105 protein-coding genes, 1 tRNA gene and 1 pseudogene (2 of these 107 only partly in view) are annotated in these 109,613 nt (G+C 72.4%); 58 read left to right on the top strand and 49 right to left on the bottom strand.

Annotated features, from left to right (window positions below; translation table 11 throughout):
• Window positions 1–734 carry the 5' portion of a VOC family protein gene (locus ACZ7IF_RS10810; RefSeq protein WP_470966809.1) on the bottom strand. It extends 64 nt beyond the left edge of the window, so only the first 734 of its 798 coding nucleotides appear in the window; the start codon lies at window positions 732–734; the stop codon falls past the left edge of the window.
• A 98-nt stretch (window positions 735–832) separates the two neighbouring features.
• Window positions 833–1,273: a DUF3995 domain-containing protein gene (locus ACZ7IF_RS10805; RefSeq protein WP_470966596.1), complete on the bottom strand. Its 441-nt coding sequence runs from the start codon at window positions 1,271–1,273 to the stop codon at window positions 833–835.
• Between the two features lie 127 nt (window positions 1,274–1,400).
• Here ACZ7IF_RS10805 and ACZ7IF_RS10800 point away from each other — a divergent pair, with 127 nt between their 5' ends.
• Both ACZ7IF_RS10800 and ACZ7IF_RS10795 read left to right on the top strand, forming a co-directional pair.
• A complete protein-coding gene (locus ACZ7IF_RS10800) occupies window positions 1,401–1,631 on the top strand; it encodes a FitA-like ribbon-helix-helix domain-containing protein (protein WP_470966592.1) in 231 nt (76 codons plus the stop codon).
• Entirely contained in the window at window positions 1,628–2,026 is a 399-nt protein-coding gene (locus ACZ7IF_RS10795) for a type II toxin-antitoxin system VapC family toxin (protein ID WP_470966588.1), read from the top strand. The genes ACZ7IF_RS10800 and ACZ7IF_RS10795 overlap by 4 nt, the downstream gene beginning before the upstream one ends.
• Before the next feature lie 50 nt (window positions 2,027–2,076).
• Here the strand turns inward: ACZ7IF_RS10795 and argS are convergent, their stop codons facing one another.
• The gene (gene argS / locus ACZ7IF_RS10790) at window positions 2,077–3,840 is read right to left on the bottom strand and encodes an arginine--tRNA ligase (RefSeq protein ID WP_470966584.1); all 1,764 of its coding nucleotides are present in this window, start codon (window positions 3,838–3,840) and stop codon (window positions 2,077–2,079) included.
• A gap of 191 nt (window positions 3,841–4,031) precedes the next feature.
• On the opposite strand from argS, the gene lysS reads away from it, so the two are divergent.
• Complete coding sequence (lysS, locus tag ACZ7IF_RS10785; protein ID WP_470966581.1) at window positions 4,032–5,774, top strand: lysine--tRNA ligase; 1,743 nt, start codon at window positions 4,032–4,034, stop codon at window positions 5,772–5,774.
• 71 nt (window positions 5,775–5,845) lie between these two features.
• On the opposite strand, the gene ACZ7IF_RS10780 is transcribed toward lysS, so the two are convergent.
• The 3 genes from ACZ7IF_RS10780 to ACZ7IF_RS10770 all read right to left on the bottom strand — a co-directional run bounded on the left by ACZ7IF_RS10780 (window position 5,846) and on the right by ACZ7IF_RS10770 (window position 9,149).
• On the bottom strand, window positions 5,846–7,216 hold the full coding sequence (locus ACZ7IF_RS10780) for a DUF2637 domain-containing protein (protein ID WP_470966578.1): 1,371 nt from the start codon (window positions 7,214–7,216) through the stop codon (window positions 5,846–5,848).
• A gap of 98 nt (window positions 7,217–7,314) precedes the next feature.
• On the bottom strand, window positions 7,315–8,103 hold the full coding sequence (locus ACZ7IF_RS10775; RefSeq protein WP_470966574.1) for a DUF3558 family protein: 789 nt from the start codon (window positions 8,101–8,103) through the stop codon (window positions 7,315–7,317).
• Window positions 8,104–8,237: 134 nt separating this feature from the next.
• The gene (locus ACZ7IF_RS10770) at window positions 8,238–9,149 is read right to left on the bottom strand and encodes a DUF3558 domain-containing protein (RefSeq protein WP_470966806.1); all 912 of its coding nucleotides are present in this window, start codon (window positions 9,147–9,149) and stop codon (window positions 8,238–8,240) included.
• Between the two features lie 202 nt (window positions 9,150–9,351).
• Between ACZ7IF_RS10770 and ACZ7IF_RS10765 the strand changes: the two genes are divergently transcribed.
• The gene (locus ACZ7IF_RS10765; RefSeq protein ID WP_470966570.1) at window positions 9,352–10,545 is read left to right on the top strand and encodes an RtcB family protein; all 1,194 of its coding nucleotides are present in this window, start codon (window positions 9,352–9,354) and stop codon (window positions 10,543–10,545) included.
• A gap of 99 nt (window positions 10,546–10,644) precedes the next feature.
• Here the strand turns inward: ACZ7IF_RS10765 and ACZ7IF_RS10760 are convergent, their stop codons facing one another.
• The gene (locus ACZ7IF_RS10760; protein ID WP_470966566.1) at window positions 10,645–11,466 is read right to left on the bottom strand and encodes a hypothetical protein; all 822 of its coding nucleotides are present in this window, start codon (window positions 11,464–11,466) and stop codon (window positions 10,645–10,647) included.
• Between the two features lie 321 nt (window positions 11,467–11,787).
• On the opposite strand from ACZ7IF_RS10760, the gene ACZ7IF_RS10755 reads away from it, so the two are divergent.
• Window positions 11,788–12,462 (top strand): polysaccharide deacetylase family protein, encoded by a 675-nt coding sequence (locus ACZ7IF_RS10755; protein WP_470966564.1) that lies wholly within the window; start codon window positions 11,788–11,790, stop codon window positions 12,460–12,462.
• A gap of 3 nt (window positions 12,463–12,465) precedes the next feature.
• On the opposite strand, the gene ACZ7IF_RS10750 is transcribed toward ACZ7IF_RS10755, so the two are convergent.
• Both ACZ7IF_RS10750 and ACZ7IF_RS10745 read right to left on the bottom strand, forming a co-directional pair.
• Window positions 12,466–13,233, bottom strand: a complete 768-nt coding sequence (locus ACZ7IF_RS10750; protein WP_470966560.1) for an SDR family NAD(P)-dependent oxidoreductase — start codon at window positions 13,231–13,233, stop codon at window positions 12,466–12,468.
• A gap of 100 nt (window positions 13,234–13,333) precedes the next feature.
• Window positions 13,334–13,666: a YnfA family protein gene (locus ACZ7IF_RS10745; protein ID WP_470966557.1), complete on the bottom strand. Its 333-nt coding sequence runs from the start codon at window positions 13,664–13,666 to the stop codon at window positions 13,334–13,336.
• 130 nt (window positions 13,667–13,796) lie between these two features.
• Between ACZ7IF_RS10745 and ACZ7IF_RS10740 the strand changes: the two genes are divergently transcribed.
• The gene (locus ACZ7IF_RS10740; protein WP_470966553.1) at window positions 13,797–14,270 is read left to right on the top strand and encodes a hypothetical protein; all 474 of its coding nucleotides are present in this window, start codon (window positions 13,797–13,799) and stop codon (window positions 14,268–14,270) included.
• A gap of 6 nt (window positions 14,271–14,276) precedes the next feature.
• Here ACZ7IF_RS10740 and ACZ7IF_RS10735 read toward each other — a convergent pair whose 3' ends face one another.
• Together ACZ7IF_RS10735 and ACZ7IF_RS10730 are read right to left on the bottom strand one after the other, a co-directional pair.
• Window positions 14,277–15,014 carry a Mut7-C RNAse domain-containing protein gene (locus tag ACZ7IF_RS10735; protein ID WP_470966546.1) on the bottom strand — a complete coding sequence of 246 codons (738 nt, stop codon included), beginning with the start codon at window positions 15,012–15,014 and terminating at the stop codon, window positions 14,277–14,279.
• A 53-nt stretch (window positions 15,015–15,067) separates the two neighbouring features.
• Entirely contained in the window at window positions 15,068–15,484 is a 417-nt protein-coding gene (locus ACZ7IF_RS10730) for a winged helix-turn-helix transcriptional regulator (RefSeq protein WP_470966539.1), read from the bottom strand.
• Window positions 15,485–15,637: 153 nt separating this feature from the next.
• Here ACZ7IF_RS10730 and ACZ7IF_RS10725 point away from each other — a divergent pair, with 153 nt between their 5' ends.
• Window positions 15,638–16,537 carry an NADP-dependent oxidoreductase gene (locus tag ACZ7IF_RS10725; protein WP_470966803.1) on the top strand — a complete coding sequence of 300 codons (900 nt, stop codon included), beginning with the start codon at window positions 15,638–15,640 and terminating at the stop codon, window positions 16,535–16,537.
• Here ACZ7IF_RS10725 and ACZ7IF_RS10720 read toward each other — a convergent pair.
• The gene (locus ACZ7IF_RS10720) at window positions 16,534–17,109 is read right to left on the bottom strand and encodes a TetR/AcrR family transcriptional regulator (RefSeq protein ID WP_470966535.1); all 576 of its coding nucleotides are present in this window, start codon (window positions 17,107–17,109) and stop codon (window positions 16,534–16,536) included. The genes ACZ7IF_RS10725 and ACZ7IF_RS10720 overlap by 4 nt on opposite strands.
• A 95-nt stretch (window positions 17,110–17,204) precedes the next feature.
• Here ACZ7IF_RS10720 and ACZ7IF_RS10715 point away from each other — a divergent pair, with 95 nt between their 5' ends.
• A complete protein-coding gene (locus ACZ7IF_RS10715) occupies window positions 17,205–17,807 on the top strand; it encodes a DUF2867 domain-containing protein (protein ID WP_470966529.1) in 603 nt (200 codons plus the stop codon).
• A gap of 446 nt (window positions 17,808–18,253) precedes the next feature.
• Window positions 18,254–19,156: a helix-turn-helix domain-containing protein gene (locus tag ACZ7IF_RS10710; protein ID WP_470966524.1), complete on the top strand. Its 903-nt coding sequence runs from the start codon at window positions 18,254–18,256 to the stop codon at window positions 19,154–19,156.
• Between the two features lie 81 nt (window positions 19,157–19,237).
• Here the strand turns inward: ACZ7IF_RS10710 and ACZ7IF_RS10705 are convergent, their stop codons facing one another.
• On the bottom strand, window positions 19,238–20,962 hold the full coding sequence (locus ACZ7IF_RS10705; protein ID WP_470966520.1) for an ice-binding family protein: 1,725 nt from the start codon (window positions 20,960–20,962) through the stop codon (window positions 19,238–19,240).
• 337 nt (window positions 20,963–21,299) lie between these two features.
• On the opposite strand from ACZ7IF_RS10705, the pseudogene ACZ7IF_RS10700 reads away from it, so the two are divergent.
• A pseudogene (locus ACZ7IF_RS10700) lies at window positions 21,300–21,818 on the top strand (site-specific integrase); the annotation flags it as partial.
• A gap of 88 nt (window positions 21,819–21,906) precedes the next feature.
• On the opposite strand, the gene ACZ7IF_RS10695 reads toward ACZ7IF_RS10700, so the two are convergent.
• The gene (locus tag ACZ7IF_RS10695) at window positions 21,907–22,344 is read right to left on the bottom strand and encodes a hypothetical protein (RefSeq protein ID WP_007264729.1); all 438 of its coding nucleotides are present in this window, start codon (window positions 22,342–22,344) and stop codon (window positions 21,907–21,909) included.
• Between the two features lie 337 nt (window positions 22,345–22,681).
• Here ACZ7IF_RS10695 and hemL point away from each other — a divergent pair, with 337 nt between their 5' ends.
• The 7 genes from hemL to ACZ7IF_RS10660 all read left to right on the top strand — a co-directional run bounded on the left by hemL (window position 22,682) and on the right by ACZ7IF_RS10660 (window position 29,698).
• Entirely contained in the window at window positions 22,682–24,004 is a 1,323-nt protein-coding gene (gene hemL, locus ACZ7IF_RS10690) for a glutamate-1-semialdehyde 2,1-aminomutase (protein WP_470966513.1), read from the top strand.
• Window positions 24,001–24,675, top strand: coding sequence for a histidine phosphatase family protein (locus ACZ7IF_RS10685; protein WP_470966510.1), 675 nt, complete (start codon window positions 24,001–24,003; stop codon window positions 24,673–24,675). Before hemL ends, ACZ7IF_RS10685 begins: the two co-directional genes overlap by 4 nt.
• Window positions 24,676–24,935: 260 nt before the next feature.
• Window positions 24,936–25,580, top strand: coding sequence for a TlpA family protein disulfide reductase (locus ACZ7IF_RS10680; RefSeq protein WP_470966505.1), 645 nt, complete (start codon window positions 24,936–24,938; stop codon window positions 25,578–25,580).
• Window positions 25,581–25,584: 4 nt separating this feature from the next.
• Window positions 25,585–26,361, top strand: coding sequence for a cytochrome c biogenesis CcdA family protein (locus ACZ7IF_RS10675; protein ID WP_470966499.1), 777 nt, complete (start codon window positions 25,585–25,587; stop codon window positions 26,359–26,361).
• A 13-nt stretch (window positions 26,362–26,374) separates the two neighbouring features.
• The gene (gene resB / locus ACZ7IF_RS10670; protein ID WP_470966496.1) at window positions 26,375–28,081 is read left to right on the top strand and encodes a cytochrome c biogenesis protein ResB; all 1,707 of its coding nucleotides are present in this window, start codon (window positions 26,375–26,377) and stop codon (window positions 28,079–28,081) included.
• Window positions 28,078–29,169, top strand: a complete 1,092-nt coding sequence (ccsB, locus tag ACZ7IF_RS10665; RefSeq protein ID WP_470966491.1) for a c-type cytochrome biogenesis protein CcsB — start codon at window positions 28,078–28,080, stop codon at window positions 29,167–29,169. Before resB ends, ccsB begins: the two co-directional genes overlap by 4 nt.
• A gap of 25 nt (window positions 29,170–29,194) precedes the next feature.
• Entirely contained in the window at window positions 29,195–29,698 is a 504-nt protein-coding gene (locus ACZ7IF_RS10660; RefSeq protein ID WP_470966486.1) for an SRPBCC domain-containing protein, read from the top strand.
• Here ACZ7IF_RS10660 and ACZ7IF_RS10655 read toward each other — a convergent pair.
• The gene (locus tag ACZ7IF_RS10655) at window positions 29,674–30,219 is read right to left on the bottom strand and encodes a hypothetical protein (RefSeq protein ID WP_470966481.1); all 546 of its coding nucleotides are present in this window, start codon (window positions 30,217–30,219) and stop codon (window positions 29,674–29,676) included. The two genes, ACZ7IF_RS10660 and ACZ7IF_RS10655, sit on opposite strands and share 25 nt — an antisense overlap.
• 70 nt (window positions 30,220–30,289) lie before the next feature.
• Complete coding sequence (locus ACZ7IF_RS10650; protein ID WP_470966478.1) at window positions 30,290–30,766, bottom strand: MarR family winged helix-turn-helix transcriptional regulator; 477 nt, start codon at window positions 30,764–30,766, stop codon at window positions 30,290–30,292.
• Window positions 30,767–30,870: 104 nt separating this feature from the next.
• Between ACZ7IF_RS10650 and ACZ7IF_RS10645 the strand changes: the two genes are divergently transcribed.
• Window positions 30,871–31,236, top strand: a complete 366-nt coding sequence (locus ACZ7IF_RS10645) for a cupin domain-containing protein (protein ID WP_470966473.1) — start codon at window positions 30,871–30,873, stop codon at window positions 31,234–31,236.
• Between the two features lie 22 nt (window positions 31,237–31,258).
• Here the strand turns inward: ACZ7IF_RS10645 and ACZ7IF_RS10640 are convergent, their stop codons facing one another.
• Window positions 31,259–31,603 (bottom strand): PLD nuclease N-terminal domain-containing protein, encoded by a 345-nt coding sequence (locus tag ACZ7IF_RS10640; RefSeq protein ID WP_470966469.1) that lies wholly within the window; start codon window positions 31,601–31,603, stop codon window positions 31,259–31,261.
• 90 nt (window positions 31,604–31,693) lie between these two features.
• Between ACZ7IF_RS10640 and ACZ7IF_RS10635 the strand changes: the two genes are divergently transcribed.
• Genes ACZ7IF_RS10635 through ACZ7IF_RS10620 form a run of 4 tightly spaced genes read left to right on the top strand, consistent with a single transcriptional unit; the run spans window position 31,694 to window position 35,155 of the window.
• Window positions 31,694–33,151, top strand: a complete 1,458-nt coding sequence (locus ACZ7IF_RS10635) for a menaquinone biosynthesis decarboxylase (RefSeq protein WP_470966464.1) — start codon at window positions 31,694–31,696, stop codon at window positions 33,149–33,151.
• Entirely contained in the window at window positions 33,148–33,621 is a 474-nt protein-coding gene (locus ACZ7IF_RS10630) for a hypothetical protein (RefSeq protein WP_470966460.1), read from the top strand. The genes ACZ7IF_RS10635 and ACZ7IF_RS10630 overlap by 4 nt, the downstream gene beginning before the upstream one ends.
• Window positions 33,618–34,541, top strand: coding sequence for a menaquinone biosynthesis prenyltransferase MqnP (mqnP, locus tag ACZ7IF_RS10625; RefSeq protein ID WP_470966455.1), 924 nt, complete (start codon window positions 33,618–33,620; stop codon window positions 34,539–34,541). Before ACZ7IF_RS10630 ends, mqnP begins: the two co-directional genes overlap by 4 nt.
• Window positions 34,542–34,567: 26 nt before the next feature.
• Window positions 34,568–35,155: a Uma2 family endonuclease gene (locus tag ACZ7IF_RS10620; protein WP_470966448.1), complete on the top strand. Its 588-nt coding sequence runs from the start codon at window positions 34,568–34,570 to the stop codon at window positions 35,153–35,155.
• Here ACZ7IF_RS10620 and ACZ7IF_RS10615 read toward each other — a convergent pair.
• Window positions 35,148–35,759 carry a rhomboid family intramembrane serine protease gene (locus tag ACZ7IF_RS10615; protein ID WP_470966443.1) on the bottom strand — a complete coding sequence of 204 codons (612 nt, stop codon included), beginning with the start codon at window positions 35,757–35,759 and terminating at the stop codon, window positions 35,148–35,150. The genes ACZ7IF_RS10620 and ACZ7IF_RS10615 overlap by 8 nt on opposite strands.
• 89 nt (window positions 35,760–35,848) lie before the next feature.
• Between ACZ7IF_RS10615 and ACZ7IF_RS10610 the strand changes: the two genes are divergently transcribed.
• Entirely contained in the window at window positions 35,849–36,520 is a 672-nt protein-coding gene (locus ACZ7IF_RS10610) for a UbiX family flavin prenyltransferase (RefSeq protein WP_470966437.1), read from the top strand.
• Window positions 36,521–36,525: 5 nt separating this feature from the next.
• On the opposite strand, the gene ACZ7IF_RS10605 is transcribed toward ACZ7IF_RS10610, so the two are convergent.
• Window positions 36,526–36,660, bottom strand: coding sequence for a hypothetical protein (locus ACZ7IF_RS10605; protein WP_470966431.1), 135 nt, complete (start codon window positions 36,658–36,660; stop codon window positions 36,526–36,528).
• Between the two features lie 121 nt (window positions 36,661–36,781).
• Here ACZ7IF_RS10605 and ACZ7IF_RS10600 point away from each other — a divergent pair, with 121 nt between their 5' ends.
• The 5 genes from ACZ7IF_RS10600 (at window position 36,782) to ACZ7IF_RS10580 (ending at window position 41,227) form a co-directional block, all read left to right on the top strand.
• Complete coding sequence (locus ACZ7IF_RS10600; protein ID WP_362063736.1) at window positions 36,782–37,237, top strand: Lrp/AsnC family transcriptional regulator; 456 nt, start codon at window positions 36,782–36,784, stop codon at window positions 37,235–37,237.
• A 62-nt stretch (window positions 37,238–37,299) separates the two neighbouring features.
• Window positions 37,300–38,463, top strand: coding sequence for an aminofutalosine synthase MqnE (gene mqnE / locus ACZ7IF_RS10595; RefSeq protein ID WP_470966422.1), 1,164 nt, complete (start codon window positions 37,300–37,302; stop codon window positions 38,461–38,463).
• Window positions 38,464–38,593: 130 nt separating this feature from the next.
• The gene (locus ACZ7IF_RS10590) at window positions 38,594–39,118 is read left to right on the top strand and encodes a GNAT family N-acetyltransferase (RefSeq protein ID WP_470966415.1); all 525 of its coding nucleotides are present in this window, start codon (window positions 38,594–38,596) and stop codon (window positions 39,116–39,118) included.
• A 118-nt stretch (window positions 39,119–39,236) separates the two neighbouring features.
• Window positions 39,237–39,503, top strand: coding sequence for a DUF4229 domain-containing protein (locus ACZ7IF_RS10585; RefSeq protein WP_470966800.1), 267 nt, complete (start codon window positions 39,237–39,239; stop codon window positions 39,501–39,503).
• Between the two features lie 410 nt (window positions 39,504–39,913).
• Window positions 39,914–41,227, top strand: coding sequence for a dicarboxylate/amino acid:cation symporter (locus ACZ7IF_RS10580; protein WP_470966410.1), 1,314 nt, complete (start codon window positions 39,914–39,916; stop codon window positions 41,225–41,227).
• 68 nt (window positions 41,228–41,295) lie between these two features.
• Here the strand turns inward: ACZ7IF_RS10580 and ACZ7IF_RS10575 are convergent, their stop codons facing one another.
• A complete protein-coding gene (locus ACZ7IF_RS10575; protein WP_470966407.1) occupies window positions 41,296–41,730 on the bottom strand; it encodes a VOC family protein in 435 nt (144 codons plus the stop codon).
• Between the two features lie 186 nt (window positions 41,731–41,916).
• Between ACZ7IF_RS10575 and ACZ7IF_RS10570 the strand changes: the two genes are divergently transcribed.
• A complete protein-coding gene (locus tag ACZ7IF_RS10570) occupies window positions 41,917–43,140 on the top strand; it encodes a glycosyltransferase (RefSeq protein ID WP_470966400.1) in 1,224 nt (407 codons plus the stop codon).
• A gap of 539 nt (window positions 43,141–43,679) precedes the next feature.
• Here ACZ7IF_RS10570 and ACZ7IF_RS10565 read toward each other — a convergent pair.
• The 4 genes from ACZ7IF_RS10565 to ACZ7IF_RS10550 all read right to left on the bottom strand — a co-directional run bounded on the left by ACZ7IF_RS10565 (window position 43,680) and on the right by ACZ7IF_RS10550 (window position 46,660).
• The gene (locus ACZ7IF_RS10565; protein WP_470966395.1) at window positions 43,680–43,982 is read right to left on the bottom strand and encodes a hypothetical protein; all 303 of its coding nucleotides are present in this window, start codon (window positions 43,980–43,982) and stop codon (window positions 43,680–43,682) included.
• 19 nt (window positions 43,983–44,001) lie between these two features.
• The gene (locus ACZ7IF_RS10560; RefSeq protein ID WP_470966389.1) at window positions 44,002–45,957 is read right to left on the bottom strand and encodes a WD40 repeat domain-containing serine/threonine protein kinase; all 1,956 of its coding nucleotides are present in this window, start codon (window positions 45,955–45,957) and stop codon (window positions 44,002–44,004) included.
• Window positions 45,958–45,999: 42 nt separating this feature from the next.
• Window positions 46,000–46,107 carry a DUF397 domain-containing protein gene (locus ACZ7IF_RS10555; protein WP_470966383.1) on the bottom strand — a complete coding sequence of 36 codons (108 nt, stop codon included), beginning with the start codon at window positions 46,105–46,107 and terminating at the stop codon, window positions 46,000–46,002.
• Window positions 46,108–46,348: 241 nt separating this feature from the next.
• Window positions 46,349–46,660, bottom strand: coding sequence for a hypothetical protein (locus tag ACZ7IF_RS10550; RefSeq protein ID WP_470966377.1), 312 nt, complete (start codon window positions 46,658–46,660; stop codon window positions 46,349–46,351).
• Between the two features lie 317 nt (window positions 46,661–46,977).
• On the opposite strand from ACZ7IF_RS10550, the gene ACZ7IF_RS10545 reads away from it, so the two are divergent.
• The 3 genes from ACZ7IF_RS10545 (at window position 46,978) to ACZ7IF_RS10535 (ending at window position 50,343) form a co-directional block, all read left to right on the top strand.
• Complete coding sequence (locus ACZ7IF_RS10545) at window positions 46,978–47,850, top strand: helix-turn-helix domain-containing protein (RefSeq protein ID WP_470966372.1); 873 nt, start codon at window positions 46,978–46,980, stop codon at window positions 47,848–47,850.
• A gap of 34 nt (window positions 47,851–47,884) precedes the next feature.
• Window positions 47,885–48,727, top strand: a complete 843-nt coding sequence (locus tag ACZ7IF_RS10540) for a patatin-like phospholipase family protein (protein WP_470966366.1) — start codon at window positions 47,885–47,887, stop codon at window positions 48,725–48,727.
• Between the two features lie 152 nt (window positions 48,728–48,879).
• The gene (locus tag ACZ7IF_RS10535; RefSeq protein WP_470966360.1) at window positions 48,880–50,343 is read left to right on the top strand and encodes an FAD-dependent monooxygenase; all 1,464 of its coding nucleotides are present in this window, start codon (window positions 48,880–48,882) and stop codon (window positions 50,341–50,343) included.
• Between the two features lie 114 nt (window positions 50,344–50,457).
• Here ACZ7IF_RS10535 and ACZ7IF_RS10530 read toward each other — a convergent pair whose 3' ends face one another.
• Window positions 50,458–51,039, bottom strand: coding sequence for a hypothetical protein (locus tag ACZ7IF_RS10530; protein ID WP_470966353.1), 582 nt, complete (start codon window positions 51,037–51,039; stop codon window positions 50,458–50,460).
• A gap of 439 nt (window positions 51,040–51,478) precedes the next feature.
• On the opposite strand from ACZ7IF_RS10530, the gene ACZ7IF_RS10525 reads away from it, so the two are divergent.
• From ACZ7IF_RS10525 to ACZ7IF_RS10515, 3 genes are all read left to right on the top strand, one after another.
• Complete coding sequence (locus ACZ7IF_RS10525; protein ID WP_470966346.1) at window positions 51,479–52,120, top strand: hypothetical protein; 642 nt, start codon at window positions 51,479–51,481, stop codon at window positions 52,118–52,120.
• 32 nt (window positions 52,121–52,152) lie between these two features.
• Window positions 52,153–52,929, top strand: a complete 777-nt coding sequence (locus ACZ7IF_RS10520) for a fibronectin type III domain-containing protein (RefSeq protein WP_470966341.1) — start codon at window positions 52,153–52,155, stop codon at window positions 52,927–52,929.
• Between the two features lie 265 nt (window positions 52,930–53,194).
• A complete protein-coding gene (locus tag ACZ7IF_RS10515) occupies window positions 53,195–54,739 on the top strand; it encodes a DUF4153 domain-containing protein (protein ID WP_470966337.1) in 1,545 nt (514 codons plus the stop codon).
• A 21-nt stretch (window positions 54,740–54,760) separates the two neighbouring features.
• Here ACZ7IF_RS10515 and ACZ7IF_RS10510 read toward each other — a convergent pair whose 3' ends face one another.
• Window positions 54,761–55,519: an LppU/SCO3897 family protein gene (locus ACZ7IF_RS10510; protein WP_470966333.1), complete on the bottom strand. Its 759-nt coding sequence runs from the start codon at window positions 55,517–55,519 to the stop codon at window positions 54,761–54,763.
• Window positions 55,520–55,728: 209 nt separating this feature from the next.
• Here ACZ7IF_RS10510 and ACZ7IF_RS10505 point away from each other — a divergent pair, with 209 nt between their 5' ends.
• Both ACZ7IF_RS10505 and ACZ7IF_RS10500 read left to right on the top strand, forming a co-directional pair.
• Window positions 55,729–57,603, top strand: coding sequence for an AMP-dependent synthetase/ligase (locus ACZ7IF_RS10505; RefSeq protein ID WP_470966328.1), 1,875 nt, complete (start codon window positions 55,729–55,731; stop codon window positions 57,601–57,603).
• 90 nt (window positions 57,604–57,693) lie between these two features.
• Window positions 57,694–59,241: an alpha/beta hydrolase gene (locus tag ACZ7IF_RS10500; protein ID WP_470966325.1), complete on the top strand. Its 1,548-nt coding sequence runs from the start codon at window positions 57,694–57,696 to the stop codon at window positions 59,239–59,241.
• A 28-nt stretch (window positions 59,242–59,269) separates the two neighbouring features.
• On the opposite strand, the gene ACZ7IF_RS10495 is transcribed toward ACZ7IF_RS10500, so the two are convergent.
• Both ACZ7IF_RS10495 and ACZ7IF_RS10490 read right to left on the bottom strand, forming a co-directional pair.
• Entirely contained in the window at window positions 59,270–60,427 is a 1,158-nt protein-coding gene (locus ACZ7IF_RS10495; protein ID WP_470966321.1) for a lipase family protein, read from the bottom strand.
• A gap of 210 nt (window positions 60,428–60,637) precedes the next feature.
• Window positions 60,638–61,648, bottom strand: coding sequence for an AraC family transcriptional regulator (locus tag ACZ7IF_RS10490; RefSeq protein ID WP_470966317.1), 1,011 nt, complete (start codon window positions 61,646–61,648; stop codon window positions 60,638–60,640).
• A gap of 117 nt (window positions 61,649–61,765) precedes the next feature.
• Here ACZ7IF_RS10490 and ACZ7IF_RS10485 point away from each other — a divergent pair, with 117 nt between their 5' ends.
• Complete coding sequence (locus ACZ7IF_RS10485; RefSeq protein ID WP_470966314.1) at window positions 61,766–63,526, top strand: AMP-dependent synthetase/ligase; 1,761 nt, start codon at window positions 61,766–61,768, stop codon at window positions 63,524–63,526.
• On the opposite strand, the gene ACZ7IF_RS10480 is transcribed toward ACZ7IF_RS10485, so the two are convergent.
• Window positions 63,523–64,773: an aminotransferase-like domain-containing protein gene (locus tag ACZ7IF_RS10480; protein WP_470966309.1), complete on the bottom strand. Its 1,251-nt coding sequence runs from the start codon at window positions 64,771–64,773 to the stop codon at window positions 63,523–63,525. The genes ACZ7IF_RS10485 and ACZ7IF_RS10480 overlap by 4 nt on opposite strands.
• A 128-nt stretch (window positions 64,774–64,901) precedes the next feature.
• On the opposite strand from ACZ7IF_RS10480, the gene ACZ7IF_RS10475 reads away from it, so the two are divergent.
• Window positions 64,902–65,756, top strand: coding sequence for a hypothetical protein (locus ACZ7IF_RS10475; protein WP_470966305.1), 855 nt, complete (start codon window positions 64,902–64,904; stop codon window positions 65,754–65,756).
• 107 nt (window positions 65,757–65,863) lie between these two features.
• On the opposite strand, the gene ACZ7IF_RS10470 is transcribed toward ACZ7IF_RS10475, so the two are convergent.
• From ACZ7IF_RS10470 to ACZ7IF_RS10460, 3 genes are all read right to left on the bottom strand, one after another.
• Window positions 65,864–66,076, bottom strand: a complete 213-nt coding sequence (locus ACZ7IF_RS10470) for a DUF397 domain-containing protein (RefSeq protein ID WP_125817612.1) — start codon at window positions 66,074–66,076, stop codon at window positions 65,864–65,866.
• A gap of 221 nt (window positions 66,077–66,297) precedes the next feature.
• Window positions 66,298–67,182: a helix-turn-helix domain-containing protein gene (locus ACZ7IF_RS10465; RefSeq protein WP_470966297.1), complete on the bottom strand. Its 885-nt coding sequence runs from the start codon at window positions 67,180–67,182 to the stop codon at window positions 66,298–66,300.
• Window positions 67,183–67,472: 290 nt separating this feature from the next.
• Window positions 67,473–68,216, bottom strand: coding sequence for a GOLPH3/VPS74 family protein (locus tag ACZ7IF_RS10460; protein ID WP_470966293.1), 744 nt, complete (start codon window positions 68,214–68,216; stop codon window positions 67,473–67,475).
• Window positions 68,217–68,401: 185 nt separating this feature from the next.
• Here ACZ7IF_RS10460 and ACZ7IF_RS10455 point away from each other — a divergent pair, with 185 nt between their 5' ends.
• The 3 genes from ACZ7IF_RS10455 to ACZ7IF_RS10445 all read left to right on the top strand — a co-directional run bounded on the left by ACZ7IF_RS10455 (window position 68,402) and on the right by ACZ7IF_RS10445 (window position 73,851).
• On the top strand, window positions 68,402–71,677 hold the full coding sequence (locus tag ACZ7IF_RS10455) for a D-alanyl-D-alanine carboxypeptidase family protein (protein WP_470966289.1): 3,276 nt from the start codon (window positions 68,402–68,404) through the stop codon (window positions 71,675–71,677).
• Window positions 71,678–71,755: 78 nt separating this feature from the next.
• Window positions 71,756–73,534 carry an MFS transporter gene (locus ACZ7IF_RS10450; RefSeq protein WP_470966286.1) on the top strand — a complete coding sequence of 593 codons (1,779 nt, stop codon included), beginning with the start codon at window positions 71,756–71,758 and terminating at the stop codon, window positions 73,532–73,534.
• A 113-nt stretch (window positions 73,535–73,647) separates the two neighbouring features.
• On the top strand, window positions 73,648–73,851 hold the full coding sequence (locus tag ACZ7IF_RS10445) for a hypothetical protein (RefSeq protein WP_470966281.1): 204 nt from the start codon (window positions 73,648–73,650) through the stop codon (window positions 73,849–73,851).
• A gap of 25 nt (window positions 73,852–73,876) precedes the next feature.
• Here the strand turns inward: ACZ7IF_RS10445 and ACZ7IF_RS10440 are convergent, their stop codons facing one another.
• From ACZ7IF_RS10440 to ACZ7IF_RS10420, 5 genes are all read right to left on the bottom strand, one after another.
• Window positions 73,877–74,620, bottom strand: coding sequence for a M48 family metallopeptidase (locus tag ACZ7IF_RS10440; RefSeq protein WP_470966274.1), 744 nt, complete (start codon window positions 74,618–74,620; stop codon window positions 73,877–73,879).
• Window positions 74,607–77,693: a type I restriction endonuclease subunit R gene (locus ACZ7IF_RS10435; protein ID WP_470966267.1), complete on the bottom strand. Its 3,087-nt coding sequence runs from the start codon at window positions 77,691–77,693 to the stop codon at window positions 74,607–74,609. Before ACZ7IF_RS10435 ends, ACZ7IF_RS10440 begins: the two co-directional genes overlap by 14 nt.
• Entirely contained in the window at window positions 77,690–78,916 is a 1,227-nt protein-coding gene (locus tag ACZ7IF_RS10430; protein ID WP_470966262.1) for a restriction endonuclease subunit S, read from the bottom strand. Before ACZ7IF_RS10430 ends, ACZ7IF_RS10435 begins: the two co-directional genes overlap by 4 nt.
• The gene (locus ACZ7IF_RS10425; protein WP_470966253.1) at window positions 78,916–81,348 is read right to left on the bottom strand and encodes a type I restriction-modification system subunit M; all 2,433 of its coding nucleotides are present in this window, start codon (window positions 81,346–81,348) and stop codon (window positions 78,916–78,918) included. The genes ACZ7IF_RS10430 and ACZ7IF_RS10425 overlap by 1 nt, the downstream gene beginning before the upstream one ends.
• Before the next feature lie 215 nt (window positions 81,349–81,563).
• Window positions 81,564–81,639, bottom strand: a tRNA-Arg gene (locus ACZ7IF_RS10420).
• A gap of 147 nt (window positions 81,640–81,786) precedes the next feature.
• Between ACZ7IF_RS10420 and ACZ7IF_RS10415 the strand changes: the two genes are divergently transcribed.
• Window positions 81,787–83,031, top strand: a complete 1,245-nt coding sequence (locus tag ACZ7IF_RS10415) for a cytochrome P450 family protein (protein ID WP_470966248.1) — start codon at window positions 81,787–81,789, stop codon at window positions 83,029–83,031.
• Here ACZ7IF_RS10415 and ACZ7IF_RS10410 read toward each other — a convergent pair.
• The 3 genes from ACZ7IF_RS10410 to ACZ7IF_RS10400 all read right to left on the bottom strand — a co-directional run bounded on the left by ACZ7IF_RS10410 (window position 82,985) and on the right by ACZ7IF_RS10400 (window position 85,825).
• Complete coding sequence (locus tag ACZ7IF_RS10410) at window positions 82,985–83,956, bottom strand: endonuclease/exonuclease/phosphatase family protein (RefSeq protein WP_470966245.1); 972 nt, start codon at window positions 83,954–83,956, stop codon at window positions 82,985–82,987. The genes ACZ7IF_RS10415 and ACZ7IF_RS10410 overlap by 47 nt on opposite strands.
• Window positions 83,957–84,018: 62 nt before the next feature.
• The gene (locus ACZ7IF_RS10405; protein ID WP_470966241.1) at window positions 84,019–84,507 is read right to left on the bottom strand and encodes a RidA family protein; all 489 of its coding nucleotides are present in this window, start codon (window positions 84,505–84,507) and stop codon (window positions 84,019–84,021) included.
• 40 nt (window positions 84,508–84,547) lie between these two features.
• Window positions 84,548–85,825, bottom strand: a complete 1,278-nt coding sequence (locus ACZ7IF_RS10400) for a M6 family metalloprotease domain-containing protein (RefSeq protein ID WP_470966238.1) — start codon at window positions 85,823–85,825, stop codon at window positions 84,548–84,550.
• A gap of 284 nt (window positions 85,826–86,109) precedes the next feature.
• Here ACZ7IF_RS10400 and ACZ7IF_RS10395 point away from each other — a divergent pair, with 284 nt between their 5' ends.
• The 3 genes from ACZ7IF_RS10395 (at window position 86,110) to ACZ7IF_RS10385 (ending at window position 89,329) form a co-directional block, all read left to right on the top strand.
• Window positions 86,110–86,823: a TetR/AcrR family transcriptional regulator gene (locus ACZ7IF_RS10395; RefSeq protein ID WP_470966235.1), complete on the top strand. Its 714-nt coding sequence runs from the start codon at window positions 86,110–86,112 to the stop codon at window positions 86,821–86,823.
• Between the two features lie 58 nt (window positions 86,824–86,881).
• Window positions 86,882–88,423 carry an MFS transporter gene (locus ACZ7IF_RS10390; RefSeq protein ID WP_470966232.1) on the top strand — a complete coding sequence of 514 codons (1,542 nt, stop codon included), beginning with the start codon at window positions 86,882–86,884 and terminating at the stop codon, window positions 88,421–88,423.
• Between the two features lie 132 nt (window positions 88,424–88,555).
• Window positions 88,556–89,329, top strand: coding sequence for a dioxygenase family protein (locus ACZ7IF_RS10385; protein ID WP_470966796.1), 774 nt, complete (start codon window positions 88,556–88,558; stop codon window positions 89,327–89,329).
• Here ACZ7IF_RS10385 and ACZ7IF_RS10380 read toward each other — a convergent pair.
• On the bottom strand, window positions 89,322–89,975 hold the full coding sequence (locus ACZ7IF_RS10380; RefSeq protein WP_470966225.1) for a Uma2 family endonuclease: 654 nt from the start codon (window positions 89,973–89,975) through the stop codon (window positions 89,322–89,324). The genes ACZ7IF_RS10385 and ACZ7IF_RS10380 overlap by 8 nt on opposite strands.
• A 533-nt stretch (window positions 89,976–90,508) precedes the next feature.
• Between ACZ7IF_RS10380 and ACZ7IF_RS10375 the strand changes: the two genes are divergently transcribed.
• Entirely contained in the window at window positions 90,509–91,486 is a 978-nt protein-coding gene (locus tag ACZ7IF_RS10375; RefSeq protein ID WP_470966221.1) for a sigma-70 family RNA polymerase sigma factor, read from the top strand.
• 97 nt (window positions 91,487–91,583) lie between these two features.
• Here the strand turns inward: ACZ7IF_RS10375 and ACZ7IF_RS10370 are convergent, their stop codons facing one another.
• Window positions 91,584–92,525 carry a helix-turn-helix transcriptional regulator gene (locus ACZ7IF_RS10370; protein WP_470966218.1) on the bottom strand — a complete coding sequence of 314 codons (942 nt, stop codon included), beginning with the start codon at window positions 92,523–92,525 and terminating at the stop codon, window positions 91,584–91,586.
• A gap of 62 nt (window positions 92,526–92,587) precedes the next feature.
• Here ACZ7IF_RS10370 and ACZ7IF_RS10365 point away from each other — a divergent pair, with 62 nt between their 5' ends.
• Window positions 92,588–94,150: an MFS transporter gene (locus ACZ7IF_RS10365; RefSeq protein ID WP_470966214.1), complete on the top strand. Its 1,563-nt coding sequence runs from the start codon at window positions 92,588–92,590 to the stop codon at window positions 94,148–94,150.
• Between the two features lie 155 nt (window positions 94,151–94,305).
• Window positions 94,306–95,244 (top strand): 1-phosphofructokinase, encoded by a 939-nt coding sequence (gene pfkB, locus ACZ7IF_RS10360; RefSeq protein WP_470966210.1) that lies wholly within the window; start codon window positions 94,306–94,308, stop codon window positions 95,242–95,244.
• A gap of 31 nt (window positions 95,245–95,275) precedes the next feature.
• Here the strand turns inward: pfkB and ACZ7IF_RS10355 are convergent, their stop codons facing one another.
• Window positions 95,276–96,058, bottom strand: coding sequence for a DUF6227 family protein (locus tag ACZ7IF_RS10355; protein WP_470966206.1), 783 nt, complete (start codon window positions 96,056–96,058; stop codon window positions 95,276–95,278).
• Window positions 96,059–96,250: 192 nt separating this feature from the next.
• Between ACZ7IF_RS10355 and ACZ7IF_RS10350 the strand changes: the two genes are divergently transcribed.
• Window positions 96,251–96,889: a vitamin K epoxide reductase family protein gene (locus ACZ7IF_RS10350; RefSeq protein ID WP_470966203.1), complete on the top strand. Its 639-nt coding sequence runs from the start codon at window positions 96,251–96,253 to the stop codon at window positions 96,887–96,889.
• A 124-nt stretch (window positions 96,890–97,013) separates the two neighbouring features.
• Here the strand turns inward: ACZ7IF_RS10350 and ACZ7IF_RS10345 are convergent, their stop codons facing one another.
• Complete coding sequence (locus ACZ7IF_RS10345; protein WP_470966198.1) at window positions 97,014–97,415, bottom strand: rodlin; 402 nt, start codon at window positions 97,413–97,415, stop codon at window positions 97,014–97,016.
• Window positions 97,416–97,697: 282 nt separating this feature from the next.
• Here ACZ7IF_RS10345 and ACZ7IF_RS10340 point away from each other — a divergent pair, with 282 nt between their 5' ends.
• Both ACZ7IF_RS10340 and ACZ7IF_RS10335 read left to right on the top strand, forming a co-directional pair.
• Window positions 97,698–98,267, top strand: a complete 570-nt coding sequence (locus tag ACZ7IF_RS10340) for a hypothetical protein (protein ID WP_470966194.1) — start codon at window positions 97,698–97,700, stop codon at window positions 98,265–98,267.
• Between the two features lie 166 nt (window positions 98,268–98,433).
• Window positions 98,434–98,676: a chaplin gene (locus ACZ7IF_RS10335; protein WP_470966191.1), complete on the top strand. Its 243-nt coding sequence runs from the start codon at window positions 98,434–98,436 to the stop codon at window positions 98,674–98,676.
• Window positions 98,677–98,754: 78 nt separating this feature from the next.
• On the opposite strand, the gene ACZ7IF_RS10330 is transcribed toward ACZ7IF_RS10335, so the two are convergent.
• The 5 genes from ACZ7IF_RS10330 to ACZ7IF_RS10310 all read right to left on the bottom strand — a co-directional run bounded on the left by ACZ7IF_RS10330 (window position 98,755) and on the right by ACZ7IF_RS10310 (window position 101,898).
• Entirely contained in the window at window positions 98,755–99,099 is a 345-nt protein-coding gene (locus tag ACZ7IF_RS10330; RefSeq protein ID WP_470966186.1) for a hypothetical protein, read from the bottom strand.
• 177 nt (window positions 99,100–99,276) lie between these two features.
• Window positions 99,277–100,515 (bottom strand): chaplin, encoded by a 1,239-nt coding sequence (locus ACZ7IF_RS10325; protein WP_470966183.1) that lies wholly within the window; start codon window positions 100,513–100,515, stop codon window positions 99,277–99,279.
• A gap of 125 nt (window positions 100,516–100,640) precedes the next feature.
• Entirely contained in the window at window positions 100,641–100,874 is a 234-nt protein-coding gene (locus ACZ7IF_RS10320) for a chaplin (RefSeq protein ID WP_470966180.1), read from the bottom strand.
• Between the two features lie 246 nt (window positions 100,875–101,120).
• Entirely contained in the window at window positions 101,121–101,531 is a 411-nt protein-coding gene (locus ACZ7IF_RS10315) for a rodlin (RefSeq protein WP_125603605.1), read from the bottom strand.
• A gap of 118 nt (window positions 101,532–101,649) precedes the next feature.
• Window positions 101,650–101,898, bottom strand: a complete 249-nt coding sequence (locus ACZ7IF_RS10310) for a chaplin (protein WP_470966171.1) — start codon at window positions 101,896–101,898, stop codon at window positions 101,650–101,652.
• Between the two features lie 103 nt (window positions 101,899–102,001).
• Here ACZ7IF_RS10310 and ACZ7IF_RS10305 point away from each other — a divergent pair, with 103 nt between their 5' ends.
• The 6 genes from ACZ7IF_RS10305 to ACZ7IF_RS10280 form a co-directional block, all read left to right on the top strand.
• The gene (locus tag ACZ7IF_RS10305; protein WP_470966167.1) at window positions 102,002–103,177 is read left to right on the top strand and encodes a DUF3344 domain-containing protein; all 1,176 of its coding nucleotides are present in this window, start codon (window positions 102,002–102,004) and stop codon (window positions 103,175–103,177) included.
• A 19-nt stretch (window positions 103,178–103,196) separates the two neighbouring features.
• A complete protein-coding gene (locus ACZ7IF_RS10300) occupies window positions 103,197–104,393 on the top strand; it encodes a glycosyltransferase family 4 protein (protein WP_470966164.1) in 1,197 nt (398 codons plus the stop codon).
• Window positions 104,390–105,916, top strand: a complete 1,527-nt coding sequence (locus ACZ7IF_RS10295; RefSeq protein WP_470966158.1) for an exopolysaccharide biosynthesis polyprenyl glycosylphosphotransferase — start codon at window positions 104,390–104,392, stop codon at window positions 105,914–105,916. The genes ACZ7IF_RS10300 and ACZ7IF_RS10295 overlap by 4 nt, the downstream gene beginning before the upstream one ends.
• Window positions 105,917–105,918: 2 nt before the next feature.
• Entirely contained in the window at window positions 105,919–107,295 is a 1,377-nt protein-coding gene (locus tag ACZ7IF_RS10290) for an O-antigen ligase family protein (protein WP_470966154.1), read from the top strand.
• Window positions 107,296–107,600: 305 nt separating this feature from the next.
• Complete coding sequence (murJ, locus tag ACZ7IF_RS10285; protein WP_470966149.1) at window positions 107,601–109,511, top strand: murein biosynthesis integral membrane protein MurJ; 1,911 nt, start codon at window positions 107,601–107,603, stop codon at window positions 109,509–109,511.
• A protein-coding gene (locus tag ACZ7IF_RS10280; RefSeq protein ID WP_470966145.1) for a polysaccharide deacetylase family protein crosses the window boundary here: on the top strand, window positions 109,501–109,613 show its 5' portion. Its footprint extends 664 nt past the window's final position; only the first 113 of its 777 coding nucleotides appear in the window; the start codon lies at window positions 109,501–109,503; the stop codon falls past the right edge of the window. Before murJ ends, ACZ7IF_RS10280 begins: the two co-directional genes overlap by 11 nt.

Below are 109,613 nucleotides of genomic sequence, written 5' to 3'. Positions count from 1 at the left end.
AGGACCGCCATGCGGCCCGCGACCATGTCGAAGGCCGGGGCCAGGACCGTCGCGCCCGCGCGGACGGCGGCGGCCTGGACGTCGTCCACGCTGTCCACGTGGAAGTACGGCTGCCAGTGCGGCGGCACGCCCGGCGGCAGCTTGCTCATGTCCATCATCCCGCCCACCGCGCGGTCGTTGACCTTGAACTCGACGTACCCCTCGGCGCCTTCCATCTCCGAACGCGCCGTCGTCACCGGCAGGATCGAGGAGTAGAACGCGGACGCCCCCGCCAGGTCGGGCGTGGTGAGCTCGTTCCAGATCAGCGCGCCGTGCTCGTTGACGATGCCCGCCCCGTCGAACGTGCCGGGCTGCCACAGCCCGACGACGGCGCCGGCGGGGTCGGAGATCACGGCCATCCGGCCGAGGTCCATGACGTCCATCGGGCCCATCACGACCGTGCCGCCCGCGTCGGTGACGGACTTGACCGTCGAGTCGATGCTGTCCGTCGCCAGGTACGTCGTCCACACCGTCGGCGGCAGCGGGTCCGGCACCGTGCCGTCCGGGTTCATCGCCTTCATGATCCCGGCGACCGGCTTCCCCTTGAGGGTGCAGACGGAGTAGCCGCCCGTCTCCGCCGGGCCGACCTCTCCCTGCCAGCCGAAGAGGTCGCAGTAGAAGTCGAGCGCCGCCTGCTGGTCGGGGACCATCAGGTCGATCCAGCACGGGGTGCCGGGCTTGTAGGGGCCGTTCATGTCGGGCACGGATGCCTCCGTCGGTGGTGCTGGGGCTGGACGGGCCATCCCCTACCCGGCCCCGGCGGCCGGAATCGGGCCGTACGGGTGACCGGCCCTCACCGCGCCCGCGCCAGCCGGGCCGCCGCCCAGCCGAAGCCCAGGCACACCGGGGTGTACACCGCGAGGTTGAGGGCGTGGAAGGGGCTGTCCGGCGGGCTGTCGAGGAGCCCGGCGGCCCAGCCCAGGCCCGCGAGGCCGCGTACGGCCAGGCCCGCGGCCACCGCGCCCGTGACGGCCCGCGTCAGGCGCCCGCCGCGGCCGTACCCGTGCGTGAGGACCCCCGCCCCGGCGGCCAGCGTCAGCGCGGCCAGCGGCAGGACCACGGGCGGCCCGAAGGAGACCTCCGTGCCGAGCACGGCCAACGACAGGGCCCGCTCCCCGGAGGCGGGCCAGGTGGCGCCGGTGGCCCAGTACAGGTGGACGAGGCCGTCGGCCCCCAGCAGCCCCGCCACCGCGATCGCGGCCCGCCGCCGCGCCGTGCCGTGCATGCCGTCCATGTGTGTTCCCCCTCCGCCGTGCCGCGCCCTGACACACCGAAGAGGCCCGGCCCTGCGGGGACGTTCCCCGTGAGCCCCGTCACGCCACTTGCCAGCAAAATGCTGGCATTGCGACTAATCTTGTCGCATGGCCACTCTCTACGTGCGTGATCTGTCCGACGAGGCGCTCGCCGAGCTGAAGATTCGGGCCGCCCGCAACCGCCAGTCCCTCCAGGCCTACGCCCGCACCCTGCTGGAGGAAGAGGCCGCCAGCCCCTCGATCGAGGACGTCGTCACCAGGATCCGGTCGCGCGTGTCGGCGCGGCTCAGCACGGACGATGTGCTCGCGGACCTGGACGCGGGACGGCGGCGCGAATGATCGTGATCGACGCGAGCGCGGTCGTCATGCTGGTCGCCGACGCGGGACCGGTCGGCGAGGCGCTGCGTGAGCGGGCCCTGGGCGAACGCCTCGCGGCCCCGCACCTGCTCGACGTGGAAGTCGTGCACGCGCTGCTCGGCCGTCACAGGGGCGGCAGGCTCACGGACGGCCAGCTGGACGCCGCATGGGACGACTTCACGGCACTGCCGGTCCGGCGGATGGAGCACGTGCCGGTCCTGCCCCGGGTGCGCGAGCTGTACGCGAACCTCTCCGCGTATGACGCGACGTACGTCGCCCTCGCGGAAGGGCTCCAGGTCCCGCTCGTCACCTGCGACGCGAGGATCGCCCGCTCGGGCAGCCCCCACTGCAAGGTCGAGGTCTTCGGCACGGCATAGCGGACGGCCCCCGCCTCCCGGAGGGGAGACGGGGGCCGCCGGGCGGTGCGTCAGAGCTTCTCGGGGGTGCGGATGCCGAGGAGGGACATGCCCTTGGTCAGGGTGCGGGCGGTCAGGTCGCACAGGAACAGGCGGTTCTCGACCTGCTCCGGGGTGTCGGCCTTGAGGACCGGGCACTCGGCGTAGAACGTCGTGTACAGCGAGGCCAGCTGGTACAGGTACGCGGCCAGCTTGTGCGGGGCGTATTCGGCGGCGGCCTCCGCGAGCAGCGCGCCGAAGCCGTCCAGGTGCAGGCCCAGGGCTCGCTCGGAGGCCGTCAGCTCCAGCTCGGGGTGGGCGGCCGGGCGGGCCTCGCCCGCCTTGCGCAGGATCGACTGGATGCGCGCGTACGCGTACTGGAGGTACACGGACGTGTCACCGGTCAGCGAGACCATCTGGTCCAGGTCGAACTTGTAGTCGCGCGCGGCGGAGGTGGAGAGGTCCGCGTACTTCACCGCGCCGATGCCCACCTGGGCGGCGCGCTCGGCGATCTCCTCCTCCGTGAGGTCCTGGGCCTTCTCGCGGACGACCGCGGCGGCCCGCTCCACCGCCTCGTCCAGGAGGTCGACCAGCCGGACCGTCTCGCCCTCACGGGTCTTGAACGGCTTGCCGTCCTTGCCGAGGACCGTGCCGAAGGCCAGCTGCACGGCCTTGACGTCCTCGTTCAGCCAGCCGGCCCGGCGGGCCGTCTCGAAGACCATCTTGAAGTGCAGCGACTGCCGCGCGTCCACCACGTAGATCAGGCTGGTGGCCGCCAGGTCGGAGACGCGGTTGCGGATCGCGGAGAGGTCGGTGGCGGCGTAGCCGAAGCCGCCGTCGGACTTCTGGACGATCAGCGGGGTCGGGTTGCCGTCCGGGCCCTTGTACTCGTCGAAGAACACGCACAGCGCGCCGTTGGAGCGGACGGCGACGCCCGACTCCTCCAGCAGCTTGCAGGTCTCGACCAGCATGTCGTTGTAGCCGGACTCGCCGACGACGTCGGGGTCCTGGATGTCCATGTCCAGCTTGTTGAAGACGGAGTAGAAGTAGATCTTCGACTCGTCGACGAACCGCTGCCACAGCGCCAGGGTCTCCGGGTCGCCCGCCTGGAGGTCCACCACCCGGGCCCGGGCGCGCGTCTTGAACTCCTCGTCGGAGTCGAAGAGGGCGCGCGAGGCCTTGTAGAGGCGGTTGAGGTTGGACATGGCCTCCTCGCCGGAGGTCTCCTCGTCCCCGCCCTCGTGGTCGAGCTCGTGCGGGTGCTCCAGCAGGTACTGGATGAGCATGCCGAACTGGGTGCCCCAGTCGCCGATGTGGTGGCGGCGGATGACCTTCTCGCCCGTGAACTCCAGGATCTCCACCATCGCCGCGCCGATCACGGCGGACCGCAGGTGGCCGACGTGCATCTCCTTGGCCACGTTCGGCTGCGCGTAGTCGATCACCGTGGTGCCGGCGGACGCGTTCAGCGGCACGCCGAGCCGGTCGTCGGCCGCGCGGGCGGCCAGCGTCCTGATGATCGCCTCGTCGGAGACGGTGATGTTGAGGAAGCCGGGGCCGGAGACCTCGACGTCCTTGATCACACCACCCTTGTCCAGGCCGTCGAGCACGGTGGCGGCCAGCTCGCGCGGGTTGGCCTTGGCCTTCTTCGCGAGCGCCAGGATGCCGTTGGCCTGGAAGTCGGCCCGGTCGCTTCGTCGCAGCAGCGGGTCGGCGGCACCGGCCTCCGGCAGGGCGGAGGCGAGGGCGTCCGAGACGCGCTGTTCGACGGAAGAAGCGAGGGAAGGGACCGAGGCCATGAGCTGCCGTTCCTGTGAGGTGGCACGTACGCGTGCACTTGGGTGTTCCGACAAGTGCCGAGTATCCCACGCGGAGGGTGCCCGTTTCCCGGCATATAGCCGCGCGTACCAATGGGCGGAAGCAACCCCGGAGCGGCCCCTTCCGTCTGGGAGAATGGCCATAGCCAGCATTCGAGATAGAAGGACGTGTCGTGGCTCAGAGCGCGCAGAGCAGCAGCACAGAGACCGACTGGGTCTCCCGTTTCGCGGACGAGGTCATCGCCGAGGCGGAGCGCCGGGCCCCGGGCAAAGCCATTGTCGTCGCGTCCGGACTCTCCCCGTCCGGCCCGATCCACCTGGGCAACCTGCGCGAGGTCATGACCCCGCACCTGGTCGCGGACGAGATCCGCCGCCGGGGCCACGAGGTCCGCCACCTCATCTCCTGGGACGACTACGACCGCTACCGCAAGGTCCCCAAGGGCATCCCCGGTGTCACCGAGGAGTCCCACGCCCAGCACATCGGCCGGCCGCTGACCGCCGTGCCCGCGCCCGAGGGTTCCCCGTACCCGAACTGGGCCGAGCACTTCAAGGCCGCCATGGTCGACTCCCTGGCCGAGCTGGGCGTCGAGTACGACCCCATCAGCCAGACCGAGCAGTACACCTCCGGCGCCTACCGCGAGCAGGTGCTGTTCGCGATGAAGCACCGCGGCGACATCGACGCCGTCCTCGCCCAGTACCGCACCAAGCAGAAGCCGGGCGGCAAGAAGCCCCAGCAGAAGCAGGTCGACGAGGCCGAGCTGGAGGCCGCCGAGGGCTCCGGCGCGGCCGGCGAGGACGACGGCAGCGCCGAGGGCGCGGAGTACTTCCCGTACAAGCCGTACTGCGGCGCGTGCAACAAGGACTTCACCAAGGTCACCGCGTACGACGACGAGACCACCGAGCTGACCTACGTCTGCACGGAGGACGAGTTCACCGAGACCGTCAAGCTGTCGGAGTTCAACCGAGGCAAGCTGGTCTGGAAGGTCGACTGGCCGATGCGCTGGGCGTACGAGGGCGTCGTCTTCGAGCCCTCCGGCGTCGACCACTCCTCCCCGGGTTCGTCGTTCCAGGTCGGCGGTCAGGTCGTCGGCCTCTTCGGCGGCGAGCAGCCCATCGGCCCGATGTACGCCTTCGTCGGCATCTCCGGCATGGCGAAGATGTCCTCCAGCAAGGGCGGGGTCCCCACCCCGGCCGACGCGCTGAAGATCATGGAGCCGCAGCTGCTGCGCTGGCTGTACGCGCGCCGCCGCCCGAACCAGTCCTTCAAGATCGCCTTCGACCAGGAGATCCAGCGCCTGTACGACGAGTGGGACAAGCTGGAGGCCAAGGTCGCCGACGGCTCCGTGCTGCCGGCCGACGCCGCCGCGCACGCCCGCGCCGTGCGCGTCGCCTCCCACGAACTGCCCCGCACCCCACGTCCGATGCCCTACCGCACCCTCGCGTCGGTCGTCGACATCACCGCCGGGCACGACGAGCAGACCCTGCGCATCCTCTCCGACCTGGACCCGTCGCAGCCGCTGACCTCCCTCGACGAGGTACGGCCGCGCCTGGACCGCGCCGAGAACTGGATCACCACCCAGGTCCCGGCCGACCAGCGCACCCTGGTCCGCGAGGACGCCGACACCGAGCTGCTGTCCTCCCTGGACGAGGCCGGGCGCGAGTCCCTGCGGCTGCTGCTGGAGGGCCTCGACTCGCACTGGTCGCTGGACGGGCTCACCACCCTCGTCTACGGCGTCCCGAAGGTCATGGCCGGACTGGAGCCCGACGCCAAGCCGACGCCCGAGCTGAAGGTCGCCCAGCGCGAGTTCTTCGCCCTGCTGTACCGCCTGCTCGTGACCCGGGAGACCGGCCCGCGCCTGCCCACGCTGCTGCTGGCGGTCGGGGCGGAGCGGGTGCGCAAGCTGCTCGCCGCCTGATCCCGCGCGGCCGCGCACGAGGAAGGGCCCGCACCCCCAGGGGTGCGGGCCCTTCCTCGTGGTCGCGCCGACTACGCGATGTGCTCGCTCTCCAGGTCGCGCTGGTAGCGCTGCTTCAGCGCGGGCATCAGCCGCTTGAGCTCGGCCTCGCTGCGCGGGTGCGTCGCCCCGAGGCGGGCGGAGAGGTGCTTGTCCAGCTCGTCCGGCTCCGGGAACTGGGAGTACTTGTCGATGTACGCCCGGAAGACCTCGTACGCGGCCTCCGCGAACTTCTCCTCCTCGGCGTCGTCCTGCTCCGACTGCTCCAGCTCCGGCTGCTGCTCCTCCTCCGGGCCGGCCGGGGCCATGACCGGGGTCGGCTCCAGGCCCTCGACGTACTGGGGGTCGTAGTCGCCCTCGTACGTCGCCTGCGGCGCCCGCGGCCCCGCGAACCAGGCGCTGTCGTGCGCGGCCGGCATGGCCGTCGGGTCCACCGCGAAGGGAGCGGGAGCGGGCGCGGGCGCGCCGCCCTGCCGGGGCTGCGGGGCCCGCGGCTGCGGCCCCTGCGGGGCTGCTTCCGGGCCGGACCCGTCGGCCCCGGCGCCGGCCGCCAGGGCGGGAGCGGGCGCCGCCGCCTGGGCCGGCACCGGTGCGGAGGCCCCCGCGGCCCCGGGCGCCGCCGGCAGGGCCGGAGCGGTATGGACGTCCGGGCCCGTCACCGCCGCCCCTGCGGCGACGGCCGGACCATTCGCAACCGCCGGGGGCAGCAGCACCGGGTCGATGCCCGCCGCCGCCAGCCCCTCGGGGGCCGTCTGCGACAGCGGCACGCCGATCCGGGCCAGCCGCAGCGGCATCAGTGCCTCCACCGGCGCCTTGCGCCGCCACGCCCGCCCGTACCGGGCCTGGAGCCGCGCCTGGTAGATCAGCCGGTCCTGCTCCATGCCGACGGCCTGCTCGTAGGAGCGCAGCTCCCACAGCTTCATCCGGCGCCACAGCTTGAAGGTGGGCACGGGGGAGAGGAGCCAGCGGGTGATCCGCACCCCCTCCATGTGCCGGTCCGCGGTGATGTCCGCGATCCGGCCCACGGCGTGCCGAGCCGCCTCGACCGTGACCACGAACAGCACCGGGATCACCGCGTGCATGCCCACGCCCAGCGGGTCCGGCCAGGCCGCCGCGCCGTTGAACGCGATCGTCGCCGCCGTCAGCAGCCACGCCGTCTGGCGCAGCAGGGGGAACGGGATGCGGATCCACGTCAGCAGCAGGTCCAGCGCCAGCAGGACGCAGATGCCCGCGTCGATGCCGATCGGGAACACCAGCGAGAAGCTGCCGAAGCCTTTCTTCAAGGCCAGCGCGCGGACCGCGGCGTACGAACCCGCGAAACCGATGGCCGCGATGACCACGGCTCCGGCGACCACGACACCGATGAGTATCCGGTGCGTACGAGTCAGCTGCATCGCGGCCACCCGCGGTCCCCTCCCCTTGTCGAGCTACGGCAGGCACAGCGTACGGGTGACTGCGCGTCACCCGTGTCCTAGGCCCCCTCTTGTCGGAGGGATTGCCGTTACGACGACTCGGACGGCGAAGCGGAAGCCGAAGCGGAACCCGACGGAGCCGCGCCCTCACCCGTGTTGGCGGCGCCGATCGCGGCCACCGTCTCCTTGGCCGCGGTGATCGCGTCCTGGAGCAGCTTGCCCTGGTCGGGGGCGCCGGCGCCCTCGTAGGCGGCACCGTTGTAGTCGACGGTGACCACGACGTTCTGGGTGCGGACGACGACCGAGTTGTTGGAGAAGTCGACGTCCTTCTTCACGCCGTAGACCACGGAGGTGGCCTGGTCGCCGACCCCGCCGGCCTGCTCGGCCTTGACGTCGTGCGCGCCCTCGGCGGTCTTCGCCAGCTCGATCTGCTTGTTGTACTGGTCCTCCGCGCGCTTGTTGCCGCTGCCGAGGGAGGCGTGCGAGTCGTAGCGGACCAGGGAGACGGAGAGCCAGCGGTACTGCGAGCCCTTCACGCCGTCCGTCTTGAGGCCGTTCCAGGAGCAGCTGGCGCGGTTGGACAGGTCGTTCGACTTGGCCGCGGTGCCGTTCTTGTCCTTCGCCTCGGGCACGAGCGAGTCGATGCTCTTGCCGGTCAGCGCCTTGCACGGGTCGGGCAGCTTCGCGAAGGCCACCTTCTCCAGCGGGGCCGCGGACTTCGCGCTCGGCTTGGCGGACGAGGAGGAATCGGACTTCTTGCCGGAGTCCTTGGCACCCGAGGACTTGCCCGAGTCGGACGAGCAGCCGGCGACGGTGAGGATCACCGGGACGGCTGCGCAGGCGAGAACGCGGGTGAGGCGCGAGGCTGATCGGTGCATGGTTCCTTCAGACGTTGGGGTCTTCTTCGGGGCGCGTTACGGGCGCGGGACCCGAGCAACGGTAGCCCGAGCGGGCGCCGCGCTGCTGTGCGCGCCGTCACGCGGGGCGTGCGCGCCCCCTCGGGGCGGCGCCGTCACTCGTTGAAACGCTCGGCCAGGGCCTGGGCCAACTGGCGCGCCTTTTCCTGTGTTTCCGCACTTGGGGGGACCGAGCCCGGTCCGGACGGCTGGACGCTGTACTCGACGGTGACGAGGACGTTCGAGGTGCGGAACACGATCCGCACCGTCCGCGCCTGGGCGGCGGTGGCGCCGGCCGCGCTGAGCTTGTCGTCGAGGAACGCCTCGTTGCCGAGCCCCTCCAGGACGCGCGAGCCGAGCTCGGGCGGCGCGGTCGGGGAGGGCGGCGCGGTCGGCGAAGCGGAACCGGGAGCGGAGGCGGCCGGAGAGGGTGCGGTGCTGCCGCCGGGGGTGGTGGCGGGGGGCGTGCTGGGACCCGTACTCGTATTCGTACCGTTACCGGCGCTCGGTGCGGTGCCGGGTGCGTTGCCGGCTGCGGTGCTCGGGGTCGGGCTGCCGGTGGGTCCGGGGAAGGGAAGCTTCGCGTCGGTCAGCCGGCGCACGTACACCTGGCGGGCCTTGTCGTCGTCGCTCGTCGTGGCGCGGTCGTACGAGACCACGCGCTCGAAGGTGACGGACAGCAGCAGGTTCCCCTCGGGGGTCTGCGCGTTCCAGCGGCAGCCGACGTGCCGGTCCCCGTCGTACGAGGAGTCCGCGGTCCCGGCGTAGAGCCGGTCGCGCTGCTCGGTGGTGAGGGAGTCGGCGGCCGGGAGCATGGCCTTGAGCCGCTTGGGGTCGGCGGCCTTGCAGGGCTGCGGCAGGCTGCGGTACTTGCCGGGCTGCGCGGGCGCGGCGGTGCTCCCGCCGCCCTTCGGGTCGCTGGTCCCGATACCGCTGCCGTCGGTGCAGCCGGTGAGGCCGGCCGCTCCGGCCACGAGTGCGGTGAGCATCGCGACCCCCGGCAGGACTCGGCGACGACGCACCGGCATCCGGTGTACCGGCATTGGGTCCACGTCCACTGGCTCCCCTTGGCTCCCTCGGGAAAATCCGTTGCCGCGACTTGGGCACGGATGGACACAATGTCTATCGCACACGCACGTGCCGGCGCCGGTTCCCTGTCTGCTTTGGGGTGATGAGCGCGGCTTTTCGCGTATTCATGCTTTTCTGCTGATTCCGGGGGATTGTTGTCTTATGTCGTACGTAGAGGTACCCGGGGCGAAGGTCCCGATCCGGATGTGGGCGGATCCGGCGTCGGTCGAGGACAGCGCGATGCGGCAGCTCCAGAACACGGCCGGCCTGCCCTGGATCAAGGGCCTGGCCGTGATGCCGGACGTGCACTACGGCAAGGGCGCCACGGTCGGCTCGGTGATCGCGATGAAGGACGCGGTCTGTCCGGCGGCGGTCGGCGTCGACATCGGCTGCGGCATGTCGGCGGTCAGGACGTCGCTGACGGCGAACGACCTCCCGGGGGACCTGTCGAAGCTCCGCTCGCGCATCGAGCAGGCGATTCCGGTGGGTGCGGGGATGCACCGCGAGCCGGTGGACCCGGGGCGGCTGTACGGGTTCTCGGAGACGGGGTACGCGGACCTGTGGGGGCGCTTCGACTACCTCGCGGACGCGGTGAAGTTCCGTCGCGAGCGGGCGCTGCGGCAGACCGGAACGCTCGGCTCTGGGAATCACTTCATTGAGATTTCAACCGATACGTCCGGGGTGGTGTGGCTCATGCTGCACTCGGGCTCACGCGGCATCGGAAACGAGCTCGCCGCGCACCACATCGGCGTGGCGCGGGGACTGTCGCACAACCAGAACCTGGTGGACCGGGACCTCGCGGTGTTCCTCGCGGCGACCCCGGAGATGGACGCGTACCGCAGCGACCTCTTCTGGGCGCAGGAGTACGCGAAGTACAACCGCGCGGCGATGATGGGCCTGCTCAAGGAAGTCGTCCGCAAGGAGTTCCGCAAGGCGAAGGTCTCCTTCGACCAGGAGATCAGCTGCCACCACAACTACGTGGCGGAGGAGCGGTACGACGGCATGGACCTGCTGGTCACCCGGAAGGGCGCGATCCGTGCCGGCAGTGGTGAGTACGGGATCATCCCGGGCTCGATGGGCACGGGCTCGTACATCGTGAAGGGGCTCGGGAACGAGAAGGCCTTCAACTCCGCATCGCACGGCGCGGGCCGGAAGATGAGCCGGACGGCGGCGAAGAAGCGGTTCACGGCGCGCGACCTGGCGGAGCAGACGCAGGGCGTGGAGTGCCGGAAGGACTCGGGTGTCGTGGACGAGATCCCGGGTGCGTACAAGTCGATCGAGCAGGTCATCGACCAGCAGACGGACCTGGTGCAGGTCGTGGCGAAGCTCAAGGCCGTCGTCTGCGTGAAGGGCTGACGCCGGTACCGAGTACCGGACGCCGAACGCACCGTGCCGTGCCCGGAGGGATCCGGGCACGGCACACGTGTTCTGTTCGGCGAGGCCCCGGCGGGGGCTCTAGCTGATCTTCGAGAGGCCCTTGTCGAGGGCCGGGCCGACGGCGCTCGGCTCCAGCGGGGCGTTCCTGTTGAGGGGCGGAGGCGGCGTCACTCCCGGCTGGGGGACCGCCGGGCTCCAGACGACCGGACTGGGGCAGACGAGCCTGTCCGGCTCGCCCCGGTCCACGCGGCATTCGGTTTCGAAGACCGTTCCGGCGGTGGTGAGCACCTCGACGATGACGCGGTTGGAGGTCTCGGCGATGGTGACGCCACACGGGTTGGGCGGGAAGTTCGTGGAGCCGGTGGTGAGGTTGTACCAGGTGTAGGCGGGGTTGACCGGGTTCGGCGCGTTGAAGTCGTAGACACCCGCGTACACGATGCCGTTGGACAGGACGGCCTTGTACTTGACCTCTGCCTCGTCCCACGAGGTGGAGATGCCGGCGCACACCCCGGGTGCACCGGGGGCACCCGGTGCGCCAGGAGTGCCGGGCTGGCCGTCGCGGCCGTCGCGGCCGTCGCGGCCGTTCAGGCCGGGGGCTCCCGGAGGTCCGGGAGGTCCGGGCGGGCCGACCTTCCCTTCGCACTTGTCCTTGCGGGGGTCGGCCGCCGCGCCCTTGACGTCGGGTTCGTCGTAGTCGTCGTCCTTGTCCTTGTCCTTGCACTTGTCACCGGGCTGCACCGCGGCGACCGTGGCCGACGTCGGCGCGTCGGTGTCCGCCTGTGCGGGGGTGGCGAGGCCGAGCATCGCGATGGCCACCGTGGCCACCGCGCCGCCGGCGAGCCACTTGCTCTGCCGGGGCAGCGGGCCCATGCGGGACGGTGTCCTTGTCTCAGGACTCATGTGTGGTTGCTCCTCGTGGGAACCGGGGGTCTGACTTGAGGCGTTGGCGGCCTCTGTCCCGCATGGTTCGCCCGCCGGAGCCCGTACGACGCGAGGCGCGAGGTCTGATCATCAGATAGGTGTCACAAATGACGCCGATCGGCCGAGCCGCAGTCCCCGGTGCCTTTCGGCGCTCCCGACGTGCCGCGCCTGAAGTGCTTGCGCCATCGGTATTCGCCGTACGGATTCCCGCATACGGGCCCCAGCAGGCTGCGGGGCGGCAACTTCCGCTTGTGGGAGGGGGATTGACGGCGGGAGCTGGTCTAGACCAAGGTGTGCGGCATGTGGAGAACTCGTGTGCTTGTCGCCGCGCTCGCGGCGTTGTCGCTCGCCCTCGGGGCCGCCGGGTCCGCGCAGGCGGGGGTGGGACTGCCGCCCGTCGTGTCGCACGTGCCGACTCAGGAGAAGGTCGTCTTCATCACCATCGACGACGGCTGGAACCACGACCCCGAGGCCGCCCGGATCCTGTCCGGGAAGCGGGTGCCGGTGTCGATGTTCCTGCTGCCCGGGGCGACCTCGTACGACACCGCCTACTTCACCGGCCTGGTCGACCAGGGCCGGGCCACCGTCGAGAACCACACCGTCAACCACCCGGACCTGACCACCCTCGACGCCGCCGGGAAGGACGCCGAGGTGTGCGGGGCCGGGGAGCGGCTGGCCGAGACCTTCGGGAAGACGCCGAAGCTGCTGCGCCCGCCGTACGGGGCGGTCAACGACGACGTGCGGCTCGCGGCGAAGGCCTGCGGGGTGAAGGCGCTGGTCACCTGGACGCACGACTTCACCACCTGGGGCCAGACCCCGCCCACCCCGCAGCTGAAGGCCGGGGACATCGTGCTGCTGCACTTCACGCCGACGCTGGCGGCGGACCTCCAGCGGGCCCTGGACGCGGCGAAGGCCGCCGGGCTGAAGCCGGCGGCCCTGATGCCGCACCTGAAGAGCGCCGGGCTGGTCCCGTAGGGGTTACAGCTCGCGGTGGACCTTCGTGTTCGAGGCCTGGGCGCGGGGGCGGACCACCAGCAGGTCGATGTTGACGTGGCTGGGGCGCGTCACCGCCCAGGTGATCGTGTCGGCCACGTCGTCGGCGGAGAGGGGCTCCGCGACGCCCTCGTAGACCTTCTCGGCCTTGGTGGCGTCGCCGCGGAAGCGGGTCTTCGCGAACTCCTCGGTCTTGACCATGCCGGGCGCGATCTCGATGACGCGGACGGGCTGGCCGACGATCTCCAGGCGGAGGGTCTCGGCGAGGACGCGGGCGCCGTTCTTGGCGGCGACGTAGCCCGCGCCGCCCTCGTAGGTGGCGTGGCCGGCGGTGGAGGAGAGCACGACGACCGTGCCGTCGCCGGAGGCGACGAGGGCGGGCAGCAGCGCCTGGGTGAGGTTGAGGGTGCCGATGACGTTGACCTCGTACATCGTGCGCCAGTCGGCCGGGTCGCCGGTGGCGACGGGCTCGGCGCCGATGGCTCCGCCGGCGTTGTTGACGAGGACGTCGCAGCGCTCCAGGGAGGCGGCGAAGGCGTCGACGGCGGGGCGGTCCGTGACGTCGAGGGCGTGGGCGGTGGCCTCGTGGCCGGCTTCGGCGATCTCGGCGGCGAGCGCCTCGATGCGGTCCTTGCGGCGGGCGGTGAGGACGACGTGGTAGCCGGCTGCGGCGAGCTGCCGGGCGGTGGCCGCGCCGATTCCGCTGCTCGCGCCGGTGACTACGGCGGTTCGGGTGGCCGGGCGCGTGCTCATGGGCGGGGCTCCTCGTGGGATCGCGTGGCTCGTGGGGTCGCGGGGGTCGCCCGCCGGTTCGGTCGTTCGTACGGGCGAATCTCCGCCAGCATAGGCCGGGTCAGCGGCGCGGCGCGTACATGATCACGGCCATCCCGGAGAGGCAGACGAGCGCGCCGGCCACGTCCCAGCGGTCGGGCCGGTACCCGTCGGCGACCACGCCCCAGAGCAGGGACCCGGCGACGAAGACCCCGCCGTAGGCCGCGAGGACGCGGGCGAAGTCGCCCTGCGGCTGGAGCGTGGCGACGAATCCGTACAGGCCGAGGGCGATGACACCGGTGCCGATCCAGGCCCAGCCCTTGTGCTCCCGCACGCCCTGCCAGACCAGCCAGGCGCCCCCGATCTCCAGGAGGGCGGCGAGGGCGAAGAGGGCGGCGGAGCGGGAGATCAGCATGGCGCGAAGCCTACGCACGGGGGTGGGGCGGGGCCGCCGGGCGAATGGCGGACGGCTCGCCCTCATTCGTGTGATGGTCCGATCAGCGGGTGGGCGGGGTGGTTACGGTCCGCGCGAGGAGGTGGTGGCGGTGCGCCGTGGTGCCGTACGCAGTGTGGTGGTGGCGGGCTTGCTGGTGCTGTGCGGGGCCGGGCCGGCGGATGCCCGGCCGGGTTCGGACGAGGAGGCCGACGTGGCCTACCACGGACGGGTCCAGCTGGCCCACGGGCGGCTGAAGGTGTGGATGGTGCCGCAGAACGAGGGCCCGGCCGAGGTGCCGAACGCGACCGTGCGGGTGCGGCTGTCCGCGGACCTCGCCGACCGGCACGAGCTGTCCGAGGGGTGCGCGCGGGTGGGCCGGCGGGAGGTGGTGTGCGAGACGGGCGAGCTGCCGCGGCACGGGCGGGGGCGCCACATCGCGCTGCTGCTCGGGCTGCGGGAGCGGCCGGCCGAGGTCGCGGTGCGGATCGACACCCTGTGGGACGGCGGCACGGCCGACCGCAACCACGCCAACAACGAGCACGTGGTGCTGGCCCTGGACACGGGCGACCCGTACGCCTTCTGACTCCGGTCAGACGGTGGCGCCGTCGCCGAACTCGGCCAGGGCGTCGCCGACGATCCGCTCCAGGCGGGAGTGGTGGGCGCCGCGCCAGTAGACGCGCTCGCAGTCGGTGCACTGCGCGAAGACGTCGTACGAGCGCTGCGTGCCGTGCTCCAGCCGGTCGCCCACGCTGTCCTTGTCCGCTTCCCGGAGCGGGCCGTTGCAGGCGGTGCAGCGGGTCCAGGGCGCGAGCTCGGGGGCGAACCGGCCGAGGACGTCGCGCAGTTGGTCGTCCGGGTTGTCGCTGTAGACGTACGCGCCGGCGAAGATCTCGCGGCGGCGCAGCAGGCCGCGGTCGCGGGAGAGCAGGACGCGCTGCTCGGCGGCGGAGCGGGTGGCGAGGGCGGGGTCGCCGATGTCCTCGTTCTCGTAGGCCGCGTCGACGCCGAGCAGCCGCAGCCGGCGGGCGAGGGTGCCGAGGTGGACGTCGAGGAGGAAGCGCAGCGGGGCGCCCGTGACCCGTTGGGGCCGGTCGACGCCGAACACCTCGACCGACTCGCCGGCTTGGGGCACGTACGAGACGGTGACCTCCTGCCCGTCCACGAGCAGCCGGCCCACCTCGGTGAGGGGGACGCCGGCGGATTCGACGACGTGTCCGAGGCTGGAGGCGCCGTCGGTGGCGGTCGGTACGCGGTCGACGCGCCGGCTGGGCGGGGCGAAGAGGCGCAGTTCGGGGGCGAGGGTGAGGTGGATGCCGGGACCGTTCACGGTCCCAGCATGCCATTGGGGGCCGTTGCGGTGCGGCCGAATTACGGGGACGGTCAGGCGGTGGCGGCGGCCTCGTCGTAGGCCTCGCGGTGGGCGCTGACCTCGTCGAAGTGGTTCTCGGCCCACTGCTTGACGGAGGAGAGCAGGCAGCCGAGGCTGCCGCCGAGTTCGGTGAGGCGGTAGTCGACGCGGACGGGGACGGTCGCGGTGACGGTGCGGCTGACGATGCCGTCGCGTTCGAGGGAGCGGAGGGTCTGGGTCAGCATCTTCTGGCTGACACCGGGGATCTTGCGGCCGAGTTCGCTGTAGCGCATGGAGCCCTGTTCGGCCTCGCCGAGGGCGCTGAGGACGAGGCCGACCCACTTGTCGCTGATCCGGGCCAGGAGCTGGCTGGTGGGGCACTCCTTGACGAAGGCGTCGTAGGCGGCGCGGGCCTCCTCGCGGAGGGCGGCGGCGGTGCGGGTGGCCATGGGGTGCCCACTTCCGGGTCGGGTACGCACTCCGGAGTGCGTACTTACGAAAAGAGAGTACCTCTCCATAAGTTAGTGGTCATCGGGAACGGCCGATCCAGACCAAACGGGGAGAGAACCATGAGCGAGCAGACCCAGACCCAGGCCCGGACCATGCGGGCAGCGGTCGTCAGCACCTTCGGCGGACCGGAGCGGGTGGAGCTGGCCGAGGTGGCGGTCCCGGAGCCGGGGGCCGGGCAGGTCCGGATCCGGGTCCGGGCCGCCGGGGTGAACCCGGTCGACGGCGCCGTCCGCGCGGGCGTCTTCGGCGGGGCCGGACAGCGGCTCGGGCTCGGCTGGGACGTGGCGGGCGAGATCGACGCGGTCGGCGCCGGTGTGGACGGCTGGGCGGAGGGCCGCCGGGTGGTCGGGCTGCACTACGGCCCGGTGAAGCCCCTCGGTACGCACGCCGAGTACGCGGTGCTCGACGCCTCGGCGGTGGCCGCGGCCCCCGAGTCGGTGGACGACGCGGCCGCGGCGGCGCTGCCGCTGAGCGGCCTGACGGCGGCCCGGGCGGTGGACCTCCTGGGGCTCGCCCCGGGCGACTCGGTACTGATCACCGGCGCCGCCGGGGTGGTCGGCGGCCTCGCGGTGCAGCTGGCCGCGCGGGCGGGGCTGGTGGTGACGGCGCTGGCGGGCGCGGGGGACGAGGAGTACGTGCGCTCGCTGGGCGCGGCCGAGTTCACGGCCCGGGGTTCGGCGCCGGCCGGTCCGGTGGACGGAGTGCTGGACGCGGCGGTGATCGGTGAGGCGGCGCTGCGCTCCGTCCGCGACGGCGGCGCGTACGTCGGCCTCATCCCCGGCGCGGCCCCGGCCGCGGACCGGGGGATCCGGGTGATGGAGCAGGAGGTCGCCCCGGACGGCGCGCTGCTGGCCCGGCTGTCCGCCCTGGTCGACGCGGGCGCGCTGACGCTCCGCGTGGCGGACGTCTTCCCCCTCGCGGAGGCCGCGAAGGCCCACGAGGTCCTCGCCACCCCGGGCACCCGGGGGCGCGTGGTGCTGGCCCCCCTTTAACGGGGAGAAGGGGGGCGCAGGAGCCAGCGGCGGGTGAGGGCCGCCATCTCGGCCTGGCTGCGCCCGCCGTGGTCGACGGCGATGAACTGGCCGCCGATCCGCAGCGAGAACATCATCAGGCAGCGGACCTCGACGTCGTCCGGGTCGGGGCAGAACGCCCCGAACAGCCCGCGCAGGTAGTCCATCCGGCGGTTGTCGACGCGGCGCAGCCGCGCCGCGACCGCCGGGTCGCGGCGGGCCCAGTCGCGGATCGCCAGGTCGACGGTGGTGCCCCGCACGGGGCCGTCGGCCGACTCGGCGACGAAGGTGAACAGCCGGTCCAGCCTGTCCCGCGCGTCGCCGCCGCCGCTCTCGATCCGCTCGATCACCGCGTCCGCGACCTCCTGCTCCCAGGTGTCGAGCATCTCCTCCAGCAGCGCGTCCCGGTTGCGGAAGTACCCGTAGAAGCCGCCCTTGCTGACGCCGAGGGCCTGCGCGAGCCCTTCGATCCGTACGGCGTCCGGGCCGCCGGCGGCGAGGGCGCGCAGGCCTTCTTCGATCCACTTGCCGCGGGGCGTGCGGGCGGTGGCCATGGTGTGTCTCCCGTCACGTACCGATGATCTATACGCATCCGTATAGAGAGGCCTAGCCTCATCTGTACGGCATCGTATAGATGAGGGGCACACACATGAAACTCCCCAGTACCGCCCACACGTCCCGGCCCTGGCGCATCCACGAGATCGCCGGTGACTTCCAGCTGGAGGACGTATGGGCGCTGCCGACACCGGGCGGCCCGGACGACCTCGCGTGGCTGGTGGCCCAGTTCGCCGAAGGCCGGGACGAGGCGTCCGGCATCTCCTCCCCCCTGTACCGGATCCTCTTCGCCATCCGCTGGAAGCTCGGCGCCCTGCTCGGCTGGGACGAGCCCGGCGACGGCGTCGGCAAGCGGGTGGATTCGCTGCGGGAGCGGCTGCCGGCCGACCTCGCCGAAGGGCTGCGGGGGCCCGACCTGGAGAGCCTGCCCTTCACCTCCGTCTACCTGACGCACGACGAGTGGGTCGCGGAGATGGGCAACAAGACCGTGCACGGGGTGATGCACATCGGCTGGGTCCCGGACGGCCTCGGCGGCTACCGCGGCCAGATGGCCGTCCTGGTCAAGCCCAACGGCCTGCTCGGCGCCGCGTACATGGCCGCGATCAAGCCCTTCCGGTACGTCGGGGTGTACCCGGCGCTGATCAGGGCGATCGGCCGCGAGTGGCAGGAGAACGCCGCCGCGCGCGGCGAGGCCTGAAGGCCCCGGCCGCCCCCGGTCGGGGCCGCCAGGACCGGGTGAGGCGGTACGTCTGGTGGCCGTTCTCGTGGAGGTGTTGGGAGGAGTCCGCACCCCGGACGTGGAGGCCGTCCTGCTCGCGGGCGCCGTGGCCACTGCCCTGATTCCCCGTGCGCGATGGTGGCGTCATTGACGGCCGCGACCGGATAGGGCATTCCCTGGGGCCGGGCATATTGCGCAGAAATTCGCCCGGATGCGATTCCTCGGGCGGCCCTGGGATGATTTCCCGGTTACTGTTTTTTACGACCGGAAAATATGGTCAGACTGGTGGGGTGTAATACGAAATTCAGGCCGCTGTGCGCCCGGCGCGAATCAATTGCACGACACGGGGCCAAGATGGATCCGGGTGCCCTGGCCGTGGCAATCTGCTGGCCAGCGCAAGGGTTTCGAGCGGAGGTACACGGCCCGTGGGTGTCAATGTCAATCCCACCGTCAGCAGGCGCAGGCTGGGATCGGAGCTCCGTCGGCTCCGGGAGATGAGGGGCATGACGACGCCGCAGGTGGCGGAGAGCCTGCTGATCTCCCAGCCCAAGATCAGTCTCATGGAGAACGGCCGCCGCCTGATCAAGCCGCGAGACGTGCGCGATCTCTGCGGGCTGTACGGAGTTCAGGACCAGCGGCTCGTCGACCAGCTGATGCGGCTGGCCAGGGAATCGGGGCAGCAGGGCTGGTGGAATTCCTACGGCGATATCCCGTACGGCGCCTACATCGGCCTGGAGGCCGAGGCCGCAGCGATCCGGTGCTTCGAGCCCCTGGTGATCCCCGGCCTGCTGCAGACCCCCGCCTACGCTCGGGCGGTCATCGCAGGAACGATCCCTCAGGCCGCCGCCGAACAGGCCGCCATGCGTCTCCAGGTGCGGCTGCGGCGTCAGCGCCGGCTGGGCGCCCCGGACAATCCGCTGCGCTTATGGGCCGTACTGGACGAGTCGGCACTGCGGCGGCTCGTGGGCAGCCGCGAGGTCATGCGCGAGCAACTGGAGCATCTGACCCACATCGGAGCCCAGCCGCACATCACCGTGCAGGTCCTCCCCCACGACGCGGGGGCGCACCCCGGTGTCTCCGGACAGTTCGCGCTGCTGGAGTTCGCCGACGCCACCGACGTGAGCGTGGTGTATTTGGAGAGGTTCACCAGCGATCTCTATTTGGAAAAACGATCCGACATCAGGATCTACAGCGATATGTATGCCCACCTGCAGGCCCAGGCGCTGAGCCCGGACAGCACCCGTCACTTCATCAACGAAGCCATCAAGGTGTACGTCGCCACGGAATCCTGGGGAGACGCCCGAACGCCCTCCCCGCCGAACCCGTGAGCGTCGTGCGGTACGCACCCTGACGCGGAGGACCGAGCCCCTGGACGACGTGTCCAGGGGCTCGGCTTCGGGCGGTGCCGGCTAGTCCTGTCGAGGAGCCGTAACTCGGCGGGTTCTCTTCATCGCGAAGACCGCCGACCCTCCGACGAATACCAGGGCGGCTGCGGAGGCGGCCATGATGCCGGTCCCGCTGCTCGTGCTGGTAGCGGCGAGGCCGGGCGCCGCAGGCTTCGGCTGCGGGCCTGTGGCGGCGTTCACGTGGGCGAAGTTGACGTTCTTGGCCGTCTGGCCGGGAAGCATGTGGCCAAGGGCATCGTCGAGGCCGCCCGGCAGGAAGTCGACCCACGGGGGCTTGCCCTGGTCGTGGTCGTCGTGACCGTGGCCGGGCTTGCCCTGGTCGTGGTCGTCAGGACCGTGACCCTGCTCGCCTTCGTCGTCGTGGTCGTAGTCGTCGCGACCGTGTTCGCCCTCGTCGCCGTCGTCGTGGTGGCCGTGATGGCCGTGGTCGTGATCGCCCGAGTCACCCTTTTCGCCCTTGTCGCCGCGAGGGCCCTTGGGTCCGGCGGGTCCGGTGGGTCCGGCGGGTCCGGCGGGTCCGGCAGAACCGGTGGGTCCGGCGGGTCCGGCGGGTCCGGCAGAACCGGTGGGTCCGGCGGGTCCGGCGGGTCCGGCAGAACCGGTGGGTCCGGCGGGTCCGGGTGCGCCGTCGGGTCCGGGTGCGCCGGGGCTACCGGTGGGTCCGGCGGGTCCGGGTGCGCCGTCGGGTCCGGGTGCGCCGGGGCTACCGGTGGGTCCGGCAGGTCCGGCGGGTCCGGGTGCACCGTCGGGTCCGGGTGCGCCGGGGCTACCGGTGGGGCCGGGTGCGCCCGTCGGGCCGGGTGCACCGTCGGGTCCGGGTGCGCCGGGGCTACCGGTGGGGCCGGGTGCGCCCGTCGGTCCAGCCGGCCCGGTCGGTCCAGCCGGCCCGGTCGGTCCAGCCGGCCCGGTCGGGCCGGGAGACCCGGTGGGGCCGGGAGGTCCGGGCGGGCCGGAAGGTCCGGGCGGGCCGGCGGCGCAGGTCGGCCTCGTAATGGTGTTGTTGTCCATCGTGACCGCGGCCTCACGCGCCAGGGCGCGGCCTTCGATCACGGCGCTGTTGTTCAGCGTGATGGACTGCAGGGCCAGGATGGTGCCCTTGAACTGGGTGGTCGTGCCGAGGGTGGCGGAGCTGCCCACCTGCCAGAACACGTTGCAGGCATTTGCTCCGTTGATGAACTCCACGGCACTCGAGGAAGCCGTGGTCAGGGTCGAGGGGATCCGGAAGATGAAGACGGAGTTGGGGTCGTTCTGGCCGTCGAGCGTGACCGTCCCGGTGAGCTGGATGAACGACGGGGCCGTGTAGACGCCGGGCGCCAGCGTCAGTCCGCCGATCTCGGACGATGCGAGCACGGTCCCGGGTCCCCGGCCGGCCGCGTCGTCGTAGGCGACGACGAGGTCGGACTTCGCCTGAGCGGCGGCGGCGTTGGGGGCGACGCGCGTCACTCCGTTGACGATGCCGGGCGGGAAGCCGGTCACCGACGTGCCCGGATAGAGCCCCAGGTCACCGTTGATGACGGTGTCGTTCGTGTTGGTGACCGTAGAACCGGCCAGGACCCCGTAACTGGCGGTGGTCCCCAGCAGTACGGGGGCCTCTGCGGCGTGGGCGAGGGTCGGGATCAGGGTGGCCGCTAGGAGCGCTGTGGGGAGCAGGGCAAAGGCTCCCCGTTTGAGTAGATTGCGTTGGGGACTTGTGTCGGGTGGAGCCGACCGGATGGCATCCAATGCCATGGCAGGACCTTTCTTGTTGCTTCGGGTCTCAGTCCTCCCGGAGGAGGATCCCGAGCGCCCGCGACGATGGCTGCTCAGGGCCGCAGGCCCCCCTGCCGGCGCCGGTGCGAAGGCTCACCCTGAGCGGGAGCCGCAGAACGTTCCCTTCCAGAGATGTGATGCGCCGTCATGCGGGAGTATGCACGCATATTGCGCAGCAATAGACCACAAATCGGAAAAAATGGTCTGCATGAGTGACGCGGCGTCAGGAACCCGTGTGTGCTGAAGGGCCATGCGAATCTGTTGCGTCGTCAAAGCGGAGAGCGTCGACGCAACCGAGAGGCCCTTCCTGACCGACGTGAACGACCGCCGGCGCAAGTCGCACCCCACGGCCCGGGAGGCCGGCTGCGCCGAGTGCAGGAGCCGTACGAGGCGGACGGCCCCGACCGCCGACCGCGGGATCGGCGAGCGCCGGCAGGTCCGCTACCGCCACGTCGGCGGGCAGCAGCGCAAGGAGAACTCCGAGACCGGGGCGGCGGCCGACGGCCGGGCCGCCGAGGTCGACGCCGAGCTGCGGCACGGCACGTACGTCGTCCCCAGCGCGATCAAGGAGACGCTCGCCGGCTACGCGCCGAAATGGCCGGACGCGAATCCCGCCGGCCCGACGGCCGCTCTCCGGTACGGGGCCACGGTCCGCAACCACATCACCGCCCACCTCGGACGGCGCGGGCTTCGCTCACTGGACCAGCCGTCCATCATCCAGGGCCGGATGCGCAAGCTCCAGGACGCGGACCTCGAAGCGCCGACGGCCGAGGGGATCTTCGACATCCTCTCCAGCATCCTCCGGGCGGTCGTGGACGACGGCCTGCTGCCCGAGAAGGGTGCCCTGGCCGCCTGACGGGCGGCTTCCGAACCGGGGCGGACAGCCCACGCTGAAGGCCGCCCACCGTGGATGGAATCCCGGGTCAGGGCCAGACGAGGCAGTACGCCTGGTGGCCGTTCTCGTGGAGGCGGTGGGAGAAGTCCTGCCACTCGTGCAGCAGCTGGTAGACGTTGAAGGCGTCGCGCGGGCCGCCCCGGTCGGGGACCGTCGACCAGATGAAGGCGGCCGCGCCCACCGACTCCTCGCCCACCCCGCGCAGCGGGTCCACCACCGTCATGGGCAGCTTGACCACCGCGTAGTCGGGGTGCAGGACGACGAGCTCCAGCGGGGGCACCTTGTGCAGGGGTATGCCCTCGATGCCGGTCAGGACCATCGCGGCCATGGTCTCCGGCTTGATCTTGGTGAACATGCCGCCCATGCCGAGCTCGTCGCCGCCCAGCTCCTCCGGCCGCATCGTCTGCGGCACCCGCGCGGCCGTGGCGCCGTCGGGGGCGCCGAAGTACTTGTACGTCACTCCCATGCCGCGGCCCTTGGGCAGGCCGCCGGGGTCTTCCGCGTCGTCCGCCTCTTCCCCGGCGCCGGGTGCCCGGCCCGGACCCTGGCCCGGTGCGGGATCGGCGGCCTCGGCCGCGCGCCGCCGGTGCTTGCCGCGTCGGCGGGCTTCACGGGCGCGCTGCGGGTCCAGGCCGTCCGTACCCTCGCCCGGTCCACCACCGCGTTGCATATCTCCACCCGACACGTATTGCCTGCCCCGGCCCCGCGGCCCCCGCCACGCAGCCTGATCATCATGGCAGTGACCTCCCCCGCGGCGGCGCGGTGAAACGCCCCTCCGCAAGTCTGTCGCGGCCTCTGAGACCATGGCTGGTGTGAGCTACCCGTACCCGTATGAAGCCCCAGTTTCGCAGACGCTCTTCGAGCGCGCGTCCCTCGTGACCCCCGGCGGCGTGAACTCTCCCGTGCGCGCCTTCCGCGCCGTGGGCGGTACGCCCCGGTTCATGGTGTCCGGTACCGGCCCCTACCTGACCGATGCCGACGGGCGCGAGTACGTCGACCTGGTCTGCTCGTGGGGGCCGATGATCCTCGGCCACTCCCACCCCGAGGTGATCGGGGCGGTGCAGGCGGCGGTCGCCCGCGGCACCTCCTTCGGCACCCCCGGCGAGGGCGAGGTCGCCCTCGCCGAGGAGATCGTCGCCCGTATCGAGCCCGTCGAGCAGGTGCGCCTGGTGTCGTCCGGCACCGAGGCGACCATGTCGGCGATCCGGCTGGCCCGCGGCTTCACCGGCCGCGCCAAGGTCGTCAAGTTCGCAGGCTGCTACCACGGACACGTCGACGCGCTGCTGGCCGCCGCCGGTTCCGGGCTGGCCACCTTCGCCCTGCCCGACACCCCCGGTGTCACGGGCGCGCAGGCCGGCGACACGATCGTGCTCCCCTACAACGACCTCGAAGCCGTCCGGGCCGCCTTCGCCGCGCACCCGGGCGAGATCGCCTGCGTGATCACCGAGGCCGCGCCCGGCAACATGGGCGTCGTCACCCCGGCCGAGGGCTTCAACCAGGGCCTCGCCGACCTGTGCCGCGAGAACGGCGCGCTGTACGTCTCCGACGAGGTGATGACCGGTTTCCGCACCTCCCGCGCCGGCTGGTACGGGGTGGACGGGGTCAAGCCCGACCTGATGACCTTCGGCAAGGTCATGGGCGGCGGCTTCCCGGCGGCGGCGTTCGGCGGCCGCGCGGACGTCATGGGGCACCTGGCCCCGGCAGGCCCGGTCTACCAGGCGGGCACGCTCTCCGGTAACCCGATCGCCACCGCCGCCGGCCTCGCGCAGCTGCGGCTGCTGGACGGGGCGGCGTACGAGAAGGTCGACGCGGTCTCGAAGGAGATCCAGGGCCTGGTGACGGCGGCGCTGAGCAAGGAGGGCGTGGTGCACCGGGTGCAGACCGCGTCCAACATGTTCTCGGTGTTCTTCACGGCGGACCCGGTCCGCAACTACGACGACGCGAAGAAGCAGGAAGGGTTCCGCTTCAACGCGTTCTTCCACTCGATGCTGTCGCAGGGCGTCTACCTGCCGCCGTCGGCATTCGAGTCCTGGTTCGTGTCCACGGCCCACGACGAGCGGGCGGTCGAGCGGATCGCGGCCGCGCTGCCGGCCGCCGCGCGGGCCGCCGCGGAGGCGACGGCATGAGCGACATCACCGTCGTCCACGTGGTGCGGCACGGCGAGGTGCACAACCCGGAGGGCGTCCTGTACGGGCGCCGGTCCGGCTACCACCTCTCCGAGCTGGGCCGGCAGATGGCCGACCGGGTCGCCGAGCACCTCCAGGACCGGGACGTCACCTACGTGGTGGCCTCGCCGCTGGAGCGGGCGCAGGAGACGGCCGCGCCGATCGCGAAGGTGCACGGCCTGGAGCTGGCCACCGACGGCCGGCTGATCGAGGCGGGCAACGTCTTCGAGGGCAAGACCTTCGGCGTCGGCGACGGCGCGCTGCGCAAGCCGGGCAACTGGAAGCACCTGACGAACCCGTTCAAGCCGTCGTGGGGCGAGCCGTACGTCGAGCAGGTCGTGCGGATGATGAGCGCGATCGAGGCGGCGCGGGACGCGGCGCGCGGCCACGAGGCGGTGGCGGTCAGCCACCAGCTGCCGATCTGGATCGTACGGAGCTTCGCGGAGCGGCGGCGGCTGTGGCACGACCCGCGGCGGCGGCAGTGCACGCTCGCTTCGCTGACGTCGTTCACGTACCAGGACGACAGGCTGGTGTCGGTGGGGTACAGCGAGCCGGCGCGGGATCTCGTCCCCGTGCACCTCCTCGCGGGGGCGAAGCCGGTGAAGGGCAAGTCGAAGGCCTTCGGGGCGTAGCCCCGCCCCCCGTTCCGGGTTGCCCCGGGCCGCGGCGCGCTTGAGCCGGGCCCGGGGCCCGGGCGCCGCCGCGCGGGGCCGTTCCCCGACCTCCAGGACCCGGAAGTGCTGGCCGGGCTGCGCACCCTCGGGCCCGGTCAGGCGCCGAACGGCGACTGGCGGAACCTTTCCTCCGGTCCCTGACCAGGGCCTTAACACCCGACCGGCAGGCCGTCGGGGGGTGCGGAAGATCCGCAAATCGGTCATGCGAAACTTTTCACATGAGCCTTAGCCGCGCGCGTTCACCTCGAACCAGCCGCCGCTCGACCAGCGGCCGCGCCGTCCTGCTGACCGCGATCACCCTCGCGAGCGCCCTGACCCTGTCCGCGTGCGGCGATTCGGGCAGCGGCGGCAAGCCGGCCGGTGCCGCCGGCGGCAACTACGTGACCGGCCCCAGCGGCATCTCCACCGTCGCCAGGGCCGACCGCGTCGACGCCCCCAAGCTCGACGGGGAGACCGTCGAAGGCAAGACGCTCGACACCACCACCCTCAAGGGCAAGGTCGTCGTCCTCAACGTCTGGGGCTCCTGGTGCCCGCCCTGCCGGGCCGAGGCCCCGTACTTCGCGAAGGTCTCCAAGGACATGGCCGACGGCGGCAAGGACGTCGCCTTCGTCGGCATCAACACCCGCGACAACAGCAAGCAGAACGCCTCCGCCTTCGAGGAGAACTTCGGGATCACCTACCCGAGCCTCTACGACCCGGACGGCAAGCTGATGCTCCGCTTCCCCAAGGGCACGCTCAACGCGCAGTCCATCCCCTCGACGATCGTCCTCGACAAGCAGGGCAAGATCGCAGCCCGCACCCTCGTCGCGGTCAACGAGGAGCAGCTGCGCTCGATGATCGACCCGCTCCTCGCGGAGCAGTGACCTGGTGACCCCGCACCTCCTGCTGGCCGCCGAGACCGGCGCGAACACCACGGTCCTGAACGGCGCGCTGCTGCTGGCCCTGCCGATCGCCCTGTTCGCCGGGCTGATCTCGTTCTTCTCGCCCTGCGTGCTCCCGCTCGTCCCCGGCTACCTCTCCTACGTCACCGGCGTCAGCGGTGCCGACCTCGCCGAGGCCCGGCGCGGCCGGATGCTGGCCGGTGCGAGCCTGTTCGTCCTCGGCTTCACCGCCGTGTTCGTCTCGACCGGCGCGCTCTTCGGCCAGTTCGGCGACGTCTTCCAGGGCGAGAACAAGGAGATCATCACCCGGGTCCTGGGCGGCGTGGTGATCCTCCTCGGCCTCTTCTTCATGGGCGCGATCCCCGGCCTGACCATGCGGGAGTTCCGCTTCCACAAGAAGCCGACGGCCGGCCTGATCGGCGCCCCCGTGCTCGGCGTGCTCTTCGGCGTCGGCTGGACCCCCTGCATGGGACCCACCCTCGCCGCCGTCAACACGCTCTCCATCGACCAGGCCACCGCCGGGCGCGGCGCCCTCCTGACGGCCGTCTACTGCTTCGGCCTCGGCCTGCCCTTCATCCTCGCCGCGATCGCCTTCCGCAAGGCGCTCGGCGCTTTCGGCTGGGTGAAGAAGCACTATGCATGGGTGATGCGGATCGGCGGCGGCATGCTGATCCTGACCGGCCTGCTGCTCGTCACGGGGATGTGGACCGGCATCGTGAACGAGATGCAGAGCTGGACCCAAAGCTTCACGGTGGGGATCTGAGGACTACACGGACATGAGTACGACCGACAAGGCGCCCGCAGAGGCGCCCACGGACAAGGACACGGACGCCGTCACCGACGCCGCCGCCGGGGCCCACCTCTCCACGGCACCCGTCGAGGAGAGCGCGGCCGCCCCCGTCGGCATCGGGGTGACCGGCTGGGCCCGCTGGTTCTGGCGCCAGCTCACCTCCATGCGCGTGGCGCTGATCCTGCTGTTCCTGCTCTCCCTCGGCTCCATCCCGGGCTCCCTCGTCCCCCAGACGCAGGTGGACCCGATGAAGGTCGCCGAGTGGAAGGACAAGCACGAGTTCTGGGTGCCGGTCGCCGAGAAGCTCCAGCTCTTCGACGTCTACAGCTCGGTGTGGTTCTCCGCGATCTACATCCTGCTTTTCGTGTCGCTGATCGGCTGCATCGTCCCGCGCACCTGGCAGTTCGTCGGCCAGCTCACCGGCCGCCCGCCGGCCGCGCCGCGCCGCCTGAAGCGGCTGCCGGCGTACGCGAAGTGGCATACCGAGGCTTCCCCGGCGGAGGTGCTCTCCGAGGCGAGGCGCCTGCTCGACAAGCGGCGCTTCCGCACGCACCCGATCGGCAACGCCATCGCCGCCGAGAAGGGCTATCTGCGCGAGGCCGGGAACCTGGCCTTCCACGTCGCCCTGATCGTGATGCTCGTGGCCTTCGCGGCCGGCCAGCTCTTCAAGTCGGAGGGCGGCAAGCTCGTCCTGCGCGGCAAGGGCTTCGCGAACACGCTCACCCAGTACGACGACTTCAAGTCCGGCAGCCTCTTCTCCTCCGACAACCTGCCGCCGTTCTCGTTCACCCTGGACAAGTTCGACGCGACCTACGAGAAGACCGGCCCGCAGAAGGGCACCCCGCGCGACTTCAAGGCGTACGTCACCTACAGCGAGGGCGCGCACGGGGAGCCGAAGAAGGCCGAGATCGAGGTCAACAAGCCGCTGGAGATCGACGGCTCCAAGATCTTCCTGCTGGGCCACGGCTACGCGCCGGTCATCTCGGTGACCGACCCCACCGGCAAGGTGATCTACAAGGACGCCGTGCCGATGCTGCCCTTCGACTCCAACCTGAGCTCCTCGGGCGCGGTCAAGGTCCCGGACGGCTACCGCAACAAGAACGGCGACAAGGAACAGCTCGGCTTCAACGCCATGTTCGTGCCGACCTTCGCGGGCGAGGGCAAGGGCACGATGCTCTCGCAGTTCCCGGCCCTGGACTTCCCCGTGCTCGCCCTCAGCGCCTACCACGGCAGCCTCGGCGTCGACGCGGGCCTGCCGCAGAACGTGTACCAGCTGAACACCTCCAAGATGCAGGAGTTCAAGAACCCCGAGGGGCAGCTCTTCAAGCAGCGGCTGCTGCCGGGCGAGACGATGACCCTGCCCGACGGCGCGGGCACCGTGAAGTTCGAGGGCATCGAGCGCTGGGCCACCTTCTCGGTCACCCAGCAGCCCGGCAACGGACTGGCCCTCGCCGGCGCGGTCATCGCCATCGGCGGTCTCGCCGGGTCCCTGTTCATCCAGCGCCGCCGGATCTGGGTCCGCGCGGTCAGGGGCAAGGACGGCCTGACCGTCGTGGAGCTGGCGGGCCTGGGCCGCAGCGAGTCGGCGAAGCTGCCGGAGGAGCTGTCGGTGCTGTGCGCCGCCCTGTACGAACGGGCGCCGAGCCCGGCGCAAGCCGAAACCACAGAGGAAGAAGAAGGGGAGCGCGCATGACGACGCTGCTCGCGGCGGCGACGAACGAGAGCCTCGCCGATCTCAGCAACAAGCTGGTGTACGCGTCGATGGCGGTCTACACGCTCGCCTTCCTCGCGCACATCACCGAGTGGGTCTTCGGCAGCCGCAGCAAGGTGGGCCGTACGGCCGCCGCGCTGACGGCGTCGAAGGCGGCGGCCGGCGCGGCTCCCGCCGTCCAGGTGCGCACCAAGGGCGGGGGGACGGCCGTCCTCGACAAGCCGGAGGTCGTCACCCGCTCCGCGCCGGGCACCCGGAACGTCCCGGACGGCCCGGGCGCGGCCGGCGGCACCGAGCAGGGCGACCTGTACGGGCGGATCGCGGTCTCGCTGACCGTGCTGGGCTTCCTCATCGAGGCGGCCGGCGTGGTCTCCCGCGCGATGTCGGTGGAGCGGGCCCCCTGGGGCAACATGTACGAGTTCTCGGTGACCTTCTCCACGGTCGCGGTCGGCGCGTACCTGCTGCTCCTGGCGCTGAAGAAGAACGTCCGCTGGCTCGGCCTGATCCTGGTCACGACGGTCCTGCTGGACCTCGGCATCGCCACCACCTGGCTCTACACCGACAGCGACCAGCTGGTCCCGGCCCTGCACTCGTACTGGCTGTGGATCCACGTCTCCACCGCCATCTTCTGCGGCGCGGTCTTCTACATCGGCGCGGCCGGCGCGGTCCTCTACCTGTTCCGCGACGGCTACGAGAGCCACCTGGAGCAGGGCCGCACCCCGGGCCGGTTCCGCACCTCCGTGCTGGAGCGGCTGCCCTCGGCGGCCTCGCTGGACAAGTTCTCGTACCGGATCAACGCGGCCGTCTTCCCGCTGTGGACCTTCACCATCGTCGCGGGCGCCATCTGGGCGGGCGACGCGTGGGGCCGCTACTGGGGCTGGGACCCCAAGGAGGTCTGGTCCTTCGTCACCTGGGTGGCGTACGCCTGCTACCTGCACGCGCGGGCCACGGCCGGCTGGAAGGGCCGCAAGGCCGCCTACCTGGCGCTCTTCGCCTTCGCCTGCTGGATCTGGAACTACTACGGCGTGAACATCCTGCTCAGCGGCAAGCACTCGTACGCGGGCGTCTGACCCGGGGGAGTGGGACGCTGGTGGTATGTCTCCTGTGAGCCATGCCACCAGCGAGCCGCGCGGCCCCGGCCGCTGGACCATCCGCTTCGAGATGCACCTGCCGTACGCGTACGAGGCCCTGTGGCCCGCCCTGACCACGGCGGAGGGGCTGCTCGGCTGGCTGGCGGCGGCGGACGTGCTGGAACGCCGGCTCGGCGGGGCCGTCACCCTGCGCTGGCTCAACACCGGCACCACCGTGTCCGGGCAGGTCACCGCCTGGGACACCGAGCGGGTCGCCGAGTACACGGTCTCCGAGCACGGGCGGATCCGCTTCCACCTGGAGGCGGTGGGCACCGACTCGACGGTGATCCGCTTCCTGAACGAGCGGGGCGGCTCCGAGGAGGAGCGCCTGGACTGCCTGGCCGGCTGGCACGACCACTTCGAGCGGCTGGAGGCCTTCCTGGCCGGGCATCCGACGGACTGGGCGGCCTGGACCGACGCCCGCTGGGCGGAGCTGCGCGCCTCCTACGCGTCCTTCTCCAGGACGTAGGCGCCGCGCGCCGGGCCGGTCCCGAGGAAGAAGCTGAAGTACAGCTCCAGCGCCCCGCGCTCGTCGCGGCGCAGCTCGAAGGTCCACGCGTACCGCGGCGGCGCCCCCGCCGGGGGGCCGGCGCCGCCGCGTCCGGCGGTGGCGGTCGGGGCGGGCAGCCGCAGCCGGAGGTGCTGGCCGAGGGTGCGGCCGGCGGGCTGTTCGGCGGTGAGCCGCCAGGAACCGGGGCCCGAGAGCCGCCAGCCGGCGGCGTAGTCGCGCTCCTGGCCGTCGAGGAGGGTGACGGCGGCGCTGCCGTCGGCCCGGAAGACCACCTCGGTGCCGTCGACGCAGCGCCAGGTGCCGACGATCTCGGAGATGTCGGCGTCGTACACGGCGGGGACCGGGCCCGCTTCGTGGCGCTGCGGGTCCCAGCCGCCCGTCATGGCGAGCAGGGCGCAGGTGAGCACCCCGTACGCGAGCAGGTTGCGCAGGACCGTGTCGAGGATCCGGATCCCGGGCCGGGTATGCGGCGGTGGCATGGGCCGATTCTGCCAGCGGTGTTGAACGTGTTCAATGATCTTTCCGGCCGCTTTTCGTCACGCCTCGCCCTCACCACACGGGCCGCAGCGGCGGCAGCCCCTCCTCCCCGTGCAGTGCGCGGATGACGCGCGCCAGCTCCCCGCGCAGTGCGCCGAGGTCGGCCCGTTCGGCCAGCTCCGCCTCCAGTCCGTGCAGGACGCGTCCGGCGGTGGCCAGGTGCTGTTCGGCGGCCGGGGTCAGGACGACCAGCTTGCGGCGCCCGCCGCCCGGGTGCGGCTCGCGCCGGACGTAGCCGCGCTTCTCCAGGTCGTCGACGATCTGCCCGGCGGCCTGTTTGGTCACCCCGAGCCGCTCGGCCAGCTCGCTGGCGGTGGCGCCGGGGCCCTTCAGGGCCTGGAAGGCCATGCCGTGCAGCGGGCGCAGGTCCGCGTAGCCCTCGTCGGCGAGGCGCCGGGTGAACTCGCCGAGCATCAGCTGGAAGCCGATCCCGAGGAGGAACGTCAGCTCGACGCCGGAACTCTCTTCGTTGGAAGTCACGACGACCATGGTGGCACAGGCGAGTAAAGCCCCTTGACTCACTTGAGTAAAGCGCCTTTACTTGCATCTGTCGCCACGCACTCCACGGAAACGGAAGAGGACCCGACTTGCACGTGATCAGCGTTTCCTCCGAGAACGTCACCGCCTCCCCCAACGCCACCATGACCGGCCTCGCCGCCCCCAGCCGCGGCAGCTCCGAGCTCTCCACCTGGCACGTCGACATGCCCGCCGGAGCCACCGGTCCCGAGCACGCCGTCAGCCGCGAACAGGTCTGGCTGCTCACCGCCGGCTCCCTGGAGGTCACCTGCGACGGCCGCACCGAGAAGGTGTCCGCCGGCCAGACCCTCGTCCTGCCGCCCGACGTCCTCCGGCGGATCCACGCCCCCGAGGACTTCGAGGCGTACGTCGTCATGCGCGCCGACGGCGTGGCCTCGGTCCCCGGGACCGAGGGCACCCGCGTCCTGCCCTGGGCGCGGTGACCCGCACGGGGCGGGCCCGGTCCTAGTCCTTGCCGGGCTCGTCCTTGCCCCGCTCGTCCTTGTCGCCGTCCTTGTCCTTCTTCTCCTGCTCCTCGCGCAGGGACTTCAGGAACTCCGGGTTGTCGTCGGGCGCCACCCACTGCTGCCGGCGCGCCCGGCCACCGCCACCGCCGCCACCGCCGACCGCGGAGCGCTTGCGGCCCGCGAAGAGCCACACCACCGGGCCGACGATCGAGAACAGCAGGATGATCAGCACCCAGACCGTCTTCGGCAGGTGCTTGACCTCTTCCTCCGGGGTGTTCAGGCAGTCGATGAAGGCGTAGATGGTCAGCGCCAGGATCAGCAGGAACGGCAGATAGCGCAGCACGGTGTGGGACCGACTCCCGGGAAGTGACGACGGGCCCGCGCGGGGCCCCGGTGACGGTTCCAGGGTATGGGGTGACGGATACTGGGCTCCATGGCTTACGACGATCTCCGCTCGCTGCTCCGGGCTCTGGAGCGGGAGGGCGACCTCAAGCGCATCAAGGCCGAAGTCGACCCGTACCTCGAGGTCGGGGAGATCGTCGACAGAGTGAACAAGGCCGGCGGCCCGGCCCTGCTCTTCGAGAACGTCAAGGGCTCGGCGATGCCGCTCGCCATGAACGTCTTCGGTACCGACCGCCGCCTCCTGAAGGCCCTCGGCCTCAAGTCGTACGGCGAGATCAGCGAGAAGATCGGCGGCCTGCTCAAGCCCGAGCTGCCCCAGGGCTTCATCGGCGTCCGCGAGGCCTTCGGCAAGCTCGGCTCGATGGTCCACGTACCGCCGAAGAAGGTGAAGGGCGAGTCCGCGCCCGTCCAGGAGGTCGTCCTCACCGGCGACGACGTCGACCTCGACCAGCTCCCGGCCCTCTTCACCTGGCCCAAGGACGGCGGCTCCTTCTTCAACCTGGGCCTCACCCACACCAAGCACCCCGAGACCGGTGTCCGCAACCTCGGCCTCTACCGCCTCCAGCGCCACGACAAGCGCACGATCGGCATGCACTGGCAGATCCACAAGGACAGCCGCAACCACTACGCCGTCGCCGCCGCGCGCGGCGAGCGGCTGCCGGTCGCGATCGCCTTCGGCTGCCCGCCCGCCGTCACCTACGCCTCCACCGCGCCGCTGCCGGGCGACATCGACGAGTACCTCTTCGCCGGGTTCGTCGCGGGCAAGCGGATCGAGATGGTCGACTGCAAGACGGTCCCGCTCCAGGTCCCGGCCAACGCCGAGGTCGTCATCGAGGGCTGGCTGGAGCCCGGGGAGATGCTCCCCGAGGGCCCCTTCGGCGACCACACCGGCTTCTACACCCCGCAGGAGCCCTTCCCCGCGCTGAAGATCGACTGCGTGACGATGCGGCGGCGCCCGCTGCTCCAGTCGATCGTGGTCGGCCGGCCGCCGACGGAGGACGGCCCGCTGGGCCGCGCCACGGAGCGGTTCTTCCTCCCGCTCCTCAAGATCATCGTGCCGGACATCGTGGACTACCACCTGCCCGAGTCGGGCGGCTTCCACAACTGCGCGATCGTCTCGATCGACAAGAAGTACCCCAAGCACGCCCAGAAGGTCATGCACGCCATCTGGGGCGCCCACATGATGTCGCTGACCAAGCTGATCATCGTGGTCGACAAGGACTGCGACGTCCACGACCTGCACGAGGTCTCCTGGCGGGCCCTCGGCAACACCGACTACTCCCGCGACCTGACCGTGGTCGAGGGACCGGTGGACCACCTGGACCACGCCTCCTACCAGCAGTTCTGGGGCGGCAAGGCGGGCATCGACGCGACCAGGAAGCTGCCGGAGGAGGGCTACACCCGAGACGGCGGCTGGCCCGACATGGTCGAGTCCGACCCGGCGACGGCGGCCCTGGTGGACCGCCGCTGGAAGGAGTACGGCCTGTGAGCCCCATCGGCATGGGCGGCCCCGCCCTCTTCATCGGCGACGACACCACGTACGTGGCCCTCGTGCGCCCGGAACTCGACCCGGCCGACCCGGAGGTCCGCGAGGCCGCCGAGGAGGCGGGCGTCAGCCCCGAGGAGTTCGTCGGTCCCGGCGGCGTCTGGGCGCTGATGTGGGACGAGGAGGACGGCGGCGGAGGCTTCGAACTGCCCGGGCTGCGGGACGCGGACGCCGACGACTTCGCCGAACGCCTGCTCGCCGAGCTGTCCTTCGCCGAAGCCGATCCGTTCACCGTCGAGGCCGGCCCCGTGCTGAGCCTGGAGGGCCGCCCGGCCGGCGACGACTGCGCCTTCCTGGCCCGGATCACCCCGCCGGAGGGCGAGGAGGTTCCCCCGCTCATCCTGGACATCACCCCGGAGGCCGTGGACACCCTCCGCGCCGACCTCGAAGAATTCCGCAGGAGCCTGGCATGACCTCCGCCGCCGAAGCCCTCCCGGGACCCGGCCCCGCGCCACAGGCCACCGGCAAGGTGAAGGCCTTCCTGCGGCTCGTGATGATCGAGCACTCGGTCTTCGCGCTGCCCTTCGCGTACATCGCCGCGCTGACGGCCATGTACCGGGTCGACGGGCGCATGCACTGGACCGAGCTGCTGCTCGTCACCGTCTGCATGGTGGGCCTGCGCACCTTCGCGATGGCCGCCAACCGGATCATCGACCGGGAGATCGACGCCCGCAACCCGCGCACCGCCGGGCGCGAGCTCGTCACGGGCGCGGTCTCGGTGCGGTCCGCCTGGACCGGCGCGGGCATCGCGCTGGTGGTCTTCCTCGGCGCCGCGGCCCTGCTGAACCCGCTGTGCCTGGCGCTGGCGCCGGTCGCCGTCATCCCGATGGTGGTCTACCCGTACGGCAAGCGGTTCACGAACTTCCCGCAGGCCATCCTCGGACTGGCCCAGGCCATGGGGCCGGTCGGCGCCTGGCTGGCCGTCACGGGGGAGTGGTCCTGGGAGGCGGTGGTCCTCGGTCTCGCCATCGGCGTCTGGATCGGCGGCTTCGACCTGATCTACGCCTGCCAGGACGTGGACTCCGACCGCGCGGACGGCGTCAAGTCGGTCCCGGCCCGCTTCGGCGTCCCGGGCGCGCTCTGGGGCGCCCGCGGCTGCCACGTGGTCACCACGGCCCTGCTGGCCTGGTACGCCGTCCTCACCGACGGCGGCGTCTTCCTCTGGCTGGGCCTGCTGGTCGTCGCTGCGGCGTTCCTCTACGAGCACACCATCGTCAAGCCGCACGACCTGTCCCGCCTGAACCGCGCGTTCTTCACGGTCAACGGCTTCATCGGCATCGCCCTGTTCGTGTGCGCGCTGGCCGATCTGGTGGTGCGGGGTCTGACGGTCTAGCTACGGTGCGGCCTACCATCGAGTGCATGGGCAGGGAGGCCGACGTGACCGTCTCGGAGAGCGACCGCCTGCACTCACAGCTCAGCCGGTTCGAGGACATGTTCCCGGGCTACCGGATGGAGATTGTCGAGGGCGCCATCGTGACGAGTCCGCTGAAGGCACACCACGCGAGGACCATTCGGTTGCTGTGGAACTCGCTGGAGGCCCAGTTGTCGGCGGACTGGGGGTTCATCAGTGACGTCGCGGTGCCGTTCGACGGCGACAACGAGTTCTGCCCGGACCTCGCGGTGCTGCCGGCGGTGGAGGCGGACAGGAACCTCAGCGCCTACCCGCCCGACCTGATCGAGTTGGCCGTCGAGGTCATCTCCCCCAGCAGCGTCCGCAACGACTACGAGGTCAAGGACCGGGCCCACGCCCGGCGCGGGATCCCGCACTACCTGATCTTCGACCCGTACAAGGCGCACTGCGTCACCCTCTGGAACCCCGGCCCCGACGGGTACCGCGGCCGTGACGTGATCCCGTACGGCGACGCGGTCGTGGTGGAGACCGGCATCGGCAAGTTGACCGTCGACACCTCGGGCCTCCCCGTGGACCCCGGTTCGGCCGTCAGCTGAGCAGCGCCGGCCGCGGCGGCGCCGGGCGGCCGTAGCAGAGGGCCGTCAGCACGCCGCCCGCCAGGCCGCACAGGTGGCCCTGCCAGCTGATCGTGGGGTCCAGCGGCAGCAGGCCGAGGAAGAAGCCGCCGCCCCAGTACGCGGCGACGGCCACGCCCACCAGGATGCCCGGCACCTTGCGCTCGACGAAGCCGCGCACCACCACGTAGCCGAAGAGGCCGTAGACGACGCCCGAGGCGCCCAGGGTCATGGCGTCCGACGGGGCGATCAGCCAGGTGCCGATGCCGTCCGCCAGCAGGATCAGCACGGACACCGCCAGGAAGCGCCGGATCCCGGACACGGCGGTGATGAAGCCGAGGACCAGCAGGGGGACGCTGTTGGAGGCCACGTGGTCGAAGCCGTAGTGCAGGAAGGATCCGGTGAGGACGCCCGTGAGGGTGTCGGGGTCGCGGCCCACGATCCCGTACTGGTCGAGGGAGTGCCCGGTGGCGTAGTCGACCGCCTCGATCAGCCACAGCAGGGCCACCCAGCCCAGCATCAGCTGCGCGGCGGCCTTGGCGCGGTCCGTCCGGCTCCAGGCCGGCTCGGCGGCGGTCGTGCTCATGGTGGTTCCCCCTCGTGCCGTCCCACCCCCTGGGACGTGCGGACACCTTACCGAGTGCCCGCGCGCCGTGGCCGGATAGTCTCGGAGGTATGACTGACGGCAAGCGCACCCCGTGGGTGGTCGGGGTTTCCGGGGCGTCCGGGACGCCGTACGCGGCGGCGGTGGTACGGGGGCTGCTGGCGGCGGGCGAGAGTGTGGACCTGGTGGTCAGCCGGGCCTCGCGGCTCACCCTGCTGGACGAGACCGGGATCGCCTTCCGGGACGCGCACTGGCGCGCGGACCTGGGGGAGTGGCTGGGCCGCGGCGCGGACGGCAAGCCGGGGACCTTCGCGGGGTTCGACCTCGACGGGGTGCGGTACTGGGGTGCCGGGGACCTGGCGGCCGGGCCGAGTTCGGGTTCGTACCCGGTGAAGGGGATGCTGATCGTCCCGGCTTCCACCGCCTGTGTGGCGGGTGTGGCGCTCGGGCTGTCGAAGGACCTGCTCCAGCGCGTCGCGAGCGTGACGCTCAAGGAGCGGCGCAGGCTGGTGGTCGCGGTGCGGGAGACCCCGCTGAACGGGCAGACGCTGAAGCATCTGGTGGCGCTGGACGAGGCGGGCGCTGTGGTGCTGCCCGCCTCTCCGGCGTTCTACGCGGGCGCGACGCACATCCAGGACCTGGTGGACTTCGTCGCGGGGCGGGTGCTCGACGCGGCAGGTGTGCCGCACGGGCTGTACCGCCGTTGGGAGGGGGAGCTTGGCAGCGCCCGCCCCCGTGAGTAGTGGCGCTAGCGCTTCTTGGGGCTGCCCGGGCGACGGGTCTTGTCGACGCGGTGGGCGGCGGTGGGCTGGTCGGTGCGGGATCGGTTGGCCAGCTCCTGGAGCTGTCGCATGTGCGCGTAGGCCGCCTCGATCGTGTACACGGTGAACCACTCCTGAAGATCGTCATTGATCTGTTGAAAGATTCACAGGGTGTTGACCCTGTGTGCCTTTGATTCTATACCTAAACTTGCAGGATCGCCGAATAATGGAAGGCTCCACGTAATGGACACGGTGGACAGGCAGCTCATCCAGGCGCTTCGGGAGAACGGCCGCGCCTCGTACGCGGAGCTGGGCCGTCTCGTGGGCCTCTCCGGCCCCAGCGTCACCGACCGCATCAACCGGCTGGAGACGGCCGGCGTGATCACCGGCTACCGTGCGACGGTCGCCGCCGCCGAGCTCGGCCTCGGCGTCACCGCGCTGATCGGCATCTCCCTCTCCGACGCCGCCGACCACGAGGACGTGGCGCGCCGGCTGCGCGACTTCCAGGAGATCGAGGACTGCTGGTTCATCGCCGGCGACGACTCGTACATGCTCAAGGTGCGCGCCGGGGACGTCGACGGCCTGGAGAAGATCATCCGGAAGCTCTCCGGCACCAAGGGCGTCTCCCGCACCCGCACCACGATCGTGCTCTCCACCAAGTGGGAGAACCGGGTCGGCGAGCTGCCCGAGGACGCCTGAGAGTACGGTGGGTGGCGGTTGCAGACAGGTACTGGACAGGGACAGGCAGAGGAGACACCGGAATGGACGCGGGGCTCAAGCGCGAGCTGGAGGAGAAGGTCCGCTCCGGCGAGCGGCTGACGCGTGAGGACGGCATCGCCCTCTACGAGTCGGACGACCTGGCCTGGCTGGGCGGCCTCGCCCACGAGGTGCGGATGCGCAAGAACGGCGACGTGGTCCACTTCAACGTCAACCGCCACCTCAACATGACGAACGTGTGCACCGCCTCCTGCGCCTACTGCTCGTTCCAGCGCAAGCCGGGCGAGAAGGACGCGTACACGATGCGCATCGAGGAAGCCGTCCGCCTGGCCAAGGCCATGGAGAACGAGAACCTCACCGAGCTGCACATCGTCAACGGGCTGCACCCCACCCTCCCGTGGCGGTACTACCCGCGTTCGCTGTCCGCCCTCAAGGAGGCGCTTCCCAACGTCTCGCTGAAGGCGTTCACGGCCACCGAGATCCACCACTTCGAGACGATCTCCGGCCTCACGGCCTCCGAGATCCTCGACGAGCTGATCGAGGCCGGCCTCGAATCGCTCACCGGCGGCGGCGCGGAGATCTTCGACTGGGAGGTCCGTCAGCACATCGTCGACCACGACACCCACTGGGAGGACTGGTCGCGCATCCACCGCCTGGCGCACGAGAAGGGCCTCAAGACCCCGGCGACGATGCTCTACGGGCACATCGAGGAGCCGCGCCACCGGGTGGACCACGTACTGCGGCTGCGCGAGCTCCAGGACGAGACCGGCGGCTTCCAGGTCTTCATCCCGCTGCGCTACCAGCACGACTTCGTGGACATGAAGGACGGCAAGGTCCGCAACCGGCTCCAGGCGCGCACGACGATGGCCACGGGTGCCGAGGCGCTGAAGACCTTCGCGGTCTCCCGCCTGCTCTTCGACAACGTGCCGCACGTCAAGGTCTTCTGGGTGATGCACGGCGTGCAGACCGCCCAGCTCGCGCTCCAGCACGGCGCGGACGACATGGACGGCTCGGTGGTCGAGTACAAGATCACGCACGACGCGGACAACTACGGCACCCCGAACAAGCTGGGCCGTGACGACCTCCTGGAGCTCATCCGCGAGGCCGGCTTCCGCCCGGTCGAGCGCAACACCCGCTACGAGGTCATCCGCGAGTACCCGGGCCCGGACGCCTCCCTGCGCGAGACCCCGCAGGCGATGCGCGTCTGACGCCTGACGGAGCGCCGCTTCCGCCGGAAGGAGCCCCGGACCGTCCCCGACGGTCCGGGGCTCCTCCGTGTCCGGGGCCGGGCCCCGGAAACCCGTTGCCCGGCGAATTGGTAATAGATACTCTCGCTCCATGACCCTTACCTTCACCTTCGATCCGGTCGTCGACCCCGCCCTGCGCGACGGCATCGCACAGCTGTGGACCGAGGTCACCAACGCCGGCGGCGCGGTCGGCTTCGTCCCGCCCGTCACCGTCGACGACATACGGCCCGCGCTGGTCAAGCACCTCGTCGCGCTGGCCGAGGGCCGCCACCGGCTGCTGGTCGGGCAGGACGCGGAGGGCGCGGTGCGGGCCGTCGCCTTCCTCGCCTTCGAGGCGCACCCGTTGCGGAAGCACTGGGTCTGGGCGTACACGGTCATGGTCGGCCCCGCCCTCCAGGGCCGCGGCGCCGGGCGGGAGCTGATGGCCGCCCTCGCCGACGCGGCGCGCTCGCTGGAGGGCATCGAGGCCATCCGCCTGGAGTGCCGCGGCGGGGCCGGACTGGAGCACTTCTACGCGGCGTGCGGCTACAAGGAAGTCGGCCGGGTGCCCGGCGCCATCCGCGTGGCCCCCGGCGACGACCGCGACGACATCACGATGCTGCTGCCCCTGCACTGACCCCACCGGGCCGCAGCGGGGGCCCGGCGTGCTTCACTGGACGGGCACGTGCCGACGTAGAAGAGAGGGAGGGGTCACCGTGGCCCTCAAGCCGAGCGCGACGATCCGCTACACCGCGATGCGCCTGGGCATCTTCGTCGGGTGCCTGGTGCTCGTCGCCGTCCTGGTCAACGTGGGCTGGGTGCCCGCCGGGCTGGGTGACGCCAACTTCGCCTGGGTCGTGCTCCTCGCGCTGGTGCTCTCCGCCCCGCTGTCCTTCGTCCTGCTGCGCAAGCAGCGCGACGAGATGTCCGAGCAGATCTCCGGCCGCGTCGCGGGTGCGAAGGAGAAGCTCGCCGCGAACCGCAGCCAGGAGGACGCGGCCGACGACGCCGCGCGCGCCTGAGTCCTTCCTCACAGCCGCCCCGCGGCCGCTCCGCCCACCGATACGCCCCAGCGCCGGGAACACCCCCCGCCACGCTGGGGCTTCGGCGTTTCCGGGGGTCCGCGCGCCCGGCGCATCCACCGCCGCGCGGTCCGTGCTCAAAGCATCTCTTTGAGATTCTCAAAGCCGAAGTGTTAGCGTGTTCAACATGTTGACCGCAGCAGCGCACCCGATGAGCCCGAGCGTCCCGCTCGTGGCGCGCCTGCACGTCGACTTCTGCCGCCGCGTGTCCGCGGCCTGTTGCTGTCGCCGCTGAAGCCCGGCCGCCCAGCAGCGGTCCCCGGCCGGCCCGGCCCCTTTCCGGCTGCCGCCGTACCGCACCCCTTGCAGAAACCTTCCGCCGTACGTCCGCGCGTCCCCCGGAGAATGCCGTGTCCGCGTCCCCCCAGGCCCAGGCTCCCGCCAAGGCCTCCTTCACGTTCCCGTTCTGGGCCCAGATCGTCACCGGTCTCGTGCTCGGCGTCCTCTTCGGCTGGATAGCCCGCAGCCAGGACGTCAGCTGGCTGAAGACCACCCTGGAGCAGGTCGGCGACACATTCATCCAGCTCCTCAAGCTGGCCGTCGCCCCGCTCGTCTTCTTCGCGATCCTGGTGTCCATCACCAATCTCCGGAAGGTGAACAACGCCGCCCGGCTCGCCTCCCGCACCCTGCTCTGGTTCATGATCACCTCGCTGATCGCGGTGGGCATCGGCCTCGCGATCGGCCTGCTGACCGACCCGGGCGCCGGCACCGGCCTCACCCCGGCCGACGGCAAGGAGCCCAAGCGGCACGGCTCCTGGATCGACTTCCTGACCGGCATCGTGCCGAAGGACATCGTCACCCCGTTCACCGAGCTGAACGTCCTCCAGATCGTCTTCCTCGCCGCCGTCGCCGGCATCGCCGCCCTCCAGCTCGGCGCCAAGGCCCAGCCCGTCCTGAACCTCGCCGAGTCCGTCCTGGAGCTCCTCCAGAAGGCCCTGTGGTGGGTCATCCGCCTCGCCCCGATCGGCACCGTCGGCCTCATCGGCACCGCCATCGCCAGCTACGGCTGGGACCTCATCGGCAAGTACGCCACCTTCACCGCCGACATCTACATCGGCTCGGCGCTCGTCATGTTCGGCGTCTACCCGCTGCTGCTGTGGACCGTCGCCAAGGTCAACCCGGTCCAGTTCTTCAAGGGCGCCTGGCCCGCGATCCAGCTGGCCTTCGTCTCCCGCTCCTCGGTCGGCACCATGCCGGTCACCCAGAAGGTCACCGAGCGCCTCGGCGTCCCGAAGGAGTACGCCTCCTTCGCCGTCCCGTTCGGCGCCACCACCAAGATGGACGGCTGCGCCGCGATCTACCCGGCGCTCGCCGCGATCTTCATCGCGAACATCTTCGACGTGCAGCTCGGCATCAAGGAGTACCTGCTCATCGCGTTCGTCTCGGTGGTCGGCTCCGCCGCCACGGCCGGCCTGACCGGCGCGACCGTGATGCTCACCCTGACCCTCTCCACCCTGGGCCTCCCGCTCGCCGGCGTCGGCCTGCTGATGGCGATCGACCCGATCCTGGACATGATGCGCACGGCCACGAACGTCGCCGGCCAGGCGGTCGTACCCGTGATCGTCTCCGCCCGTGAGGGGATCCTCGACAAGGAGGCCTACGCCGCCGCCTCGTCCTCCCCGCTGGACGAGAAGGCCGCCGCGCCGGTCCCCGTCGCCGCCTGATCACGGCCCCACGGCATACGCCGCAGCCCCCGCCCGGGATCCCGGGCGGGGGCTGCGGCGTACGTGCGTCAGTCCAGGCAGAACTCGTTGCCCTCGGGGTCGGCCAGCACGATGATGCCCTCGTCGATGCCGTCCGGTTCGAGGCGGTACAGGCGCTCGGCGCCCAGGGCCTCCAGCCTGGCGGCCTCCACCTCCAGCGCGTCCATCCGCTCCGTGCCCTTCAGGCCCGGGGCCGAGCGGACGTCCAGGTGCAGGCGGTTCTTCACCGTCTTGCCCTCCGGGATCTGCTGGAAGAAGATCCGCGGGCCCTTGCCGTCCGGGTCTGTGATCGCCGACCGGCTGTTGTGCTGCTCGGGCGGCACGCCCCACGCCGTCAGCGCGGCCGGCCAGTCCGCGAAGCCCTCCGGCGGCGGCTGGACGCGGTAGCCCAGCACCTCGGCCCAGAAGGCCGCCAGCGCGCCGGGGTCGGCGCAGTCGTACGTAACCTGGATTTCCTTGGCCATGCCGCCTCCGAAGGCTCGAAACCTGCCCCGCCGGGTCGCCGCGGATGACAGGGGTGGAGGGAAAGGGGGCCGGGCCCGCGCCTTTCCACTCCCAACGTATAGCGCACCAGGGGGCTTGCCACAAGATCACCAGTGTGGTGCAGACTCTCCAACCTGAGCCGGTAACAGGGGGATTGGGAGTACGGAATGCGTGTAGTGCTGTCTGCCTACGATTCGCGCGGGGGCGTCGAGCCGCTCGTGGGGCTCGCGGTGCGGTTGCGGGAGCTGGGGGCCGAGGTGCTGGTGTGCGCGCCGCCGGACGAGGAGTTCGCCGGGCGGCTCGCCGGGGTCGGCGTGGAGATGGTCCCGACCGGCGCGTCGGTGCGCGACCTGGTGACCGGCAAGGTGCCGCCGTCGCCGGGAGGCATCCCGAAGCGGGCGGCCGAGCTGGTCGCCGCGTTCTACGAGAGCGTGACGCGGGCGGCGGCCGACGGCTGCGACGTACTGCTCGCGACCGGCCTGGTGCCGGCCGTCGCCGGGGTGAAGGCGGCCGCCGAGAAGCTGGGCGTCCCGTACGTGTACGCCAGCTACCAGCCCGTCAGCCTGCCCTCCCCGCACCACCCGCCGATCCCGCGTCCGGGCCGGCCGCTGCCGCCGGAGATCACCGACAACGAGGTGCTGTGGGAGCGGGACGCCCGCGACGCGCAGGACGTCTTCGGCGACGCGGTCAACGCCTTCCGGGAGTCGGTCGGGCTGCCGGCGGTCGACGACCTCCGCGACCACGTCTTCACCGACCGCCCCTGGCTGGCCACCGACCCGGTCCTCGCCCCGTGGGTGCGGCCGGCCGGGCTGGAGGTCGTGCAGACCGGTGCGTGGGTACTGCCGGACGAGCGGCCGCTGCCGGCCGACCTGGTGGAGTTCCTCGACGCCGGCGAACCGCCGGTGTACGTCGGCTTCGGCAGCATCCCCATGGCCGATCCGGCCGGGCTCGCCCGGGTGGTCGTGGAGGCCGTCCGCGCGCAGGGCCGCCGCGTACTGCTCTCCCGGGGCTGGGCCGACCTGGCCCTGACCGACGCCGCCGCCGACTGCTTCGTCGTCGGCGAGGCCAACCACCAGGCGCTGTTCCCCCGGGTCGCCGCCGTCGTCCACCACGGCGGCGCGGGCACCACGACCACCGCCACCCGTTCCGGCGCGCCGCAGGTGATCGTCCCGCAGGCGGCGGACCAGCCGTACTTCGCCTCCCGCGTGGCCGGGCTCGGCATCGGCGCGGCCCACGACGGCCCGACCCCGACCGTGGAGTCCCTGTCGGCCGCGCTGGAGACCGCCCTGACCCCGGAGACCGCCGCCCGGGCGGCCGCGGTCGCCGCCGCGTTCGACACGGACGGGGCGGCGGTGGCGGCGAAGCTGCTGGCCGGACTGACCAAGGGATAAGTCCGACTTGTAGGTTCATCAGTGGGGCCTGAAGCAGATGGCCTCGATCGCGACCGCCGCAGCGATGGCCCCGGTGCTCATCGGGGCCGCACCGGCGACGGCGAGCGAGCGGACCGATGCGGGCGCCGTCGCGCCGGACCGGGAGGCCGTGGAGACGTCAACTCCCCCGCGGACGAGGGCGGGGCCGAGGAAGGGCCGGAGACCGAGACCGGGGCCGGGCCGGAGGCTCCGTCCGACGGGGGTGAGCCGGTGGCGGTGGCGAGGAGCCCGGTGGCGGAAGCCAGGAGCCCGGCCACGAAGACGGCTCCGGGCCCGGCGGCGAGGAAGCCGACCCCGGTACCGGAAGCGACGGCACCGTTCAGGCTTCCGCACCCCGGCAGGACATCACCGGCGCCGGTGGCCGACTGGCCGAGACGGGCGCGGACACCGCCACCACCGGCCGCCTGCTCGGCCTCGGCGGCGCGGCGCTCACCCTGGGGGCGGGTCTGCTCGTGGGCACGGGCAAGCGCCGCCGTTCCAAGCCGCAGCCCTAGGGGGTGTCAGACCGTCAGCCACCGCCAGTAGGCCACCGCCGCCAGCAGGAACGGCACGGCGTACCACCACCGCCCGAGGTTGCGGTGGAAGACGGGGACGGCGGTCAGGAGCAGCCCGAGGAACCACAGTCCGACCGAGAGCACGGCGTTGACGCGCGCGTCGTCGCGCATCGGGTCGTACGGGTGGTCCGGCTGCAACACCAGCGAGCCGTAGAGGAAGAAGGCGGCGGGCACGTAGATGAGGGCCAGCGGCAGGGCGAGCACCCAGCGCAGGCACCCCTGGTCCTCGGGCCGGTCTATGGACGTCATCCGGCCATCTTCGCCGCCGTCAGGACCGCTTCCACACCCGGATGCCGGCGTCCTCGCTCGCGCTGACGAGGGTCTTGCCGTCGGGGCTGAACGCGACCGAGGTCACGGCAGCGGTGTGTCCGTTGAGCGTCGCGCGGTGCTCGCGGGACGGGACGTCCCACAGCCGGATGGTACGGCCGCCGCCGCTCGCGATGGTCTGACCGTCGGGGCTGAACGCCACCGACCGGACGCTGCTGTTGTGGCCCGGCAGGCCGGTGCCGGTGCGGGCGGCCGGGTCCCACAGCCGGACGGTGCCGTCGGCGCTGCCGCTGGCGAGGGTCTTCCCGTCGGGGCTGAACGCCACCGAGGAGACGGCCTTGGCGTGGCCGGTGAGCGTGGCGGTGGAGGTGTGGTTCGCCGGGTCCCAGAGGCGGACGGCGCCGTCGGCGCTGCCGCTGGCGAGGGTGCCGTCGGGAGCGAACGCCAGTGACAGCACGGGTTTGGTGTGCCCGGTGAGGGTGGCCACGGCGGTGGTGGAGCGGGTGACCACGTCCCAGAGGCGGATGGTGCCGTCATCGGCCCCGCTGGCCAGGGTCTTGCTGTCCGGGCTGAACGCCACCGCGCGGACCAGCCCCGTGTGTCCCGCCAGGATGCCGAGGGGCTCCAGGCTGTAGACGTCGTGCAGGCGGAGGGCCTTGTCGCTCCCGCCGACGAGGAGCTTGCCGTCGGGGCTGTAGGACACGCAGGTCACGGCCGCGTCGTGGTTCGGGGAGAGGGTGATGCTGCCCCCGCCGGCGAAGTTGTACAGCTGGACGCTGCGGTCGTTGCCGCCGCTGACGAGGAACCTGCTGTCCGGGCTGATCGCCACCGAATCCACCGAGCCGGCGTGCTTCTTGATCTCCTGCACCGTGCGTACCCCGGCGGTGCCGGGGCTGCCGGTCGCGTCGGTCCCTCCGTCGGAACCCCCGCCGCCGTTCTTCTTGCCGCCGTCGTTCTTGTCGCCGGTCAGCCGCCACACGGCGTACGTCCCGCCGCCGGCCCCCGCCAGCACCCCGAGCCCGCCGAGGCCGAGCAGCACGTTCCGGCGGCTCGGGCCCGGGTCGGTGGCGGTGGCGGTGCCGGTGCCGGTGCGCCCGGTCAGGTCCATGGTGGGCACGTCGCGCACGGCAGGCCGCAGCAGCAGCGCGCGCAGCCGCTCGGCGACGGCCGGGGCGTCGGGCCGGTCGGCCGGCTCCTTGGCCAGCATCGACGCCACCAGCTCCACGAGCGCGGGCGGCAGGTCCGCCCGTACGGAGTCCAGGGCCGGAGGCGCCTCCTCCAGGTGCATCCGCATCAGCACCCAGGCCTGGTCGGTCCCGGAGAACGGCGGCGCGCCGGTCAGCAGCGCGTACAGCACGCACCCCAGGGCGTACACGTCGCAGCGCCCGTCGACCTGTTCGCTCCGCCACTGTTCGGGGGCCATGTAGGGCGGTGTGCCGAAGACGCGTCCTGTGGCGGTCAGACCGCCCGTCGCGTCGGCGGTGCGGGCGATGCCGAAGTCGCAGATCTTGACCCGGCCGTCGGCGAGGAGGAAGAGGTTCCCGGGCTTGAGGTCCCGGTGCACGACTGTCTGCGCGTGCGCGGCGGAGAGGGCCTCGGCCGTCTGGAGGGCGAGGTCGAGCACCTGGGGGAGGGGGAGGCCGCCGGCGGGCGAGTCGGCCAGGAGGTCCGAGAGGTCCCGCCCCTCCAGCAGCTCCATCACGATGAAGAGCCGGTCGTCGTGGTGGCCGATGTCGTGGACGACGGTGATGCCGGGGTGCTGGAGCCGCGCCCCGATGGCGGCCTCGCGGCGGAAGCGGCCGAGGAGTTCCTCCGACGCGTCGAACTTCAGCAGCACCTTCACCGCCACGGCCCGGCCGAGCTCGGTGTCGTACGCAAGCCACACCTCGCCCATGCCGCCGTGCCCGAGCTGCCCGTCCAGCCGGTACCGCCCGGTCAGCTGCTCCCCCGGCTGCATTCCGCCCCCTGCACCCCTGTCAACTACTGCGCGTGCAAGGGGTCATTGTGCCGCAACGAACCCCGCCCAGGCGGAAGGACCGAAGGTGAGGTGGGGGAGGGCGGTGTCCTTGGAGCCGCGGATGTGGATCGTGGAGGGGGTGGCGGCCAACGCCGTGACCCACGGGCGGGTGCCCGGGCGGGACTTCCTGGTGGTGCTCAGCCTGGTGCCGGCGGGGCGCTGCGGATCGAGGTGGTGGACACCTGCCGGGACCGGATCCCGATCCTCCGGGACGCGGACCCCAGCGCGGAAGGGGGCCGGGGGCTGGCGGTGGTGGAGGCGCTGGCCGACCGGTGGGGGGTGGAGCAGGGGCCGGCGCCGCGCAAGGCGGTGTGGGCGGAGGTGGACCTGCCTACAGCTGGCACGCCAGCAGGGTCGTGACCGGAGGCGGGACCACCGCGATCCAGCCCGCCCAGCGTCCGGCAGCGGCCAGGGCGGGGCGTCGGCGGAGCAGCCAGCCGGTGAGGGCGAGCAGCGGGGTGGCCGTCCAGGAAGCGAACCAGAACACCTTGACGACCGCCACGGTCTCGGGGTGGACCTGCTCGGCCATCCCGGCCAGGGCCCCGAAGAGGAACGCCACGGGGACCAGGGACAACGCCAGGGCCGTGGACCACGCCAGTGCCTTGCCGGACGCGGGGGACGCGGGGTTCAGGGTGTCGTGCATGGGCCCAGCCAAGCGGCTGCGGGGGCGGTGCGCCTGCGCCCGGGTACTCAGGGTCCGCCGGTCCGCGTACTCATCCGGGACGCGGGCCGCCGGGACCCGGCGACCCTCGACACAACCACTCAAGTACGGAGGTAAATCCACCCAACCACCCCTCCGGCTCCCCGCTCACTCACTCGGGTGAACCGTGCCAACTCGGCTGGATTTCGGGGTGGTTGCCGGGCATATGCTCGCCCCACAACAACAGACCTGAGACGGCCCCCGCCGGGACTGGCATCCCGGGCGAGGGCCTGACCAACTAGGAAGAAAGCACCTTCCAGATGGCTTTCAAGAAGCCTAACGTGCGTCCGCGCACGTCGTCCTGCGTTCGAGGCGGGACCATCCCATCAGGTGTCATCCACGTCAACGTGCGGCACACCGAGCACTACGTGGTGGTCGGCAACCACCTCGCCCAGCACCGGGCCCTGTCGCTGGTGGCCATCGGCCTCGCGGTCTACATCCAGTCGCTGCCCGCCAGGACCAGGATCGGCATCAAGGAGCTCGCCGCCCGCTTCCCGGAGGGGGAGGTCCGCATCGCCGCCGCGCTGCGGGAGCTGGAGGCGGCCGGATACCTGGAGCGGAGCCGCGTACGGACCCCCGAGGGCAAGCTCGTCACCCGGACGGTGTCCTACAACCGCCCGCGCGGCACCGTCCCGCCGCAGGACGATCCCCCGCCGCCGGGCGACCGGGCCCCCGAGCCGGACCCGGACCCGGAGCCCGAGCCCGCCCCCGAGCCGAAGGCACCGGCACCCGCACCGGCGCCCCCGCCGGAGGCAGCGGCCCGGCAGGACGCCGTCGACCTGCTCGTCCGGCTGCGCGGGGACGACCCCCGGCTGCTGCTGGCCGAGCGGGACGTGCGGCGGCTCGCGCCCGGGGTGGCCGCCTGGCTGGACCGGGGGGCCGAGCCTGAGGCCGTACGGCACGTGCTGGCCCGGGACCTGCCCCCCGGCCTGCGCAGTCCGGCGGCGCTGATCGGGTACCGGCTGCGCGAGGGGATCCCGCCGCACATGCCGGTCACGCCGCCGCCCACCGGGCAGGCCGCCCGGCAGCCGGACCCGATGCAGAACTGCGACGGCTGCGACCGGGCCTTCCGCGCCCCCGAACCGGGCCGCTGCCGCGAGTGCCCGCCCGAACCGGCCCTGACCGCTGCCTAGGGTGGAGACCGCCACGGCAACGGATGGGGGAACGATGTATTCATCGGACAGCGTGCTCGTGCTCGGGCCGGGCGGGCCCGTCGGCACCGCCTGGATGGCCGGACTCGCCCACGGCCTGCGCGGCCTCGGCGTCGACCTGGGCACGGCGGATCTGGTCGTCGGCACCTCGGCCGGTGCGATCGTGGGCGCCGCGTTGCTCAGCGGCCAGGACCTCGCGTACTTCGCCGACCTCGGCGTCGGCGGCGGCGAAGGTTCCGGGCCGCCGCAGGCCGACCCGCAGCTCATGAGCGAGGTCTTCGCGGTCCTCGGTGCCGGCCTGCCGCCGGAGGAAGCCCGAAGCCGGGTCGGGCGGATCGCCCTCGACGCGACCGACCCGGAGGCCGTGCGGGCCCTGGTCGCGTCGCGACGCCGGCTCGTCGGCACGGACGCCTGGCCGGCCGGGCGCCGCCTGCTCATCCCTGCCGTGGAGGCGGGAAGCGGTGTGCCGGTGGTCTGGGACCGCGACAGCGGAGTCCCGCTGGCGGCTGCCGTCGCGGCCTCCAGCGCGTTCCCCGGCGCGGCGCCTCCCGTCCCGATCGGCGGGTGCCACTACATCGACGGGGCGCTGCGGGCAGGCACCAACCTGGACCTCGCCGCAGGTGCGCGTACGGTGGTCGTCGTGGAGCCGATGGCGCGTCAGGCTCCCGGGCCGGAAGCATCGGACGCGATCGGCGCGGAGACGCTGGTGTCGCTGTTCCCCGACGAGGCCTCGGCCGTGGCACTCGGTACGGACCCGTCGAACCTGTCGGCGTGGGTACCCGCGTTCCGGGCCGGGCGACGGCAGGCCGACGCCGCGCGGGCGCAGTTGGCCGGAGCTTGGGGCACCGGCGCGGAATGAGCCGGCGGGACGTGTCCGTCCAGGGGAAGACCCCCGGCCCGGGAAACACCGATGGCGAGGAGTTCGAGCGCTCCTCGCCATGATCAACTTATAGCCCACGGGGGGTCTTGCCGCAAGGCCCCGGTCATGGTCCAGAATCCTCACTCGTAGCCATGACCTGGGGAAACGGGGAGAAGTTGAAGACGATCGACGCCATCGACGTGGTCATCGCAGGCGGCGGGCCGACCGGCCTGATGCTGGCCGCAGAGCTGCGCCTCGCCGGGGTGCGGACGGTCGTGCTCGAAAGGCTCACCGAGCCGGCCGGGCAGTCCCGCGGGCGCGGGATGCAGGTGCGCAGCGTCGAGATGCTGGACCAGCGGGGGCTGCTGGACCGGTTCCTCGCGGTCGGCGAGCCGTACCGGACCGCCGACTTCGGCGGGCTGCTCAAGCTGCGTCCGGAGCTGATGGACACCGCGCACCCGTACGGCCTCGCCACTCCGCAGACCGTCACCGAACGGCTGCTGACCGAGCGGGCCGTGGAGCTGGGCGCCGAGGTCCGGCGCGGCTGCGAGGTCGTCGGGCTGGGCCAGGACGCGGACGGGGTGGACGTCGAGCTGGCCGACGGCACGCGGCTGCGGGCGCGTTACCTCGTCGGCTGCGACGGGGGCCGCAGCACGGTGCGCAAGCTGCTCGGCGTCGGCTTCCCGGGGGAGCCGGCCAAGGTCGAAACGCTGCTGGGCGACATGGAGTTGGCCGAGGACGCGGCGACGGTGGCCGCCGTCACGGCCGAGGTGCGCAAGGTCCACGTCCGGTTCGGCACCATCCCCATGGGGGAGGGCGTGTACCGGGTCATCGTGCCCGCCGACGGGGTGGCGGAGGACCGTACGGCCGAGACGACCCTCGACGAGGTCAAGGAGCGGCTGCGGGCCCACGCGGGCACCGACTTCGGGGCGCACTCGCCGCGCTGGCTGTCCCGGGTCGGGGACGCCACCCGGCAGGCCGAGCGCTACCGGGCCGGCCGGGTGCTGCTGGCCGGCGACGCGGCGCACATCCACCCGCCGACGGGCGGCCAGGGCCTCAGCCTCGGCGTCCAGGACGCGTTCAACCTCGGCTGGAAGCTCGCCGCCGAGGTCAACGGCTGGGCCCCGGCCGGCCTGCTCGACACGTACGAGGCCGAACGGCACCCGGTGGGCGCGGGCGTCATCGCCAACACCCGTGCGCAGACCGCGCTGCTGGAGAACACCGCCGGGGCGGTGGCGCTGCGGGAGCTGTTCTCGAAGCTGCTGGACTTCGAGGAGGTCAACCGGTACGTGACCGAGCTGACCTCCGCCGTCGGCGTCCGCTACGACCTCGGCGAGGGCCACGAGCTGCTCGGCCGCCGGATGCGGGACGTCACGCTGAAGACGGGGCGGCTCTACGAGCTGATGCACGCAGGCCGGGGCCTGCTCCTCGACCGGACCGGCGGGCTGCTGTCGGTGGCGGGCTGGGAGGACCGGGTCGACCACGTCGTGGACACCGGCGGGGAGCCGGACGCGCCCTCGGTGCTGCTGCGCCCGGACGGCTACGTGGCCTGGGCGGGCCAGGACCGGCGGGAACTCCTCGACCGCCTGCCCAGGTGGTTCGGCGCCGCCGGCTGACCGCCCGCCCGGGGCGGCGCGCGGACGGGGGTGCCGTCCCGGGCGTGGCCGGCCGGGCCCGCATCCGCGTGCGGGCCCGGCCGGTCCGGTGTTGAGGATCTGCGGGGGAACGGGTCAGTCGGTGCAGTACCTGTTGATCGCGGAGTCGAACGCGGCGGTGTAGGCCTTCGTGTAGGCCTCGTCGGCCTTCTTCTTGGCCTCGTTGTCGGCGGTCAGACCCTGGAGGTTCTTCAGCTTCGGCTTCGGCGCGGCGTCGCAGACGCCGGACTGTCCCAGTTCCTTGCCGTCGGTGAAGCCCTCACGGGTGCCGCGCTTGCGCTCGTTGTCGATGAAGTTCTTGTTGACCGCGTCCTGTGCTTCCTGGCCGCCCAGGCAGGTCGCCTTGGCCCCGTCCGTCTGGGAAGCGGTGTACTTGCCGGCGGGCAGGTCGGGGGCGGTGAACTTGCCGTCGTCGCCCGCGGTGACGAGGCTTCCGCCGTCGCCGTCGGAGCGGTCGACGATCACTTTGCCCTTGGTCTTGTCGAACCCTTCGCCGGTGACGATCACCTTGGTCGCGTCACCTGCCTTGGCCTCGACGAAGCACTGGGCCGTGGGGGCCGCCTGCGGGGTCGTGGCCCATGCGGCGGTGACCGGCCCGAGGGCGAGCGAGCAGGCCGCGAGCGGGATGAAGAGAGTGGTACGGGTGCGCTGGTTCATGTCGTTCCTCACCTCGGGGGCGGGAGGGGGGCGTGACCGGGGCGGGATCGCTCGAGGGGCGACGCCCAACGGCACGCGGTCGTTGAAGGCCGGAGCCGTACGCGGGGGCGGGTGCGCTCGACGCGCGACGACCGGCCCCGGAGGCAGTCCGTCCCTTCCATCGTCCCCCCTCCGCCCGGGCCTGTCGACCGGAGCCGGGCCGGCCTGCGGCCGGTGGCCGTTGCACGGTCGGCGACCTGCGTAACCCCTTGTCGGCGTGCGCCGTTGCGGTGCGTCCCGCGCCCGGGCGCGTCGGCGTGCGGGCGCATAAAATGGTGTGGTCACGCCCTGCGCCCGCCTGGGTTCCGGCACCCGACCACGGGCCCGGGGACCGCCCGTGGGCCGTGCCCCGGCCGAGACGTCCGGGCCGGGCCGGATCCACCCGTCCGAGAGGGCGACCATGACCGGCCACCTCCGGCGGCGGGCGTTCGGCCCGCTCGCCGTGCTGTCCACTCCCGCGCTGGTGCTGCTGACGGTCGTACCCGCCGCCGCCCGGCCGCTGCCCGCCGTGCCGGCCACCACGGCCGCTCCGGTGAGCGCCCCTTCGGTCTGCCACGGGTTGACGCAGGGTCAGGATCCGTACCACCGCGGCTGCCGCGAGGGCTACACCCAGGGCTCCAGCGCCGGCAACCGCGACGGCAAGCCGCCCGTCTGCCGCAAGACGCTACCGCCGTTGGTCCCGCCCAACCCCACTCCGTTCGTGCAGGGCAAGGCCGAGGGCTACAAGTACGGGTACGACCAGTCCTATGCGAAGTCGGCGGCGGCCAACAAGGCCGCGTGCGACGCGTTGAACAACCCGAAGCCGCAGCAGCCGCCGCCACCGCCGCAGCAGACGCAGGAAAGCATGTACGCCGCGGGGAAGTCCTCCGGGGAGGCCTGGGGCCGTGACGAGGGCAAGGCGTGCCTCCTCGCGCGCACCCACGCCCGTCTGGTGCCCCCCAAGCAGCCCGACCCGCTGGTCATCGCCTTCCAGAACGGCTACGCGCTCGGTTACGACACCGCCTTCGACGAGGCGTACCGCGAGAACTGCCTGAACAAATGACCGCGTGGTGATTGCGAGGTAGGACGATGAGGATGCGACGCGCTGCCGCCGGGACCGCGGCCGTACCACTTGCCCTGGTGTGCCTGTGGACGGCCCCGCCCGCCGAGGCGGCCAGCACCCACGTCATCACCATGACCGGAAGCCTCACGGTGTCGGACGCGCCGAGCCTCGGTTCGGGCCGCACCACGAGGACCATCTCCGTCCTCAAGGAGACCAAGCTGAGCCATGACAGGCCGACGGACACGATGACCCGGGAGTCGTGCGTGGGCGGCGAGACCCGCGGGATCCTGAACGTGCGGGTCACTCTCAGATCCGACGAGATGGTGGTGGTTTCCCCCACGCTCCAGCTCTTCGAGGGCTCGGACTGCCTCAACAACGACCTCGACGGCGAGGACCAGGGCATACAGACGGGCTTCAGGCCCGGGCAGAGCCTGACCAACTGGCAACTGGCCACCGAGAACGGTGAGGCCGGCTCCGACGACTACGCCCGGGCGAACTTCAGCCTGAAGCACGCCGCCGCCGCCGGCATGGGCATCGGCAGTCCGGCCGAGCCGTCGAACGTGGTCGCCACGAGGGACGCCGCCGACCCCACGCGCGTGGTGGTGGAGTGGAGCGACCAGGCGACCGACGAGAAGTGGTACGAGATCTCCAACAGCACCCTCGGGCAGATCAAGAAGGTGACCCCGAACAGCACCTCGCTCACCTGGACCGGACTGCCCGCGGACAGGCAGTGCTTCCAGGTGCGGGCGGTCAACCTCGTCGGCTCGTCGGACTGGACCCCGGTCAACGCCCGTTCCGAGTGCGCCTGATCCGCGCGGTCTGTCACGGTCCTGCCACAAGCATGAGTTGAATGTGTTCAAAACATGGGGGTGCGGGCCTACGCTGACGGCTCCGCAACAGGGGAGGGACCCGATGTCCGAGCACGCCGGCCACGCCGACAAGCCAGAACAGGCGAAACCAGACGGGCCCGCCCAGCCGCCGACTCGGCCGACTGGGCCGACTCCGCCGCCTCCGCCTCCGCCGGCCGCGCCCGGATTCGCCGGGCACGATCCGGCGGCCTGGCACCACTGGCAGATGGAGCAGCTCCGGCTGCGCCAGCAGCAGGCCCGGGAGGCGGCCGCCGCGCGCGCCGCGAACTCCATGTGGCGCCGGATCCGGCCCGCCGAGGCCGCGCCGATCCACACGGCCACCCTCGTCGCCGTGCTCGCGGCCGGCCTCACCACCGCCGTCGTCCTCGGGGACGGCATGGGCCCCGGGCTGCTGCTCGCGGTGCTGCCCGCCATGGTGGCCGCGTACGCCGCCGCCCGCGCGGCCGGGCGCAAGGCCCGCCCCTGGAGCCTGCTGTGGGCGGCCGGCTGCGTGGCGCTGCTCGCCGTCCCGGCACTGCGGGACTCCGCCTGGCCCGCCACGCTGGCGATCCTCGCCGCCGTGCTGCTGGCCGCGCTGGCCCTGCACGGAACCCGCGGCTGGCCCGGCGTACTGCTCGCCCCGCTCGGCTTCCTCGACAGCGCGGTCACCGGCGTCGGCTGGGCCTGGGCGGGCGTACGGTCGCGCGGCGGCGGCGCGGGCCGCGAGCGCTGGCTGTCCGTGGTCAAGGCGACGCTGGTGGCGGCGGTCCTGCTGCTCGTCTTCGGGGCGCTGTTCGCCTCCGCCGACGCGGCCTTCGCGGACCTGCTCGGCGGCCTGCTGCCCGACGTCTCGGTGGGGGAGGGGCCGTTCCGGTTCCTGCTCTTCCTGCTCGGCGCGGTCCTGGCGCTCGCCGCCGCCCGCACGGCCGCGGCCCCGCACCGCTGGGACCGGGTCAAGGCCCGGCAGTGGAAGGCGCGTTCCCGGGTGGAGTGGAGCCTGCCGCTGATCGTGCTGAACCTGCTCTTCGCCGGGTTCAACGCGGTGCAGCTGGCGGTGCTGTTCGGCGGCTACGACAAGGTGCTGGAGAGCACGGGCCTCACGTACGCCCAGTACGCGCGCCAGGGATTCTGGCAGCTCCTCTGGGCGACGCTGTTCGTCCTCGCGGTCATCGCACTCGCGCTGCGCTGGGCGCCGCGCGGCGGGGCCGGCGACCGGCGCCTGGTCCGCTCGGTACTGGGCACGCTGTGCCTGCTGACCCTGGTGGTGGTCGCGTCGGCGGTGCGCCGGATGGACCTGTACGTGGACGCGTACGGCCTGACGAGGCTGCGCCTGTCGGTGGTGACCATGGAACTGTGGCTGGGCCTGGTCATCGTGCTGCTGATGGCGGCCGGGATCGCGGGCGGGCGCTGGCTGGCCCGCGCGGTGGTCGGCAGCGCGGCGGCGACGGTACTGGCCTTCGGACTGGCCTCGCCGGACGGGATCATCGCGGAGTACAACGTCGCCCGCTACCAGCAGGACAACAAGCTGGACCTCGCCTACCTGCGCGACCTGTCGTCGGACGCCGCTCCCTACCTGGACCGCCTGCCCGAACCCCGCCGCTCCTGCGCCCTGATGGGCATCGAAGCCGACCTGCGCCGCGCGGCCGACGCCCCCTGGTACGCGACGAGCCTGGGCGAACACCGCGCCCGCCGGATCCTGCGCGAGCGCCCGGTCACGGCGACGGTCACGGAGTGCGGCCGACTGGGCGCGTACGGAAGCCGCGTGGAGTAGGGGGCGGGCGGCTACCGGGCGTCAGGCGCGGGAGTAGGAGCCGATGCCGATGAGGCAGTAGACGTACTCGTTGATGACGCTGCCGTTGATCGTGTACTGGTACGAGAAGCCGTACTCGGTGCGGGGGTTCTCGTCGCAGCGGCTCATGTCGTGGGTGCCGGGGAAGCGCTGGATGACCCGGTAGTGGGCGTCGGAGGCCGAGCAGGAGACCTCCTTCACGCCGTGGACGGTCTGCGCGGTGGTGGAGTCCGGGAGCTGGCCGTTGAGGCACGTGCCCGTGTCGAAGGGGCGCGGGGCCTCCTCCGTGGCCGGGGTGGGGTCGGGGGCGGGCGCGGAGGTTTCCGCGGACGTCGGTGGGCTGTACGTGGGCGGGCTGTACGTCGGCGGGGTGTACGTCGGCGGGGTGTACGGGGTGTACGTCGACCCGGCGGTGGGGGATGACGACGCCGTGGTGGCGGAGTCATCGTCGTCGGCGGTGGCCAGGGCGACGCCGGTGATCAGCGCCGCCACCACCCCGAACGCCACCAGGCACCCGACGGCCCCGCTCTTGCCCCCCGGGGCGGGCTGCGGGGTCGTCGTCGGCGGTGGTGCCGGAGGGCCGGACACCCGTATGCGGATGAGGACTTCGGTCTCGCCGACGCGGGCCCGGACGAGGTCGCCGTTGCGGGCCGGGGGTATGCGCAGGCGCTGGGGGCCGGCCGGCAGGGTGACGGGGATGACGACTCCCGTGGCGGCCTGTGCGGGGGTGAGCGTCAGCTCGATTTCCTGGGACGGCGACACCGGCTGCTCCTAGGGGTGGGGATGGACCCGCGGGGAATTCTGCCCGGTACGGGCCCGCTGACGCAGGCGTTCCGGCATGCGGGGCCGACGTGTGCACGCCGTCGACGGGGTGTGGAGCCGACGGGGAGATGGTGTACGAGGGGTGGTCCCGGGTGCGGGGGCGTGCGTAGATTACCGGCGGTAACACCGGGCCGACCGAGGAGAACGCCGTGGACGCAGCCGAGCCGAAGCCCGTCGAGCCCGTCGAGCCCGTCAAGACGATCGTGGGCGGGGTGGTGCGCGAGGTGTCCGTGCCGCCGCTCGCCGGGCCGGCCGCGAGCGGGTCCCTCGGGGACATACCGTTCCAGAACGCCCGCGAAGCCCCCCGCGAGGCCGTGCTCGCCCGCAAGGACCGGGACGGCACCTGGCGCGACGTCACCGCCGCCGAGTTCGCGCGCGAGGTCCTCGCCGTCGCCAAGGGGCTGATCGCCGAGGGGCTCGCGGAGGGCGACCGGCTCGCCATCATGGCCCGGACCACCTACGAGTGGACGCTGCTCGACTTCGCCGGATGGGCCGCGGGCCTGGTGACCGTACCCATCTACCCGACCTCCTCCGCCCTCCAGGCCCGCTGGATCATCCACGACTCCGGGGCCGTGGCCTGCGCCGTCGAGGACACCGTCCAGGCCCGGCTGATCAGCGCCGAGCGCGCCCACCTCCCCGGGCTCGCGCACCTGTGGGAGTTCGACACGGGCGCGCTGGCCCGGCTCGTCAAGGCCGGGGAACACCTCCCCGACGCGATCGTGCACGCGCGCAGGGCCGCCCGTACGCCCGACTCCGTCGCCACGCTCGTCTACACCTCCGGCACCACCGGCACGCCCAAGGGCTGCGTGCTCACCCACGGCAACTTCTACGCCGAGGTCGACAACGCCGTGGAGCTGCTGCACCCCGTCTTCCGGTCCGTGAGCAAGGACCCCGCCTCCACCCTGCTGTTCCTGCCGCTCTCGCACGTCTTCGGGCGGATGGTCGCCGTCGGCTGCCTGCGCGCCCGGGTCAAGCTGGGGCACGCGCCGAGCATCCGGACCGAGGAACTGCTCGCCGACCTCGCCGGCTTCCAGCCGACCTTCCTGCTCGCCATCCCCTACGTACTGGAGAAGGTCTACAACACCGCCCGCGCCACCGCCGAGAAGATGGGCCGGGCCGCCTCCTTCGACCGGGCCGCCCGCATCGCCCGGCAGTACGGGGAGGCCGTGGAAGGAAAGGCGCCCGGGATGGGGCTGCGGGCCGCCCGTGCCCTGTACGACCCGCTCGTCTACCGCCGCATCCGGGCCGCCCTCGGGGGCAGGGTGCGCTACATCCTCAGCGGCGGCTCCCCCCTCGGGCGGCGCCTCGCCGCCTTCTACACCGGCGCGGGGATCGACGTCTTCGAGGGCTACGGGCTGACGGAGACCACCGCGGCCTCGACCGTCACCCCGCCCCAGCGCCCCCGGCTCGGCACCGTCGGCTGGCCCCTGCCGGGGACGGCGGTGCGCATCGCCGACGACGGGGAGGTGCTGCTGCGCGGCCGGCACGTCTTCGCCGGGTACTGGAACGTGGCCGCCCACCAGCCGGGGCAGTGGCTGGCCACCGGGGACATCGGCGAGCTGGACGCCGACGGGTACCTGACCATCACCGGCCGCAAGAAGGACCTGATCATCACCTCGGGCGGCAAGAACGTCGCCCCCGCACCCCTGGAGGACTGGCTGCGCGCCCACCCCCTGGTCGGCCAGTGCCTGGTGATCGGCGACAACCGCCCCTACATCGCGGCCCTCGTCACCCTGGAGCCGGACGGGCTCGCCCACTGGCGGCAGATGCACAAGAAGCAGGGCGTGCCCGTCCGCGAGCTGGTCACCGACCCGGAGCTGCTGGCCGAGCTCCAGCGGGCGGTGGACGAGGCGAACAAGCTGGTGTCACGGGCCGAGTCCATCCGCCGCTTCACCGTCCTGCCGGGGGAGTTCAGCGAGGAGCGGGGCCACCTGACCCCCTCCCTGAAGCTCAAGCGCGGCGCCATCGCCCGGGACTACGCGAGCGAGATCGACGAGCTGTACCGGGCGCCCCGCACCGCCTGACCCGGGCGGCCGTCCCGAGGGGCGGGGGCGCCGGGGCCCGCTTATGGTGGGCTGGGCCGACCGGTCCGGGGGGCGACCCGAGGAGGGCGCATGCCCCGTCCCCGTCCCCGTACCGCTGCCTCTGCGGCAGGCGCGGCCTGCGCGGTGGTGCTGGCCGCGTCCCTCACCGCCGCCCCCGCCGCCCCCGCCGCTCCCGCCGCTCCCGCGGTTCCGGCGGCCGCCACGGAGACCGGCCCGCGCATACGCTGGGGGGACTGCCCCCTCGAACGCGTGCCCGCGGCGATGCGGTGCGCGGAGGTGACCGTCCCCCTCGACCACGCCGACCCCGCCAAGGGCACCACCCGGATAGCCGTCGCCCGCATCCCCGCCACCGCCCCCGGCCGCAGGCCCCTCGGCTCCCTGCTGCTGAACTTCGGCGGCCCCGGCGGCCCCGGGATAGCCTCACTGGCCGCCGACCCCAAGCCCTTCGCGAAGCTCGGCGAGCGCTACGACATCGTCGCCTTCGATCCCCGCGGCGTCGGCCTCAGCACCCCGGTCTCCTGCGGCGGCTCCCAGGAGACCGGCGACGAGGCGCCGGGGGACGCGGCCTCCCAGCTGGCCGCACTCCGCGCCGTCGCCGAGCGGTGCGCGCTGCACTCCGGGCCCGTGCTCCCGTACATCGGCACCGTCAACGTCTCCCGGGACATGGACCGCATCCGCGAGGCCCTCGGCGACAAGAAGCTCAACTACCTCGGCTTCTCCTACGGCACCCGGCTCGGCGCCGTCTACGCCGCCCAGTTCCCCGGGCGGACCGGCCGGATGGTCCTCGACGGGGTCGACACCCTCACCGAACCGCTCACCGAGCAGGCCCTCGTCTCCGCACGCGGCCAGCAGCGGGCCCTGGAGAACTTCCTCGCCTGGTGCGCCCACCAGAACGACTGCGTCTACGGCACCAACACCCGCACCGCCCGCGAGAAGGTCGAGGCCCTGGTCGAACGGCTCGACGAGCAGCCGCTGGTCGGGGACGACGGCTCCCACTTCACCGGCCAGGACGCGGTGGGGGCCATCGGGGCCGCCCTGTACTCCAGGAGCCTGTGGCCCGACCTCGCCGAGGCCCTCGCCCGCGTGGAGCGCGACCGCGACCCGGTCCCGCTGACGGAACTGGACGGCCCGGCCGAATCACCGCCCGTCGACGGCCCTGCCAAGATCCCCGACGACAACGCCGAGGCCGCCCTCACCGCCGTGAACTGCGCCGACGACCCCGACCGGAGCAACGACGGGGCCAGCCCGGAGGCCGTCGAGCAGGAGATCCGCGACCTGCGGGACGAGTTCCACCGGACCTCCCCCGTCTTCGGGCCGGGCCAGCTGATGACCGTGCTGTCCTGCTACGGCCGCCCCGCCGGCACCGACTTCATCCGCCGCATCGACCACCCGGGAGCGCCCCGGATGCTCCTCGTCGGCACGCGCGGCGACCCGGCGACCCCGTACGAGTGGACCGAGGAGACGGCCCGCCGGCTCGGCTCGGCGGTGGTGATCGACCACAAGGGCGACGGGCACACCGGCTACGCCGCCTCCGCCTGCGTACGCGGGTACGTCGACGACTTCCTGACCGCCGGGAAGCTGCCGGGCGGGACGCGCTCCTGCCCCGCCGGGGAGTGAACCGGCGGGGCGGGAACGGTGCGGCGGCTCAGCAGTCCGGGCGGGTGGCGCGGCCCGCGAAGCGGTCCGCCAGCCAGTCGCCGACCGCCGGGGAGTGCGTGATGACCCCGCTGACGTGCTCGCCGAGCACGATGGTGTCGAACTGGACGTCCGCGCCCCGCGCGCACCACTCCGAGCGCAGCTGCCGCCCGACCGCGTACGGGATCAGCTCGTCGCCGAGCGCGTGGTACTGGAGCACGGGCGCGGCCGGCGCGGTCCGGCCCAGCCGGCTCTGGTCCAGGCGGGCCTGCCAGTCGGGCTGCGCGAGCGGGTCGCGGGTGGTCAGGTCGGAGATCCGCTTGAAGGAGCCCGCGACGGCGTCGACCGCCACGCAGTTCTCCTTCATCCCGGCCACCAGTGCCCGGCCCGCCGGGTTGAGGTACGAGTCGAGCTTGAGCTCGGGGAAGGCCGCGTCCTGGCCGGCCGCCGCCATGAAGATCAGCCCGGAGCCGTAGGAGCCGTTGTTGAAGGCGGCCACCTTCATCAGGTCGGCGGGGACACCGCCCGTCGCCGTCCCCTTCACCTTCAGTTCGGGGGCGTACGAGCCCTGCAGCTCGGCCGCCCAGCTGCTCGCCTGGCCGCCCTGCGAGTAGCCCACGATCCCGACCGGGGTGTCGGCGGACAGCCCGGTCCCGGGCAGCCGGATCGCGGCGCGGGCGGCGTCGAGCATGGCGTGGCCCGCCGAGGGGCCGACCGTGTAGGTGTGGACGCCGGGGGTGCCGAGGCCCTCGTAGTCGGTGACGGCCACGGCCCACCCGCGCTGGGTGTACTGCTGGATGAGGTTGGCCTCCATGGAGGTGCCGTTCGGGAGGTTGCCGCTCGGCGCGCAGGAGTCTCCCAGGCCCACGGTCCCGACGGCGTACGTGATCAGCGGGCGCGGGCCGGTGCGGCCGTCCTGCGGGACGATGACGGTGCCCGAGACCACGTTCGGTGCGCCGTCGGCGGTGGTCGAGCGGTAGTGCACCTTCCAGGCCTTGGTGCCGGTGGGCTGGCCGGGCAGCGGGTGGAAGGCGGAGGGGGCGCTGCCGACGATGTCGCCGGGGCGGCCTTCGGAGGCCTCCTCGGCGGTGGCCGCGGGGATCTGGGCGGCGAAGGCCAGGGCGGACAGTACGGCCGTGGCGGCGAGCGCGGTGCTGCGCAGACGCATGGCGGATCTCCCAACGTGCGTGGGGGTGGGGGCAGGTGAGGCGACGTTAGTGACCGACCGGTCGGCATGTCGCTGACCGGAAAGCTCACCTTTCCTGACCGGGGCTCCCACCCCCCGCCCGCCGCGCCACCGCCGGGCGGCCGGACGCCCCGACAGGGGGGGCAGCACGAAGCCGTGACCGGCCGCCGCGCGGGCGCCCGCGCCCCCGCGCTACCCGCCCGAGGCGATCCGGTAGGCCCCCGGCGTCGTCCCCGTCCAGCGGCGGAACGCGCGGTGGAAGGCGGTGTCCTCCGAGAAGCCCAGCCGGGCGGCGAGCTCCGCGATCGGCTCCCCGCCCTCGGCCAGCCCCGCGATCGCCGCGTCCCGCCGCACGTCGTCCTTGAGCTGCTGGAAGGAGGTCCCCTCCTGCCGCAGCCGGCGCCGCAGCGTCGCCGGGGACACCGCCAGGCGCGCCGCCACCTCCCCGAGCTCGGGCAGCCGCGGCGAGCCGCGCAGCCGCCGCGTCAGGGTCCGGCGCACCTGCTCGGCGACCGTGGTCCCGTACTCGGGGCGCGACAGCAGGTCGAAGGGGGCACGGCGCAGCATCGCGTCGAGCGCGGCCTCGTCCCGCACCAGCGGCGCGGTCAGCCAGCGCGCGTCGAAGACGGCCTCCGTCCGCCCGGACCCGAAGCGCACCGGACAGCCGAAGAGGGTGTCGTACTCGTCCCGGTGCGGCGGCGGGGGATAGGCGAAGGCGGCGTGGACCAGGGGGATCCGCCGTCCGACGAGCCAGCTGCAGAGCCGGTGCCAGATCGCGAGGACGCACTCGGTCAGGAAGCGCTCCTCGTCCCCGTCGAAGTCGTTGCGGACGGTGAACCGGGCCTGCCCGTCCGAGGTTTCCAGGGCCAGCTCCGGCCCGCCCGGGAACAGCCCGTAGAAAGCCGCCGCCCGTTCCACGGCCGCCCCCAGGTCCCGGCAGCCCAGGCAGGCGTGGCACATCATCGCGAAGGTGCCCGGCCGGCTCGGCACGGCGGACAGCCCGAGGAACTCGTCCTGCGTGGTCCGGTACAGGGCCCGGAAGAGCCGCGCGAACTGCGCGGGCGTGATCCGCGCCCGGTCGTCGCCGAGCAGCAGTGGCGGGATCTGCGCCTCCTGGAGCAGCGGCACCAGGTCGAAGCCGGCGCGCCGCGCCCCCGCGAGCACGGCCCGCACGTGGTGCACGGTGATCGTCCGCCTCCCCATGGCTTCGACGGTAGCCCCAATGAGCGCTGCGGTCAGCGGGGGTGACGCTTCCGGTCATGCCGGGCGGGGGCCGGGCGTGCCCACCATCGGGGGTCACCTATCCCGGGAGGGCAAGCGATGGACGGTCGTCCGAGCACGCTGGCGGTGTTCACCCAGTGGACGGAGGAGAGGTACGCGGACGCCACGGCGCTCCGCTTCCGCACTCCGGAGCGCGACGGCTGGGAGACCCGTACGTACGCCGAACTCGGCGCCGCCGTACGCGAGACCGGACGCACCCTGCTCGGGCTGGGCGTCGGGGCCGGGGAGCGGGTGGCGGTGCTCGCGGAGACCCGGCCCGAGTGGACGTACACCCACTTCGGGATCCTGGCGGCGGGCGCGGTCCTGGTGCCCGTGTACCCGACGGCGGGGGAGGAGGAGATCGCCTGGGTGCTCTCCGACTCCGAGGCGGTGGTGGCCGTCTGCGAGGACGCGGCCCAGGCGGCCCGGGTGGAGGCGCTGCGGCCGAAGCTGCCGGCGCTGCGGGCGGTCGTACGCATGGACGGGGCGGTACGGGCCGGGGCGGCGGCCCCGAAGGACGCGCAGGCTCCGGACGCCGAACTGGCCGCGCGGGCCGCCGCCGTGACCCCCGCGGCGGACGCCGCGATCGTCTACACCTCCGGTACCACGGGCCTGCCCAAGGGCTGCCGGCTCACGCACGGCAACCTCGGGGCCATCCAGGACGCCACCCTCCCCCTGGTCCAGGGCGGGCCCGGCGACTCGACGTACCTGTACCTGCCGCTGGCGCACCTGCTGGCGCAGCTGATCCAGTTCACCACCCTGCTGGAGGGCGGGGAACTGTGCTACTTCGGGGGCCGGGTCGAGGACGTGGTGGCGGAACTGGCCGGGGCCCGGCCGACCCACCTGCCGTCGGTGCCCCGGCTGTTCGAGAAGGTCCACGCGGTGGTGCTGGGCCTGGCGGAGGGGCGGGAGGGCGGCCGGGAGCGCTTCGACGAGGCGGTCCGGCTGGGCGTGCTCGCCGCCGACGGGGCCCTGCCGCGGGAGCTGCGCCCGGCGTGGGAGGCGGCGGAGGAGTCCCTCTACGCCCTGGTCCGGGCCGCCTTCGGGGGCCGGCTCAAGTGGGCCCTGACCGGCGGCGCCCCGATCGCCCCCGCCACCCTCGACTTCCTGCGCGCCTGCGGGATCCGGGTGTTCGAGGGCTACGGGATGACCGAGTCGGCCGGGGTGATCAGCCTCAACCACCCCGACGCCGTCCGGTACGGCACGGTGGGCCGGCCGATAGCGGGCTGCGAGGTGCGGATCGCCCCGGACGGGGAGGTGCTCGCCCGGGGCCCGATGGTCTTCCCGGGCTACCACGCGAACCCCGGCGCGACGGCCGGGGCCCTGGACGCGGACGGCTGGCTGCACACCGGGGACCTGGGCGAACTGGACGCCGACGGCTTCCTGTCCATCACCGGCCGCAAGAAGGAGCTGATCATCACCTCGGCCGGCAAGAACATCACCCCGACCGAGGTGGAGTTCGCCGTCCAGACCGCCTCCCGCTTCGTCTCGCGCGCGGTCCTGATCGGCGACCGCCGCCCCCACCCGGTGGCCCTGATCACCCTGGACGCCGAGGAGGTCGCCGCCTGGGCCGCCCGCGAGTCCCTGGACCTCGGCCCGGCCCCCGCCGCGCACCCGGCGGTGCGGGAGCTGGTGGCGGCGGCCGTCGCCGCGGCCAACGCCACCGTCTCCCGCCCGGCCCGCATCCGGGCCTTCCGCGTCCTGGACGAGGAGCTGTCGGTCGGCGCCGGCACCCTCACCCCGACGCTGAAGGTGCGCCGCGCGGAGGTGGCCAGGCGCTACGCGGCCGAGATCGAGGAGCTGTACGCCCCGTCCCGTTAGGAGAGGGCGAGCCGCAGCCGGGCCAGGCCCTCGGTGATCTCCTGCGGGGTGTGCGTGGTGAACGACAGCCGCAGCGTGCGCGGGTCCGGGGTGCCCGTGAAGAAGGGGGCCCCGGGCACGTACGCCACGTCGTGCCCGACGGCGGACTTCAGCAGGGCCCCCGCGTCGTACCCCTCGGGGAGGCGGGCCCACACGAACATGCCGCCCTCGGGGCGGTTCCACTCCGAGCCCGCCGGGAGCGCCGTCCCGAGTCCCGCGAGGAGGGCGTCGCGGCGGGCGCGGTAGGCGTCCCGGACCCGCGCGACGTGGGCGTCGAGGTCCCGGGCGCCGAGGTAGTGGGCGGCGGCCAGCTGGTCCACCGTCGAGGTGTGCAGGTCCGCCGCCTGCTTGGCGACGACCGCCGCGCGGTACAGGGCGGCGGGGGCGCGCAGCCAGCCCAGGCGCAGCCCCGGGGCCATCACCTTCGAGAAGCTGCCGAGCAGGGCGGTGCGGTCCTCGGCGCCCGGGTGGGCGGCGATCCAGGGCTCGTGGGCGCCCTCGTAGCGGAGGTCGCCGTACGGGTCGTCCTCCACCAGCCACAGCCCGAGCCGGGCCGCGGTCCGGGCCACCTCGGCCCGGCGGTCTCCCGGCAGGGTGCGGCCGGTCGGGTTCTGGAAGGTGGGGATCGTGTAGAGCAGTTTCGGCCGCTCCCGGGCGGTGATCTCGGCGAGGGCGTCGGGGAGCAGGCCCTGCCCGTCGCAGGGCACGGCTATGACCCGGGCCCCGGCCAGGGCGAAGCACTGGAGGGCCGCCAGGTAGGTGGGGTTCTCGACGAGCACCGTGTCGCCCGGCTCCAGGAGGGTGGCGGCGAGGAGGGTGAGCCCCTGCTGGGAGCCGGTGGTGACCAGGACGTCCCGCGCCGAGGTGGCCAGGCCCCGCGCGGCGGCCCGGGCGGCGACGGCCGAGCGCAGTTCGGGGGCGCCCTCGGTGGTGGAGTACTGGAGGGCCCGGGCGGCTCCGGCGCCGGTCAGGACGGCGTCGTACGCCGCGCGCAGGCCCTCGGTGTCGAAGAGCTCGGGCGCGGGCAGGCCCCCGGCGAAGGAGATCACCCCGGGGCGTTCGGTGAGCGCGAGGATCTCCCGCACGGGCGAACCGCCCACGGCGCGCGCACGCGCGGCGAAGGCGGGCGGAGCGGTGGCGGGCCCGGCGGTCGCGGCGGTGGCGGGCCCGGATCCGGCGGGCGTGGCGGCGGCGGTGCTCGGGGGCATGGGGCGGCTCCTTCGGTGGCGGGTGGCCGCAGCCTAACGGGGAAAGGTGCAGAGGGCAGCTACCTTTCCGGTGGCTGAACACCGCACGCCCCCTCCACAACTGACGTGGCATCAGATACACCGGTGCCATGACGAGAGAAGAGCGGGAACGAGAAGACACCCGGGCCGGCGACTACGCGGAGCTCGCGGCCGTCGGCCCGTACGGGGTCCGCCCCGGCCACGCCCTGATCACCATGGTGGAACCGCACCCGGGCCACGAGTACGCGTACAACCGCTGGTACGAGGACGACCACTACTACGCCGGTGCCATGGCCATGCCCTGGATGTACGCCGGCCGCCGCTGGGTGGCCACCCGCGAGCTCCAGGAGCTGCGCTACCCCGAGAAGTCGGCGGTCGCCCAGCCCGTCACCGCCGGCTGCTACATGTCGACGTACTGGGTCACCGAAGGCCGCTACGACGAGCACATGAAGTGGACCGTCGGCATCAACAAGCGGCTGAACCGCGACGGCCGGGTCTACCAGGACCGCACGCACGTCTTCACGGCCTTCCAGGACCACGAGGCCACGGTCTACCGCGACGGGGCCGCGGGCCCCCGGGACTTCCACGCCCTCGACCACCCGTACGCCGGGCTGGTCCTCCAGGTCGTCGACGCCGACGGGCCGGAGCGGCGGGCGGAGCTGCTGGAGTGGCTGCGCTCCCGGGCGCTGCCGCGGCGGCTGCACGGCTCACCGGCGGCGATGGTCACGGTCTTCCGGCCGACCCCGCTGCCCGGGGACCGGATGACCTACGTCAAGCAGGTCGAGGGGGTCGGCACCCGGCTCACGCTGCTGTGGTTCCTGGAGGCCGACCCGCGCACCTGCTGGGACCGCTTCCAGGGGCTGGACGCGGAGGTCGCGGAGTCGGGGCTCGGGCGGGTGGAGCTGGTCGCGCCGTTCGTCCCGACGGTGCCGGGCACCGACCGGTACGTGGACCGGCTGCGCTGACGGCCGCCGGGAGCGGCGGTGGACACGGCCGAGCCCCCTCGGCCAGGACGGCGGGCCGGTCGAGAGGGCTCCGTACGGGGTGCTGCGGTGTGGGGGGTTCGGACGGTTCAGGCGAGGTGCCCCAGTCCGCCTTCGACCACACCGGTGACGAAGGAGGTCCAGGAGCCCGGCGCGAAGGTGAGGGACGGACCGTCCTGCACCTTCGAGTCGCGGACGGCGATGGCCTGCGTGACGGGGGACTTGACCTCGACGCAGGCCCCGTTTCCGCCGGAGTAGGAGGACTTGGTCCAGTTTTCCGTGCCGCCCTGACGAATAGCCATGTTCTTCTCCGGTTCAGCGAGTAGTTCCGGTTGCGTGTCGGCCGGGGATATCCCCGGCCGACGTGATCGACGCTACCGGCAGCTCCCGATGGCCGAAGGAGGCATTCACTCGACCGGGTGGCATATTCCATTCAGGCCTTATGTGGCCGGGGACCGACGGTGTACCGTGCTGGCCCCCTCACCACTTCCGTCCGCTTCCCGCCGCTCCGCGGAGTCCGCGGTCAGTTCGCCTTGCCCGCGTGCTGCTCGATGATCTCGGAGATGAACTGCCGGGTCTGGTCCACGTTGAGGGCCTGGGCGCGCAGGTGCTCGTACATCACGCTGTATTTCTGGACGTCGTTGGCCTTCTCCAGGTACAGATCGCTCGTGACGCCCTCGATGTAGACGACCGTCGAGTCCGACGCGTCCGGGAATTCCAGAATTGCGTACTGCCCGTTCATTCCCGGATGGGCGCCCATCGTGAAGGGCATCACCTGCACGGTGATGTACGGCTGCTGCGACTGCTCTATCAAGTACTCCAGCTGCCGGATCATCAACTGCGGGTCGCCCACGTGCCGGCGCAGCGCCGCCTCGTCGATGACCGCCCACAGGCGCAGCGGACCCACGTCCGGATTGTTGTTCTCCGTCTCGGACAACCGTTTCTGGCGGTGCATGCGCACCTGGACGCGCTTCTCCACATCGGCGGGCGCCGTCTCGGGCAGCGCACCGCGGATCAGCGCCTGGGCGTACTCGGGGGTCTGGAGCAGGCCGGGGACCATCTGGGGCTCGTAGGTGCGCAGGCTGGCCGCGTCGGTCTCCAGGCCGATGTAGACGCTGTAGGGGATCTCCCCGAAGGCGTGCCACCAGCCCTGCTGGCGGGAGTCCTTGGCCATCTGCATGAGGGAGTCCACGAGCCGGGGGTCCTCGACCTCGTACACCTCGCACAGGTCGCGGACGTCGCGCTGGCTGATGGACCGGCGGCCGTTCTCCAGACGGCTGATCTTGGACTGGGAGACGAGGAGGCGCTCGGCGACCTGCTCGGCCGTCATGCCCTTGTCCTCGCGGAGCTTGCGCAGCTCCATGCCCAGTCGGCGGCGTCGGACGGTGGGATTGACATTGGACGCCACGTGGACGGCACCTCCGCCTTCTTCTGTCGCTGTCTCGCTGAGTGTCTGGTGTTCAGCAGACTGCCACCGAAGGGTGCGACGGCGCTGGGGAACGCGTGAAAGCGGCACGCGGGGTGGCGAAGCCGTCTCGTCGGCCTCGCCACCCCGCGTCCGGGCGGCTCCGGGGCCGGGTCTTGGGGGACCTCCGGCCGCGGTGTCGGTGGTTCGGTGGATCTGTGCCCCGCTGGCGGATCAAGGGGTGTCGCGGGTCGTGCGGGTCATGCGGGTGGTACGGGTACCCGTGCCGTCGCTCAGTGCGCGGCCGCGCGGGCCATCGCACCCGTCCGGCGCGGCTGGAGCGGAACTCCGCCGGTCGCCGTGGCCCGGACGGCCGGCTGCGGCTGTGCGGCGCGGTCGCGGCGCGGCTGTGCGGCCACGCCGTTCTGGACGTCCATCACGGCGTGCGCGACGAGACCGCCCATCGGGTCGTGCCGGATCAGGTCCCGCAGCCGGGACCTGGACGACCGCCCCTCGTTGCCGGGGTACAGGTGCTTGCCGAGTCCGACCGCGTGGGCCAGCGCGGCGAGCGCCGCGGTCCGCGGGTCCGGCGGTACGCCGGTGCGGATCGCACTGTCGAGCCGGGCACGGATCTCCCGGCTGATCGCCGTGTCCGTCGCCTGGTAGCGAGTCGTCGGCAGCACCCCGCACATCTGTCCCGCGACGGCATGCACCATGCCGCAGCGCTCCAGGTGCGCGAGGTAAATCTGGCGGAGCCCCAGCCGGGGTCCGCCGATCCAGTGGACGGCCCGTACCGGGCTGCCGCGCCTGCGCAGCAGTTCCAGTGCGGAGTCCAGAGTCGGATCTCCTGTCGGCCGTGGCATCACCACGGCGATACGATCCCCGTCAGGGGCTATCCGTCCTGCCAGAGCCAGCTCCACTAGCTGTGCCCCGGCCAGGCCGAGGTCGAGCGACTGCGGCTGCGCCGTGGTACCCGTGGCCGGGTCCAAAGCGAGCAGCAGAAGCTCCTCCGGAATTGTTCTGCGGCTCCTGCCCATCCATGCCTCCCCGCGTGGATGAGTGACAGGGTGACGCCTCTCACATTCATCTGTCGAGAGCGCCTGTTCGCTTTGTCGGGGAACCAGTAGCTATGTCGTTCTCGTCTAGCGGTTGGGCGATGCCCCCTAGACGGGACACTGTTAGACGGTTCGGACAGTGACCGGACAGCGATCGAGGAGGAACGGTGGCGGGCGAGTCCCCCGACAAGTCGGTAGATGAAGGAGCGTCCGGGGAGCAGGACCCGAGGCTGTCGGTCTTCCAGCCGCGAGACCCGCTGAAGGAGGCCGTGGCGGCGTGGGTCGCGACGGCCGAGCCGGACGAGCAGGCGGAGGAAGCGGACCCGGAGCCCGGGCCCGCCCCGTCGCGGCCGTCCCCCGGTCGGGTGGACCCGAAGACCCCGGTGGCGGGCGTGGTCCGCCAGTCCCCGTCCCGGGAGCGGGGCGCCGACTCGCCCGCCGGCTCGCCTGCGGCGAAGCCGGCCGACTCGCCCGCGGCGAAGCCGGCCGGGGACGCGGACGAGCCCGAGGGCGGGTCCCGTTCCGGGTCCGCGAAGCCGTCCGGGGACGTCCGTACCAAGGCGTTCGGGGTCGTGACGCCGGATCCCGCGCCCGAGGCGGAGAAGCCGCGTTCCGCTTCGGCGGACGCCGACCCGAGCGCGGCGAAGCCGGCCGCGGGTGCCGGCAAGGCCGACGCCGAAGCCTCCGACGAGCCGGCCGCGAAGCCGTCCGGGGACGTACGCACCACCGCGTTCGGGGTCGTGACGACCGACCGCGCCCCCGAGGCCGACAAGCCCGCCCGGGACCCGCGTACCGCGGCCGCCGACGGCGAGCGCACCGCCGTCTTCCGTGCCGTGAAGCCGGGTTCCGCTTCCGCCGATGCAGGGAAGGCCTCGGGTGGCGCCGGTTCGGCGCCCGAAGAGCCGTCCGCGGAGGCGGAGAAGCCGTCCGCGCCGGAGGCCGGCGAGCCCGCCGCCGACAGCGAGCGCACCGCCGTCTTCCGTGCCGTGAAGCCGGGTTCCGCTTCCGCCGATGCCGGGAAGGCCTCGGGTGGCGCCGGTTCGGCGCCCGAAGAGCCGTCCGCGGAGGCGGAGAAGCCGTCCGCGCCGGAGGCCGGCAGGCCCGCCGCCGACAGCGAGCGCACCGCCGTCTTCCGTGCCGTGAAGCCGGGTTCCGCTTCCGCCAAGCCGGGTTCCGGTTCGGCGGACGCCGCGAAGCCCGCCGCGAAGCCGTCCGCCGACGTGCGGACCACCGCGTTCGGTGTGGTGAAGCCGGACGCCGATGGCGACGCCAAGGGCGACAAGAAGCCGGCCACGCCCCCGGCGGACTCCGACAGTGAGCGCACTGCCGTCTTCCGCGCGGTGAAGCCGGGTTCTGCTTCGCCTGACGCCGACAAGCCCGCCGACAAGCCCGCCCGGGACCCGCGTACCGCGGCCGCCGACGGTGAGCGCACCGCCGTCCTCCGTACCGTGAAGCCCGGTTCCGCTTCCGCCGATGCCGGGAAGGCCTCGGGTGGCGCCGGTTCCGCGCCCGAAAAGCCGTCCGCGGAGGCGGAGAAACCGTCCGCGCCGGAGGCCGGCAAGCCCGCTGCCGACAGCGAGCGCACCGCCGTCTTCCGTGCCGTGAAGCCGGGTTCCGGTTCGGCGGACGCCGCGAAGCCCGACGCCAAGGGCGCCAAGGGCGCCGAGGACACCAAGAAGCCGGCCACGCCCCCGGCGGACTCCGACAGCGAGCGCACTGCCGTCTTCCGCGCGGTGAAGCCGGGTTCCGCTTCGCCCGACGCGGAGCGGGAGACCCCGGCCGGGAAGCCCGCCGGCAAGCCCTCCGCCGACGTGCGGACCACCGCGTTCGGCGTGGTGAAGCAGGACTCCGCGGGCGCCAAGGGTGCCGAGAAGCCCGAGAAGTCCGAGAAGCCCGGGACGCCCGGGACGCCCGGGACGCCCTCCGGGGAACCGGCCGAGGCCGACACCCCGAAGGCCGGCACCGACAAGCCCGGGAAGCCCTCCCGGGACCCCCGCGCCGCAGGCTCCGGCGGCGAGAGCGACCGCCGCGTCAGCACCTTCGTACCGCTGCGCGGCGAAGGCGGGGCCGCCCCCGCCGCGAAGCCCCCGGTGAAGCCCGCCCCGCCGGCCCCGCCCCGGCTGGACCCCAGCGAGCGGACCACCCAGCAGCCGCTGCCGCCCCGGCCGCCGCTCGACATGCTGGCGGACCTCACCAACAACCCGCCCCCGCCGCCCACCCCGATGCGGAACGTGATCCGGCGGGTCAAGATCTACGCGCCGATCGTGCTGCTCCTGGCCGTCGTGATCGCCGTCGTGCAGCTGGTGCGTCCGCTGCCCGCGCCGAAGCTCAAGCTGACCGCGAAGGCCACGTACACCTTCCCCGGCGGGGCGCCGAACCTGCCCTGGCCGACCGAGGGCCAGGCGTCCATGGCCGCCGCCGGCCTCGGCACGATCGGCAGCTCCGGCGAGCAGAAGCCGGTGCCGATCGCGAGCGTCACGAAGTCGATGACGGCGTACATCATCATGCGCGACCACCCCTTCAAGAAGGGTGAGAAGGGCGCGATGATCGACGTCGACAAGACCGCCGAGACCGAGGGCCAGAAGGACAAGTCGGACAACGAGTCCACCCTCAACACGGTCAAGGAGGGCGACAAGATCTCCGAGTACGACGCGATCGCCGCCCTGATGATCCCGTCGGCCAACAACATCGCCCGGCTCCTCGCGCGCTGGGACTCCGGTTCCCAGGAGGCGTTCGTCAAGAAGATGAACGACACCGCCAAGGAACTCGGCATGACCAACACCACCTACACCGACCCCTCGGGCCTGGACGCCACCACCGTCAGCACCGCCGAGGACCAGGTGAAGCTCGGCCTGAAGATCGTCGAGATCCCGGCGCTGGTGGACATCACCCGCATGCCCAGCTGGACCGACCAGACCGGCAAGACCTGGCCGAACTGGAACCGCCTGGTCCCGTTCAACGACTCCCTCGGCATCAAGACCGGTACGACGACCAAGGCCGGCGGAAACCTCCTCTTCGCCGCCCAGAAGAAGGTCGGCGACACCAACCAGCTGCTCGTCGGCGCGGTCCTCGGCCAGCACAAGCCGCCGATCATCGACTCCGTCATCGCCGCGAGCCGCTCGCTGCTGATCGCCACGCAGAAGGAGGTCCAGGGCGCGCCCGTCGTGAAGAAGGGCCAGGTCGTGGGCTACGTGGACGACGGGCTCGGCGGTCACACGCCGGTCGTCGCCACCGCCGACGTCCAGGCGGTCGGCTGGTCCTCGCTGACCGTGGACATCAAGCTCGGCGACGGCGGCACCGCGATCCCGGAGTCGGCGAAGGCCGGCACCCAGGTCGGCGTGCTGACCGTCGGCGACGGTGCCAGCCAGGTCAAGGTGCCGGTGGCGCTCCAGCGCGCGCTGGACACCCCGGGCTTCGGCAGCAAGCTGACCCGGATCGGCTGACGGCCGGAGCGGCGCGGCGCCCCGGGCAACCCCGGGGCGCCGCGCCGCGTCCCGGTAGTCGTACGAGAGGGTGTCGTCGTGACCACAGCCGAGCAGCAGCACAGGCCGACCGGGCAGCCGGAGCCCCCGCGCGGGCCCGCCGTGCCCGCCGGCCCGGTCGGCCGCGCGCTCGGGTGGGCGCACCGGAACCCGGTGCTCGTGGCCACCGCCGCGGCGGCGGTCCTGCACGTCGTCTGGTTCTTCTGCTTCGCCAACAGCGGCGGGGACCTCGCCGCGCAGGACGCCTGGGCGGAGTTCGTCGGCCGGCACCCCGACACGGCGTACAACCTCGCCTGGTACGGGGGGATGCACCCGGTCTCGTACAGCGTCGTGTCCCCGTACGTGATGCACGTGCTCGGCGTCCGGACCACGATGATGATCGCCGGCACCGCCTCGGCCGCGCTCCTCGCACTGATCCTCACCCGCTGCCGCGGAGCCGTCCGGCGCCCCCTGTGGCCGGCCCTGGCCGGGGTCTACGGGCTGCTGTGCAACGCGCTGTCCGGCCGGGTCACCTTCGGGCTCGGCACCCTCTTCGCGCTCGGCGCGGTCGCCGCCGTCTTCTGCTGGCCCCGCAAGTGGGCCCGGCGGCGCTGGGCCAAGGCCGCCGTCGCCGCGCCGCTGGCCGGGCTGGCGACCGCCGCGAGCCCGGTGGCGGGGCTCTTCCTCGGGGTGGTCGCGGCCGCGCTGTTCCTGAGCCGGCGGCGGCCGGGCGCGTACGCCCTCGGGCTGGCCCCGGTGGCGGTCGTGGGGCTGTCGGCGTGGCTGTTCCCCTTCTCGGGGACGCAGCCGATGAAGATCGGTTCGGCCGGGCTGCCGTTCGTCTTCGGGCTGGCCGTCGCCCTCCTCGTGCCGAAGGCGTGGCGTACGGTCCGTGCCGCCGCCGCCGTGTACACCCTCGGGGTGTTCCTGACCTGGGCGATCGACTCCCAGGTCGGCTCGAACGTCACCCGGCTGGTCATGCTGTTCGGCGGTGCGGTGCTGCTCGCCGCCGTCCCGTACGCGGCCCCGCGCACCCGGCGCCGGTACGCCCTGGTGCTGGCCTTCGCGGGGCTGACCGCCTGGATCACCACCAACAGCGTCACCGACATCGTCCGCACCACCCCGGTGGCCGCCTGGAACCGTGAGCTGGCCCCGCTGGTCGACCAGCTCCAGAAGGCGGGCGCCGACCGGGGCCGGGTCGAGGTGGTTCCCGCCAGCAGTCACCGGGAGTCCTCGGCCTTCCCCTCGTACGTGAACCTCGCGCGCGGCTGGAACCGGCAGGCCGACCTGGAGCGCAACCCGCTCTTCTACGACGACACCCTCACCGCCGAGAGCTACCGGGCCTGGCTGGAGCGCTGGGCGGTGCACTACGTGGTGCTGCCCGCCGACAAGCCCGACTCGGGCGGGGAGGCCGAGGCGGAGCTCGTGCGCGGGGGCCTGCCGTACCTGAGCCAGGTGTGGGGCGACGAGAACTGGCGGCTGTTCCGCGTGGACGCCCCCGCGAGCCTGGTCTCGGGCCCCGCGAAGGTGGTCCGGGCGGGCGCGGACCAGCTGGTGGTGGAGGTTTCGGCGCCCGGCCGGGTGCTGGTGCGGATCCCGCACTCCCCGTGGCTGGGGCTGGTGGACGGCGAGGGGAAGCCGGTGGCGCCGCCGCGGGTCGCGAACACGGCCGGATGCCTCTTCAAGGCGGCCCCGGACGCCGCCGGGGACGTGTGGACGGAGCTGCTGGCCCCGGCGCCGGGCGAGTACCGGGTCTCGGCGAAGTACCAGCTCCCGCGTGGTACGCCGTGCCCGGAACAGCTGATCCACCAGACCCTGGGCACCCCGCCGCGCCCGTGATCGCGCCGTCCCGTCCCGGATTCTTTACGCCCTGATCCAGGTGCATCCGCTCCCATATGTGCATACGATCCCAGTAATCCGATTGGGTGCTTCCCGAGGGAGTTGACGACGGGATGAGCAAAGAGCAGAAGCAGGACGTCCAGACGGCGATCGCGAAGGCGGCGGAACGCCTCCAGGTGCCGCAGGCCCAGGGCCACGGCTTCGAGGGCCCGGTCCGCAGCAAGGTGAAGGGCGGCGCCCACACCAAGGCGGCCCTGAAGCGCTCCGGCACCCCCCAGGGCGACCGGATCGGCGAACGGAGCAAGGGACTCAGCTGACTGCCCGCCCGCCGCCCCCGGCCCGCTAGGCGGACCCGCCCCCCTGACCGCCCCACTGCTCCTGCGCGAGCGGTGCGCTGTTCAGCTGGTCACGGAGGCTTCGCCAGTTCGGCACGGCCCCGTCCATGAGCGTGGTGAACCGGTCGTCGTGCCGGCTCTCCAGGCAGTTCGCCATCTCGTGGACGACGACGTATTCGAGGCAGGCCGGGGGCTTCTTGGCGAGCTCGACGTTGAACCACAGGTGCCCGGTCTCGCGGTTGCAGGACCCCCACTTGGTCTTCATGCGCTTGACGCTCCACCGGCGTACCGGCACCTGGAGCACCGGCTCCCACTTGGCGATCAGGCCCGGGACGGCATGCCGGAGCTGCTCCCGGTACCACTGCTCCAGCAGCTCGCGGCGGCGCTCGGCCGGGGTGCCGGCCGGGACGTAGAGCAGCAGTCGCTCACCGTCCAGCTCGACGTGCGCCCGGCCGGGCCGCTCGACGACCTTCATCCTGCGCCGGACGCCCCACACGTAGTGGGACTCGCCCGTGACCATCTCACGGGTGGACTGCCGGGCGGCGGAGCGGAACCGCTCGCGGTGTTCCGTGATCCACGGCAGGCGCTGGATCACGGCGAGCCGTACCTGCTCGTCGTCGAGCCGGTCCGGTGCCGCGACCCGCACGCGGCCGAGGGGCGGGTAGACGCCGATGTGCAGGTTCTTGATGTCCTTGTAGACGACGTCGACGTCGATTCCGCGGACGGTGAGGGAGGCGCTAGCGGTACTCATGCCGTGCCTTGAGCAGTTCGAGCAGTTCGTCGAGCCGGTCGAAGCCGGCGGGGAGCGCCTGCGCCACCGCGCGTCTGACCTTCTTCTCCTTCATCGCGTTGCCCACCCACGAGTCCGGCTTGCTGTGCAGGACGGTGGTGTCCACGACCGCGGCCAGCTCCGGTGACCGGTCGAAGAAGTCGTACACGGCGCGGCGGGCGTCGTTGTCGGCCCAGTCCGGGTACTCGGTGTCCGACTCGCCCTTGCCGAGCCTGGACGCGTGCTCCAGGAGCTTGCCGAGGTACTCCTTGTAGTGCAGGGCGCCCTGCCGCCGTTCCTCGAGGATCGCGTCGAGCAGCTCCGACATCTTGTCGTAGTACTTCGGGTTCAGCGGGCGCTCGTCGACGATCACCACGCGCATGTTGTTGGCGATCGTGTCCGCCACCGCTTCCGGGTCCTTCCTGATGCCCGCGGGGAGCCTGTCGAGCGCGCCGGCCCCCATCCGGGCGATGAGCTGGATCAGTCCGACCTCCCGGAAGTCGGAGACCACTTCGGAGGGCGTGGCGTTGAGGTACGTGTCGAGCAGGTGCCGCATGCCGGCCTCGTACTGCTTGAAGTCGACGTTCTCGCCGGCGCCGAGCTTGACCTCCTCGCGCACGTTCGCGTAGTGGCCGATCTCGTTCTTGATCGCCGCGCTCTCGGCCTCGCCGTAGCCGGCGGCCCGCATGTCGTTGGCCAGGTTGCCGTACGCGCGGGTCACGGCCGCGACGGCTTTGTAGAGTTCGACCCGCTTCGGTTCGTTGGCCTTGAGCTGCTCGGCGTTCCCCTGTTCGCGGGCGCAGAAGTACTGCTGGTACTGGAGGGTGTCCTTGGGCGGTTCGACCGGCTCGCAGAGCGCCCGGATCCTCTCCAGGGCCGCGTCCAGGTCCCCGCGGGCCCTGGCGATCCGGTCGGACAGCAGCCCCTCGATCTCCTTCGTCTCGTAGCCTTCGAGGGCGTCGCCGGTGTAGTCCGTGATCGCGGACTCCAGGGAGTTGAACAGGTCGCGGTAGTCGACGATGTACCCGTAGTCCTTGTCCTCGCCGTCGAGGCGGTTCACCCGGCAGATCGCCTGGAACAGGCCGTGGTCCTGCATCTTCTTGTCGATGTACAGGTAGGTGGCGCTCGGGGAGTCGAAGCCGGTCAGGAGCTTGTCGACGACGATGAGGAGCCGCATCCGGCCCGGTTCGCCGACGAAGCGGGCCTTGACCTCCTTCTCGAACTGCTCGACCTTGCCCATCGCCTTGTCGGCGGGCTCGTCGAAGTGGTCCGCGAGCATCTGCCGGTAGATCTCGTACTGGCGCAGCCGTTCGGTGGCGCCGTGGCCGGAGTCCTCCTTGGAGACGCCGCCGGCGTGCGGGGTGTACGAGGTCACGATGGCGCACTTGCCCTTGAAGCCGGCCTGGGTGAACAGCTCGTAGAACTTGCACGCCTGGTAGATGCTCTGGCTGACGAGGATGGCATTGCCGCGGCCGTCCGACAGGCGCGGCTTGATCTCCATGTCGAGCAGGATGTCGTTGACGATGTGCCGGGCGCGCGGCTCCGAGCTGACGACCTTCTGCATGGTGCCCCAGCGCTTCTTGAGCTCGGCGCGGGACAGGTCGGTCATGCCCCGGGTCTTGGCCTCGAACCACTGGTCGACCCTGGCCGGGGAGCTCAGGTCCTGGTCGATGTTGCGGGCCTCGTACCGCAGGTCGAGGACGACGCCGTCCGCCACGCCCTCGTCGAACTTGTACGTGTGGATGAAGCTGCCGAACCGCTCGATGGTGGTGGCCTTCTCCGCCTTGAGCAGGGGGGTTCCGGTGAAGCCGATGAACACGGCACCCGGCACGAGCGCCTTCATCGCGTCGTGCATCTTGCCCGACTGGGTGCGGTGGGCTTCGTCGACGAAGACGAAGATGTTGCCCTTCGCCCGGAAGTCCTTGGGAACGGCGGACTTCAGCTGCCGGATGAATTCGGCCTCGGCGTCATCGCGGGAGGCGTCGTCCTCCGGGCCGCGGAACTTGTGGACCAGCGAGCAGACCAGCCACTCCTCACTCGCGTTCAGCGTGGCGAGGAGGTCGGCGCCGCTGCGGGTGCGGTGGATCGATTCGTCGACGCCCCGGAAGACCTTCTCGATCTGCTCGTCCAGTTCGGTCCGGTCGGTGATGACGAGTACCCGTGCGTCCGGCTGGTTCTCGCGGATCCACTTGGCCAGCCACACCATCGTCAGCGACTTGCCGGAGCCCTGGGTGTGCCAGATGATCCCGCCCTCGCGCCGGGCGATCCGCTCCTGAGCCGCCTTGCAGCCGAAGTACTGGTTGTGCCGGCACGTCTTCTTCTGCCCCGAGTCGAAGACCATGAAGTCGTGCACCAGTTCGAGCAGCCGCCGCTTCGAGCAGAGCTGGGTCAACGACCGGTCGAGGGGGCCGGCGATGTCGGACGGTTCGCGCCACGCCAGCCAGTACTTCTCCGGCGTGTCGATCGTGCTGTAGCGCAGTCCCTCCACGTCGTTGCCGGCCATGACGAGCTGCACCGTCGTGAAGAACGGCCGGATGAACTCGGGCCGCTGGTTCCCGATGGTCTGCCGGATGCCTTCGGAGACGGCGACCTTCGAACGCTTGAGTTCGATCGTCGCGAGGGCGATGCCGTTGACGTAGAGCACGACGTCCGGGCGCTTCGTGTGCCGGCCCGGCACCGTCACCTCCTCCGCCAGGGCGAAGTGGTTGGCCTCGGGGTGCTCCCAGTCGACGAGCCACACGGTCTCCGACCGCTCGCCGGCATCGGGCCTGACCTTCACCCCGTACCGCAGCAGGCCGTGGACGTCGCGGTTCGCTTCGTACAGGTCGCGGCCGCCGCCGAGCGAGGCGTCGCTCTTCAGCCTGTCGACCGCCTTGCCGATCAGGCTGTCGTCGTAACCCCGGGAGCGGAGGTTCTCGGTGAGGATCCCGGTCTCGACGTTGGAGTTTCCGGCACGGTGCTCCCAGCTGCCGAGGTAGTCGTATCCCAGGGTTTCCCGGAACAGCCCGATGACGCGGTCCTGCGTCCTGCGCTCGGGCTGACCGACGTTGCTCACGACGTCCCCTCCCTGGCGGCGGAGCTGAAGTCACCGGTCAGGAGCTGCTGCAGCATTCCCTGCTTGACGGCCCGGGCCTTGAGCAGCCGCGCCTCGAACCGGCGGAGCTCCTCGTCGAGGTCCGCCGACACTCCGGCGATCTCCCGCTGCTCGTCGACGGGGGGCAGCCGGATCTCCAGGTTCGAGAGGATCGCCGTGTTGAGCGACGGCATGGTCTGCCCGACGGCCACGGACCGCACGGCGTCGATGAACCGCTTCGAGTTGAACTGCCCGCTCATGAACCTGGAGTCGGCGGTCTCCGGGTCGAACCGGAGCCTGAGGAGACGGCCGGAGAAGAGCCAGCCCTCCTCCTTCCCGGACACGAGCGCGTTGCGGTCGATGGAGCCGACGCGGCTGAAGACGATGTCGCCCTCCGCCAGGCGGTACGCGCGCAGGCGGTGGGCGTCGGTCCCGGAGACCATGGGGGCGCCGGCGCCCTCGATCCCGTACCTCCCCAGGTGCTCGACCGTGATGATCGGGGTTCCCTGGGTGACGTAGTCCCGCTCGTGCAGGGCGCTGCCGAAGGGCCCCGTCTTCACGTGGGCGACCGCGCCGACGGTCGACAGCCGCCAGGGCTCCGTGTGACCGGGAAGGCGGGTGGTGCCCGCGAGGAGCCGTTGCATCACGCCCTGCTTGACCGCCTGCTTCTTGGCGATCAGGCGCTCCAGTGCGGAGATCAGGTCGTCGACGTCGGTCATCGCGGCCACGATCGCGTCCTGTGCGGCGAGGCCGGGGAGCGGCACGGGAAGCTGCGCGTACTCCTGCCCGTTGATGCCCGGCTGACCGCTGCGGACGGACGTCCGGGCGACCCAGTCCCAGTACTCCTTGCTCTGCACGAAGAGCGACAGGTACTTCGGGTTGAGCACCTCGGGATCCGGTGCGATGTTGATCAGGAATCCGGCGTAGATGAGTTCGCCGTCGTCGGGGTCGTAGAGGTACGACTTGCCGACGCTGGCGCCCGTGCGCGCGAAGACCAGTTCTCCGGGGGCCAGCCGGTAGTTCTCGGCGCTCGCGTGCGCCACTCCGACCTTGGGGCTGGGCGAGAAACGACCCGAATCATCGATGTCGGTGATCCGGATGTAGGTGGGGACGCCGGGGGTCAGCGGGACGGCTGCCGCGTTGATGCCGTAGCGCGGCGGGCGCTTCAGCAGCCGGCCGAGCGGGGTGCGTTCGGCGGTCGGCATCACACGACACCCATGTCTGCCAGGCGGCCCGCGACCTTGGATTCCAGCTCCGCGAGCTCGGCGCCGAGGGCGGAGGCCGTTTCGGCGTAGCGTTCGCCGAGCTGCCGGGTCCGGCCGACCAGGGCGAGCGTCAGCGAACGGACCACGCCGGCGATGCGGTCCGCGATGGCCGCCCGCCATTTGTCGTCGAGCACCAGCTGCTGGATCTCGGGAAGCGTGAGGTCCCCGTACTTCTTGAGGGTCGCCACGTCGAGTGCGGCCTTGGCCTCCTTGGCGGCCTTCTTGGCCACGGCCTCGGCGTCGTAGAGGCCGAGCAGGTGCTGGAGGGCATGGACCTCTTCCGGGTCGGCTCCTTCGCGCCGGGCCGCCCTGAGCCGCGCCGCGGCGAGGGTCTTGGAGATCTTCTCGTCCTCCATGGCCTCGGCGAGCGGGCCGTCCTCACCGGCGTGCTCGTCGACGTACTCCCCGACGGCGCGACCCGCTTCCTCGGCCGCCGCGTCCAGGCCGTCGACCCGGGCCTGCTCGTCGGCGAAGTAGCGGGCGACGACGAGTGCGGGCGGAACGAGGTCCATCTTGTACTTGGTCCTCGTGCGGCCGGTCCCGATCTCCAGGTCCGGGTCCTCGGAGAGCTTGCGCTGCTTGTCGTCGATGGTCTCGCGAGGTGCCGCCGCGTCGTGCCACCCCTGGTGCATGACGAGGAAGACGTCGTCGTGCATCACGCCGTGCCAGTAGGTCATGAGCTGCTCGTAGACGCCGTACTCGTCGAGCAGCGGGGTGCTCTTGAACCGTGCCAGCAGGTCGTCACTGATCCGGGCGATCAGGTCCTTCGGGACGGTGTCGGCGTCGAGTTCCCGCAGGGCGGGGCGGTGGGCGGCGAACCAGTCGTCCACCCGCCCGTGCACCTCGGCGGCGAACTCCTGGAACTCGCCGGAGTCCAGGACGGCCTGCTGCACCTCGCCCACGGCCACGGCGAGATCGCTGTAGCCGGGGCGGTTCTGCTTGAACAGCGTGGCACGAAGGCTCGGGAACGCGTCCCAGTACCCGCTGAGCGCGTCCACGTCGCGGTCCGGGATCCCGCCGTGCACGTGGGCGTGGAGGTCCTGGACGTCCTCGGGTTCGGAGGAGTCGATGTAGCGGGGGATGTTGAGGTTGTAGTCGTTCTTCGGGTCGGCGATCTCGTGCAGCGGCACCATGCGCGAGTACCGGTCGATCTCGGTCTCCTTGTTGAAGACGTCGACGATCTTGTGGATGTCCTGGCTGCGGAGACGGTTCTTGTTCCCGTCCTTGATGAAGCCCTTCGAGGCGTCGATCATGAAGACGCCGGTGCGCGCCCCGGCGTCCTCCTTGTCGAGGACGATGACGCAGGCCGGGATGCCGGTGCCGTAGAAGAGGTTCGGCGGCAGCCCGATGATTCCCTTGATGTAGCGCCGTTCCACCAGCTTCCTGCGGATGCCGCCCTCGGAGTGGCCGCGGAAGAGCACGCCGTGCGGCAGGATGACCGCCGCCTTGCCGGTGCTCTTGAGGGACTTGACGATGTGCAGCAGGAAGGCGTAGTCGCCGTTCTTCTCCGGCGGCCGGCCGTCCTCGAACCGGCCGTAGTCGTTCTCCAGGCCGTTGCTCCACGACTTGATCGAGAACGGGGGGTTGGCGACGGCGAAGTCGAAGGTCCGCAGCTGCCCGCCCGTGGTGAACTGCGGGCTGGTGATCGTGTCGCCCTTGAGGATGTCCGCGTCCTCGTTGCCGTGGAGGATCATGTTCATCCTGGCCAGCGCCCAGGTGGCGTTGTCCTTCTCCTGGCCGTAGACGGTGATGCCGTACGGCGTTTCGTCGGCCACCTTGAGGAGCAGCGAGCCCGACCCGCAGGTGGGGTCGTAGACGGTGTTGCTCTTGCGGGTGTCGGGTCCGATGCCGACGACCTTGGCGAGTACGCGCGAGACTTCGGCCGGGGTGTAGAACTGGCCCTTCGACTTGCCCGACTCGGTGGCGAAGTGCCGCATCAGGTACTCGTAGGCGTCGCCGAGCAGGTCGTCGCCCTCGGCGCGGCTGCCGCGGAAGTCCATGTCGGCGAAGATCGTCACCAGCTTGGAGAGGCGGTCCTGCATCTCCTTGCCCTTGCCGAGCTTCTCCTCGTCGTTGAAGTCGGCCAGGTCGATGACCTTCGCGAGCCCGTTGGCCTCGGCGAGCCGCCCGATGAGCTTGTTGATCTTGTCGCCGATCTCCTTGTCGCCCCTGAGCGCGATCAGGTCGTCGAAGGACCCGCCGGCGGGGACCTCGATCAAGGAGTGCGGATCGGACTGGGCCTTGTCCGTCACGTACTTCACGAACAGCAGCGTCAGGATGTAGTCCTTGTACTGGCCGGCGTCCATGCCGCCGCGCAGCTCGTTGCAGCTGCGCCACAGCGAGCTGTACAGGTCGGACTTCTTGAGACCCACTTTCGGCGCCCATCCCTTAGCGTGCCAGTGCGTGACGGCGGTGTCACGAGCGGTGAAAAGTCAAGCTGAGTGCCTCAACGATAGCGTCGGGCACTGACACCGGACCGGGAGCTCCGAAGACCGGCGGGCGCCCGCACGCAAACGGCCCCGGACGGGACGTCCGAGGCCGAGTGAGGCCCCTCCTTGGAAGGAACCCAAGGTCAGAGCCGTGCTTCTGGTGCCCCCGGCAGGATTCGAACCTGCGACACCCGCTTTAGGAGAGCGGTGCTCTATCCCCTGAGCTACGAAGGCGGGACTGCCTGGAACCGGCCCGGTGTTGTGGCGCGGTCTTCGGCTGACCGCTGGACAGCCTAGCGGATCGTGGTGCGCGGATGCCGCCTCTTAACCTGGTTCCATGATCCGGCGCGTGCGGAGCCGCCGGCGAGGGGTGGGGGAGTCATGGCCGGGGCCGTCGAAGCGGGTGGTCTGCCGCAGCCGTTCGGGGACGCCTTCCAGGCCGATCCGTACGCCGTCTACGCGCGGTTGCGCGAGCGGGGGTCCGTGCACCGGGTCGCGCTGCCCGACGGGTCGGCGGTGTGGCTGGTCACGCACGAGGCCGATGTGCGCCGGGGGCTGGCGGACCCGCGGCTGTCGGTGGACAAGAGGCACGCCGGGAACGGCTTCAAGGGCTTCGCACTGCCCCCGGCGCTGGACGCCAACCTGCTGAACATGGACGGCGACGACCACCTGCGGCTGCGCCGGCTGGTCGCGCAGGGGTTCACGCCCCGGCACGTCGAGGGGATGCGCACGTCGATCCAGGCCGCGGTGGACCTGTTCGCCGGCCGGCTCGCGGCCCGGGCCGAGGAGGACGGGACGGCCGACGTGGTCGCCGAGTTCGCCAGGCCGCTGCCGCTGAAGGTCATCGGGGACCTCTTCGCCGTCCCGGAGGCGGACCGGGAGCGGTTCTCCGGATGGGTCCTGACGATGCTCAACCCGGCCGGCCGCGAGGAACTCGCCCGTGCCGTCGGGGAGATCCACCGGTTCTTCACCGGGCTCGTCGCCGAGCGCCGCGCCGCGCCGGGCGAGGACGTCCTGTCCGGGCTGATCGCCGCCCGCGACCTGGACGACCGGCTGAGCGAGGACGAACTCGTCTCGCTCGCCTTCCTGATCCTGATGGTCGGCAGCGAGAACGTCCAGCACCTGATCGGCAACGGGCTGTTCACCCTCCTCGCCCATCCCGCGCAGGCGGAACTGCTGCGGCAGCGGCCCGGACTCCTCCCCGACGCCGTCGAGGAGCTGCTGCGCCACTCCCTCGCCAGCCACACCGCCATCCGCCGCTTCCCGACCGCGCCCGTCGAGATCGGCGGCGTACGCATCCCCGCGGGCGACACCGTGCTCCTCTCGCTCGGCTCCGCCCACCGCGACCCCGCCCGCTACCCGGACCCGGACCGCTTCGACATCACCCGCGCCGACAAGGCCCACCTCGCCCTCGGGCACGGGCTCCACTACTGCCTCGGCGCGCCCCTGGCCCGGACCCAGCTCACCCTCGGCCTCGACGCCCTGCTGCGCCGGCTGCCCGGGCTCCGACTCGCCGTGCCGGAGGCCGACTTGGCGTGGACCACCACCTTCAGGTTCCACGCCCTGCGCGCGCTGCCGGTCAGTACCGCAGCGACGCCGCCACCGGCAGGTGGTCGCTCGCGGTAGCGGGCAGGGTCCACGCCGAGACCGGGGTCAGCCCGCCCCGCAGCAGGATCTGGTCGATCCGCGCGACCGGGAACCGGGCCGGCCAGCTGAGGCCGAAGCCGGCGCCCGCCTCCTCCTGGGCGGCGGTGAAGCCCCGCGTCACCGGGGCGAGCACGCTGTCGTCGGTGGTGCCGTTGAAGTCCCCGACCAGCAGGGTCCGCCCGGCGGGGCCCTCCCGCAGCCGAGCGGCGAGGTTGCGGGCGGCCTCGTCGCGGCGCTCCGTGGCGAAGCCGCCGGTGCCCAGCCGGACGGAGGGCAGGTGGGCCACGTACACCGTGAGGGGCCCCTTCGGGGTGTCGGCGGTGGCGCGCAGCAGGAGCCGCCACGGCACGATCGGCGTGCCGCCCGCGTCGCGCAGCGGGAAGGTGCTCCACAGCCCGACCGTGCCCTGCACCACGTGGTACGGGTGGCTCGCGGCCAGCTCCCGCTCGTACGCGTCCAGCGCGGGCCGCGTCAGCTCCTCCAGGGCGATCAGCTGCGCCCCCGAGGCGGCGACGGCGCGGGCGGTGCCCGCCGGGTCGGGGTTGGCGTCGTCCACGTTGTGCGTGACGACGGTGAGGTCGGCCGGGCCGCCCCGCGAGCCGTCGCCCAGGGTCGGCCCGTACAGCCACCCCCAGGCCAGGGCCGGCAGCAGTGCGGCGGCCAGCGCGCTCCGGGAGCGGCGCAGCAGGGCGGCGGCGAGCAGGACGGGCACCGCGAGGCCGGTCCAGGGCAGGAAGGTCTGTACGAGGCTGCGGGGGTTGCCGCTCGCCGGGCCGCCGGGCAGCCAGGGGTGTGCCACCAGCAGCAGGGCGGTCAGGACGGCGAGGGCCGCGACGACGCCCCCGCGGGGAGGGCGGAGCCGGGCCGCGGCTCCCCGGCGGCGGGGTGTCACGTACGGGGTCATGCCCCTGGTGACGCGCCCGGCGGGCCGGAGGTTCTGCGTCCGCACAGTGGCGCCGGCCGCCCTCACACCCCCATCGGCGTGTGCAGCTCCACGGTGATCTCGACCTCGACCGGGGCGTCCAGCGGCAGCACCGCCACCCCGACCGCGCTCCGGGCGTGGATGCCCGCGTCGCCGAAGGCCGTGCCGAGCAGCTCGCTCGCGCCGTTGACCACGCCCGGCTGGCCGGTGAAGTCGGGGGCGCTCGCCACGAAGCCGACCACCTTCACCACCCGCTTCACGGCCGACAGGTCCCCGGCGACGGAGGCCACGGCGGCGAGGGCGTTCAGCGCGCACTGCCGCGCCAGCTCCTTGCCCTGTTCGGGGGTGACCCCGGCGCCCACCTTGCCGGTGACCGGCAGTGCCCCGCCGACCATGGGCAGCTGGCCGGAGGTGTGGACGTAGTGCCCGCTCACCACCGCCGGTACGTACACGGCGACGGGCGCGGGGGCGGGCGGGAGTTCCAGCCCGGCCGCCGCCAGGCGTTCCTCGGGGGTCGTGGGGGTCGCGGTCACGAAGGCCTCCTCAGGGGGCGGGGCGGGCGGTGGGGAAGGGTCAGGGCCGGGTCACGCGCACCTGGTAGCGGCCGCCCGTGAGCTCGCCCACCACGGCGATGCTGATGCCCGCCTTCTCGTCGGTGAAGGTCTCGCCCGGCCGGAACGGCGCGTCCGACAGCTCGGCGTGCACGTTGGGCCGCCGGGTGCAGCCGCCGCTGCCGGTCGCGCTGTCCGAGACGGTGACGGGCCCGCGTCCGGTGTCCACGTCCGAGTCGACCTTGTAGATGAGCACCCCGGGCTTGCAGACGGCCTCGTCGTTCCCAGCGCGGGTGCGGACCTCCAGCGCGTAGCCGGCGCTCTCGGAGAGGGGGACGAAGGCCAGCTTCGTGCCGCCCTCGACGGCCAGCGGCGACAGCACGTGGTCGCTGGTGCCGGAGGTGGAGGCGCAGCTGACCTGGCTGCTGTCGAGCCAGCCCAGCTTCCACTTGTGCCAGCCGAGGAGGTCGTTGTTGGCGCCCCAGTCCTCGCTCATGATGTCCCAGTGCCCGACCGTGCCGCCGCCGTCGGCGGTGTACAGGTCGGGCAGCCCGAAGACGTGCCCGTTCTCGTGGGGGAGCACCCGGTAGCCGGTCTCCCGGTAGGAGCCGGAGCCGTCGTCCTGGCGGCTGTAGACGAAGGACGTGTTCGCGAGCGGGACCCCGTCGGCCATCGGCGCCTCCCCGTTGCCGGAGAAGGTGACCGACAGGACGGTGTCCAGCGCGGACGGTCCGGCGTTCGGGGTGACCAGGATGTTGACCAGGTCGTACCTGCTGAAGTCCACCTCGGCGTCGGCGGCCTTCGCGATGTGCTCGACGAGCTGCCGGTAGCCGGGCTCGTACGGGGACCCGCGCTCGATCCCGTACGCCGCGAACGGCATCGGCATCCGCAGCCAGTCCCGCACCGGCGACTCGGCGCGGTAGCTGAGGCGGCCGTAGGAGCTGGTGCGGAACCAGTCGGAGGTCTGGGGGAAGAACTCCGCCAGCCGGTCCATGGCCGTGCCCTCGCCCTTGGCGTCCGGGAAGTCGATCATCAGGTTCAGTGCGCGGACCTCGCCGGTGGAGCGGGAGTACCCGGGCGGGGTCGGCAGGCCCTCCGACATCTGGACGCCCATGGTCCCGGTGATCCGGCACGGTGCCAGTACGGATTCGGCGCTGGTGGCGACGGGGCCGGAGGCCGACTGGCCGCGGCCGGATATGCCGCCGCTGGCGGTGGCGGTGACGCCCAGGGCCAGTGCGGTGAGGCCGATGAACGCGCTGGTGCGACAGGGTCTGCGTATCCGGCGGCGGGTCTGCGGCATGGAGATCGCCTTCGGTCCGCGGCAGCCGGCCGGGCCCGGACTGCTCTCTGTGGGCCCACCCTCCGACGATTGCGACACGCCCGCGCGTCGAAAGCCTCCAAACGTGATCCGACCGGGGCGAAAGCCCCCCTTGGGGGTGTGGTGCAGGTCACACTCGCGAGTGAAATAACCGGGGACTGGTTCCCCGTTTGAAGGAGAGTCCCACGAAGCGGGGACCGGCTCCCCGGTTAGGGGAGGCCGTACGAACGGATCCACCCGGTCCCGCGCCCCAGGAAGGCCCCGGAATGAAGAGCCCCGCCCGCACTCCGGCGGCCGCGCCCCGAGCGGCCGTGGACCTCGCCGGACCCGGAGCCTGCGCCGCCGCGCCCGGCCGGGTCCCGAAGCCCCGCGCCGACGCCGTGCGCAACCGGGAGCGGATCCTGGTGGCGGCGCGCGAGATGTTCGTGGAGTCCGGGCCGGACGCCCCCCTCGACGAGATCGCCCGCAGGGCCGGCGTCGGCAACGCCACCCTGTACCGGCACTTCCCCGACCGGGCCGCCCTCGTCCACCACGTGGTGCTCTACGTGATGGACCGGGTCACCGCCCTGGCCGAGGACTCGCTCGCCGAGGAGCCGGACGCCTTCGCGGCGCTCTGCCGCTTCACGCACGGCGCGGCCGACGAGCGGATCGGCGCCCTGTGCCCGATGCTCGCGGCGGGCTTCGACCGTGAACACCCCGAACTGCTCGCCGCCGGAGCCGCGTTGGAGACAGCCGTGGAGAGGCTGGTCGACGCAGGCCAGAGCGGCGGCCTGCTGCGCCCCGACATCGGCGTCGGCGACCTGATGGTCGCGCTGTCCCAGCTCAGCCGCCCCCTGCCGGGGACCGACTGCCTTGGCGTGGAGCGGTTCGCCCACCGCCACCTCCAGCTCTTCCTGGACGGCCTGCGGGCCCCGGCCCGGTCCGAACTGCCCGGCACGGCGGCCACGTTGGAGGACCTCAGGCGCACGCCCCAGGCCTGAAGACTTTTCAGACTTTCAGTAATTTTCCAGTCATTCGCACAGTGAAGTGGGTACCCCCATGTCAAAAACAGCCGCGACAGCCCCGCCGGCTGCCGTCGACCCCAGCCGGTGGAAGGCCCTGGTCTTCATCGCCCTGGCGCAGCTGATGGTCGTCCTCGACGCGACCATCGTGAACATCGCCCTCCCCTCCGCCCAGACCGACCTCGGCATCTCGGACGGCAACCGCCAGTGGGTCATCACCGCGTACGCGCTGGCCTTCGGCGGACTGCTCCTCTTCGGCGGCCGCATCGCCGACAAGTGGGGCCGCAAGAACGCCTTCGTGGTCGGCCTGATCGGCTTCGCCCTGGCCTCCGCCCTCGGCGGCGCCGCGACCGGTGAGGCGATGATGCTGGGCGCCCGCGCCCTCCAGGGCGCCTTCGGCGCGCTGCTCGCCCCGGCCGCGCTCTCCCTGCTCGCGGTCACCTTCACCGACGCCAAGGAGCGCGCCAAGGCCTTCGGCATCTACGGCGCGATCGCGGGCGGCGGCGGCGCCGTCGGCCTGATCCTCGGCGGCTTCCTCACCGAGTACCTCAACTGGCGCTGGACCTTCTTCGTCAACATCCCCTTCGCCGTCGTCGCGGCCGTCGGCGCCTGGATGGTCATCCGCGAGCCGGCCGGCTCCCGCAACAGCGCCCGCCTCGACGTCCCCGGCGTGATCCTCTCGACCCTGGGCCTGGTCGCCCTCGTGTACGGCTTCACCCGCGCCGAGTCGGCCGGCTGGTCCGACACGGTCACCGTGGCCATGTTCGTCGCCTCGGTGCTGCTGCTCGCGGCCTTCGTGTTCGTCGAGTCCAGGGTGAAGTCCCCGCTGCTGCCGCTGCGCGTCCTGCTGGAGCGCAACCGCGGCGGTGTCTACCTCTCGCTGGGCCTGGCCGTCATCTCCATGTTCGGGCTGTTCCTCTTCCTCACCTACTACCTCCAGGTCGTGAAGGGCTTCTCGCCCGTCAAGACCGGCTTCGCCTTCCTGCCGATGATCGCGGGCATGATCACGGGCTCCACCCAGATCGGCGCCCGCCTGATGACCCGGGTCGCCCCGCGCCTGCTGATGGGCCCCGGCTTCCTGCTCGCCGGCGCCGGCATGCTGATGCTGACGCAGCTGGAGGTCGGCTCCTCCTACCCGGCGCTCATCCTGCCGGCGCAGCTGCTGCTGGGCCTCGGAATGGGCACGGCCTTCATGCCGGCCATGTCCCTGTCGACGTACGGGGTGGACCCGGCCGACGCCGGCGTGGCCTCGGCCATGGTCAACACCTCGCAGCAGGTGGGCGGCGCGATCGGCACCGCCCTGCTGAACACCATCGCCGCCTCGGCGACCACCGCCTACCTGACCGACCACGCGGCCGAGGCCGCGACGGGCGGCCCGGCCGCCAAGCTGGTGCAGGCGCAGGCCATGGTCGAGGGATACTCGTCCGCGATCTGGTGGGCCGTCGGCATCCTCGTCGCCAGCGCGGCCATCGCGTTCACGCTGATCAACACCGGCCGTCCCGGCTCCGGCGGCCCGGTCGCCTCCGGCTCGGGCGCCGGAGAGGACGCCGAGATCAAGGTCCCGGTGATCGCCCACTGACGGGGCCGCGCCCCGTGCGGGAATGACTGGGGACCCCGCCTCGTTCAAATTTGAACGAGGCGGGGTCGGTCTTTTCGCGGCACCCCGCACCGACGACCGAGGAGCGCTCCCGTGACCACCGAGACCCCCCGCATGCCGGCGCTGTACCTCAGCCACGGGGCCCCGCCGCTCGCCGACGACCCGGTCTGGCCGGCCGAGCTCGCCGCCTGGTCCGCGGGACTGCCCAGGCCGCGCGCGATCCTGATGGTCTCCGCCCACTGGGAGGAGGCCCCGCTGGCGCTCGGCGCCGTCGAGCCCGTCCCGCTCGTCCACGACTTCTGGGGCTTCCCCGAGCACTACTACCGGGTGCGTTACGAGGCCCCGGGCGCCCCGGAACTCGCCGCCTCGGTCCGCGCCCTGCTGAAGGCGCCCGGCACCCCGGTCCAGGACGTCCCGGACCGCGGCCTGGACCACGGCGCGTACGTCCCGCTCGTCGAGATGTACCCGGAGGCCGACATACCGGTCCTCCAGATCTCCCTGCCCACGCTGGATCCTGCCCGGCTGATGGACATCGGCCGCAAGCTCGCCCCGCTGCGCGACGAGGGCGTCCTGATCGTCGGCAGCGGCTTCTTCACCCACAACCTGGCCGCGCTGCGGCACACCGGGCCCACAGTGCCCGGCTGGTCGGCCGAGTTCGACGACTGGGGCCGCGAGGCGCTGGCCGCGCAGGACGTCGACGCCCTGCTCGACTTCGAGGCCAAGTCCCCGGCGGGCCGCCTGGCCCACCCCCGCACGGAGCACTTCGCCCCGCTCTTCGTCACCCTCGGGGCCGCCGGATCCGACCTCGCGGCCCAGCACACCCCGGTGGACGGCTTCTGGATGGGCCTGTCGAAGCGTTCCGTCCAGTTCGGGACAGCCCTTAGGTGAGGCGGGCCGGCCCGGTGATCTCCTCGCCGATCACGAAGCCCCGGGCCGGCCCCTCGGGCACGACCACCCCGGTCCCGTACGGCGCCCTCACCTCGCAGGCGTACCGCGCCTCGTCGGGTACGGGACCGGTCAGCACGCTGACCGTGCCGTGGCCGTCGTAGTCGTCGACGATCACGTAGACCGGGATCCCCGCCCGGGCGTACGCGCGGCGCTTGCGGACCCGGTCCCGGGCGACGTCCTGCGGTCCCGGGGCGACGACCTCGGCGACCAGGGGCACGCTCGACGCCTTGATCCCCAGCTCCCCGCGGGCGGCGTGCCCGGTGAGGTCGTCCGGCGCGAGGAGCACGTCGGGAGCCCAGGCCTGGTAGCCGCCGACCACGTACATCGCCATGTAGGGGGCGTACGGGCCCCCGGCCAGGTGGGCGGCCAGCCCGGAGCGCAGCCGGTTCGCGGTGAGGGCGTGCGTGAACGGCCGTCCCACCCGCCACATCTCGATCAGCCCCTCCACGATCTCGACGCGGAAGGTCTCGGGCGGATCGATGGCCTGCCAGGCCCGCCAGAGGGCCTTGTCGAGCTCGGGGTCTGGGTCGGGGCCGGCGCTCGTCGGCGCCGCGGTGCGGGACGGCCGCGGGATGTGTGCGATCACTCCCGGCACGCTACGGCCGGAATGTGGCATGCCGACGGAATATGCCCGCGCTTCACCCGGACGAGGGCCGAATCACCCGGACGGGCGCACGCCCGACACGCGTTCGCCGTCCTGGGGTGATAAGTGCCTCTTGTCGGGTTTCCAGCGGTTCGATCGCCAGCCCAGGCAACCACGAGCCGGTGCGGCCCGTCTTCAGGGTGGGAGCGCGCCCACGGGCGGCGCCGGCCGGGCTCGAACCGGGGGTGCCGGATGTGACGGCGGTCTCACGGACACCGTCGCCGTACGGCTCCGCGAGTACCTCCGGACCGGCCGCCAAGGCTGGCCTGACCTGCACGTTCCCGGGTTCTCGCAGGAGGCCGCCACCCCCGGGTCCGGAGAGTGGCGGGGCAGGATACTGCAAGATCTCGAAAAAGGGGGACCGGCGTGGGAATTCTGTCCCGATTCCAGTCGTTGTTCCCTTTCGGAAGCGGGCACTCGGAAGAGTGTCCGGCAGACGCACCGCGACCGATTCATCGCATCGCAAGGGAGCACGCATGGCAACCCGCGCCGTCGCCCGTCGTCAGTCCACGAGCAGCGCCCGTGCTGCGGGCGGGGAGATCGTCGACCGCGACCTGGTCGGCATGTACCTCGACGAGATCGCGCGCACCCCGCTGCTCGACGCCGCCAGGGAAGTGGAGCTCTCGCAGATCATCGAGGCGGGCGTGTACGCCCGGCAGATCCTCGACGGCGCGACGGAGCGCGACGGGCAGATGCCCGCCCGCGAGGAACTGGAAGCCCTGGCCGCCGAAGGCGAGCGCGCCAAGGAAGTCTTCATCCGGTCCAACCTCCGCCTGGTCGTGGCCGTCGCCCGCCGCTACCCGCGCAGCGGCCTGCCCCTGCTCGACCTCATCCAGGAGGGCAACGCCGGCCTGGTCCGGGCCGTCGAGAAGTTCGACTACGCCAAGGGCTTCAAGTTCTCCACGTACGCCACGTGGTGGATCCGCCAGGCCATCACCCGCTCCATCGCGGACCAGTCCCGCACCATCCGCCTCCCCGTCCACCTGGTGGAGGAGCTCGGCCGGATCCGCCGGATCCAGCGCGAGTTCAACCGGGAGAACGGCCGCGACCCCGAGCACGCCGAGATCGCCGCCGAGCTCGAATCCACCGAGAAGCGCGTGGGCGACGTCCTGGACTGGGCGCGCGACCCGGTCAGCCTCAACATGTCGGTCGACGACGAGGGCGACACGCAGTTCGGCGACCTGCTGGAGGACACCTCCGCGATCTCGCCCGAGCAGTCCGTGCTCTCGCTGCTGCGCAGCGAGGAGCTGGAGGACCTCCTCGGCAAGCTCGACCAGCGCACGGCCTCCATCATCAAGATGCGCTACGGCATCGAGGACGGCCGCGAGCGGACCCTGACCGAGGTCGGCAAGCAGCACGGCCTGACCCGCGAGCGGATCCGCCAGATCGAGAAGCACGCCCTGCTGGAGCTCAAGCGCATGGCCCGCGACACCGGCTTCGACGCGGTGGCCTGACCGGCCCGCCCCCGCTCCCGCCCCCGAACGAGTCCCGGTGCCCACCCCCCCCGGGTGCCGGGGCTCCCTCCTGCCCGGGCACCGGGGGCGCCCGGCCTCAGGCCCCCGCCCGGACCAGCCGCGCGCCCAGCGCCCCGGCCGCCTCCGCCAGGAACTCCGGCTCCCGCACCGTGAACTCCAGCCCCGTCAGCGCCATCCGGGCCGCCAGCCACTCCGGCGCGTCCCCGCTCTCGAAGCGCACCCGCGCCCCGTCCGCCTCCGCGGCGGCCGCCTCGCGCAGCCACGCGGGCAGCTCCTCGGGCGGCGCGGCGAAGGACACGTCGACCGGGTACGTCCGCTCGCCCCGCAGCGCGCGCCGGACGAACTCGGCCGCCTCCATCGGCAGCGTGCGCGGGACGAACCGGGCCCCCGTCGCGAAGGGCTCGCTCACCCGGTCCACCCGGAAGGTGCGCCAGTCCTCCCGCTCCAGGTCGTAGGCGACGAGGTACCAGCGGCTCCCGGTGCTCACCAGCCGGTACGGCTCCACCAGACGGCGCGAGTCCGCCCCGTCCCGCGCCCGGTACGCGAACCTCAGCCGCTCCGGCCCCGCCACCGCCCCGGCCATCGCCGTCAGCGTCCGCGGGTCCACGCTCGGCCCGTCCCCCCGGGTCACCGCTACCGTCGCCGACTGGAGGGCGCCCACCCGGTGCCGCAGCCGGGCCGGCAGGACCTGCTCCAGCTTCGCGAGGGCGCGTACGGAGGCCTCCTCGACCCCTTCGATGGCGTGCCCGGCCCCCACGCGCAGCCCCACGGCGATCGCCACGGCCTCCTCGTCGTCGAGCAGCAGCGGAGGCATCGCCGCCCCCGCCACCAGCCGGTAGCCGCCGTCCGCGCCCAGCGAGGCCTCCACCGGGTACCCCAGCTCCCGCAGCCGCTCGATGTCCCGCCGGATGGTCCGCGAGCTCACCCCCAGCCGCTCCGCCAGCTCGCTGCCCGGCCACTCGCGCGGGGTCTGGAGCAGGGACAGCAGGGTGAGCAGCCGGCCGGGGGTGGTGTTCATAGGTCAAGATTGCCAGGTAAGTAGGACACACCCTGGCCTAGTTCCCGTCTAGGTTTCTCTCCATGAGCACCGAGACGTCCATGGCATCGCCCGAAAGAGAGAACGGGCCCGTACGAGAAGAGCGGAACGCACCCGCCGGAGCAGCCCCCGCACCAGACGCCCCCGGCGACCCCGCCGCCGCCCCGGCCGACCGCCGCCGCTGGCTGGCGCTCGCCATCGTGATGACCGCGTCGTTCATGGACCTGGTCGACGTCACGATCGTCAACATCGCGATACCCAGCATGCGCCAGGACTTCGGCGCCTCGACCAGCGCGATCCAGTGGATCACCGCCGGCTACGCGCTCGCCTTCGCCGCCGGCCTGATCACCGGCGGCCGTCTCGGTGACATCCACGGCCGCAAGCGCCTCTTCCTCGTCGGCGTCGCCGGCTTCACCGTCGCCTCGCTGCTCTGCGGCATCGCACCCGACCCGTCCGTGCTCGTCGCCTCCCGCCTCCTCCAGGGCGCCATGGCGGCCCTGATGGTCCCGCAGGTCCTCGCGATCATCCACGTCACCTTCCCGCCGCACGAGCGCGGCAAGGTCTTCGGCATGTTCGGCGCGATCGTCGGACTCGGCGCGGTCTCGGGGCCGATGCTCGGCGCGCTGCTCACCGAGTGGGACCTCTTCGGTCTCGAATGGCGCACGATCTTCCTGATCAACCTGCCCGTCGGCATCGCCGCGGTGATCATGGGCCGCAAGTTCATCTCCGAGTCCAAGGCCCCCAAGGCCCTGCGCCTGGACCTGGCCGGCGTCGTCCTCGCCACGCTCGCGCTGGTCATGCTGATCTACCCGCTCACCCAGGGCCGGGAGAACGACTGGCCGCTGTGGGGCAACGCCAGCATGATCGCGTCGCCGGCCGTCTTCGCGGGCTTCATCGCCTACGAGAAGTACAAGATCAAGAAGGACGGCTCCCCGCTCGTGGAGCTCTCCCTCTTCCGGATCAAGAGCTTCGCCGGCGGCATCACGGTCCAGCTGGCCTTCGGCCTGGCGACCGGCATCTTCTTCCTGGTCTGGACGCTCTACATGCAGATGGGCCTCGGCTGGACGCCGCTGCACGCCGGCAGCACCGGCATCCCCTTCTCCATCGCCGTCTCCGTCGCGGCCGGCATCTCGGTCGAGAAGCTCGTCCCGCGCTTCGGCCGCAAGGTGCTCCAGGCCGGTGCGCTGGTCATGGCCGCGGGTCTGCTCCTCTACATCTGGGAGTCCGAGCGATACGGCATGGACATCACCTCCTGGCAGATGGCCGCCCCGCTGATCGTCATGGGCATCGGCATGGGCCTGATCGTCGCCCCGCTGAACGACACCATCCTGTCCCAGGTGCCGCGCGAGCACGCCGGGTCCGCGTCCGGCCTGATCAACACCACCGGCCAGATGGGCAACGCGCTCGGCCTCGCGCTGACCTCCGTGGTCTTCTTCGGGTCCATCGAGGACGACCGGATCTTCGGCGTTCCGTACGCCGAGGCCTTCCGGGGCGCGCTGTGGTGGGTCGTGGCGGTCCTCGTCGTGATCTTCGCGGTGATGTTCGTGCTGCCGCGCCGGCAGATCCCGATGTCGGAGCGCGAAGGGGCCGTCGAAGGCGCCCACTGACGGCCCCGGGCTCCGGCCCGGGAGGTGCGGACATACCCGCTCGACTGAGTGGGTATGTCCGTTTTTCTTTGTTTTCCTCCGGTTCTCTGCGTAGGGTGGGAGGGAAAGCGGCGGAATCCGGTATCGAACAGACACGAACCCACAGGCGGCTCGCAATGATCCTCACGGTCACCCCCAACCCCTCCCTCGACCGGACCTACGAGGTCCCCTCGCTGGATCGCGGTGCGGTGCTCCGGGCCGCGGGGGAGCGGGTCGACCCCGGCGGCAAGGGGGTCAACGTCTCCCGGGCCGTCGCGGCGGCGGGCGGCTCCACCACGGCGGTCCTCCCGCTGGGCGGCTCCGCCGGGACCCTGCTCCTGGAGCTGCTGACCGCCGAGGGCGTGGACGTCACCGCCGTCTCGATCGCCGGGCTGACCCGCTCCAACATCGCCGTCGTGGAACCGGACGGCACCCTGACGAAGATCAACGCGGCGGGCCCGGAGCTCTCCGCCCAGGAATCCGGCCTCCTGCTCGACACCGTCCGCGGCTCCGCCGGAGCCGACTGGATCGCCTGCTGCGGCAGCCTGCCGCCCGGCCTGGAGCACCGCTGGTACGCCGAACTCGTCACCCGCGCCCGGGAAGCCGGCGCCCGCGTCGCCCTGGACACCTCCGGCCCCGCCCTGGCGGCGGCCCTGCCCGCCCGCCCGGACGTCGTCAAGCCGAACACCGCCGAGCTCGCCGAAGCCGTGGGCCGCCCGCTGGCCACCCTCGGCGACGCCGTCAAGGCCGCCGGGGAACTGGTCGGACGCGGCGCCGGCGCGGTACTGGCCTCCCTCGGCGCGCACGGCCAGCTCCTGGTCACCGCCGAAGGCGCCCACCACGGCACGGCGCCGGTCACGGCGGTCCGCAGCGACGTCGGAGCGGGCGACGCCGCCCTGGCAGGCTTCCTGACCGCCGGGGGCACCGGCCCCGCCGCCCTCGCCTCGGCCCTCGCCCACGGCGCGGCCGCCGTACAGCTGCCGGGCAGCGTCATGCCGGGCCCGGCGGACCTGCGCCCCGAGGCCGTCCGCATCACCCGGGACCTGCCGCTGGACCTCCCGCTGTCCGCCGGCTGACGGCCACCGCGGCCGTCAGCCGGCGGCGGCGTCAGCGGACCTTGGCCCGCAGCTCCATCGCCCCGCGCGCGGCGGCCTCGCTGTCGTAGACCTCGCACATGTGCCGCCCGTCCGGCGTCGCCGTGTGCTCGACCTCCCACAGGCTGAACTCGCCCCCGTCCAGCAGCACGAAGGCGTGCTCGTACAGGCTGAAACCGGCGTCCCGCCCGTCGGCCAGGCACTGCCGGCCGCCGAACGCCTGCGTGATGTGGTGCGCGTACGCCGAGCGCAGCAGCACCGCCACCGCCTCACCGGGCCGGTCGGCGTTCTCCGCGCGGCGCAGCACCCGCCGGGCGTGGTCGGCGGACTGCTCCACCGTGTACTCGCGGCGGCGCTGCTGGGGCGACGGCGCCGCGAACAGCGCGCTCAGCACCGCCAGATCGCCCTCCAGGCCGTCGTCCCCGTCCCCGTCTCCCGGGCCGTGCGCCGCGGACAGCGCCGGCTCCGCGGGGGACTCGCCGAACAGCCGGGCCACCGCCAGCCCCAGCCCGTCCTTGCTCTCGAACACCTCGTACCGGGTGCCGCGGTCGCCCCCGATCCGGTAAGCCAGCTCCCACAGGGAGGCCGCACCCCCGTCGGGCAGCAGGTAGGTGTGCCGGTGGGTCTCCCGCCACAGCCCCGCCGACGGGCTGTGGTGGGTGGTGTACAGCGAAGAGCTGTGGGCGAGCGCCGTGCCGAGGCGCTCGACCAACCTGTCCGGCAGGTCGAAGGAGTTGAGGGCGCGGCCCAGGAGTCGCTCGAGGTGCGCCTCGGTTGTCTCGTACGGATCGCTCAAGGTGGGTCTCCAGGCCGTCGCAGCTTGTCACTTCGCGGAAGCACAACGTAGCCCCTGGAGCTGACATCACGTCCGGGATTCGGTAAAACGTCCGGGAAGCATCAGGGGTTCCCGCCACACCTTCAGGTCAAGTTGGGTACGGATGGCCCTGGTTCGCGGCGGTCCGTCACATTGCGCGGGAGCATGGGCGGTATGGCAACGAACACAGTGGGCGTCCCCCGCCAGCAGGGCCGCCCCCGCATCCGCCCCGAGGGCGAACCGGGCGCCTCCCGGGGGCTGGCCTGGCTGCTGGTGGTCACCGGGGCGGCCGGGCTGCTCGCCTCCTGGGTGATCACCCTGGACAAGTTCCTCCTGCTGGAGGACCCGGACTTCAAGCCCGCCTGCAGTCTCAACCCCGTGGTGTCCTGCGGCAGCGTCATGCAGAGCGAGCAGGCCTCCGCCTTCGGCTTCCCCAACCCGATGCTCGGGCTGGCCGGTTACGCCGTCGTCGTCTGCGTCGGCGCGGGCCTGCTGGCCGGCGCCGGCTACCGGGGCTGGTTCTGGCTGGGACTGAACGCCGGGACGCTCTTCGGCACCGGCTTCTGCGCCTGGCTGATGGTCCAGTCGCTGTACGAGATCAACGCCCTGTGCCTGTGGTGCTGCCTGGCGTGGGTGGCGACCCTGCTGATGTTCTGGGCGGTCACCGCCCGCAACGTCCGCACCGGCGACCTGCCCGCGCCAGGCCCGCTGCGGGGGCTGTTCACCGACTTCGCCTGGGCGCCGCCGGCCCTGCACATCGGGGTGATCGGGATGCTGGTCCTGACCCGCTGGTGGGACTTCTGGACGGGCTGACCGGAGCGGGGGCGTACGCGCACGAGGGCCCCGGCGGCTGGACGCCGCCGGGGCCCTCGTCACTGCGTCACTTCGCTCCACGGGCGCTGGTGGGCCCTGACCGGAAGGGGTCGAGCGGAGGAGGTCAGCTGCCGACGGAGCCGTTGCCGGAGAGGATCGGGATGTTGCTCAGGATGTGGGAGAGCGGCTCGTCGCCCTTGGCCTGGGTGGAGTTCTCGGTGCACTGCTGGTTCTGCGGGTTCGACAGGACGTTGATGTCCTGGACGCCGATGTTGAGCGCGGCGAGGATCGACTGGGCGTTGACCTTCGCGGGCAGGCCGATGCAGGGCTTGTTGAGGGTGCCCTGGACCAGGCCGAGCTGCGGGCTCATGTCGCCGGTGGTCTTCTGGTTGCCGTAGATCTGCTGGGCACCGTTGCCGTTGACCGTGTTGATCCCGTTGTCGTTGCCGATGGCCATGGCCGGAGCGGCGCCCGCGCCGACGGCGGCGGCGGTGACCGCGGCGGCGGCCATGATCTTCTTGAGCATCATTGATCCTTTTGTCGCACGAGTGCCCGCTTGTGGAGCGCCCTGATCAACCGGTCCTCCGGGGGGTTGGTTCCGCTCCTTCACTCGAACGGCCCGTCCGGGGAGGGGTTTTCCCCGGTGCGGGTGAGGCGGCTGCGGACGCCTGCGCGAAGCCCGTACGCAGCCCCCAGGGCCAGACCCCGCCGGTCAAGATCGTGTTGCGCTCCGTAGAAGGGGTGCGCACGGTGGGTGAGGAGACGGATTGTTCCCGTCCGTTTTCGCGACCACCCGAAGGAAGCACCCATGCGCACGAAGCCGTCCCGCCTCCGCGTCCTCGTCCCGTCGGCCCTCGCCGTCGTCATACTGTCCGGCGCGGCCGCCCCCGCGATGGCCGCCGACGGCGGCGGCGCCGCAGCGGCCGTCGAAGAGCGGGCGGCCGCCGTGCAGGAGCGGATCGAACGGATCGAGGAGGTCAGGCAGGCCGTACCCGACCGGGTCGCCGCCGGCCCGATCGACGACCTCCTCGCGAGCCTGACCAAGACCCTGGGGGACCTGCTGGGCTCCCTCACGGGCCTGCTGGGCGGCGTGCAGCTGCCGATCGAGCTGCCGAAGATCCCCGAGATCAAGATCCCCGAGATCAAGCTGCCGGAACTGCCCGGCGGGGTGACCATCCCGCCGGCCACCCTCCCGGCGCTGCCGGCGCTGCCGGCGGTACCGGCCACTCCGGCGCTGCCTGCCGTACCGGCCGTACCGGCGCTGCCGGCCACCCCGGCGGTTCCGGCGGTTCCGGCGCTGCCGGGGACCGGGGTGATCCCCGAACTGCCCGACATCCCGGATGTACCCGACATCCCCGACATCCCCATCCGCAGCTAGGCGGGGGCGGCGGAGTCCAGCCGGCGGCATGGTTACGACTATTGGGCCGAACAGGTCTGGTTCGGGTCTTATTCGGCTCGTGGCCGTGTCGTCCGGGAAGCTGGACCGTTTCGCTTCATGTGAGCCCCGGATCGGGGCAGGACATCGAAGAGAAGGTGCACTTCCCATGAACACTGCTGCCAAGAAGGCCGCTGTGGCCCTGGCCTCCGCTGGTCTCGCCGTCGCCGGTGCCGCCGGCGCCGCCTCCGCCGACTCCGCGGCCGAGGGCGCGGCCGTGGGCTCCCCCGGTGTCCTCTCGGGCAACCTGGTCCAGGTCCCGCTCCACATCCCGATCAACGTCTGCGGCAACTCCGTGAGCGTCATCGGTGCGCTGAACCCCGCGTTCGGCAACGTCTGCATCAACGACTGACGCACGTCTCAGTCCGCACCACACGACTGTGGGCGCCTCCGGCATCGCCGGGGGCGCCCACAGCCGTTCCCGGACTGCTCAGTGCTGGCCGCCGTTGAGCTGTACGCCGCCGAGCAGCGGGGAGACCTTGGTCGCCCCGTTCGCCAGGCCCAGTACCTCGCCGGGGGCGTTGTTGCGGAGCTTGTTGACGCCCTGGGCGGTGCCGACGACCTTGTTGACGGTCTCGCCCTGCTCGGCGAGGGCCATGCCCAGGGTCTCGGGGGCCGAGGCGACCACGGGCTCGACGGCGCTCAGCGCCGTGTTCCATCCGGCCGACAGGCTCATGGGGGGACCGGCGGGCGCCTCCGCCGCGAAGGCGGGGGCCGCCGCTCCGAGCGCGGCGACGGAGCCGGCGACGACAGCGGCGGCCTTGGAGAGCTTCATTATCGAAAATCCTCTTCTATTCGTGGACAGAGGTGCCGGCGGCGACCGTCGCGCCGCTTTCGACCTGGGTAACGATTACCGGCGGCTGCGGAAACGCGGGCGGGCGCACGGCAGCGGCCGGAGAATCCGATGAGGGATTCTCCGGCCGGTATTTCTTCTGATTACCGGTATTCCCGGTCAGTCGATACGGGACCTGCGGTACAGAATCGCGCCGCCGAGGATCAGGGCCGAGGCGAGGGCCGCCATGGCCGAGGCCTCGCCCGCTCCGGTGGCCGCCAGCTCCGGCGCGCCCGCCCGGGCCGGCGCGGGGACGGGGGCCGGCGGGGCCGCCTCGGGAGCCGGAGCCGGAGCCGGGGCGGGTGCGGGAGCCGGGGGCAGGTGCACCGGCAGGTCACCGGCCGGTGCCGCCGGGGGCTGGTCCGCCGGGCGGACGGCCTCCGGGACGGGGAGCGGCGCGGGCGCGGGCCGCTCCGGCTGGCTGCCGTGCGGCGGACGCGGCGCCGGAATCTCCGCGTCGGGAGCCGCCGGGGCGGGCTGCGGGACGGGCGCCGGGAGGGTGTGGGGCTGCTCCTCGGGCCGCGGCACCTCCTGGACCGGCGCCGGGGCGGGCTGCGGCGCCGGGGCCTCGGCCTGCGGGGTCTGCGGCGGGGGAGCCGGCGCCGGCGCGGGCTGGGGCGCGGGCTGCGGGGCGGGGGCCGGAGCGGGCGCCGGGTGCTCCGCCGCGGGTCCGGGCTTCGGCTCCGGCTTGGGGGCGGGACGCGGCTCCGGCTTGGGCTTCGGGTGCTGCGGTGCCGGGGCGGGCGGTGCCGGGTGGGGCGCCGGGTGCTCCGCGCGCGGGGGCTGCGGCGGGTGGTCGTCGCACTCCTCCCCGCCCTCGCCGTAGCGCCCTTCGCCCGAGCCGCCGTAGCCGCCCTCGTCGCCGCCGTGCTGGTGCCGGGGCGCGGGGGGCTCGTGGCGGGGCGCCTCGTGGCGCGGTGCGGCGTGCTTGGGGGCGTGCGCGCGGGGTTCCCCGTATCCGCGCTCCTCCTCGTGGCGCTGGCGCGGCAGCGCGTGCCGGCCGCCCTGCTGCTCGTCGAGGTAGCGCTCGAAGGCCGCGCGGTGCTCGGGGCTGAGGTAGCGCTCGTAGTCGCGGCCGCCGTCGTCGCCGGCGTGGGATCCGGTGGAGCTGACGCAGGTGTTCCCCATCGAGGGGTTGAGGGCCGCACCCCCGTCCACGCTGTTGCCGCACACGTTCGGTGTGACCGTGATCGGTACCGAGACGCTGTTGCCGGACAGCACACCCGGCGAATGCGAGGCCTCGGCCAGCGCCCCTGGATGCGCGCAGGCCGCGCCGGTCGCGATCGACAGCAGGCTTGAGGCCGCCGCAGCGGTGAGCACCCCCTTGCCCAGTACCTGTCGGCTCAGTACCTGTCGCATGGGTCCTTCCCTGTCCACCGGCGCGTGGGCCGGTACTGAATCGAAGGTGGCCCCGGAGTGCACCGCCGTGCACTCCGAGGCCACCCCGAGGAGGTATGCCCTGCCCTCGCGGGCCCAGGGCTCCGTCAGGCGTTGACGCAGGTGTTGCCGAAGGCCGGGTTCAGCAGACCGATCAGCTGGGCGGTGTTGCCGCAGACGTTCACCGGGATGTGCACGGGAACCTGCACGAGGTTGCCGGACAGGACGCCGGGGGAGTCCTTGGTGATCCCGTGGGCGCCCGCGTCGGCCATGGCCGGGGAGGCGACACCGGCGGCCATCATCGCGCCGGCGGCCAGCACCACTGCCTTCTTGTGCTTCATTTCTTTTTCAATCCTTCCCGCAGAGGTGTATCCGCTGCACAAATAACAACGAGTGGGTCCGGGAAAAGAAACCGCGAATTCCTCGGGGTCTCCACGCAATTCACTCCGATGCTCCAGGGCGGCCGTGGCGTGAATTCGACCCGACGTTAAGGGGGTGTCGGAAGGGACCGGAATTGCTCGGGCCCGGCATGCGACGAGGCCGCCGCGACCCGTGGGTGCGACGGCCTCGCTCGGGGTGCTGCGCGATCAGCTGCCGGCGGAGACGTTGCCGGAGAGGATCGGGATGTTGTCCAGGATGTGCGACAGGGCCTCGTCACCCTTGGCCTGGGTGGAGTTCTCGGTGCACTGCTGGTTCTGCGGGCTGGACAGGACCGGGATGTCCTGGACGCCGACGTTGATGAGCGCGAGGATCGACTGCGCGTTGACCTTGGCCGGGAGGGCGATGCAGGGCTTGTTGAAGGAGCCCTGGATCAGCGCCATCTGCGGGCTCATGTTGCCGTAGGTGGCCTGGTTGCCGTAGATCTGCGCCGAGTTGTTGCCGTTGACGGTGTTGATGCCGTTGTCGTTCCCGACAGCCATCGCCTGCGGGGCCATGGCGGCGCCGAGGCCCACGGTGGTGGCGGCAACCGCTGCGCCGGCCGCAAACTTCTTGATCATTATCGTCCCTTTTTTGCAGGATTGCCCGGTACTGGAGCATCCGGAACAACGCCCTCGCCCCGGCTCGGGTTGCGTGGCTTCACCCGGATGCCGCCGTTTCGGGCGGCGCGGTTGACGTTCAGGCGTTCACGCAGGTGTTGCCGAACGCGGGGTTCAGCAGTGCGATCACGTTGACGGTGTTGCCGCAGACGTTCACCGGGACGTGGACGGGGACCTGGACCAGGTTGCCGCTCAGCACGCCGGGGGAGCCGGCGGCGACGCCGTCCGCCGAGGCGCCGCCGTGCGCGGAGGCGAGGCCCGCGCCGCCCATCAGCATCGCCGCGCCCGCGACCGCCACGGTGCTGCCGCGCATCAGCCTCTTCTTCATCTCCGTATTTCCTTTCGGTTTGAACGATGGTGCACCGGCATAACGACCCGCCCACGGGGAGGGTGCGTGCTATCGCCCAAAAGGCCGTACGAGCGAGTCCGACGTGATTTCCAGCCCGATTTCTGACAAAGTTCACTCCTGTTTTGTCCCCTTGATCGAAAATGGAGACAGGGTCATGGGTTCCTCCCGCAGAATCCTCGGCACACTCGGCCTGCTGTCCTGCCTCACCCTTTCCGCACACGTGCCCCCGGCGGGTGCTGCGGTGGCCGCCGGGGCGCGTGAATTGCCCCGGGTGCCCTTCACCCAGCGCTACCAGGCCGTCCAGCACGGCGGGCTGGTCAGGGCCTCCAACTCCGCCATCAGCTGCCGTCGCGAGGAGAACGCCCAGGCCGAGCCGTGCGCCGAGGTCAAGAAGGGCGCGGCGGGGGTCAACGGCGACTTCGAGATGTTCTACGACGAGGTCGACAAGGACCCGGACACCTACAACTCCACCCGGGCCGAGCTCAAGGTCCCGCAGGGCGCGAAGGTCTCGTACGCCCGCCTGTACTGGGGCGGGAACCTGCGGGTGGGGGAGCAGAAGCCGCCGGAGGACAACGGGCGGGTGCTGGTCGCCGAGCCCGGGGGCGCGTACAAGGCGGTGCTGGCCGACACCGTGATCGGACACCACACCGACCAGGGCAGCGACGCCTACCAGGCCTCGGCCGACGTCACCCCGATGGTGCGCAAGGGCGGGGCGGGGATGTGGACCGTGGCCCAGCTCAACGTGGCCATGGGCCACTCGGAGGCGGGCGCCTGGGGCGGCTGGACGCTGGTCGTCGCGTACGAGCACCCGCAGGAGCCGCTGCGCCGGGTCTCGGTGTGGGACGGCTTCGAGTCCCTCGCCGCCGGCGCCGGCGAGGCGGCGGGGGAGACGGTGGAGGTCGCCGGCCTGGACGTGGCGCCCGGCGGCTCCGGCAAGGCCGGGGTCGTCGCGTACGACGGGGACCGGGGGACCCTCGGGGACTCACTCACCGTGACCGCTGACAGTGGCCGACGGGTCGATGTCAGTGATGCAGAAAATCCTTTTAATGATGTTATGAATTCCACGATCACGGAATTCGGACGTCCCTCGTTCGTGCGACAGCCCGAACATATGAATAATCTCGGATATGACGCGGACGTGTTCGATCTGAGTCCCGCCCTGTCCGGTGGCGCCCGCAGCCTGAGCTTCAAGTTCGCGGGCGAAAGCCAAGGTCAATTCCTCGGTGTGCTCTTCGTTCAGACAGACGCGCGCCGCTGAACGCAGGAGACCACTCCACGTGCCGAAACACCCCTCGCCGGACCCGTCACCGGCCGGTTCCGGTTCCTCCTTCACCGTCCTCCACCTCGTCCAGCCCGTCGACGGAGGCGTCGCCCGCGTCGTCACCGACCTCGCACGCGCGCAGACCGCCGCCGGACTGCGCGTACTCGTCGGCTGCCCGCGCGGCGGCCGGCTCGCCGACGCCGCCCGCGACGCCGGAGCCGAGGTGCACACCTGGCGCGCCGGACGCTCCCCCGGACCCGGGCTGCCCGCCGAAGTCCTCGGCGCCGCCCGGCTGATCCAGCGGCTGCGCCCAGACCTGCTGCACGCCCACAGCGCCAAGGCCGGGCTCGCCGGGCGGCTCGCCGTACGCGGCTCCGTGCCGACCGTGTTCCAGCCCCACGCCTGGTCCTTCGACGCCGTCGGCGGCGCCACCGCCGCCCTCGCGCTGCGCTGGGAGCGGGCCGGCGCCCGCTGGGCCGACCGGGTGCTCTGCGTCAGCGAAGCCGAACGCCGGGCCGGCGAGTCCGAGGGCATCACCGCCCGCTGGTCGGTGATCCGCAACGGCGTCGACCTCTCGCTCTTCCGCCCCGCCCGCGGCGCCCGCGACGGCGGCCGCGCCGAAGCCCGCACCGAACTCCGGCTGCCCGACGGCGGACCGCTCGCCGTCTGCGTCGGCCGGCTCTGCCCGCAGAAGGGCCAGGACATCCTGCTGCGCGCCTGGCCGGAGGTACTGGGCACCGTCCCCGGCGCCCGCCTCGCCCTCGTCGGCGACGGCCCCGACGCCGAGCGGCTGCGCCGCACCGCACCCCCCGGCGTCCACTTCGCCGGAGCCGCCGCCGACATCCGACCGTGGCTTCGTGCCGCCGATCTCGTTGTACTGCCGTCGCGGTGGGAAGGCATGGCGCTCGCCCCGCTCGAAGCCATGGCCTGCGGCCGCCCGGTCCTGGTCTCCGACGTCAGCGGTGCCCGGGAGAGCCTGCCGTCCGGCCAGGGACGGCTCTGCCTGGTACCGCCGGAGGACCCGACGGCACTGGCCAAGGCCCTGGGACGGCTGCTCGCCGAACCGCGGCTGCTCACCGAACTCGGGGAGCAGGCCCAGCAGCACGCCCGGACCGAGTTCGACGTGCGGCGGACCACGGACGCGGTCACCGGCCTGTACCACGAACTGCTGGGCAGGCCCCGGCCCTTGAACCAGGAGCGCATCAGCCGATGACGATGGACAGCGCACCCGCCCGGCACACCGGGCAGGGCGGCACGGGGCACGCCGGCGGCAGCGCCTTCGCCCCCGCGGCTCCCGCCGAAACCCGCCGTGCCGTGACCGCCATCCACCCCCCGCGCGGGCCCCGCGTCGACCGGGCCCGCGCCGCCGTCCGGCCGCAGCGGGCCCGCCGCCGCGAAGGCGTCACCGCACTCCTGACCGCCGACGCGCTCGCCGCCGCCGTCACCGCGACCACCCTGCCCGCCGGCACCCTGCCCCCCGAAGCCGTACTGCCCGCCGCCGCCCTGCTCACCGCCCTGCACGCACAGGCCGGGCTCTACCGGCCCCGCCTCGCCCCCTCCGCCCTGCGCGAACTGCCCACCCTGGCCGGACGCGCCACCGTGCTCTGGTGCGGGGCCGCCGCCCTGCTCGCCGCCGCCGCACCACAGCGCGCCCTCGGCTGGAGCGTGCTCCTCGGCGCCGTCTGCCTCCAGGTCGTACTGGCGTGCGCGGGACGCGGGTTCGCCAACCAGCTCCGCCGCCGCGCCGCCGTACGACGGCCCGTCTCGGCGCTCGTGGTCGGCCCCGGCGAGGGCACCGGCGCCGTCGCAGCCGCCCTGCACGGCCGCCCCGAGTACGGACTGCGCCCCGTCGGGATCGCCGACACCGCCGCCCCCGCCGACGGGGACCCCGGCCAGCTCCCCGTCCTCGCCACCCACGAGGACGTCCGGCGCGCCGTCATCCAGAACTCCGTCCGGCACGCCGTCTTCACCTGTCCCCCCGAGGCCGACGAACGCACCGCCTCCCTCGTCCGCCTCTTCCACGACCACGACTGCCGGCTCTGGCTCGCCGACCCCGCCGGGACCGCCAAGGTCACCGGCATGCGCGTCGCGCAGCCCGCCGACCAGCTGTGGGGATACGCCGTACAGCCGCTGCTGCCGCGCCCCTCCCGGCCGCTGGAACGGGCCGCGAAGCGGGCCATCGACTCCGGCCTCGCCGCCCTCGCGCTGCTCGCCGCCGCCCCCGTCATGGGCGCCTGCGCCCTCGCCGTCCGGCTCTCCGACGGACCAGGGGTGATCTTCCGTCAGGAGCGGGTCGGCCTCTACGGACGGCCCTTCACCCTGCTGAAGTTCCGCACCCTGCGCGCCGACGAGCACGAGTCGGCCACCCGCTGGACCGTCGCGGGCGACCGCCGCATGAGCCCGGTCGGCTCCTTCCTGCGCAAGTCCTCGCTGGACGAGCTGCCCCAGCTGTGGAACGTCGTACGGGGTGACATGAGCCTGGTCGGCCCGCGCCCCGAACGCCCCTTCTTCGTCGCCAAGTTCAGCACCGTCCACCCCGGCTACGAAGCCCGCCACCGGATGCCCGTCGGCATCACCGGCCTCGCCCAGATCAACGGGCTGCGCGGCGACACCTCCATCGAGGACCGGGCCCGCTTCGACAACCACTACATCGACACCTGGTCGCTGTGGCAGGACCTGTGGATCCTGGCCCGGACCGCGGCCTCCTTCTTCCGCTTCCGGCTGGGAGGGAGCTGAGCATGAGCCTCGCCGCAACCGCCCCGGCACGGGCCTTCGACGCGGGTGCGCTGCGCCGCCACTGGCCGCTGCTGCCGCTCGCCGCGACCATCCTGTTCCTCCTCGCCCCGCTCCCCGCCGGCGACGCGACCGCCTCCGGCAAGGTCGGGCCGGCCGACGCGGCCTCGCTGCTGCTCGCCCTCGTCTGCGGGATCCAGGCCCTGCGCGGCCGGGTCCGGACCCTGAGCCCGCTCGGCGTGCTCGTGCTCGGCGCCCCGGGCGTCGGGCTCGCGGTGTCCACGATGACCGCCGGTGACCCGTACGCCGCCCTGCCCGGGTTCGTGCGCTACCTCCAGGTCTTCGTGCTCGTCCCGGCGGCCGTGGTGCTGCTGGTGCGCGACGCCCGCGAGTTCCGGATCGCCGCCGGCTGCTTCGTCGTACTGGCCCTGGTCCAGGGAGCGGTGGGGGTCGTGCAGTACGCCACCCACACCGGCGCCTCGTACCAGGGCGAGAACGTCCGCGCCGTGGGCACCTTCGGCCCCGGCGACGTGATGGGCATGGCCACCGTCGTGGCGTACGGGCTCGTCGTCGCGACCGCCGCCGCGCTCGCGCCGGGACTGCCCGAGCGGGTCCGGCGGATCGCCGGGGCCTGCGCCCTCGCGCTGGTGCTGCCGCTGGTGCTGTCCTTCAGCCGGGGCGCCTGGATCGCCACCCTCGGGGCGGCGGTGCTGGTGATGGCCATGGCCGGGATCCGGCGGGCCCTGCGGGTGCTCGTGGCGCTGACCGCGCTGGGCGTGGTCCTCGTCGGCGGGCTCGGGGTGGGCTCCGAGATGGTCGCGGAACGGCTGACCTCGATCACCCAGGTCTCCAGCGCCCCCGACCAGTCGGTGACGGACCGCTACACGATGTGGGCCGCCGCCGAGTCGATGTGGCGGGAGCGCCCGGCCGTCGGGGTGGGCCTCAAGGGCTTCCCCGCGCACCGCGACGGGCACTCCTCGCTGGGGCTGTCCTCCGGCAGCGACACCGGCGGCGCCGGGCAGGCCTTCCTCAAGCAGCCGCTGCTGTCCCCGCACAACATGTACCTCCTCATCCTCAGCGAGCAGGGCCTGATCGGCCTGCTCGCGCTGGCGGGCGGCTGGGCCGCGCTGCTGGTCGCCGGTCTGCGGCGGTGCGCGGTGGGCACCGACCGCGCGGTCCGCGACTGCGGGCTGATCGCGACCGGGCTGTTCGTGTGGCAGCTGACCGACTTCCTGTACGCGGACATCGGCGGCCCGTCCACCGTGCTGACCGGCGTGATCATCGGTCTCGCGGCGTGGTGGGCACTGCCCTCCGGGGGATTCGCGGACGGCTCCGCGCCCGGGCGCGGCCTGCGGGCCGCCGAGGGGCCGGCCGGCCGGTGACCGACACGACTCCCTGGCGGCGGCCCGTGCCCGCGGCGACCGAAGTCGCCGCGGCCACGGGCTCCGCGGGTACCGCCCCGGCCGGACCGCCGGCCGGCCGAGGCCGCACCGGTCCCGCACCGGACCCGGCCCCCGGCCCGGGCACGCCGGATCCCGGAACCCCGGCGGGCGGACCCGCCGCGGCGCCGGGATCCGACGGCCCGGGCCGGGGCGGGACCCCGGGGGAGCAGGGCGCGGCGGACGGGCGCAGGCGCGCACCCGGCGCGCCGGACACGGGCCGAGCAGGGGCGGGAGGTGGCCGGACGATGGCCGAGCCGTGGGGGCCGGACGTGCGGGACGCGGTACGCGACGGAGTACGGCAGGACGCGCGGGCCGACGTACGGGGGGACGCCCCGGTGGGCGCGGGCGTCCGGCGGAGAGTCCCGGAGCCGGGCGGCGCCGGCGGACCGACGGCCTCACCCGCGGGGTCCGGCGCCGGCGGGCGGGTTCCCGCTCGGCGGGGGCGGGGGCGGGGGCGGGGGCAGCAGGGCGGGCGGCCCGGCGCGGGCGGCCCCGGAACCGGTGAGCCCGGCGGCAGCGGGAGCGCTCCGCTCGGGCGGTTCCTCGCCAAGGCCGCCGCCGTCACCGCCGGACTGACCGCAGCCGGGGCCGTGTTCGGGCTCGTACGCGACCAGACCATCGCCCACCTCTTCGGCGCCGGCCACGACAGCGACGCCTTCCTCATCTCCTGGACCGTCCCCGAGATGGCCTCGACGCTCCTCATCGAGGACGCCATGGCCCTGCTGATGGTCCCCGCCTTCAGCCACGCCCTCGCCCGCCGGGCCGCCAGCCGGGCCGGGCTCACCCGCATGGAAGCCCGCGCGGCCGACCCCGTACGGCTCCTCGTCGGCGCGACCCTGCCCCGGCTCGCCGTGTTCCTCGCCGCCGTGGCCTCCGTACTCGTCGTCGCCGCACCGCTCGTCGTCGGCGTCCTCGCACCCGGCCTGCCCGACCCCGGACTCGCCGTCCAGTGCACCCGGCTGACAGCCCTCACCGTCATCACCTTCGGCCTCGCCGGGTACTTCAGCGCCGCGCTGCGCGCCCACCGCTCGTTCCTGCCGCCCGCCGCGATCTACGTCTCGTACAACGTCGGGATCATCGGCACCATGGTCGCCCTCCACACCCTGTGGGGGGTCCGGGCCGCCGCCGCCGGGGTCGCCGCCGGCGGGCTGCTGATGGTCCTCGTCCAGCTGCCCGCCTTCATCCGCAACGTCGGCTTCGCCCCCAGCCGTGCCAAGGGCGCCCCGCGCAGCCAGCGGGACCGCGACCGGCCCACCCTCATCGCCTTCGGGGTCATCGCCCCCGTCATCTTCTTCGCGGTCTTCCGCCAGTCACAGGTCCTCGTCGAACGCTTCCTCGCCGCCTCCCTCCCGCCCGGCGCCATCTCGCACCTCAACTACGCGCAGAAGGTCGCGCAGATGCCGATGGTGCTGTCCCTGATGATCTGCACCGTCACCTTCCCCGTGGTCGCCCAGGCCATGGCCGGCGGGGAACGCGAGAAGGCCCGCCGGCGGGTGGAGCAGGACCTGGCGCTGGCCTCGCTCGCCGTCCTCATGGGCACCGCACTCGTCATCGGCTACGCCCCGCAGATCATCCAGGTCCTCTTCGAACGCGGCGCCTTCACCCACCAGGACACCCTCGCCACCGCCTCCGCGATGCGGGTCTACGGCCTCGGCCTCCTCGGCCACTGCCTCGTCGGCGCGCTGTCCCGGCCCTTCTTCTCGACCGCCCGGCCCACCTGGTTCCCGGCGCTCGCGATGGGCGCCGGACTCCTCGTCAACATCGTCGCCGGAGCCCTCGCCGTCGGCTGGTGGGGCACCTACGGCATCGCCGCCGCCAACGCCGCCGGCATCTCCACCGCCGCCGCCATGCTCCTCACCGGCCTCGGCTCCCGCATCATCGCCATCCAGGTCCGCCGGGTCGCCGTCAGCATCGGCCGGCTCGCCGTCGCGGCCGCCGCCGCCTGTGGCACGGGCTGGCTCGCCGGCCCGATGATCGCCGACCCGCTCGTCAGCGCCGCCCTCGGCTGCCTGCTCGTCCCCGCCATGTTCGGAGCCACCGGAATGGCCATACGGGCACTGGAGATCACCGCCCTGCCCGGCCAGATCGCCCAGCTCGGCTCCCACACCACCGCCCGGATCACCCAGCTCACCCAGAGGTTCCGCAATGCCCGCTGACACCGAAACGGCCCCCGACGCCGTGACGGGCCCCGCCCACCGGAACACGTCCCCGTGGGTCCTGATGTACCACTCGGTCGCCGAGTTCACCGACCCCGCCGA

The organism is Streptomyces sp. NPDC037421 (genome assembly GCF_055602105.1).
This window is presented reverse-complemented; position numbering and strand designations above follow the sequence as displayed.

What these genes read in the sequence shown, in the direction of transcription:
- resB (WP_470966496.1), top strand. Translation starts at nt 26,375, where the DNA reads ATGAGTACGACCGACAAGGCGCCCGCAGAGGCGCCCACGGACAAGGAC.
- ACZ7IF_RS10530 (WP_470966353.1), bottom strand. Translation starts at nt 51,039, where the DNA reads ATGAACCAGCGCACCCGTACCACTCTCTTCATCCCGCTCGCGGCCTGC.
- ACZ7IF_RS10350 (WP_470966203.1), top strand. Translation starts at nt 96,251, where the DNA reads ATGGCAACGAACACAGTGGGCGTCCCCCGCCAGCAGGGCCGCCCCCGC.
- ACZ7IF_RS10765 (WP_470966570.1), top strand. Translation starts at nt 9,352, where the DNA reads ATGTCGTACGTAGAGGTACCCGGGGCGAAGGTCCCGATCCGGATGTGG.
- murJ (WP_470966149.1), top strand. Translation starts at nt 107,601, where the DNA reads ATGGCCGAGCCGTGGGGGCCGGACGTGCGGGACGCGGTACGCGACGGA.
- ACZ7IF_RS10600 (WP_362063736.1), top strand. Translation starts at nt 36,782, where the DNA reads ATGGACACGGTGGACAGGCAGCTCATCCAGGCGCTTCGGGAGAACGGC.
- ACZ7IF_RS10660 (WP_470966486.1), top strand. Translation starts at nt 29,195, where the DNA reads ATGTCTCCTGTGAGCCATGCCACCAGCGAGCCGCGCGGCCCCGGCCGC.
- ACZ7IF_RS10730 (WP_470966539.1), bottom strand. Translation starts at nt 15,484, where the DNA reads ATGGCCACCCGCACCGCCGCCGCCCTCCGCGAGGAGGCCCGCGCCGCC.
- ACZ7IF_RS10520 (WP_470966341.1), top strand. Translation starts at nt 52,153, where the DNA reads ATGCGACGCGCTGCCGCCGGGACCGCGGCCGTACCACTTGCCCTGGTG.
- ACZ7IF_RS10330 (WP_470966186.1), bottom strand. Translation starts at nt 99,099, where the DNA reads ATGAAGCTCTCCAAGGCCGCCGCTGTCGTCGCCGGCTCCGTCGCCGCG.
- ACZ7IF_RS10550 (WP_470966377.1), bottom strand. Translation starts at nt 46,660, where the DNA reads ATGCACGACACCCTGAACCCCGCGTCCCCCGCGTCCGGCAAGGCACTG.
- ACZ7IF_RS10410 (WP_470966245.1), bottom strand. Translation starts at nt 83,956, where the DNA reads ATGACCCCGTACGTGACACCCCGCCGCCGGGGAGCCGCGGCCCGGCTC.
- ACZ7IF_RS10310 (WP_470966171.1), bottom strand. Translation starts at nt 101,898, where the DNA reads ATGAAGAAGAGGCTGATGCGCGGCAGCACCGTGGCGGTCGCGGGCGCG.
- ACZ7IF_RS10480 (WP_470966309.1), bottom strand. Translation starts at nt 64,773, where the DNA reads ATGCCCCCGAGCACCGCCGCCGCCACGCCCGCCGGATCCGGGCCCGCC.
- ACZ7IF_RS10475 (WP_470966305.1), top strand. Translation starts at nt 64,902, where the DNA reads ATGACGAGAGAAGAGCGGGAACGAGAAGACACCCGGGCCGGCGACTAC.
- ACZ7IF_RS10295 (WP_470966158.1), top strand. Translation starts at nt 104,390, where the DNA reads ATGACGATGGACAGCGCACCCGCCCGGCACACCGGGCAGGGCGGCACG.
- ACZ7IF_RS10470 (WP_125817612.1), bottom strand. Translation starts at nt 66,076, where the DNA reads ATGGCTATTCGTCAGGGCGGCACGGAAAACTGGACCAAGTCCTCCTAC.
- ACZ7IF_RS10525 (WP_470966346.1), top strand. Translation starts at nt 51,479, where the DNA reads ATGACCGGCCACCTCCGGCGGCGGGCGTTCGGCCCGCTCGCCGTGCTG.
- ACZ7IF_RS10585 (WP_470966800.1), top strand. Translation starts at nt 39,237, where the DNA reads ATGCGCCTGGGCATCTTCGTCGGGTGCCTGGTGCTCGTCGCCGTCCTG.
- ACZ7IF_RS10570 (WP_470966400.1), top strand. Translation starts at nt 41,917, where the DNA reads ATGCGTGTAGTGCTGTCTGCCTACGATTCGCGCGGGGGCGTCGAGCCG.
- ACZ7IF_RS10485 (WP_470966314.1), top strand. Translation starts at nt 61,766, where the DNA reads ATGGACGGTCGTCCGAGCACGCTGGCGGTGTTCACCCAGTGGACGGAG.
- ACZ7IF_RS10655 (WP_470966481.1), bottom strand. Translation starts at nt 30,219, where the DNA reads ATGCCACCGCCGCATACCCGGCCCGGGATCCGGATCCTCGACACGGTC.
- ACZ7IF_RS10615 (WP_470966443.1), bottom strand. Translation starts at nt 35,759, where the DNA reads ATGAGCACGACCGCCGCCGAGCCGGCCTGGAGCCGGACGGACCGCGCC.
- ACZ7IF_RS10590 (WP_470966415.1), top strand. Translation starts at nt 38,594, where the DNA reads ATGACCCTTACCTTCACCTTCGATCCGGTCGTCGACCCCGCCCTGCGC.
- ACZ7IF_RS10680 (WP_470966505.1), top strand. Translation starts at nt 24,936, where the DNA reads ATGAGCCTTAGCCGCGCGCGTTCACCTCGAACCAGCCGCCGCTCGACC.
- pfkB (WP_470966210.1), top strand. Translation starts at nt 94,306, where the DNA reads ATGATCCTCACGGTCACCCCCAACCCCTCCCTCGACCGGACCTACGAG.
- ACZ7IF_RS10755 (WP_470966564.1), top strand. Translation starts at nt 11,788, where the DNA reads ATGTGGAGAACTCGTGTGCTTGTCGCCGCGCTCGCGGCGTTGTCGCTC.
- ACZ7IF_RS10395 (WP_470966235.1), top strand. Translation starts at nt 86,110, where the DNA reads ATGAAGAGCCCCGCCCGCACTCCGGCGGCCGCGCCCCGAGCGGCCGTG.
- hemL (WP_470966513.1), top strand. Translation starts at nt 22,682, where the DNA reads ATGGCTGGTGTGAGCTACCCGTACCCGTATGAAGCCCCAGTTTCGCAG.
- ACZ7IF_RS10750 (WP_470966560.1), bottom strand. Translation starts at nt 13,233, where the DNA reads ATGAGCACGCGCCCGGCCACCCGAACCGCCGTAGTCACCGGCGCGAGC.
- ccsB (WP_470966491.1), top strand. Translation starts at nt 28,078, where the DNA reads ATGACGACGCTGCTCGCGGCGGCGACGAACGAGAGCCTCGCCGATCTC.
- ACZ7IF_RS10415 (WP_470966248.1), top strand. Translation starts at nt 81,787, where the DNA reads ATGGCCGGGGCCGTCGAAGCGGGTGGTCTGCCGCAGCCGTTCGGGGAC.
- ACZ7IF_RS10540 (WP_470966366.1), top strand. Translation starts at nt 47,885, where the DNA reads ATGTATTCATCGGACAGCGTGCTCGTGCTCGGGCCGGGCGGGCCCGTC.
- ACZ7IF_RS10685 (WP_470966510.1), top strand. Translation starts at nt 24,001, where the DNA reads ATGAGCGACATCACCGTCGTCCACGTGGTGCGGCACGGCGAGGTGCAC.
- ACZ7IF_RS10720 (WP_470966535.1), bottom strand. Translation starts at nt 17,109, where the DNA reads ATGGCCACCGCCCGCACGCCCCGCGGCAAGTGGATCGAAGAAGGCCTG.
- ACZ7IF_RS10620 (WP_470966448.1), top strand. Translation starts at nt 34,568, where the DNA reads ATGGGCAGGGAGGCCGACGTGACCGTCTCGGAGAGCGACCGCCTGCAC.
- ACZ7IF_RS10805 (WP_470966596.1), bottom strand. Translation starts at nt 1,273, where the DNA reads ATGGACGGCATGCACGGCACGGCGCGGCGGCGGGCCGCGATCGCGGTG.
- ACZ7IF_RS10445 (WP_470966281.1), top strand. Translation starts at nt 73,648, where the DNA reads ATGAGCAAAGAGCAGAAGCAGGACGTCCAGACGGCGATCGCGAAGGCG.
- ACZ7IF_RS10370 (WP_470966218.1), bottom strand. Translation starts at nt 92,525, where the DNA reads ATGAACACCACCCCCGGCCGGCTGCTCACCCTGCTGTCCCTGCTCCAG.
- ACZ7IF_RS10770 (WP_470966806.1), bottom strand. Translation starts at nt 9,149, where the DNA reads ATGCCGGTGCGTCGTCGCCGAGTCCTGCCGGGGGTCGCGATGCTCACC.
- ACZ7IF_RS10545 (WP_470966372.1), top strand. Translation starts at nt 46,978, where the DNA reads ATGGCTTTCAAGAAGCCTAACGTGCGTCCGCGCACGTCGTCCTGCGTT.
- ACZ7IF_RS10795 (WP_470966588.1), top strand. Translation starts at nt 1,628, where the DNA reads ATGATCGTGATCGACGCGAGCGCGGTCGTCATGCTGGTCGCCGACGCG.
- ACZ7IF_RS10575 (WP_470966407.1), bottom strand. Translation starts at nt 41,730, where the DNA reads ATGGCCAAGGAAATCCAGGTTACGTACGACTGCGCCGACCCCGGCGCG.
- ACZ7IF_RS10400 (WP_470966238.1), bottom strand. Translation starts at nt 85,825, where the DNA reads ATGCCGCAGACCCGCCGCCGGATACGCAGACCCTGTCGCACCAGCGCG.
- ACZ7IF_RS10715 (WP_470966529.1), top strand. Translation starts at nt 17,205, where the DNA reads ATGAAACTCCCCAGTACCGCCCACACGTCCCGGCCCTGGCGCATCCAC.
- ACZ7IF_RS10560 (WP_470966389.1), bottom strand. Translation starts at nt 45,957, where the DNA reads ATGCAGCCGGGGGAGCAGCTGACCGGGCGGTACCGGCTGGACGGGCAG.
- ACZ7IF_RS10290 (WP_470966154.1), top strand. Translation starts at nt 105,919, where the DNA reads ATGAGCCTCGCCGCAACCGCCCCGGCACGGGCCTTCGACGCGGGTGCG.
- ACZ7IF_RS10490 (WP_470966317.1), bottom strand. Translation starts at nt 61,648, where the DNA reads ATGGGGAGGCGGACGATCACCGTGCACCACGTGCGGGCCGTGCTCGCG.
- mqnE (WP_470966422.1), top strand. Translation starts at nt 37,300, where the DNA reads ATGGACGCGGGGCTCAAGCGCGAGCTGGAGGAGAAGGTCCGCTCCGGC.
- ACZ7IF_RS10775 (WP_470966574.1), bottom strand. Translation starts at nt 8,103, where the DNA reads ATGCACCGATCAGCCTCGCGCCTCACCCGCGTTCTCGCCTGCGCAGCC.
- ACZ7IF_RS10610 (WP_470966437.1), top strand. Translation starts at nt 35,849, where the DNA reads ATGACTGACGGCAAGCGCACCCCGTGGGTGGTCGGGGTTTCCGGGGCG.
- ACZ7IF_RS10745 (WP_470966557.1), bottom strand. Translation starts at nt 13,666, where the DNA reads ATGCTGATCTCCCGCTCCGCCGCCCTCTTCGCCCTCGCCGCCCTCCTG.
- argS (WP_470966584.1), bottom strand. Translation starts at nt 3,840, where the DNA reads ATGGCCTCGGTCCCTTCCCTCGCTTCTTCCGTCGAACAGCGCGTCTCG.
- ACZ7IF_RS10345 (WP_470966198.1), bottom strand. Translation starts at nt 97,415, where the DNA reads ATGCTCAAGAAGATCATGGCCGCCGCCGCGGTCACCGCCGCCGCCGTC.
- ACZ7IF_RS10515 (WP_470966337.1), top strand. Translation starts at nt 53,195, where the DNA reads ATGGAGCAGCTCCGGCTGCGCCAGCAGCAGGCCCGGGAGGCGGCCGCC.
- ACZ7IF_RS10650 (WP_470966478.1), bottom strand. Translation starts at nt 30,766, where the DNA reads ATGGTCGTCGTGACTTCCAACGAAGAGAGTTCCGGCGTCGAGCTGACG.
- ACZ7IF_RS10635 (WP_470966464.1), top strand. Translation starts at nt 31,694, where the DNA reads ATGGCTTACGACGATCTCCGCTCGCTGCTCCGGGCTCTGGAGCGGGAG.
- ACZ7IF_RS10500 (WP_470966325.1), top strand. Translation starts at nt 57,694, where the DNA reads ATGCCCCGTCCCCGTCCCCGTACCGCTGCCTCTGCGGCAGGCGCGGCC.
- ACZ7IF_RS10320 (WP_470966180.1), bottom strand. Translation starts at nt 100,874, where the DNA reads ATGAAGCACAAGAAGGCAGTGGTGCTGGCCGCCGGCGCGATGATGGCC.
- ACZ7IF_RS10565 (WP_470966395.1), bottom strand. Translation starts at nt 43,982, where the DNA reads ATGACGTCCATAGACCGGCCCGAGGACCAGGGGTGCCTGCGCTGGGTG.
- ACZ7IF_RS10385 (WP_470966796.1), top strand. Translation starts at nt 88,556, where the DNA reads ATGCCGGCGCTGTACCTCAGCCACGGGGCCCCGCCGCTCGCCGACGAC.
- ACZ7IF_RS10495 (WP_470966321.1), bottom strand. Translation starts at nt 60,427, where the DNA reads ATGCGTCTGCGCAGCACCGCGCTCGCCGCCACGGCCGTACTGTCCGCC.
- ACZ7IF_RS10365 (WP_470966214.1), top strand. Translation starts at nt 92,588, where the DNA reads ATGAGCACCGAGACGTCCATGGCATCGCCCGAAAGAGAGAACGGGCCC.
- ACZ7IF_RS10340 (WP_470966194.1), top strand. Translation starts at nt 97,698, where the DNA reads ATGCGCACGAAGCCGTCCCGCCTCCGCGTCCTCGTCCCGTCGGCCCTC.
- ACZ7IF_RS10705 (WP_470966520.1), bottom strand. Translation starts at nt 20,962, where the DNA reads ATGGCATTGGATGCCATCCGGTCGGCTCCACCCGACACAAGTCCCCAA.
- ACZ7IF_RS10375 (WP_470966221.1), top strand. Translation starts at nt 90,509, where the DNA reads ATGGCAACCCGCGCCGTCGCCCGTCGTCAGTCCACGAGCAGCGCCCGT.
- ACZ7IF_RS10335 (WP_470966191.1), top strand. Translation starts at nt 98,434, where the DNA reads ATGAACACTGCTGCCAAGAAGGCCGCTGTGGCCCTGGCCTCCGCTGGT.
- ACZ7IF_RS10460 (WP_470966293.1), bottom strand. Translation starts at nt 68,216, where the DNA reads ATGGGCAGGAGCCGCAGAACAATTCCGGAGGAGCTTCTGCTGCTCGCT.
- ACZ7IF_RS10695 (WP_007264729.1), bottom strand. Translation starts at nt 22,344, where the DNA reads ATGGGAGTGACGTACAAGTACTTCGGCGCCCCCGACGGCGCCACGGCC.
- ACZ7IF_RS10760 (WP_470966566.1), bottom strand. Translation starts at nt 11,466, where the DNA reads ATGAGTCCTGAGACAAGGACACCGTCCCGCATGGGCCCGCTGCCCCGG.
- ACZ7IF_RS10430 (WP_470966262.1), bottom strand. Translation starts at nt 78,916, where the DNA reads ATGCCGACCGCCGAACGCACCCCGCTCGGCCGGCTGCTGAAGCGCCCG.
- ACZ7IF_RS10390 (WP_470966232.1), top strand. Translation starts at nt 86,882, where the DNA reads ATGTCAAAAACAGCCGCGACAGCCCCGCCGGCTGCCGTCGACCCCAGC.
- ACZ7IF_RS10800 (WP_470966592.1), top strand. Translation starts at nt 1,401, where the DNA reads ATGGCCACTCTCTACGTGCGTGATCTGTCCGACGAGGCGCTCGCCGAG.
- ACZ7IF_RS10440 (WP_470966274.1), bottom strand. Translation starts at nt 74,620, where the DNA reads ATGAGTACCGCTAGCGCCTCCCTCACCGTCCGCGGAATCGACGTCGAC.
- ACZ7IF_RS10535 (WP_470966360.1), top strand. Translation starts at nt 48,880, where the DNA reads ATGACCTGGGGAAACGGGGAGAAGTTGAAGACGATCGACGCCATCGAC.
- mqnP (WP_470966455.1), top strand. Translation starts at nt 33,618, where the DNA reads ATGACCTCCGCCGCCGAAGCCCTCCCGGGACCCGGCCCCGCGCCACAG.
- ACZ7IF_RS10325 (WP_470966183.1), bottom strand. Translation starts at nt 100,515, where the DNA reads ATGCGACAGGTACTGAGCCGACAGGTACTGGGCAAGGGGGTGCTCACC.
- ACZ7IF_RS10315 (WP_125603605.1), bottom strand. Translation starts at nt 101,531, where the DNA reads ATGATCAAGAAGTTTGCGGCCGGCGCAGCGGTTGCCGCCACCACCGTG.
- ACZ7IF_RS10725 (WP_470966803.1), top strand. Translation starts at nt 15,638, where the DNA reads ATGCGGGCAGCGGTCGTCAGCACCTTCGGCGGACCGGAGCGGGTGGAG.